Source organism: Paenibacillus alba, assembly GCF_013204855.1.
GTDB lineage: Bacteria > Bacillota > Bacilli > Paenibacillales > NBRC-103111 > Paenibacillus_E > Paenibacillus_E alba.
Map to the genome: position 1 here is coordinate 575,285 of NZ_JABMKZ010000003.1, position 115,343 is coordinate 690,627.

The following is a 115,343-nucleotide window of genomic DNA, read 5'->3' on the forward strand; positions in this document are numbered from 1 at the left end:
GGTCTTATTCGTAACTTGGTCGGGGATTTAACCGCATCAGATAGCAAGGTGCTTGAATTAAAGGTAGGACAAATCGTAAAAGGTGTCGTGCTTCAGCTGCTTGGCGATCAAGAAGCATTGTTAAACATCGGCGGTGTGCAAGTTCGTGCTAAGCTGGAGACTCCTCTTAAGCAAGGGGATGTTACGATGCTGCAGGTACAGCCGGAATCTTCAAAGGGCGGTCAAGTATTACTAAAACCTTTAACTGCTTCCGATGTACTCATTGCTGAAGATTCTATTAGCGAGCTGCTGAAGGCATTCACAGTGAAGGATACGGCTGGCAATCGTTCGATGGTGCAGCACATGCAGCAAGAAGGTATTCCGGTTACCAAGGAAAATGTCAAGGCATTCGATACCTTGATGCGCAGCCTGCCTGAAGGGGCGAATAAGGAGGACTGGACACAAGCGGCTGTACTTGCCTATAAAAAAGGATTGCCGCTTACTACGGAGACGGTAGGGGCCTTGAAACAGGTGACGACAGGGCCACCTGTAGGACAAGTACTGGAACAGCTTGAGCAGCAGGCTGCGGCGCTTGTTGAGCAGGATCCGGCACATCCTGCTGCTGATACGGCTAAGCAGGTTGTGGCGCTGCTCAAGGAGCTGCGGGCTTCCGCCGCAGCAACATGGCCTGCGCGGCCGCCGGAGGCGCCGGCCGAGACCGTGGAGCCAGCTGCTTCGCAGGCTGGCTCTTCCGGGAAAACGGCGGCTCCCGCAGTACTGCCGCCTGTAAGCGGCAGCGCGCCTGCGCCTGCTGCCGTCGTAACGGCTCCGCCCGCTGCTGTGCTAGCGGCGGGCTATAGTGCCTCCGCAGCTGCGCCAAGCGCGGAGAGTGCTGCCGGGGCGCAGCCGGCAGCGGACAAGCCGGCCGCCCGCCCTGCGGGAGCGGCCGAGCCGCCGCAGGCTCAGGTGCGCAGCGCTGAGCCTGCACGAGAAAGCGAACCGCCGCCGAAGGCGGGTTCGCCAGCACTTGAGCAGCCGCCTGCGAAGCAGAAGGCGGCTGGCGAAACCGAGGCGCAGGCGCGCAGCGCAGCGCCGACCCGGCATGCGGCTGATCCGGAGACTAACTGGATCAGCCGCATGCTCAAAGCCGTTGGCGTGGAACACGAGGCTCATCTAGCAGCGAAGCTGGACGAGCGGGCAGATCCACTTATGCGAGTACGCACGGACACGAGCGAGCAGCTCGCTAATTTGATCGCCACAGGCTCCCAGCAAGATGACGCTGTCAAGCCTGCCGCTGATACCTTGAAGAGTCTGCTGCTGCAGCTGACCGCTTCGGACGACACGCCAGCGCCGCTCAAAGAAGCGGCGCAGCAAGCCATTGGGCAAGTGACAGGGCAGCAGCTCATGTTAAGCGGTGACAAAACCGCCATGTTTGCACATATGACCTTATTCGTCCCCTTCATGGATGGCACTGGACAGCAGTCTGCTGCTATACATATTCAATCCCGCAAGGGAAAACGCGGAGAAGTGGATGCAAGCAATTGTCGGTTGCTTTTTGATTTGCAAATGAAAATCATGGGGAATACACTGCTGGATGTACAAGTTGTGAATAAAATCGTTTCGCTGAATATTCATAATGATCATCCGGCCTTAGCTCCGTTAATGGAGGAATCCAAAGAAGAAATAACGGCGGCGATGAACAAAGCGGGTTATCAATTTATTTCGCTGAAATGTTCACCATACCCACAACCACTTGCCCAGAAAGAAAATGAAGCAGCCAAACAAGGCGTATCCGACGGCCGAGTAGATCTTCGAGATCTCTTTCAGCCGAAGACCTACAAAGGAGTGGACTTCCGAGCATGACGAATCCCAGGAATCCATCCACGAAGCCTGAAGCGACACCAATTAAAAAAGCAGTAGCTCTCCGCTATTCACCGGAAATGCAAAAAGCCCCTACGCTAATTGCCAAAGGCAAGGGACATATGGCGGAAGCAATTTTACAAAAGGCCAAAGAGAACGGCATCCCGATTCAAGAGGATTCTTCCTTGGTAGAAGTGCTGTCTAAGCTTGATTTGGATCAAGAAATTCCTCCGGAATTGTATCAGTTGGTTGCTGAGGTGCTTAGCTTCATCTATCGTTCCGATAATCGAATGAGACCAAAGAGGGAATGATGGATGACAGAAATCCGAAAAGATACTAGGAAACAATTAGGGAAATTTGGCGAGGATGCGGCTGAAGCTTTTTTGATTCAACAGAATTACCTTGTATTGGCACGGAATTGGCGCTGTCGTACGGGAGAGCTTGATCTTATAGCAGAAAAAGACGATGTCTTAATTTTTGTAGAAGTCAGAACAAGAAGGAAGTCGAACCACTTTGGCACAGCGAAAGAATCGGTTGACTATCGGAAGCAGCGAAAGGTGAGGGAAATAGCTCAATTCTATTTGCATCGCTTTCAGCTGCATGAGAGGTCAGTACGCTTTGATGTTATAACGGTAGAAATTAGTGCGGATGCTGAAGCGCCTCGCATTGAACACATAGTAGGAGCCTTTTGAGCGCATTGTCAATCAGACAACCATCAAAAGGTTTTTTTCATGAGCTAGCGCAGTACTGCATATGCAAAGTAGTTGTTTCAGGGAATTTTTGTATTGCCTTCCATCGTTGGACACATGTAATATATTCTCTAGGTGCATTCATCCTAATACAGAAAGAAGCTAACATTTCTATGCTGCATAATGAAAAAGTCATGAGGTTTATCTATGTTTTAAAACTAGATGATGGTCATTATTATATTGGGCAAACAGATAATCTGGAGAGACGTATTGCTAATCATGGAACGAGCATAGGTGCAACTTGGACTAACATATATAAACCAATTTCTATGATAGAAACATTATCTGTTGGTGTTTGTAATTATTTTGAAGCTAAGAATATGGAAAATGACATTACTTTAGATTATATGCGGAAGTTTGGCTGGCAGCGAGTAAGAGGCGGAGATTTTTCTAACTCTGATGAAAGGGCTGTCTATGATAAATTATTAAAATTGAAGAAAAGAAATGTAATAAGTTTTGAAATTGAGGAACCGATCTATGGAGAGTTTGAGAACAACCAGGATTAAATCAATGATGAACGTGAAGGAAGAATGAAAACTTCCGGTTACTTGGACTTACATTCCAAAAAAATTTGCGATGAGGTTAAATTTAAATGAGGAAAGTGATCTACACGTTATTCATTCTACTCATAGCAGCATTAACAATAACAGCTTTTTGGTCAAAAAACATGGATAGCAAATTCATCGTCCCAGCTCTGAATAATTTTTATGCAGATTTTATTCAAAAAAACTATTCAAATATGTACCAATACACGGATTTTAGTTCACATACGAAAGACACTAATTTAACGAATGAAGGAAAAGCAAGTGTGGCAGAAGGATTATTAAATAACGACAGGCATTGGTATGGCCATATACAAAGGTATTCAATAGATAAAGTAAGTTGGCGAGGGATAAACAAAAGAAGTGCAACAGTTGCTGTAACGACATTGGATGTAAACGGAGATGAACAAACTTTGTATGATGAAGTCATCATCAAAAGGATAAGATCAAATTGGTTTATCACAGAGTATAACTCAGGATCTCCTTGGCGAACTATGAAGTTGCCTTAATTTTATGAGAAATTGTCACCACTTTAGGCCGCATGCCTGGGTGGTTTTTTGTGTTTTTTGATTTTAGGTAGTATAAACTGCTACTTTAGAACTAGACATAATTAACTAATTATTGTAAAGTAATATTGAATGTTAAGCAGATAGTGCTCGACAATGGCAAACCTATCTAAAGGTGGGGACGCAAAACTAAAGGGGCTTAGTGTAAAAACACTGTGCTAGCCAGTTATCGAAAGCGGAGGCGACAATTTTGGGAACTAAGATCAAATATATTGCTGTGGTAGAATACAATGATCGTCTAACGAAAACATTTAAAGAGATCCCATTTTTTTGTGAGGAAGATAGAAATCCAAGTATCGGTGATTTTGTTGAATTATTTCAGGCTCAGGGACTTGAGATGGAAATTGTAGATTTTGCTAATATGATTTTTCAGCCAATTGATAAATCTTCAACTGAAATTGTATCTGCCAAAATCAATAGAGCATTTAAAGACTATACGCACAATGATACAAAACGGATAAGAAATTAAAAAATGATCCAAGTAAGCAAAAAGAAGCAGCTCTCCAACCTTTTTAGGGGGGGCTGCTTCTTTTATTTTGGACAAGCTGCTCTGCTCAAAATTTAGAACGTATTAAAAACATTACTGCATTCTTTTACAGTTGATTGGACAAAAGAAAAAGTCAGATCAACGGATATGATCCGACCTGTATGGCGACTTGTCATTGGCGGTTTATTTTAGTATGGTTTCAAACCAAAACTAATGCCAACTTAGATTTATTTCCTCTTGTCAATGTAGGTTAACAGTGTGAGTATAAACAACCCAAATGCAAACATGATTGTCAGAGCTTGAAATATATCCATGTTCACAGCCTCCACCTTTCCAAGTAAGGTGTCCGCCTTTATACAAGTCGTCTTATTGTAAAGTTTAAAGTTAAATGGATAATTATGTTAGTGCCAATGGAACTATATGTGCATTTTTATCTTTCTACATAATTCGATCAAAATGGATATTTGGCTTATTTCTTTACATCTCAATCTCCTCTATACGCTGTTTTTTATCCAAATTCCTATACTGTATAGCCTCTGCCAGATGCTGCGGCAGTATTTGATCAGAGGCTTCGAGATCGGCGATGGTTAAGGCCAACCGCAGGATACGGTCATGCGCCCTTGCGCTCAAACCCAAGGCTTCAAAAGAGGCCTGAAGCAGTTGATCGCCCTCAGGGGTTAAACGACACATATGCCTCATGGATTTGCCGCTTAATTCATTGTTATGCTGAATGCCGGAACCTGCATATCGCAGCTGTTGTCGATGATGGGCGAGCATAACTTGAGCTAACATATCTTGTGAGGATAAGTTGTTCGTCTGCTCTTTTAATTGGAGATAGCTTGGTTTAGGTACTTCGACATGGAGGTCAATGCGATCAAGCAAAGGGCCGGATATTTTGGACCGATAGTGCACAATTTTGGCGGGGCTGCATATACAGGCATTTGTTTCTGTTTCAGCTCCGTAAAATCCGCAAGGACAAGGATTCATGGCAGCAGCTAAAATAAACTGAGAAGGAAACGTGTAAACTGCCCTCGCTCTGGCAATGGTCACATAGCGATCTTCCAGAGGCTGCCGAAGCACCTCAAGCGCATTCCGAGTAAATTCAGGCAGTTCATCAAGGAAAAGGATACCTCTGTGCGATAAACTAACCTCTCCTGGTTTGGGAATGGTGCCGCCACCGACAAGCCCGGCAGAAGAAATCGTATGGTGAGGGGCTCGGAAGGGTCTTGTACGTATGAGTGAGGAGCGATCTACAAGCTTGCCGGAGGCGCTATAAATTTTCGTAACCTCTAGGGCTTCTTTATCCGACATAGGGGGGAGAATGGAGGGCATCCGTTTCACAAGCATCGTTTTTCCTGTTCCCGGGGGGCCGATCAATAGGATGTTATGCATGCCTGCGGCAGCGATCATCATCGCACGCTTGACCTGGTGATGTCCGTTGACATCGGCGTAATCATCGACAAAATGTTGTATCTCTGCGGATTTTATCGATAGTTCACGATATTTATTATTAATGTCATTAAATATGTATAAATGTTCGGATTCCTTTGTCCAGCATTTGAAATCAGTGAGGTTGTTAATGGCGCACACCTCAATACCGGCAATAAGTGCAGCCTCCGCTGCATTGGCATGCGGCACATACACGCGTTTTATGCCTAGTTTTTTGGCTGCGTGGGCCATAGAGAGGACGCCTGGAATAGGACGCAGTGAGCCATCTAAGGCTAGTTCACCAAGAAATAAAGTGTGCTGAAAGCACTCAAAGGGAATCTGACTGGTCGTTATGAGAATGGCTGCCGCTATTGCCAAATCAAACGAGGAGCCTTCTTTGCGTAAATCGGCTGGCGCTAAGTTTACCGTAATTCGGTCCATTGGGAAGCTGAAACCGCCGTTTTTGATCGAAGAACGAACCCTTTCGACAGATTCTCTCACTGCGGAATCAGGCAGTCCAACCAAATTAATCTGAGGGAGTCCACTTGATATATCGACTTCCACTTCAATGATTTGTCCTTCAATCCCTTGTAGGCATGCGCTGATAACTTTGCCATACATACCAAAAAACACCTTCCTCTCCAATAGACGCAATTGCTCGTGCAGCTGCGAGTAGGATAAAAGGTGCTTCCTTATCGATCCATTCATTTGCTCTTATTGTATATGAAAATGGTAAAATTACGCAATTCCTAATTGCGTTAATTACGTTTTAAATACACCCTTCATGCACATACTGGAAGATGAGGTGATGATATGCAGGAGAAACCGTATTTTTGTCCCAATTGTCGTTCCAATCGCATTAAATTCAGTGTGATTACAAGTTATCAGCAGTCTTTTCTGAAGGATGCTCTCTCAGGAAGCATTACGGAGTTCAAGGATCCCGATGCGATCGCTGAGGCTGAACCAACCATTCAATGTTTAATCTGTCATTTCACAGGCAATGAGCTTAGGTTTATCAAACAAGCGGAGCGAGAGCCGCGGATGAATACACCAACAACGCCGCTTTACTAAAGGCAACTAAAGGAAGACGTATTTTTCAGATGATGGAAAATGCGTCTTTTTTAGTTGAACAACGATAGGCATGATTACGTAGTTTTCATCCATTTTGTATAAGCGTTTTGGCATTAAAAGGGGTTTCGCTGGTAAACCTCGTGAGCAAAGTGATAGCTAAAGTTTTTCAGTGTGAAAGGAAACTTTGAATGGATTAACGAAAAAAATAAGGAAACTGTCGAAAATAAGTGATACAATGGTTAGGGCTTGCGAAGAAGTGTGATACTAATTCCGGCAGCAAGATGTATTTCGTGCGCAAAGCAAAGCAGGAAGTTACACTCTTCCCCTGTATAGCACGTATAGAAAGTCCATACTGATAGGAGGATTTTAGGAAATGAATATCCATGAGTACCAAGGCAAAGAAGTCCTGAGACAGTACGGAGTCAGCGTTCCTAACGGAAAAGTTGCATTTACCGTTGACGAAGCTGTTGAAGCAGCGAAAGAACTCGGAACATCCGTCGTCGTTGTAAAGGCGCAAATTCATGCCGGAGGTCGCGGTAAAGCGGGCGGCGTTAAGGTAGCTAAAAGCCTCGATGAAGTTCGTACATATGCTAGCGAAATTCTGGGTAAAGTTCTTGTCACTCACCAAACAGGTCCAGAAGGCAAAGAAGTTAAACGTCTTTTGATCGAAGAAGGCTGTGACATTAAAAAAGAATATTATGTTGGTGTTGTTGTTGACCGCGCAACTGGCAGCGTAGTTTTGATGGCGTCTGAAGAGGGCGGTACGGAAATTGAAGAAGTAGCGGAACATTCTCCTGAGAAAATTTTCAAAGAAGTTGTGGATCCTGCAATTGGTCTTCAAGCTTTCCAAGCACGCAGACTGGCTTACTCCATTAACATTCCTAACGAGCTGGTTAACAAAGCAGTTAAATTCATGCTCGCTCTTTATAAAGCATTCGTTGAGAAAGACGCTTCCATTGCCGAAATCAACCCATTGGTTGTGACTGGTTCTGGGGATGTTATGGCTCTTGATGCCAAATTGAACTTTGATTCCAACGCGCTGTTCCGTCACAAAGATATCGTTGAGCTTCGTGATCTTGAAGAGGAAGATGCGAAGGAAATTCAAGCTTCCAAATATGACCTTAGCTACATCGCTTTGGATGGCAACATCGGTTGTATGGTTAACGGCGCTGGACTTGCTATGGCCACTATGGACATTATCAAGCACTACGGCGGAGACCCGGCTAACTTCCTAGACGTAGGGGGCGGTGCTACGAAAGAGAAAGTTACGGAAGCTTTCAAAATCATCTTGTCCGATGAGCAAGTTAAAGGAATTTTCGTTAACATTTTCGGTGGCATCATGCGTTGTGACGTTATTGCGGACGGCGTTGTTGCTGCTGCAAGAGAGCTTGGACTTTCCCGTCCGCTCGTTGTTCGTCTTGAAGGAACTAACGTTGAGCTTGGCAAAAAGATTCTTAACGAATCCGGTCTGAACATCGTTGCGGCTGACTCCATGGCAGACGGCGCACAAAAAATCGTTGCACTTGTGAAATAATCTAAACCCGAGTGGTTTTAACTAATATAGGGGATGTGAACAAAAGATCATGAGTATTTTGGTCAATAAACATACAAAAGTCATTACTCAAGGGATTACCGGCGCTACGGGTTTGTTTCATACCAAAGGCGGTCTGGAATACGGCACACAAATGGTTGGTGGCGTAACCCCAGGTAAAGGCGGTACAAAAGTAGATATCACTTTGGAAAACGGTGAGCTTGTTCAGCTTCCGGTCTTCAACACCGTGATCGACGCGAAAAATGCAACTGGTGCTACGGCATCCGTTATCTACGTTCCACCAGCTTTCGCTGCAGAGTCCATCATCGAAGCTATTGAAGCTGAGCTTGATTTGGTGATCTGTATTACAGAAGGTATTCCTGTTCTTGATATGGTTAACGTGAAACGTTACCTAGAAGGCAAGAAAACCGTTCTGATCGGACCTAACTGTCCGGGCGTTATCACACCAGGCGAGTGTAAAATCGGGATTATGCCGGGCTACATTCATACGCCAGGTCACGTAGGTGTTGTTTCCCGTTCCGGAACATTAACTTACGAAGCGGTTCACCAATTGACAACTCGTGGTATTGGACAATCTTCTGCTGTTGGTATCGGTGGAGATCCAGTTAAAGGTTCCGAGTTTATCGATATCCTCAAACGTTTCAACGATGACCCTGACACTTATGCAGTTATCATGATCGGTGAGATCGGTGGTACAGCAGAAGAAGAAGCGGCTGAGTGGGTTGCTGCCAACATGACGAAGCCAGTAGTTGGCTTTATCGGCGGTAAAACAGCGCCTCCAGGAAAACGTATGGGCCACGCCGGTGCGATTATTTCCGGTGGTAAAGGTACAGCTGCTGAGAAAGTAGCTACAATGGAAAGATGCGGTATCCGCGTCGCAGCTACACCTTCCGAAATGGGCTCAACGCTTGTTAGCGTGCTCGAAGAAAAAGGTATGCTGGATAAAGTGATCACAAAAAAATAGTCTTCTTTTCAAGAAGGTAAGCAACCTTCCATCTCCCTGTTTCAGGGATTTGGGAGGTTTTTTGTTTTTCTAAATTTGCAAGCATTTGTCATTCGAGCGGGGAGTGTATATACTTATGGATAATCGACTGATTGTATTCGGTCTTCATGAGCTTGAAGGAATAGGTTGGAAAACAATGCAGCAACTAATCAGCCGCTTCCCTGAGCTTCATCATTTGTTTGATTTGTCGTCGGCAGAAATTGTCGCCAAGGGCATTCGTGCTTCTGTCGCCGAACAAATTGCCACGCGGTTTACTCCGGCTTTCATAGAGCAAAAACTTCATATATATATGAAGCAATCCATTCAAATCCTGACGCTTCTGGACGACGAATATCCAACCATTCTTAAAGAAACAGCACAACCCCCTTGGGTGCTTTATGTAAAAGGAAATTTGTCTTTGCTGAGTGGACGACTTCTGGGTATGGTTGGGACCCGCACCCCGACTCTTTATGGTAAACGGATTGCCGAAGAGTGGGCAGCAGCCCTTTCCAGAGCAGGTTTCGGCGTTGTAAGTGGTCTCGCTCGTGGTATCGACAGTAAAGCTCACTTGGGTGCTTTACAGGGGAAATCGAAAACAGTTGCCGTGCTTGGCTGCGCCATTAATCAGATTTATCCGCGTGAAAACGCCTTATTATACCGCAACATTGAACAAGATGGGGTCATTGTTTCCGAGTATCCGATTGGCACTGGGATGAGGCCGGGGATGTTCCCGCAGCGCAATCGCATTATTGCCGGATTGTCGCTTGGCGTTACGGTAGTGGAAGCCGCAGAGGATAGCGGGTCGCTCATTACCGTTGAATTTGCCCTCGATGAGTCGCGTGATGTTTTCGCTGTTCCAGGTCCCATTGATTCCAGACAGAGCAGCGGTGTACACAGGCTCCTTAAGGACGGAGCCAAATTAGTGACACGGGTCGAAGAGATTCTGGACGACTACAACCACATCATACGTCCGGAGGATCGAGGGACGATCGCTAAGCCATCTCCCGTGTTTACACTCACGGAGGAGGAAGGCGAAATCCTTCGAAAGTTGTCGAATGAACCAATCTCGATTGATAGCTTATTAGAGCAGTGTCAATTTACGTTTGGACATTTGCATGCAGTTCTGTTATCTTTACTAATGAAAAAGGCGATTAAACAGCTTCCAGGTTCTACTTACATCTTAGCATAGGCTAATCACGAAGTTTTGCTTCTCGCCAATAGACGTTACCTTGAAACCAAGAGGGGAGGAAGGACGATCCATGGCGGATTCTTTAGTCATTGTGGAGTCACCAGCAAAAGCCAAAACCATCGGCAAATATTTAGGCAGCAAATTTATCGTAAAAGCCTCGATGGGTCATATTCGAGACCTTCCGAAGAGCCAAATTGGCGTAGAAGTGGATCGTAACTTTGAGCCTAAATACATTACTATACGCGGTAAAGGTTCTATCCTGAAAGAATTAAAAGACGCGAGTAAAAAAGTTAAAAAAATATATCTGGCGGCGGATCCGGATCGTGAAGGTGAAGCGATTGCCTGGCATTTAGCTCATTATTTAGATGTTGGTGCAGACGAACTTTGTCGTGTTGTCTTTAATGAAATTACGAAAGATGCGGTTAAGGATGCTTTCAAAACGCCACGCCGCATTAATCAAGATCTCGTTAACGCTCAGCAGGCCAGACGTATCCTGGACCGACTCGTTGGTTATAAAATCAGTCCTTTGCTATGGAAAAAAGTGAAAAAAGGGTTATCGGCAGGGCGCGTACAATCGGTAGCGGTTAAATTGATTCAAGATCGCGAAAATGAGATTAAAGCCTTTGAACCCGAAGAATACTGGTCGATCACGGTCGTTCTGGATGCGGGCAAAACTGTTTTTGAAGCTAAGTATCACAGTCTGAACGGCGAGAAGAAGGAACTCCATTCGCAAGAAGATGTTGATCTTATTTTAGCCGCAATGGGCAGTGAAGCGTTTACCGTGAAAGAAGTGAAAGAGAAGGAGCGTGGGCGTAATCCTTCCCCTCCTTTCATTACAAGCTCCATGCAGCAAGAAGCAGCAAGGAAACTAAACTTCCGAGCTTCCAAGACGATGTCTGTAGCACAGCAGTTATATGAAGGAATTGACTTAGGCAAAGAGGGTACGGTTGGTTTAATTACCTATATGCGTACCGACTCTACTCGGATTTCACCGATTGCCCAAGAAGAAGCCAAAGAGTTTATTATGACGAAATACGGCCCAGCTTTTTATCCCGAAACGCCGCGTCTTTACACCAAGAAGAATGCCAACGCGCAAGATGCGCATGAAGGCGTACGCCCAACTTCTGTGCTGCGCGAACCGGATCAGATGAAACCGTTCCTCAGCAAAGATCAATATCGTTTGTATAAGCTCGTGTGGGAGCGTTTTGTTGCAAGTCAAATGTCTTCAGCGGTACTCGATACGATGACGATTGATTTAACGGCTGGGGATACGGTGTTCCGTGCGAATGGTTCCAAGATGAAGTTTGCCGGATTCATGAAGGTCTATGTCGAAAGCAATGATGATGGCACTACAGAAGAGGACAAATTGCTTCCTCCTTTGACAAAAGGAGACTCCTTAGAGAAACAGAGCATTGAACCGAAGCAGCACTTTACTCAACCGCCTCCTAGATATACGGAAGCACGTTTAGTAAGGGCGTTAGAGGAAATGGGGATAGGTCGCCCAAGTACCTATGCACCAACGCTGGAGACGATTCAGAAGCGTGGGTATGTGGCGATTGAAGAGAAGAAATTCGTTCCAACTGAGCTTGGTGAGCTGGTGATTCAATTGATGCAGGAGTTTTTCCCTGAAATCTTGGACATCGAATTCACTGCGCATATGGAAGAAGAACTCGATTTTGTAGAAGAAGGCAAAGAAGACTGGGTCCGCGTTCTGGATACGTTCTATACTTCCTTCGAGAAGCGCCTTGAGTTCGCTGAAGAGGAAATGAAAGAAATTGAAATCCAAGATGAGGTTTCCGATGAGATTTGTGAGAAATGCGGAAAGCATCTTGTTTATAAAATGGGCCGTTTCGGCAAGTTCCTTGCCTGCTCAGGCTTTCCGGATTGCCGCAATACGAAACCGATTATTAAAGATATTGGCGTCACTTGCCCAACTTGCCATACAGGGAAAATTGTCGAACGCAGAAGCAAAAAAGGCCGTGTTTTCTATGGCTGCGATCAATATCCTACCTGTGACTTTGTCTCCTGGGATAAACCCGTCAGCAAACCATGCCCTGTATGCAGTTCGATGATGATTGAGAAAAGAAGCAAGAACGGTGTGACCATTCAATGTACGCAGTGTGATCACAAAGAAGAAGTCAGTGAAGATAATTCAGACGATATGAAAGATTAGAGGTGTCCGATTTTGCCAGAATATCCAAGGGTAACAGTCATCGGTGCAGGATTGGCTGGAAGTGAAGCTGCCTGGCAGATTGCCCGTCAAGGCGTGCCTGTTACTTTATATGAAATGCGTAATGTTCGCAAAACGCCAGCACATATTACGGATCAATTCGCTGAGCTAGTGTGCAGCAACTCGCTTCGCTCCAATGGTCTTATGAATGCTGTAGGTGTGTTAAAAGAAGAAATGAGACGAATGGATTCACTGATTCTCTCATGTGCTGATAAGCATGCTGTGCCTGCCGGTGGTGCTTTAGCGGTTGATCGTGACGGTTTTTCGCAAGCCGTAACTTCAACGCTAAGGAATCACCCGCTCATTGAGGTTCGCAATGAAGAAATTCAAACCCTGCCTGAAGGCATTACGATTGTAGCTTCAGGTCCTTTGACTTCTCCAGCACTTTCAGCGGATCTCAAAACATTAATGGGCGAAGAATATTTATATTTCTATGATGCAGCAGCGCCGATTGTTGAGAAAGACTCGATTGATATGAACAAGGTTTATCTGGCTTCCCGTTATGACAAAGGAGAAGCCGCCTATCTGAACTGTCCGATGACGGAAGAAGAGTTCAATATTTTCTATGAGGCTTTAATCACGGCTGAAGTTGCAGAGCTTAAAGAGTTTGAGAAAGAGATTTATTTTGAAGGTTGTATGCCTTTGGAAGTCATGGCAAAGCGCGGCAAGCAAACGGTCCTGTTCGGACCGATGAAACCCGTAGGTCTAATCAATCCGCATACAGGGAAAATGCCGCATGCGGTTGTGCAGCTTCGTCAAGATAATGCCGCGGGTACGCTGTATAACTTAGTTGGCTTTCAAACCCATTTGAAATGGGGCGAGCAAAAAAGAGTGTTGTCTCTCATCCCAGGATTAGAGCAAGCAGAATTTGTTCGCTACGGTGTGATGCACCGAAACACATTTATCAACTCACCGAAGCTGCTTGAGCCAACGTATCAATACAAGCATCGAGAGGATCTGTTTTTCGCAGGACAAATGACGGGCGTTGAAGGTTATGTAGAGTCTGCGGCTTCCGGCTTGATTGCTGGATTGAATGCAGGGCGATTAGCTAAAGGCCAGCCATGTGTGACTCTTCCGGCGGAAACAACGCTAGGCAGTATGGCGAATTATATTACGACAGCTGATGCCAAGCATTTCCAGCCGATGAATGCAAACTTCGGATTGCTTCCACAGCTGCCTGAGCGAATTCGGAACAAAAAGGAAAAATATGAGAAGCTGGCTAACCGCGCGTTAGAGAGTATTCAGAATTTTTCGAAAACGCAAGTCGAATAAGTTGTAATCTCGGTATTCACTGTGGTACTATAATTATGTTTTGTGGCATTTTTCATTCGTTTCCTCATACATTTACCTCTAGATGCGGTCTTTTTTCGATTTGACCTCGCTAGAGGTTTATCTCTTTTAGGAGACCCTAACGGACACAAGGACTTACTTCATGGTTATGATTCCATTTGAGAGGTGAGATAAGATGGATTCCAGTCAAGCAACATTTCATGCGACAACCATTTTTGCGATTCGTCATCAAGGTAAAGGTGCAATTGCCGGAGATGGTCAGGTGACATTCGGAAACAGTATGATTATGAAAAGCAGTGCCAAAAAAGTACGGCGTTTACATAGAGGCAAAGTTATCGCGGGATTTGCCGGTTCTGTTGCGGATGCAATTACACTTTTCGAGAAATTTGAAGGCAAGCTTGAGGAACACCATGGTAACTTGCAGCGTGCAGCGGTAGAGCTTACGAAGGATTGGCGTCAGGATCGCGTATTGAGACGACTTGAAGCTATGATGATCGTCATGGATGCTTCTGGTTTGTTGCTGCTTTCCGGCAATGGGGAAATCATTGAACCAGATGATGGCATTCTGGCGATAGGTTCCGGTGGAAGCTTTGCTTTAGCTGCCGGTAGAGCGCTTCATCGTCATGCACCAACACTCAGCGCCAAAGAAATCGCACATGCGGCCTTAACAACTGCTGCTGAAATCTGTGTGTTCACGAATCACAATATTATTGTTGAAGAGATCGAGTAATTTCGTTGTTGGTTTTTCATTTGAAATACTTACGATATTAGTTTTGCTCAAGGCAAAACTTTTAGGAGGGTATCCTACATGGCAAACAGCTCCCTTACACCTAAACAAATTGTTCAAGAACTGGATCGATACATTGTAGGTCAGAAGAAGGCGAAGAAGTCAGTGGCGATCGCATTGCGCAATCGTTATCGGAGAAATCTTGTCGATGAAGCCATGAGGGATGAAATTGTCCCTAAGAACATCCTGATGATTGGTCCTACCGGTGTGGGCAAGACCGAAATTGCCCGCAGACTTGCAAAATTGGTTGGTGCGCCATTCATTAAAGTTGAGGCTACGAAATTTACGGAAGTTGGCTACGTTGGACGGGATGTCGAATCCATGGTCCGGGATTTAACGGAGACGTCTGTCCGTATGGTGAAAGCCGAGCGCATGGAGAAGGTGAAAGACAGAGCTGAGAAATTAGCGAATGAGCGTCTGGTTTCTTTGTTGGTGCCAAGTGCTACTCGTTCCAAAACGCAGCGTAACCCCTTTGAGATGCTGTTTGGTGGTCAGAATCAACCTGAGCAGGAGGAAAGCGCTCCTGACCCGTCTATCGCTTCTAAACGGGCAGAAATCGCAGAACAATTGACACATGGTAAATTAGAGAATGAGCTTGTGGAAATTGAAGTGGAAGACTCGTCTCCTTCGATGATGGATATGCTCGCAGGTCAAGGCAATGAGCAAGCTGGCATGAACATGCAAGAGATGTTCGGCAATTTGCTGCCCAAAAAAATGAAAAAACGCAAACTGCCGGTCAAAGAAGCAAGGAAAGTGCTCACGCAAGAAGAGGCGCAGCGATTAATCGATATGGATGAGGTTATTCAGGAGTCGATTCATCGTGCTGAACAATCCGGCATTATTTTTATTGATGAAATCGATAAGATTGCAAGCAGCAGCCGCGGCGGCAGCGGTCCTGATATTTCTCGTGAAGGCGTGCAGCGTGATATTCTGCCAATCGTTGAAGGCTCGACAGTTGTGACGAAATATGGCCCTGTGAAGACGGACTACGTGCTTTTCATCGGTGCAGGGGCGTTTCACATTGCCAAACCATCTGACCTTATTCCGGAGCTTCAAGGCCGGTTTCCAATTCGCGTTGAATTAAGCGATTTAACTTTGGAAGACTTTGTTTCTATTTTGAAAGAACCCAAAAATGCTTTAACTAAACAATACACCGCCTTGTTGCAAACAGAGGGTATAACGGTTGACTTCGCGGAAGAAGCTATTTATGAAATTGCTCGCATTGCGGTCGAAGTGAATCAAAATACAGAGAATATCGGGGCTAGACGTTTGCATACGATTCTAGAGAAGCTGTTAGAGGACTTGTCTTTTGAGGCGCCTGAAATTACTCTGGAGTCGATTGTGATTAACCCCGAATATGTGCGTGATAAGCTCGGTGATATTGTACAAAATCGAGATTTAAGTCAATACATTCTATAATGATTGAGTGCATGGTGACGTAAGTAGGAGGCAGTTACATGAGTTTACTAAACAAAACAAGAAGGCTTAATCGCTTGCTGCAAAAAGAAGCAGGCAATGCGGTTAGCTTTATGGATATGGCTGAAGTATTAAGGGATATTGTTATTGCCAACATCTATGTTGTCAGTCGTAAAGGCAAAATCCTCGGCTATGCAACAACGAATGATCCTGTCTCATTAGAGATGAATCAATCCATTCTGATTGAACGCAGGTTTCCGATTGAATCCAATAATCTTCTGTTGAAGATTGAAGAGACATCGGCAATTGCTGAACCAGACAGTCCTTACTTCTATTACACGGAGCAAATGAAAGATATGTTTCCATATATCCATACGACTTTAGTACCAATTATTGGTGGAGGAAGTCGATTGGGAACGCTGATTCTAAGTCGAAATGAAGGCACTTTTATTGATGACGACTTAGTTCTGGCTGAATACGGTTCAACCGTTATTGCCATGGAAATTCTAAGAGAACGTGCGGAAGAAATCGAAGAAGAGGCAAGAAGCAAAGCCGTAGTTCAAGTGGCGATAGGCTCCTTATCTTTTAGCGAGATGGAAGCTGTGGAACATATTTTCGAGGAATTAGACGGCAAAGAAGGACTCTTGGTAGCCAGTAAAATTGCCGATCGAGTCGGCATCACGCGTTCCGTTATTGTAAATGCACTTCGCAAGTTAGAAAGTGCGGGAGTTATCGAGACGCGTTCGCTTGGCATGAAGGGCACTTATATCCGTATTCTAAATGAACAATTAATGCAAAGCATTGAACAAATCAAGACCAAACTTTAAGTAAACACATCGAAAAGCCCTCTCTGGTAAAAAAGATAGGGCTTTTTTCTTATTGTAAGTTAGTCTAATATCTTAGATGATAAGAAATGTAACAAAAGGTTTTACATATTTCTACAATATGGAACTAATTCGAATTATTTTTATAAAAATAATGTCGAAATAAGAAGGATTACTCAATTCCAATGTTGAAATATAAAATTTAAATACGCTATAGAAAGGAGGGTAACTACTATGTCTTTGTTAGACAAGCCAAGTTGGAACTTAATGGAGCGTTCACTCGACGCATCAACCTTGAGACAAAAGGTGGTAGCGAACAACGTAGCTAATGTTGATACACCCTACTTTAAGCGCTCGGATGTACTGTTTGAAGATCTTCTCCAAGGTCAGATGAGTTCATCAACACCCTCTATAGAAGGTTATCGGACAGACAGTAGGCATTTCTTTATAGGGAAATCAACAAATTTGCCAAATACAGAAATAAAAACCGATGAATCGACAGCGATTAATAACAACATGAATAATGTTGATATGGATTACGAAATGTCTTTGATGGCTAAGAACCAGCTTAAATACAATACAATGATTCAACAGATGAACAGCGAATTCAAAAAAATGCGCACGGTGCTAGGAGGGAAATAATATCCAATGAGACTTACGAATGGATTTGATATCAGTTCATCAGCACTTACGGCTCAACGATTAAGAATGGATGTAGTCTCCTCTAACATCGCGAATGCGGATACAACACGAGCGAAGTTTGTTGATGGAAAATGGGTTCCATACACAAGAAAACTAGTTTCATTTGAAACAAAATCTCAACCAACCTTTGCCCAGTCACTTCAGTCAGCGATGGCGGATGGCACTGGAGAAGGCGTGAGAGTGAATAAGATTTTCGATGATTCCTCACCGATGAAGATGGTCTACAATCCAACGCATCCAGATGCGGACGGCAACGGGTTCGTAAGTATGCCCAATGTTGACATTCTTAAAGAGATGGTTGATATGATGTCAGCAACAAGATCATATGAAGCGAATGTTACAGCGCTGAATGCAAGTAAATCGATGATTACGAAGGCGTTGGAGATTGGTAGATAACGACTACAGGAGGTTGCGTCATGATTGATAAAATTAGCTACAGTCCACTCAATATCATGAGCTCAGTCCAACCGAAGGATAATTCGGGTGAAGGAGCTGCTGACCTCGGGAAAAGATTTGGTTCTTTTCTGAACGACGCGATAACGAACTTAAACACACAACAACAGCAAGTTGATCAGCTGAATCAGAGTTTCATTAAAGGTGAGCTATCCGATGTACATCAACTAACAATTGCCTCCGAAAAGGCAGCTTTAGGTCTTGAACTGACTGTACAAGTCAGAAATAAAGTCCTAGAGGCTTACCAAGAAATGATGAGAATGCAGCTGTGATATCACAAAATGCTGCTAAACTTTGGTTCGATGAGGTGACAGAGTGAACGAGAACCTGCTCCAGTACTGGGAAAAGGTGAAGCAATATTGGAATCGATATAGTAAAACGACAAAGATCACTTTTCTAGCAACCGTGTTCTTATTGATTCTAACTGCCGCAATAATAAGTATTAATTTATCCAAGACTGACTATTCATTAGCTTTTACCGAATTGCAGCCTAGTGACGCATCTGCTATCAAGGGTTATCTGGATACAGCTAAGATTCCTTATAAGCTTAGTGCTGATGGTAAAAGTATCGAAGTTCCAACAACTGAAGTCGCAAATGTAAAGCTTGGGGTTGAATCACAAGGTTTAAACAAGAATGGTTCCTTAGGTTTTGGTGCTTTTAGCAAAAGCAGCTCCTTTGGTATTACGGATAACGAATTTAAAGTGAAATATTTGAACGCAATTCAAGGGGAATTGCAGCAGCTGATTAACTCTAATCAAGCAATCGCTAGCTCAAAGGTATTAATTTCACTTCCTGAAGAAGGTCCGTTCTTGCAACAACAGCAAGAGAAAGCAACAGCATCCGTTGTCCTGCAAATGAAGCAAGGCAATACATTGGACCAAGGCAAGATCGATACAATCTATAACTTAATTTCTCACAGTGTGAAGAATCTTCCCGTAGAAAATATTACGATCTCCAATCAATATGGAGAAAGCCTGGTTTCTTCCAAGGCTGGCGGCACATCCTCTTCAGGACTTGTCTCGAACCAAAACGATATTAACAACCAATTCCGAAATGATTTGCAAAAAAACATCAACAATATGTTAGGCACGATGTTTGGTCGGGAGAAAGTTAATGTCAGCGTCTTCTCCACGATGAATTTTGATCAAAAGAAAAGTAAAGAACAATTGGTAAACGCGCCAAACCAAGTTGATCAAAAAGGTTTGGAAATTTCTCTGCAGGAAGCTACGGAGTCTTACGTAAACAAGGGAGCAGATGCAACAAGTGGTGTGCCGGGAACTGGCGCTACCGATGTGCCAGGTTATCCGGGCTCAAGCGCATCTGGCAACTCTAACTCCGAAAAAAATAGCAAGACTGTGAATTATGAAGTAAACCGAATTACGAATGACATTATCTCTACTCCCTATGTTGTCAAAGATTTAAGCATTAATGTCGGTATCGAGCCGCCGGTTGCAGATGATCCCAATTCTTTGACGGCTGAAACAAAGGCTGCGGTTCGAAGTGCATTAGAGAACATTGTGAGAACGGCACTAGCTGACAATAAGGTTACATATACAGACGAAGAAATACAGAAAAAAGTTACAGTATTCGCTCATTCTTTTGCAAAACCTAAAGATACGCTTGCTTCCTCAACAACTAAGTATTTAATGTATGGCGGTCTTGCACTAGCAGCGCTTGCCATTGGACTTATTGCTGGTTTGGCAATTCGCAAACGCAGAAAAGCTGCTTCACTGCAATTGGAACAAGATATGAACATCGCAGCAAGCAAAGCAGAGCTTCCAACCATCGACATTGAAAATATAACTAATGACAATCAAGTGCGTAAGCAGCTGGAAACTCTTGCGAAAAAACGTCCAGAAGATTTCGTGAATCTGCTTCGCACTTGGTTAGTAGACGAATAGAGGTGCACTTGTATGGCCAAAGGTGCTTTGCAAGGGTTAACCGGACGACAAAAGGCAGCCATTCTTTTGATCAGTTTAGGCCCTGAGGTGTCAGCTCAAATTTTTAAACACCTGCGTGAAGAAGAAATTGAGCAGCTTACTCTTGAGATTGCAAATGTCCGAAAAGTTGATTCTTATGAAAAAGAATCCATTTTATCTGAATTTCATCAAATTTGCTTAGCTCAAGAGTTTATTTCTCAAGGCGGTATAGCCTACGCTAAGGATATTTTGGAAAAAGCGCTGGGAACTCAAAAAGCCTTCGATATTATCAATCGTTTGACGGCTACCTTGCAAGTTAGACCGTTTGATTTTGCGAGAAAAGCGGATCCAGCCCAAATTTTAAACTTTATACAAAATGAGAACTCTCAAACGATCGCTTTGGTGTTATCTTACTTGCAGGCTGAACAAGCTTCAATTATCTTGTCTTCATTGCCGCAAGATAAGCAAGCAGATGTTGCTAAACGTATCGCGCTTATGGACAGTACTTCACCTGAAGTTATTAGCCAAGTAGAACGGGTTTTGGAGCAGAAGCTTTCATCGACTGTTACGCAGGATTATACAAATGCGGGTGGTATTGCTTCTATCGTACAAATTCTGAATGGCGTCGATCGCGGTACAGAGCGTACGATTCTAGACTCACTGGAAATTCAGGATCCGGAATTAGCTGAAGAAATCAAGAAACGTATGTTCGTCTTTGAAGATATCGTCAATATCGACAATCGTTCTATTCAACGGATTATTCGCGATATCGAAAATGCTGATCTGCAGCTTGCACTCAAAGTGGCGAGCGAAGAAGTACGCGATGTCTTGTTCAAAAACATGTCCAAACGTATGGCGGAGACGTTCAAAGAAGAAATGGAATTCATGGGCCCAGTTCGTTTGCGAGACGTGGAGGAAGCTCAAACCAGAATCGTTGCCACTATTCGCCGCTTAGAAGAGTCTGGCGAAATTATCATCGCGCGTGGTGGAGGAGACGATATTATTGTCTAATATCATTAAATCATTTGCATATTTCCCTTTAGATGACAAGAAATTAGTCGAGACTATCTTGCCATTGCAGTTCATGCAGAACGAAGGATCAAATGAGTTAACAGCCGAGCAGCAACAGGAAATAACGGAAGCCACGTCGATGAAGGATCAAATCCTTCAAGACGCTGAGGCTTTTGCTAATGAACAAATTCACCAAGCCATGCAGGAAACTACTGCGCTGCGTGAACAAACAAGCGAAGAAATTAACCATTGGTGGGAAGCTCGCCGTGCTCAAGATGAAGAGCACATTGCTGTATCCAAACAAGCGGGATATGAAGAAGGCTACCAGCAAGGAATGGCGCAAGCCGAAGAAGTGCTTCGACAAGAGTATGGAGAAATGTTGGCCGAAGCTAAGGCTATTTTGGAGCAATCCTATAAGCTTAAACAACAAATCATTCAAGAATCAGAACCTTTTCTCATAGAGCTTAGCACGTCAATTGCTGAGAAAGTGATTGGCCGCCAATTGACGCTGAACCCTGAATGGGTGATTGATTTAATTCAAACGGTTCTCTCACGTAGACGCGAGAAGGGAATTATCGCTCTATGTGTTGCACCATCGCAGTTCGCTTACATACAAGATGCGCGTGAGGAATTACTTACTTCCATTGATTCGCAAGCAGAGCTGCAAATTATTCCGGATTCAACCGTGCAAGATCGTGGATGTGTGATTCGTTCGTCATTTGGTAGCATTGATGCCAGAATTGATACTCAGTTGAAAGAGATCAAATCGGCATTACAACAATTGGCCACTCAAAGCGAGGGAATCTGATGGAAAATACGCTGCCCAAAGCAGATAAGTACAAAGAACATTTGCATTCGATTGATCCGATTCGCGTCAACGGCAAAGTGACACAGGTCATTGGTTTGACGGTTGAATCGGAAGGTCCGGATGTCAGTATCGGAGATCTTTGCTATATTTATCCACACAAATCGAACAAACCGCTAAAAGCAGAGGTAGTAGGTTTCAGAAGCAACAAAGTCGTGCTGATGCCACTTGGTGATTTAGATGCAATTGGTCCCGGCTGTGATGTTGTTGGAACGGGGAAACCACTTACGGTACAAGTTGGTCATGAGCTGCTTGGCAAAGTATTGGACGGTTTGGGACAGCCATTAGACGGGTCATTTCTACCTTCCAGAATGGCACAATACTCGACCAATAATACACCAGGCAATCCGCTTACGCGTCCTCGTGTTCTTCATCCAATTTCGGTTGGCGTGCGCTGTATTGATGGGCTGCTAACAATTGGCAAAGGACAACGTGTTGGTATTTTCGCCGGCTCCGGTGTTGGTAAAAGTACGCTGATGGGCATGATTGCCCGGAATACTTCAGCTGATGTTAACGTGATTGCTCTAATTGGAGAGCGTGGTCGAGAAGTTCTTGACTTCATCGAAAGAGATTTAGGCCCTGAAGGATTGGCTAGATCTGTTGTGATTGTAGCTACGTCAGACCAACCTGCATTAATACGGATTAAAGGTGCAATGATTGCGACAAGCATTGCGGAGTATTTCCGAGATCGTGGCTTAAATGTCATGATGATGATGGATTCCGTCACTCGTTTTGCAATGGCGCAGCGTGAAGTTGGCCTTGCTGTTGGTGAGCCTCCTGCTACACGGGGGTACACGCCTTCGGTTTTTGCCATGCTGCCGCGATTGCTCGAACGATCTGGAACTGGTCCCAAAGGATCGATAACAGCCTTTTATACGGTGCTCGTTGATGGAGATGACATGAATGAGCCCATTGCTGATGCGGTGCGAGGTATTTTGGACGGGCACATTGTTCTTAATCGAAGCATAGCGAATAGAGGACATTATCCAGCAATTGATGTATTATCCAGTGTCAGCCGCGTCATGAAAGAAATTGTTCCTACTGAACATATGGAAGCTGCTGATCAATTAAAGCGACTTCTCTCTATATATAAAGATTCGGAAGATCTTATCAATATTGGGGCGTATCAAAAAGGTTCCAACTCAAATATTGATATTGCCATGGATAATATTGAGGCCATATGGGATTTCACGAAGCAAAAGACAAATGAAAAGTTGACTTACGAAGAAGCTCAAGAACGTTTGATTCATGAATTTTATAAGGGATGAGGGTCCTGAATGAACTTTCGTTATTCTTTCCAACAAATTGTCAATTTAAAAAACAATGAAAGAACACAAGCGGAGTGGATATTGTCTGAGGCAATGGGGCAATTACGGACGGAAGAAACGAATCTATACGGTTTATTTGAGCAAAAAGAATCTTTGCACAACGAAATCGCTCATGTAACGAGCAAGTCGGTTTCGATTTCTCAAATGCTTACGATGCAAAGCTATATGAATCATGTTGATCAGCAAATTGCCCGCAAGCATCAAGATGTGAAGCAAGCTCAACACGTTGTACTGAAAAAGCAAGAACATCTATCTGAAAGAATGATTGATGAAAAAGTGTGGTCCAAGGCGAGGGAGAAGGCATTCAACCAATTTCAATCGTTTGTCGCCAAAAAAGAGCAGGATGCGCTGGATGAAATGGCCACAAACCGTTTCAAGCGATTAACGTATTGAGGAAGTAAAGGGGGGAAGAGGAGATGGCTGATTCAAACATAGAGGGTACATCTTATAGTGCACTGGAGAGATTTCTGATATGGTTTGTCATCCCCTTTGTGTTTACGGCGGTTTTGCTCTTCGTGCTGTTATCAATTTTTGATTATGATATCAAGAGCAGTATTCAGAAGGCACTACATAATATACCGGTCGTAGGGACGATCGTTCCTGCTCCCAAGGAGAAAAGTGTTGTAAGCAGTTCTGGAAAAACACAGACTGCTGATCAAAGTGTTAAAGCTAAAGATGACGAAATCACGAAACTAAATGCACGAGTTGCAGAATTGCAAACAGCTTTGCAAAAAGCAGAATCGACTTCAGGACAGAAGGATGAATCGATGAAAGATGCTCAATCGAAGCTGGCTGAGCTTGAAGAGAAGCTGAAGATGAAGACGCAAACCGAAGAAGAATACAACGCTCAAATTACGCAGTTAGCCAATATGTACGCCAAGATGACACCTAGCAAAGCAGCGCCGATCATCGAGGCATTAACACCAAAGGAAATGGTCCTCATTTTCTCGATGATGAAATCTGACAGTCGTGGGGCTATTCTTGAAAAAATGGATGCAGCCAAAGCTGCGGTAGCTTCCATAGGACTTAAAGATGTTGTTCCTGTCCGGGACAAAGAAATTGCAGCCTTACAGGAACGATTAGCAACGAATGGTTCTAAAGATACTGCCAAGGCTGCAACAACGACAGTCAGCAAAACAGATCTTGGTCAAACCTTTGCTAATATGACACCCAAAAGTGCTTCAGCAGTCTTGCTTGAAATGAATAAAGCAAATCCAGATAAGGTTTTGGCTATTCTAAGTGGAATGGACAATGCCTCCCGATCCAAGCTTATGTCATCGCTCTCTGATGCGAATAAGGAAGTCGCAGCTTCCATTTCAGCTAAACTTGTTCAATAGTGGATGTTGATTCCATGAAGGGAGGTGAATAAAATGGATGTTCAAGCAGCTACAGTACCAACAGCGAACAAAGCTGTCGCAACACAGAACAAAACAGCCACAACACCGAGCGGCAAAACTGCGGCAACAGGCAGCACTTCCACAGATACGTTTAATCAAGTATTAGGTGGGCAGGTTGCAGGGCAGGATTCAACTGCAGGAGATGTGAATGCTTCAGATCCAGCGCTTTCACTTGATATGCTACTGCAGATGCTGCAAAGCCTAGTTATGCCGCTTCAAGGAGCTGTTGCACAGCCTAAACAAGGAACAGAAGAGCAGCCGCTCCCTGAAATGCTGCTAGAAGCAATGAATAGCAATCCAGCGCTTGCGCAGCAATTGCTGCAAGACCCAAAAGTTAGCAAATGGTTCGCAGACGCAAAGCAGTTGTTGCAAACGCTTGGAGACAATACATCTGGCGGAGCATTTAGCTTACCAAGTGCTTTGAATTTACAAACTGCGGATTCGTTGAACCTGGATGCTCAGAACACATTGTTGACGCTAGCTTCCTTAACGAAACAACAGCCAGAAAACCCTATTGTGCAGTTTTTGAATCAAAATCTGCAGAACACGATTCAGCCCTTGCTTCCAGAGCTTATGGCGTCCTTAAGTGGACCAGCTTCTAATGCGAAAAGTGTGAAAACGACAACGGATGCCGCTGAAGGTTTGATTGATGCTAACAAAGATGAAGTTGCTCCTATCGACCGATCTAATCATCACAAGCGTGCAAGCAATCTACCTATTACACCAAAATTAGTGGAAGATGCCTTCACACTCGTTCAAGCGCCAAAATCTAAATTAGAGCTGCTTGCTGTCAAGAATGTTCTTCTCGCGTCGTCAATCGAAACCAATACGGGTTCAAAGGAAGCTTTAATTGACCTTGTGGATCTGCCAATCGAATCGGATGTATCATCGAACACGATTGTGACGATTGCTGATCTGCAGAAAGCGCAGATTGCCAATACAGCAGTTGCCAAAGCACCTGCTACCATTAATGCTGCTAATTTTGCAGAAGAAATGACAGACCACGTCATGAAGAACTTGAAGATTACAGTGGCTGGCAGTTTTTCTGAAGCCAAGCTTTCCTTGTTCCCCAAAAACCTTGGTCAAGTTGATGTAAGAATTTCGATGCATGATGGTCAATTAATCGCTCAATTTGCTGCAGATTCCTTAGCTGGCAAACAAATGTTGGAAAGTCAACTGCCTTCTTTGAGACAAGCTCTTCTCATTCAAGGATTACAAGTCGAAAAGCTTGAAGTAACGCAAAATCAAAACATGCAATCCAGCATGTTCCAAGAGCAGCGGCAACAGCAAGCATTTGGTCAATCCCAACAACAAAATAAAAACCGATCCGGCAATTTTCAAGAGGATCTGCTTGATTTTAATCAAGAAATTGAAACTGTTGCACAAGCACGAACGGCATTTAATGGAAATTCCTTCGATGTCATTGCCTAACTAGCGTTTATATGAAGCCAGCGGAGGTGAAAGAGTGGCTACAAACCCGATTGTTGGTAATGTTACCGATTTAATCAATGCAGGTAACAATGCCAAAAGCAAAGAGAAAGACAAGTCCACATTGGGCAAAGATGATTTCCTTAAAATTTTGATTACACAGCTTCAAAATCAAGATCCGACGCAGCCTTTGCAAGATAAAGAGTTTATTGCCCAGATGGCGCAATTTACTTCTGTTGAGCAATTGACGAATATGGCTGGCGAAATGAAGCTAATGCGTCAATCTCTAGGATTTGTTTCAGGGTTAATCGGCAAATCCATTACTTGGACAGATATAGACTCGTCAGGAGCTTCTGAAGAAAAGTCTGGTATCGTTGATTCCATCACATTTAAAGACGGTAATCAATATGCCAATGTGAAGGGAGTGGAAATTCCTCTTGACAAGCTCAAGAAAATTGAGAATGTCGGAGAAAGCAAATGACAGAGAGAATTTCCATAGGACAGCTTTATCCTAATGCGGTTTCTCCTGCGACTACTAGACGAACACCTGTACAGCAGCCGGCATCAACACCCGGAATTCCTAATTTTCAACAACTTCTTCAGGATCAATTTGTTCGTTTCAGTCATCATGCAGAAGTTAGACTCAAAGAGAGAGGCATTCAATTAAAGCCTGAGCAATTGGACAAGCTTAGCCAAGCGATCGATAAGGTAGCTGCTAAAGGCGCCAAAGATGCGCTCATGATTCTAGGCGGGAATGCTTTAATCGTGAATGTTCCTAACCGAACTGTAGTGACTGCGCTTGACGGAAACTCTATGAATGAACATGTATTCACTCAAATCGATAGTGCAATAGTTATTGCTTAATGAACAGGCTCGACCGTGCAGGAAGCCTGGAGCTGTGGAACGAATGAAGCAGCTCATGATGTATATAAACCGATTGGAGGCCCATAGATGTTAAGATCTTTATACTCAGGCGTTTCAGGTATGCGTGGTTTTCAAACAAAGTTAGATGTAATCGGTAATAATATTGCGAACGTTAACACAATTGGCTTCAAAAGTTCCCGTGTTATGTTCAAAGATATTCTCAGCCAAACGGTTTCAGGCGCAAGTGCTGCCGATGACAACCGTGGCGGTGTGAATGCGCAGCAAGTTGGTTTAGGCGTTAGTTTAGCAGCCATTGATACGGTTCATACGCCAGGAAGCGCGATGACAACGAATGTAACGACTGATTTGCGTGTGAATGGAGATGGATTCTTCGCTGTAGGCACTACAGAGCAAGTAGATGCTCCCTACTTAACAAGGTCTGGTAATTTCACTTTGGATGCAAGCAGAAACCTTGTTAATGCGGAAGGCCTTCATGTTATGGGTGCCGATGGTGGTGGTCCGATCGTTATTCCCGAAGACATTGTCTCTTTCTCTATCTCGCAAAATGGAGACATTATGGGGGTTGACGCCACAGGTGCAACTGTCGCAACAGGTCAAAAAATTGGCGTTGTTAAAGTTGTCAATCCATCCGGTCTAGAGAAGATTGGCGGCAATTTGTATCGTATGACGGCCAATGCCAATCCGAATGGTGAACTTACAGTTGGCGCTCCAGGCAATCCTGAAACAGGCACAGGCACGCTAATTTCAGGTCAATTGGAAATGTCCAATGTGGATTTGACAGGTGAGTTCACAGAAATGATTATTGCACAACGTGGTTTCCAAGCGAATTCACGGATTATTACAACTTCCGATGAAGTATTGCAAGAAGTCGTTAATCTTAAACGTTAATTTTCAGTAATGTGAAGTAGGGGAGCTAGTCTCCCCTAATCCTGATGAAGGAGGGGAAACATGATTTCTCTCACACGTTTAAACGGCAAGCCCATTTTCTTGAATGCCATTTTGATCGAACAGATTGAAGAGACGCCAGACACTATGATCAGTTTGACAACGGGAAAGAAAATCACAGTTCTCGAAAAGGCAGAGGTTGTGGTAAGCTTAGTGCGGACCTATATGCAGGAGATTGGCTCAGTTCGAGCGACAATAAAGTCCATGGATGCGGAGGGTTCGTAAGTGTTTAAGAACAAAATTTTCATACTCATTGTATCTATTCTAATTGCGATTACACTGATTTTGACAGCTGCTTTTGTATTGTGGAACTTTATGGAGAAAAACAATGAATCCAAGGATCCGGCAGTAAAAGCACAAGATGCTGTTGCCAGTGTAAAACCAACGAAAGCTCCTTCCGCTGAAGCAGTCAAAGCCAATACGGCAATCATCAAAGATATTTTGACGAATTTGTCTGGAAGTCAGAACTTCATTAAAATCAGCTTCGCTTTTGAATTGGAAAATGCTAAAGGCAAAACAGAGTTTGACAGCTTGTTGGATTCCGCGGTTAAAGGAACAATTGTACAAGCACTAGGCGATTTAACCAAAGACCAGATTGAAGGCAGTAAAGGTTCCGATTCTTTAACTTCTACGTTAATGAACAAACTTAACCCATTATTACATGAGGGTAAAATCAAGCAAATTTGGATAACCGATAAAGTACTTCAATAACTCGCTTTTGATTTTGCTTAAAGGAGGTGACTCGAATGGTTGATGTTCTGTCGCAAAATGAGATCGATGCCTTGCTAGCTGCATTGTCCTCAGGTGAAATGGATGCGGATGAACTTAAAAAAGAGGATACGCAGAAGAAGGTAAGGGCTTATGACTTCAAAAGAGCGGTACGCTTCTCTAAGGATCATATTCGAAGCTTAACCCGGATTCACGAGAACTTTGCGCGATTTTTAACAACGTACTTTTCTGCACAACTTCGTACCTTCGTACAAATTAGTGTTGTCCAGGTGGAACAGCTACCTTACGACGAATTTATTCGTTCGATCCCGAAAATGACCATTTTGAACATCTTTGAAGCGGAGCCTTTAGAGGGTCGAATGGTGCTTGAGGTTCATCCCAATGTTGCTTTTGCTATGTTGGACCGTTTGTTGGGCGGTGCAGGGACTACCCCAACCAAAATTAACGCTTTAACCGAGATTGAAACCATTGTCATGGAACGTATCTTTAGCAGAGCCTTCGATAGTTTGCAAGAAGCATGGAAGACCGTTATTGATATTCAGCCTCGATTAGAGGCACTTGAAACCAACCCGCAGTTTATGCAAATTGTTTCGCCCAATGAAACGATTGCACTGATTTCACTCAGTACCAAAATCGGTGATACAACAGGGATGATCAACCTATGTATCCCTCATGTGGTCATCGAACCGATTATGCCACGTCTCTCCGTTCATCACTGGTTCGTTTCCCAGAAAAAGACGAGAGCACCTGAAGAAGTGGAAGCACTTCAATCGCGCTTGGAAAAAACCAAGTTGCCTCTCATTGCAGAATTGGGTACATCTGAAATTACGATACGTGATTTTCTTGGCTTAACCGCTGGCGATGTTATTCCCCTGCATAAATCCGTCGAAGATTCGCTTCAAGTCAAAGTGGGCGAGAAGCTGAAATATCTCGGAAGCCCTGGTACCTTAAAAGGGAAGATGGCTGTACAGATTACAGAAATCGTAAATGAAGGAGAAGAAGATTATGACGAATAACAGAGATTATTTGTCCCAAGAAGAGATCGATGCTTTATTGAGACATTCATCGGACGATAGTTCAGCCTCTTCTTATCACGGGCCTCCAAGAGTTGAAGATTATTTATCTTCGTTAGAGCAGGATGCACTTGGTGAAATTGGAAATATCACTTTCGGCAGTGCAGCTACAGCTCTTTCGACCTTGCTTGGCAAGAAAGTTGACATTACGACACCGAAAGTATCGGTTATCGGCAAAGAGGAATTGCAAGAGCAGTTTCCTAAACCGCATGTAGCCGTTCATGTTAACTATGTTGATGGTTTCGATGGCATTAATTTGCTTGTCATCAAAACTAGCGATGCCCAAGTTATTGCGGACTTAATGATGGGTGGAGACGGTACGGGCGGTGATGAACATCTCAGTGAGATTCATATCAGTGCCGTGCAAGAAGCGATGAATCAGATGATGGGTTCGTCGGCAACATCCATGTCTACAATCTTTAATCGATTTGTCAATATCTCACCTCCTGGAATCGACATATTAAATTTGTCGAAAGGAGAAGGAAAATTGCCTGATGAGGACGTATTTATTAAGATATCGTTCCGACTCATCATTGGAGATCTTATCGATTCGATCATCATGCAATTATTGCCTGTTCCTTTCGCCAAAGAGATGGTTTCGATCCTAATGGGTGGAGATGGTTCTGATGCTGCGATGGAAGCTGCTCCAGCTGTGCAAGCACCTGCTCCTTCCGCGCCGATGCAAGAGGTTCATACACCTCCTCCTGCACCTGCTCAGCCCGTTTATGAGCAGCCGGTGTATCAACAACAACAGCAGCAGCCGATGTATGAACAACCGATGTACCAGCAACCACCTATGGGACAGCCGATGTATCCACCTCAGCAGCCAATGTATCAGCAGCCTCCGGCAGCATACGGTGGGATGCCGAATCGCAATGTAAATGTTCAACCTGTTCAATTCGGGAATTTACAATCCAGTTCGATGTCACATGCAGATGATACAAACCTTAATTTACTACTGGATATACCGCTTAAGGTAACCGTAGAATTAGGCAGAACTCATAAGGTGATTAAAGATATTTTGGAATTGTCACAAGGGTCTATTATTGAATTGGATAAGCTGGCAGGTGAGCCTGTTGATATCTTAGTGAATAATAAGTTAATTGCCAAAGGCGAAGTCGTAGTCATCGATGAAAACTTTGGGGTTCGTGTTACGGACATTGTGAATCAATGGGAACGAATTCAAAAGTTACAATAATTTAATTCTAGGGGGACTTTATTCATGGCTAACCGTATTCTTATTGTTGATGATGCAGCGTTTATGAGAATGATGATTCGTGATATTTTATCCAAAAATGGTTATGAGGTTTGTGGCGAGGCAAATGATGGCGCACAAGCGATTGAGAAGTACAAAGAATTAAAACCAGACCTGATTACAATGGATATCACAATGCCGGAGATGGATGGCATTCAAGCATTGAAAGAAATTAAGAAGATTGAACCTAATGCTAAAGTCATCATGTGTTCCGCAATGGGGCAGCAAGCTATGGTTATTGATGCCATTCAAGCTGGCGCCAAAGACTTTATCGTAAAGCCGTTCCAAGCAGACCGTGTTATCGAAGCTATCAAAAAGACTCTAGGTTAAACCGTTAGGTTCGATTGAGTCTTACATAAACCGAAAGGGATGTGATTATGAGAAGACTCCAATCGAAACAACTGTCAATGATGTTACTCAGTGTAGCCGCGATGTTGTCTACTGCGTCACCGAGCTTTGCTGAAACAGAGCCGGGACAAGGTCTCCCAGCATCAGATTTTCCGACTACCGACTCTTTTGATTCTTTTGGAATGATTGTCAAGGTCATTTTCTTTCTCGTATTGATCATTCTTTTGTTCTTCGTACTTATCAGATATGTTGCAAAGAGAAATAAAGGCGCCATGTTTGGGAACTCGATTCGCTCTTTAGGAGGAGTTCCCCTTGGGCAAAATAAGTCGATTCAAATTGTTGAAATTGGACATTCGCTCTTCGTGGTTGGCGTCGGTGAGAACATTCAGCTGCTGGATAAGATCAATGACGCCGATGAAGTAGCCTACATTTCGGAATTGCTTACGTCCTCACAGGATGATCGCGTGGGGTTTGGAACACTGAGTAAATGGCTCAATAAGCTGTCAGTCAGAAAGAAGGACATTGAAGAGGAAGTGGAGATCACTTCTTCGTTTCAACAAGTATTTCACGACAAGCTTCAGCGTGTGACAAACCGAAATAAAGATGCCCACGAATGGCTTTCTGATCAAAAACAAACAGATCGGTTGAATGATGAATGAAGAGAAAAAAATTAGTACTTACCTTAATGATTGTGTTAATCTCTGTGTTTCTTTTATCTCTTACAGCTTCCGCTGCTGATACGGACCCTAATAATCCTATTCCAGGATTAAATGTAAATATTGGTACTGGAGGCACTGCCGCGGGCTCTTCAAATACGGTAACATTGTTATTATTGTTAACCGTTTTGAGCCTTGCACCTTCTTTTCTTATTTTAATGACGAGCTTCACACGTATTGTAATTGTGCTTGGTTTCGTGCGTACGTCACTGGGAACTCAGCAGATGCCACCCAATCAGGTTTTAATCGGACTCGCTCTGTTTTTAACCTTTTTTATTATGTCTCCAACTTTGGGCGAAGTTAATCAAACAGCTCTGCAGCCGTATTTGAAGGGGGAAATTAATCAAACCCAGGCTTTTGAGAAGGCATCCCTGCCAATGAAGAAGTTTATGTTCAAACATACGAGGCAGAAGGATTTAAAGCTGTTCCTGGATTACACCAAAGCCAAAGCACCTACAGGTGTTGAAGACATTCCTATCACTACGTTAGTTCCGGCTTATGCGATTAGTGAACTGAAATCAGCTTTCCAGATGGGATTTATGATTTTCATACCGTTCCTAGTCATCGATATGGTTGTTTCCAGTACGCTAATGGCCATGGGGATGATGATGTTGCCGCCTGTTATGATTTCATTGCCTTTCAAGATCCTGCTGTTCATTCTAGTGGATGGTTGGTACCTTGTTGTGAAATCATTACTCCTAAGCTATGGTTGAGGATCAAGATATCGGAGGTTTACTAAATGGGTTCGGAATTTGTTATTCGAATTGCCGGTGAAGCAGTATATACCGTACTGAAAGCCAGTGCGCCAATGCTTGTCATTGGACTTGTTGTGGGTCTAATGGTAAGTGTTTTTCAAGCAACAACACAAATTCAAGAGCAAACCTTGGCTTTTGTTCCTAAAATTGTTGCAGTTCTGCTGTCCATTTTAATCTTTGGACCGTGGATTATGAATACACTGGTTGATTTTACGTTTAACTTACTCAACAACCTTTACAAATTCGTTGGATAGGTTGTGAGCGATATGACGACCATGTTTTTTCAGGTTATTCCTATTTTTTTGCTTATCTTTTGTCGAATTACATCATTCTTTGTCGTGGTTCCCGTGCTATCTTCCAAAAATGTGCCGATGATGTTCAAGATCGGTCTTTCTGTATTCATCTCTTTTATTATTTTTGCGAGCATGGGGTTGGATAAGCCAATACCCATGGACGGTGAATACGTTCTGTTGATCATTCGTGAAATGCTTATAGGCGTTTTACTTGGTTTTCTGGCCTATATTTTCTTTACAGCCGTGCAGGCAGCTGGTGCCTTCATGGACATGCAAATCGGCTTTAGTATGGCGAGTGTCATCGACCCTTTAACAGGAGTTTCCTCTCCGATGCTGGGCAACCTCAAGTACATGATTGCGATTTTGCTTTTTCTGTCCTTTGATGGACACCACTTCTTGATTAGAGCCATCATTGAAAGTTACCGTTGGGTACCGCTGGACAACCAATTGTTCGCTCATATCTATAACGGTGAAATATCGGATTTTCTATTGAAATCGTTGTCTAAAATGTTTTATCTTTCATTCCAACTTGCTGCTCCTATTGTAGCAGCCCTTTTTTTGACAGATTTAGGTTTAGGGCTGTTAACCAGGGTGGCACCGCAATTCAATATTTTTGTGATCGGCGCACCATTAAAAATGATTTTGGGTTTTTTCCTGCTAGTGTTGCTGTTTCCAGAATTAATTTCCCAATTTCAAAATTTATTTGCAACGATTTTTGATCACATGGAGAAGTTGCTCCAACTCATTAGTGGTACACAGCAACCATCTCCCTAAATAGGAGGATAGCCGTGTCCCAGACATATCGCTTGCAGCTCGATTTACAATGGTTTGCTGGGGAGAAGACGGAACCTGCCACAGCCAAGAAAAGGCAAGATGCTCGTAAAAAGGGTCAAGTCGCGAAAAGTATGGAATTGCCTGCGGCAGCCATCTTACTTTTTTCCTTTTTATCATTTCTCGTGTTCGGTAGTTATATGAAGGTGAGGCTGATCAGCATTTTTCAAAATGTTTATCAGAATCAACTGAACATGGATATTACGATGGGGAATGTTCAAGTATTATTCGTGAACTTAGTTTCGCAAAGTATAGTTATACTGGCACCTATCTTCATACTTGTTGTGATAATCGCCTTTATTGGAAACTATGCTCAAATTGGGTTTTTGTTCATCGGCGAACCATTGATGATGAAGTTTAACAAAATTAATCCAATTGAAGGTTTTAAGCGGATTTTTTCCATGCGAACAATCATGGATTTCGTCAAATCTATGTTGAAAATGTCGATCATAGGTGTTGTCGTTTATACGACTTTGATGGGGGAAAAGGTTAAGCTGTTAGGACTTGGCCATACACCTCTTGAGAATACGTTCACTTTTATCGCATCGCTCACCTTAAAACTGGGGATTAAGATTGGTGCGATTCTCATCGTGCTAGCCGTATTTGATTTTATTTATCAAAGGTATGAGCACGAGAAAAGTCTCCGGATGTCCAAACAGGACATTAAAGATGAATATAAGAAAAGTGAAGGAGATCCGTTGATTAAAGGAAAGATTCGTGCAAAGCAGCGGCAGATGGCGATGCAGCGCATGATGCAGGAAGTTCCTAAGGCGGATGTTATTATTACCAATCCAACCCACTTTGCAGTAGCCCTGAAATATGATTCCCAAAACATGCAGGCTCCGACCGTTATTGCGAAAGGAGCCGACTATGTTGCTCTCAAGATTAAAGATGTTGCGAAGAAAAATGGCGTTATGACGATGGAAAATAAACCACTAGCTCGAGCGATTTTTGCTCAGGTGGAAATCGGGGAGTCCATTCCAGCTGATTTATTCCAAGCAGTCGCAGAAGTACTGGCTTATGTATATAAGATGAAGGGCAAAACGAATTAATGAGAAGGGAGGTACAATCTGATGAAAATCAAGGATCTTGTGGTTTTAGTAGGTATTATCTGTATTGTCTTAATGATGATTGTACCGGTGCCAATCCCTTTACTGGACTTTCTGCTTATTATTAATATTTCGGTAGCGTTAATGATTATATTAGTAGCTATGAATACCAAAGAGGCCCTTCAGTTCTCGATTTTTCCTTCCTTGCTTTTGATAACGACATTGTTCCGGTTGGCCCTCAACGTATCCACGACGCGGAACATTTTATCACATGCTGAGGCAGGCGACGTGGTCAGAACTTTTGGATCTTTCGTTGCGCAAGGCAATATCGTCGTGGGATTCGTTGTGTTTCTCATCCTTGTCTTGGTTCAATTCATTGTCATTACCAAAGGTTCTGAGCGCGTTGCCGAAGTAGCAGCAAGATTCACTCTCGATGCGATGCCAGGGAAGCAAATGAGCATTGACGCTGATTTAAACGCTGGATTAATTAATGAAGTTCAAGCCCGGGAACGCAGAAAGAAAATTGAAAATGAAGCAGACTTCTATGGAGCGATGGATGGAGCGAGTAAATTCGTAAAAGGGGATGCCATTGCAGGTATTATCATCCTTGTCATCAATCTGATTGGCGGCTTTATTATCGGAATGACCATGAAAGGAATGTCTTTCAGTCAAGCTCTTGAAACGTTCTCGATTCTAACCATCGGGGATGGCCTCGTCAGTCAGATTCCGGCTTTATTAATTTCAACGGCAGCTGGTATTATTGTTACTCGTGCCTCTTCTGAAGGAAATTTGGGTCAAGATGTTACCAGACAGTTAACGGCACAGCCCAAATTGCTGTACATTGTTGCGGGAACGTTAGTTGTGCTCGGGTTGTTTACGCCAATTCATTGGTTTACTACGTTCCCGATTGCTGGGTTGCTAGTTTATGCAGCCTTTAAAATGCAAAAGAATTTGGAACGGGAAGCGATCAAAGAAGAGCAAATGGTTGAAGAGAAACAAATTGAGGAAGTAAGAAGTCCTGAAAGTGTCATTTCGTTGCTGCAAGTTGACCCTATTGAATTTGAGTTTGGATATGGCCTTATTCCATTGGCTGATACGCAGCAAGGTGGAGATTTACTGGATCGTATCATCTTGATTCGTAGGCAATGTGCGCTTGAACTCGGGGTCGTCGTACCTGTGATTCGTATCCGTGACAACATTCAATTACGTCCGAATGAGTATATCATCAAAATTAAAGGCAATACTGTTGCCCGCGGAGAACTACTACTTAATCACTACTTAGCAATGAGCCCAGGTATTGATGATGATTCCATTACAGGAATTGAAACAACGGAGCCTGCGTTTGGATTACCGGCAATGTGGATTGATGAGGTAACGAAAGAGCGCGCCGAGCTTTCTGGCTACACCGTCGTAGATCCACCATCTGTAGTCGCTACACATTTGACAGAAGTTATTAAGAAACACACGCATGAGCTGCTTGGTCGACAAGAAACAAAGGCGCTCATCGACAATGTTCGCGAAACGTATCCTGCGCTTGTTGATGATCTTATTCCTTCCGTGTTGTCCATTGGTGATGTTCAGAAAGTATTGGCTAAATTATTGCGCGAGAAAATATCCGTACGTGACTTGGTCACAATTATGGAGACACTTGCCGATTATGGCACGTATACGAAGGACCCTGAGATTTTAACCGAATACGTCCGGCAGTCTTTATCCAGACAGATCACGCAACAATTCACCTCTTTAGGGGATTCTCTCAAAGTAATTACGGTAGGACCATCCGTTGAGAAGAAAATTGCAGATTCTGTTCAGCAATCCGATCAAGGAAGTTATCTAGCGCTAGATCCGTCTTCTTCTCAAATTATCTATCATCGTGTTAGCGAACAAGTTTCCAAATTAATTCAGTCCGGTCAACAACCCGTAATTTTAACTTCACCTACGATTCGTATGTATTTAAGACAATTGCTAGAGAGAACGCTGCAAGATATTCCAGTTCTATCCTACAGTGAATTAGAACCTAGTGTAGAAATTCAGAGCATGGGGGTAGTCAATTTATGAGAGTAAAGAGATACGTTGTCGACTCCATGCCTGATGCTCTGCAAAAAATTAGAACTGATTTAGGCAAGGATGCTGTTATTCTGAACACCAAAGAAATTCGCACAGGCGGATTTCTTGGTTTATTTGGCAAGAAGAAGATTGAAGTTATTGCAGCTATGGATGCTTCCAATTCTAATTCGGGTGCAGGCGCGCAGCAGCGAGTTGCCCCCACACAGCACCAACCACAAAGAGTCCAGCCTGCAATGAATCAGCTACAGCCGAATAAAGCTCAAGCACATATGTCCGATTTTCCGGAAGTGCCTGATGTGTTTGCTTCGGCTGTCTCTGCGAAAGAGCCCGTTGCTGTGAAAGTGGCTATCGAAACTCCAGCAATGCCAGCCTATGCACCTGTGCCTCAACAATCCTATTCACCTGTATCCGTCCATGCACCAAATAGGACTATCCAGAAGGATGACCATTTGATTGAAGAGCTAAAGCAAATGAAGGAAATGATGCGGAAGCTGACACAAGCAGCCGATGCAACTAAACTTCCGGAGCCTTTGCAGAAGATTGAGCAGCGATTGTACGATCAAGAGGTCGATCCTTTACTCGTTCGTCAAATCATTGATGAGACTTTGGCCGATTTCGAACTCGCAGATGAACCTGTTACCGATGAGTCCGCGCGGCAGTTGGTTAGAGCCAAATTGGGACAAGTGTTTAACTCGGCTGCAAATAAACAAATTTCACCTGACACGCGGGTTGTTCATTTCGTTGGTCCCACTGGCGTTGGTAAAACGACAACGATAGCGAAGTTAGCCGCTGAACAAGTACTGAAGTATCAACGCAAGGTTGGTTTTATTACATCAGATACTTACCGTATCGCAGCTATTGAACAGTTGAAGACGTATGCGACTATCTTGAATGTCCCGCTTGAAGTTGTTTTTTCTCCACAGGATTTATCCAAAGCTTTTCATCATCTAGAGGACTGCGACGTTATTTTTATGGATACAGCAGGGCGCAACTTCAGGAATGAAATGTATGTTTCGGAATTGAATTCTCTTCTTAAGACACAAGGAAACAGCGAAACGATTCTAGTACTTAGCTTAACGACGAAATACAGAGATATGAAGGCTATTACGAATAATTTCAATAAGTTCAAGCTGGATAAAGTGATTTTCACGAAAATGGATGAAACAGATTCTTACGGTGCAATCGTGAACGTGGTTCATGAGTTCTCTCTTCAGCTTTCCTATGTAACGAATGGTCAAAGCGTACCGGATGATATAACGGAGTTGAATGAATGGCAAATCATTGATTTGTTATTGGAGGAACCTAGAACATGAAGGATCAAGCAGAAGGGTTACGGAACCTGGTTCAAATTCAGAATGATAAAGGCACAAAGGCAACCAGGATCATTACCGTGACTAGCGGAAAGGGAGGCGTAGGGAAATCAAACTTTACGCTGAACTTTGCATTAACGCTTCAGTCCCAAGGTTACAAGGTTCTTGTCTTTGACGCTGATATCGGACTAGCCAATATTGATGTGCTAATGGGAGTTTCCTCCAAGTACAACTTGTATCATCTTCTTAAAAAGGAAAAAACGATCTGGGAAATCATCCAGAAAGGCTGCAATGATTTAGATTTTATTGCAGGTGGATCCGGATTCAACGATTTGCTTCGTTTAACAGAGGAAGAGCTGGATTACTTTGCTGAGCAGGTTATGCAGCTTAACGGGTATGTGGATTTCATCATTTTTGATACAGGTGCTGGGTTGTCGAAAGAAACCCTCAAGTTCATTCTTGCTGCTGAAGAAACCTTTGTTGTTACAACACCTGAACCTACTTCAATAACAGACGCTTACGCGATTATCAAAATGGTGAATTCAATGGGACATGATGTTTCGTTTAAATTAATCATCAATCGTGTGACGGATATGAAGGAAGGCAAGCAAACCGCCGATAAAATTTCATTAGTAGCCAAACAATTTTTGAACATCCATATCCCTTCTCTTGGTTTTGTGGATGATGATGTTTCCGTATCCAAAGCAGTAAAAAAACAGGTGCCTTTCACCGTTGCTTTTCCTAATTCAGCAGCATCCAGAAGTTTGAACATATTAGTAGAAAATTACATCAAAGGTTATCGCGTCATTGATGCCCCAACTTCTGGGGTAAAAGGGTTTTTAAATAAAATGATGAGACTTTTGAAATAGGATTTTTGAAAATCATGTCGAATAAGCACATAAAGGGAGGCGAACAACATGGCACCTTATAACATTCTTGTCGTAGACGACTCTGTCTTTATGCGAAAAATTATTAGCGATCTGATAACGGAAAATCCGCAATACAAAATTATTGGTACTGCAAAAAATGGTCAGGAAGCGATTGAGCAAGTCAAGCTCTTGCGACCAGATGCCGTTACAATGGATGTTGAAATGCCTGTAATGAATGGTTTGGATGCTCTTCAACGGATTATGGCTGAGCAGCCAACTCCCATTATTATGCTTAGTTCCTTAACGGAAGAAGGCGCTTCTGAAACCATTAAAGCACTGGAGTGGGGGGCTGTCGACTTTATTCGAAAGCCTTCAGGATCGATATCCCTTGACCTATATAAAGTGAAGCAATTGCTTCATGAGAAGCTGCAAATGGCCGTTCGAACGAAGATGCGAACCTTCCAACCTTTGCAGCAAAAGCCTTTGCTATCTCGTCCAATTGCTTCACAAGTGCTTGAGAAAAGCAATGTTGGAGTACATAAACCACCGGAGCCAAAAGCAACGACAGCTGCAGGTTCTCCATATTTTGATCATCTTGTCGCCATTGGGACATCTACTGGAGGTCCTAGGGCTTTGCATCAAGTAATTTCTAATATTCCTGCAGGATTTCCTGCTCCAATTCTTATTGTTCAACATATGCCGCCTAATTTCACCAAATCACTTGCGCAGCGCTTGAATGACATTTCCCAAATTCGTGTCGTAGAGGCATCAGAGGGAGATGTGCTTCAAGCGGCAACTGCTTATGTTGCTCCTGGCGGTTGGCATATGATCGCATACAAAGATTCCAACAAGACGTACAAAATTCGATTAACCAAAGAAGAGCCTCGTTCTGGCCACCGTCCTTCGGTGGATGTCATGTTTGAGTCCTTGCTTGGTATGAGTGAATTGAAGCGGCATATCGTACTGATGACAGGGATGGGAAGCGATGGAGCCAAAGGCATGCTTTCACTTAAGCGTGCCGGTGTAGCGACTACCATTGCTGAGTCCGAAGAAACATGCGTCGTTTACGGTATGCCAAGAGCTGCCGTAGAGCTCCAGGCTGCGATGCATGTGCTGCCACAACAAGATATAGCTGCTCGACTAGCTCAATGCGTACTTAATTAGATCAACGATAGCAAGCAAGTTGAATGATGATTCTATTGGAGGTGTGTGGTTTTGGAACTTAGTCAATATTTATCCATGTTTATCGATGAGTCGAAAGAGCATTTGCAATCCTTGAATGAGAACTTACTAAGTTTAGAAAGCAGCCCTCAAGATATTAGTATCGTACATAATATTTTTCGATCCGCCCATACGTTGAAAGGGATGTCCGCGACGATGGGCTTTGAAGACATTGCAGCCCTTACACATGAGATGGAGAATGTATTGGATCTTGTTCGTAACAGCAAAATTGAAATGAACCCATTTATTTTTGATTGTATTTTCAAAAGTTTGGATTCCTTGGAGTCGATGGTTGAAGATATTATCCAAGGTGGGACAGGAAAAGCAGATGTTTCCCCGATTGTTGTTTCACTTCGTTCCATTGTGACGGGTGAGTACAAAACGGAACAAGCTCCAGTAGCGGCTACAGCAGTTAAGGAACAAACAAAAGGAATTGAAGTGGATGAGTTCCAATATTCCATTTTGCAGCAGTCGATTGATTCAGGATTTCTAGTTTTTTATGTAGAAGTAACCGTGAATGACAACTGCGTGCTGAAAGCAGCGCGTGCCTACATGGTGTTCGATGCGTTAGAGAGAATGGGAGAAATCGTCAAAGCGACGCCATCTGTTCAAGAAATTGAACAAGAGAAGTTCGATCGTTCCTTCTCCTTGTATTTCATTTCTAAGGTTGATCAAGGAACTCTCGAAAAAGAGATTCTGAATGTTTCTGAGATACACTCTGCTGTGATCATCACTGTAGATACGGAATCATTAGCCGAATTATCCCGTCCCCGAACTGAAGTAGAAGCGGCTAGACAAGAAATTGCAGCTGCGGTTGCTGCTGTAATTGCAACAGCTCCGGTAGTTGCAACTGAGACTGCTCCTAAGGCTGAGCCGGCGGCAGCTGTAGCAAAACCAGCAGCAGGCGGGGCTCCAGTAGCAAGTCGGACAATCCGGGTTGATATTGAACGTCTCGATGCGCTTATGAATTTGTTCAGCGAGCTTTTGATTGACCGTGTGCGTCTTGAGCAATTAGCATCTGAAGTTAAACGGAATGATCTTACGGAAACTGTTGAGCACATGTCTAGAGTTAGCAGTGATTTGCAAAATATTGTTTTGAAGCTCCGCATGGTGCCTGTGGATTCTGTCTTTAATCGTTTCCCTCGGATGATCAGAGACTTAGCCAAATCACTAGATAAGAAAGTGGATTTAGTCATTACAGGGGCTGAAACGGAATTAGATCGTACCGTCATTGATGAAATTGGAGATCCGCTTGTCCATTTGCTTCGTAACGCGGTCGATCATGGCATTGAATCCATCAGTGATCGTCTAGCAGCTGGGAAAAGTGAGCACGGTACAATCCAGCTGCGTGCATTCCATAGTGGAAACCATGTCTTTATTGAAATTGAAGAAGACGGCAAAGGCATTTATCGAGATAAAGTTCTAAAAACTGCGCTTAAGAACGGTCTTGTAACGGCGGAGCAAGCTGCAAAATTGAGCGATATGGAAGTGTATAATTTACTATTCGCTTCTGGTTTCAGCACGGCGGAGAAAATTTCAGATATTTCAGGTCGTGGTGTTGGACTTGATGTCGTGAAGACCAAAATCCAAATGCTAGGCGGACATGTCCAAGTAGATTCCAAACCAGGACTAGGCAGTAAGTTTTCTGTTCAGTTGCCGTTGACATTGTCAATTATTTCGGCGATGTTGGTGCGTTTGGGCAGTGAGAAATACGCCATTCCATTATCATCTATCGTAGAAACATCTGCGATTCAAAAGCAACAAATTCGCAACATTCATGGCAATAAAATGGTGGATTATCGCAACTCGGTTATTCCACTCGTCTCACTTAGCACCTTGTTCAATGTGCCTGACTTCAATGAAGATCTGGAAGAAGAAACCGAAATTGTTGTTGTGCGCAAAGGCGATAAACAAGTTGCCTTAATGGTCGATGAATTTATTGGCCAGCAAGAAATTGTTCTCAAAACACTTGGTAAATACTTATCCGGACTTTTTGCCATATCTGGCGCAACGATTTTAGGGGATGGACAAGTTGCTTTGATTATTGACCCTAATGCATTGATTAAATAATCATTTAAATCTAAGGAGGCATTCACAATGGGAGAAGAGAAAAAGGTTATTGTCTTTGCACTTGGCACGGAAGAATACGGCGTGGAAGTCGAGAAAGTAAGAACAATCGAAAGAATGCAGCCTATGACACGTGTACCGAAAGCACCTGAGTTTATTAAAGGTGTGATCAATCTGCGTGGTGTCGTGATCCCTATTATTGATCTCCGTTCCAGATTTGGGCTTAGTGAGCTGCCGACGACGGATGCTACACGGATTATCATTGTTTCGGCCGGTGATTTCGAGGTTGGTTTAATCGTAGATTCCGCAAACGATGTTATTGATTTGGATACTGACAATATCGATAATCCACCAGAGATCGTTGGCGGCATTAAAGCCAAATATTTGGATGGGATTGCTCGTGTAGGCGAACAAAGATTGCTAGTTTTGCTTAATTTAGAGCAGGTTCTGGATCGTAATGAAATTCAACAGCTGGAAAGAATAGAGGAATAGGTTGTGGATGTATTTAGTCATTTAGCCGATTTTCAAATGGACGTTCTCAAAGAAGTAGGCAACATAGGTGCGGGTCATGCAGCGACCGCCCTATCTACTTTATTGGATAAGCCAATTGATATGCTGGTGCCCAAGGTGCGAATGCTTCCATTCGAAGAGATATGTGAAAGTGTCGGCGGTGCGGAGACGGTTGTTTTAGCTATTTTCTTACGCGTGGATGGCGATGCTCCTGGGAACATGTTTTTTATTCTCGATTTGGATGCTGCCAAAAATATTTTAAGGGATCTGATTGGCTTAAACATTCAGGATCAAGAAGAGTACTCAGAGCTTGAATTATCAGCTTTGAATGAAATTGGCAATATTCTTGCTGGTTCCTACTTATCTTCATTAGCTGATTTTACGAACTTGAATATGCAGCCGACAGTTCCGGCGTTAGCCATTGATATGGCCGGTGCGATATTAAGCTATGGTTTGTTGCAATTTGGTCAAATGGGAGATCAGGCTTTGCTCATTGATACCAAGTTTATGGAGGGGGATAATGAAGTACAAGGACATTTCTTCCTAATTCCTGATCCGGAATCGTTTGGCAAAATATTTTCCGCATTAGGGGTCGAGTCTTCATGATTCAGGATAATCTGATTAAAGTAGGAATGGCTGACCTGAATGTTGCTCACCAATCGGGTGTGCTGAAGACAACAGGGCTGGGTTCGTGTGTAGGTGTCACTTTGTATGATAGCCGCGTAAAAGTGGCAGGTATGGCCCATGTCATGCTGCCTTCATCAGAAATTGCTCGTGAAGGATCGCTGAACATTGCTAAATACGCGGATACAGCTATTCCTGAGTTAATCTCACGAATGGAAAAACTCGGTGCCATGGTAAGCAGACTAGAAGCGAAATTAGCTGGTGGAGCGCAGATGTTTGCATTTGCTGGAAATAATGATACGATGAGAATTGGCCCGAGAAATGTAGAATCCTGTAAAGATATGTTGAATAAATACAAGATTCCGATTCTCGCTGAGGATACAGGGGCCAATTATGGTCGTACGATAGAGTTCCTTAGCGAGACAGGCATTCTGGTTATTCGAAGTGTCCAATTAGGAGTGAAGGAAATTTAATATGATTGGAACCATACGCATTAATCTCATTGTAGCAACCGTAGCAGGGATATTTACATTTGCTTTATCCATTGGCAATAACTTATTGCTTTCCACCTGTCTCAAAAGTGTTTACAGCTTTCTTATTTTATTCGTATTGAGTTTTGGTTTTCGATGGGTATTAGGTCTCATGATTGGAGCTGAGCATGCTGCAGTCGGCACGGCTCAAAGTTTACCTGCTGAGGATTCGCCTGTTGGTCAATCGCTTGATCTGACAACACCTGATTTGGACGATGAAACACGCCAGATGATGAAAGCCAATCTTGGAGACAACAACGTTTCAACGGCTACTGATATGCAATTTTCACCACTGAATCCACCAAAGCTAGTCACCAAGAATAATTTAGACCCTGAACAACTGGCTGGTGCTTTAAGGCGAATGTCTGAAGATTAAGGATGGTGAAACAACAAAATGATGATTGAACAAAAGCAATCGCAAATAGCTAATCTTGAGCTATGGAAGCAGTGGAAGGAAGAAGGCTGGGTGCCAGCTAAGCAGTCGCTTATTGAAAGTTACTTGCCTTTAGTTGATTATGTTTCAAGCCGACTTGCAATTGGACTTCCCAAAAGTGTTTCGAAAGAGGATCTGTCCAGCTTTGGTGTGATGGGACTTATTGATGCCGTAGAGAAATTTGATTACGCTCGCGGTTTGCAATTCGAAACGTATGCTTCATGGAGAATCCGAGGGTCTATCATTGATGGATTGCGTCAAGGTGATTGGGTACCGCGTTCAGTAAGAGAAAAGGCCAAAAAAGTTGAGGATGCTTATCAGAAGCTGGAGCAGCAGTATCTTCGTTCGGTAACAGATGCGGAAATCAGTGCTTATTTGCAAGTCAGCGAGACCGACTTTCAACAAATGCTTCAAGATATTTCGATTACAACGGTTTGTTCAATTGACGATCCTATTCGCGAAGAAGACTCAGAAACACGTCTTTCCTTGCTAGTTGATGAAAAGGCTAAAAACCCTGAATTTCAAGTCAATGAGTTTTATCTAAAGGATTCTTTGGCCAAAGCGATTGAGCGTTTGACGGAGAAAGAAAGAACGGTTGTTTCCTTATTTTATTTTGAAGAACTTTCATTAAGTGAAATTGCAGAAGTGATGTGTTTGTCTCCTTCGCGTATTTCCCAATTACATTCCAAAGCGATACTTCGTCTAAAAGGAGTATTAGGAAGATTTAAAAATCAACTATTTCAGGATTCATAACCAAATTTGTTGGAGAAAGGTGGTATTCCATGCTTGAGAGGAACATGCCTTTAGATTACTATATCAGTATTTCCGTCTCGGACGACAAGTTGTCTGCCCAGTTGCTAATTAGCAATATAGATGACACTCTCAAATTAACTGTAGGTCAATTGGAAGACCTTATTCAAAAAAATCGTATCGTGCATGGTTTAAATAAGCAGCTTATTGCTCAAATTGCAGCAGATCCAAAACTGTTTTATCACCAAAAAGTAGTGATAGCAGCAGGTACGAAGCCCCAAGATGGACAAAACGGCACGATTACATATATTTTTGCGTTTGATCAAGATGAAAAAAAACCGCTTGAGCTGGAAGACGGCAGGGTCAATTATAAAGAAGTTGTAACACTACATAATGTAAGAAAAGGACAGCTGATCGGGCAGCGCCTTCTGGCGACGGAAGGTATGGCTGGACGAGCAGTGACGGGCGAAACGCTTTTTGCCAAGGCGGGCAAGGAAGCAAGATTTAAATTAGGTAAGAATGTTATTGTAGATGCGGAGCAAATGACTCTCTATTCAGCAATTGACGGCATGGTGGTGAGAACCGATCGTGATAAGATCAACGTTTTCCCTGTGTATGAAATCAATGGCGATGTTGATTATAGCATCGGGAATATTGATTTTGTAGGTACGGTTGTGATCCGCGGCAACGTGCTGCCAGGCTTCAAAATTCGTGCAGCGGGGGATATCCGCGTTACAGGTGGAGTTGAAGCGGCAGAGCTTGAAGCGGAAGGTTCAGTTGAAATTAATGCGGGTATTGTCGGGCAAAATAAAGCGCATATCAAAGCTGGGAAAAATGTCAAAAGCTCTTTTATACAAGACGCAACTATTGAAGTTGCGGGAGAATTATTAGTGTCTCAAAGTATCATGCATTCAACGGTCAGAGCTGGTAAGGCTGTCATATGCAGTGGGTCCAAGGGGCTTATCGTCGGTGGCACCATTCAAGCCGGAGAGCGCGTAACAGCGCGTACGATTGGGAATACGATGTCTACGGCAACCGTTGTTGAGGTAGGTGTTCTTCCTGAGCTGCGCAATGAGATGATCAATTTGCGCAATCAACATCGCGTGTACATGGAAAACATGGATAAAACCGATAAAGCGCTTACCTTGTTGGATGCTTTAGCGGCCGCCGGGCAATTAACGCCTGATAAAGTAGCCATGCGGATTAAACTTAATCATACGAAAAAGCAAGCTGTGGAAGAACAAAACACGATTAAGGAACGAATCCTTGAGATTGAAAAATCGTTGGAAGATTCTGAAAAGGCCAAAGTTGAAGTTTTATCAACCGTTTATGGCGGAACGAAGATCGTGATTGGCCGTTATACGAAATTTATTAAAGATCCAACGAACCGGATGACGTTCCGATTAAGTGATGGCGATATTACAATGAGTACCTATGTGTAAATGAAGGAGTGGGTAAGTGATGAGCTTTAAAGCCATTGATTTACAACTCGCTGTACACAAAAACGATGAAGCCGGTATTCGGCAAAACCAGCTCATGCAAAAGCCTAGGCAGGATGAAGCCATTTTAGAGCATCAGTCTCTGATTAATACGGAGAAAGATCGTCATCGCAGCAGCAAACTTGAAAAGAGCGATCGCGCAGATATTAAAGATCAGGGCGGAGACAAGCAGCAGGCTTCCAAACGGAAGTTCAAGAATAAAAACAATCTTGAAACCGGCAGCACCGAGTCTCACCATTCGCCGGATCACCCTTATAAAGGCCATCATATCGATTTATCTCTGTAACCCGCTATTTTACTTATAGAAAAAGGTGAACCCAATGGCTATGCAGCCGTGGATGTATGTCGTTCTTCTAGGTTTAGTCATCCTTGTATACGCCCGTTTTCTCCCCAAGGAGCAAGCGGCATTGTCGAACAAAACCAATGTCGTTCAAGAAATTGAGGAGACGATCGAGCACTTTGCTGCTGAAATGGATGAGCAAAATCAGTCTCTGCTTAACCTTTTTTCCAAAACAAAGCAAGATTATGAAGTGGAGCTTGCCAAACTGGCTGGCAGATTGGAATCATTGGAGAAGCAAAAGCATGAGCTTTCGCAGGAATTGACGAAAGTACATGTAAATCAGCAAGTTAGTCATCAATCCCATGTTGATTCTGAGAATCAGGGTCTTATTGGGAGCCTAAACAATCCTGATCTGCCCGCTTCCGCTTCATCTATACAGTCAGAACAAGGGGAAGCTTCTTTCTTACCTGTACCCGCGGAGGAAATCGTGGAAGAGCCCGTCTATATGGGATTGGGTATGAAAAGCAGGTATACGGAGTTATTTGCTTTACACGACCAAGGGAAAAGCGTAGAAGCCATCGCTAAGCAATTAGGAATGAATAAAGGCGAGGTTAGTTTGATCCTTCAGCTTGCGAAACAGGAGGAGAGGGCTCGTGTTTAAGAATCGTTCAACTATTTTGGGTATTGGGATTGGCATTATTATAGGGGCTTTGCTTCTACAAGTAATGTCTGTTCGCGCAAGTGCTCCAGGTCAGGCGAAATTGGCGATGGAGGAGATGGATCCTCAGAAATTGAAGGATGAAACCTCAAAATACTATCAAGTATTTGATAAAAGTGTCAAAATGTATACACAAGCAGAGTTGGACACTGTCGTTCAGCAGAAAGTGAAGGATGAGGCTGAACGAATAGCAGCAGCTAAGCCCAAAGATCAACCCAAAACGACTGTCCCTGAAGGCAGCCCCAAAATCATTCTTTATGTGCAGCCTAATTTGGATGCAACTGCGGTTAGTGATTTATTAGTGAAATCAGGCATCATAACGGATCGTAAAGCTTTCGTCACCGAGTTGGAGAAACAAGGCGGCAATACGAAGCTTCAAATCGGTTTTCACTCTTTTGAGGGCGTAATGGATATGCCCAAAATCGTTGCCAATTTACTTACAGCTCAATAGTATGCTTACAAATGGATCTTCTTCTTTTAGAGGTCTTTTTTGTTCGTTTAGGTACTTGAATACCGCATAAGTTGTGAGAAAATCCGTTCATGACAAAAGGTTGCATAGGGATTTGAGTTGTGGTATATTTATTCACGGTGTTAAAAACTCACGCCCGTCAATTTGCATAATGGTGCTTACTTAGGTAAGTTTTATGCAAAGATGCGACAGGCGGCGGATACCAAATAAACCATTTTAGAGGAGGGATTGGGGATGGCAGTTATCTCCATGAAACAGCTTTTAGAAGCTGGCGTACATTTCGGTCACCAAACACGTCGTTGGAATCCGAAAATGGACAAGTACATCTTTACAGAAAGAAACGGTATTTACATTATCGATTTGCAAAAAACGGTTAAAAAAGTTGAGGAAGCTTACAACTTTGTTAAATCCGTTTCTGAAGATAATGGTACGATTCTTTTCGTAGGAACGAAAAAACAAGCGCAAGATTCCGTTGCGGAAGAAGCAGAACGTTGTGGCATGTACTTCATCAACCAACGTTGGTTGGGTGGTACATTAACAAACTTCCAAACGATTCAAAAGCGTATTGACCGTTTGAAAACTCTTGAAAGATGGGAAGAGGACGGCACTTTCGAAGTTCTTCCTAAGAAAGAAGTTATCATTCTTCGCAAAGAGAAAGAGCGTCTTGAGAAATTCTTGGGCGGTATCAAGAACATGAAAGGTCTGCCTAGCGCACTTTTCATTATCGATCCACGTAAAGAGCGTATTGCTGTTGCAGAAGCTCGCAAATTGGGTATCCCAATCGTTGGTATCGTTGATACAAACTGTGATCCGGACGAAATCGACTACGTGATCCCAGGTAACGATGATGCGATTCGTGCCGTTAAATTGTTGACAGCGAAAATTGCTGACGCAGTGATCGAAGCACACCAAGGCGAACAAACAACAGCTTAATCTATAGGAACGTGAAAAGGGTGGTTGGAAGGTGTAACAGCCTGTCACCACCCTTTTTTTAAAGAATCAATGTGTGCTACATAGCATCAACAATAACAACTAACGGGAGGTTTCTTTCAATGGCAGTTACAGCAGCACAAGTGAAAGAATTACGTGAAAAAACAGGCGCAGGTATGTTGGATTGTAAGAAAGCACTAGAAGAAGCTAACGGTGATATCACAAAAGCCGGCGAATTGCTTCGCGAAAAAGGTCTTTCCGCAGCAGCTAACAAAGCTGGACGTATTGCTACAGAAGGCGCTGTTGAATCTTACATTCACGCTGGCGGTAAAGTAGGCGTACTTGTTGAAATCAACTGTGAAACTGACTTCGTTGGTAAAACGGATCAATTCAGAACTTTCTGCAAAGATATCGCGATGCACATTGCAGCAGCGAACCCAACTTATGTACGTCGTGAAGAAGTGCCAACAGAAGCTTTGGAGAAAGAGAAAGAAATTCTTCGTAACCAAGCTCTTAACGAAGGCAAACCAGAGAAAATCATCGACAAAATGGTTGAAGGCCGTATCGGGAAATACTACGAAGAGTTCTGCTTGATGGAACAACAATTCGTTAAAGATCCAGACAAAACGATTGACCAATTGCTGAACGAGAAAATCGCGGCAATCGGCGAGAACATCTCCATTCGTCGTTTCGTTCGTTTTGGTCTAGGTGAAGGCCTCGAGAAAAAACAAGAGAACTTTGCGGAAGAAGTAATGTCCCAAGTTAACCTATAATAGATTTTTAAAAAGTTGGAACACTTGGTGTTCCTTCTTTTTTAGCCAATAAGAGATTGTTGGTTCATGCATTGAAACGGGGGTAAACAAGTTGGGTCAACCTTTTTACAAAAGAGTAGTGCTAAAATTAAGCGGCGAAGCCTTGGCAGGTCAGCAGGGCTACGGCATTGATTCGGAAGTCATTACATCCATTGCCCAACAGGTAAAAGACGTTGTGGAATTGAATGTAGAAGTAGCCATTGTTGTGGGTGGCGGCAATATTTGGCGGGGAATTGCTGGCAGTGAGAAAGGGATGGACCGTGCAACGGCAGACTACATGGGAATGCTGGCTACGGTAATGAATTCTCTGGCTCTGCAGGATGCTTTGGAGAATATCGAAGTGCCAACCCGTGTGCAGTCTTCCATAACGATGCAGCAAGTTGCTGAGCCATACATTCGTAGAAGAGCAATGCGTCACCTCGAAAAGGGGAGAGTTGTTATTTTTGCGGCAGGCACAGGGAATCCTTACTTCTCTACGGATACGACAGCGGCTTTAAGAGCAGCTGAGATTGAAGCGGAAGTTATTCTTATGGCCAAAAACAAAGTGGATGGCGTTTATTCGGCAGATCCATTCAAAGATCCAACAGCTAAGAAATACGAGACGTTAACCTATATGGAAGTCATCAGCAACAACCTTGGTGTCATGGATTCCACCGCTTCCTCCCTCTGTATGGATAACAACATCCCATTAGTGGTGTTTAACATTACAGAAAAAGGGAATATCAAACGAGTGGTCCTTGGCGAGAAAATAGGGACTACAGTTAAAGGGAGTGTCTAAATCATGCCACAAGCAGTGAAAAAGAATGCAGAAGATCGGATGGACAAAGCCATTGGTGCTCTTAAAAGAGACCTGACTTCGCTTCGTGCGGGTCGTGCGACACCATCGTTACTAGACCGCATCCAAGTAGAATATTACGGAGCGATGACGCCTGTAAATCAACTTGCGAATTTAACAACGCCAGATTCACGAACCTTGCTTATTCAACCATGGGATAAAAGCTCCATGACTTCAATTGAAAAAGCAATTATGAAGTCAGATCTTGGACTAACACCATCCAATGATGGGTTGGTTATTCGTATTGTGATTCCTGCTCTTACAGAAGAGCGTCGTGCTGATCTCGTGAAAATGACGAAGAAATTCGGCGAAGAAGCGAAGATCGCAATTCGTAACATTCGTCGTGATGCAAACGATGAAATTAAAAAGCTTGAAAAAGCGGGGATTTCAGAAGATGAGTCCCGCAAACATCAAGAAGATATCCAGAAGTTTACGGATAAATTTGTAGCTGAAGTTGAGAAAGTTTTGGCTGCTAAAGAAAAAGAAATCATGGAAGTATAAGATAGATATGCCCCCGGGTATTCGCTGGGGGTTTTTCATCTTTCCCTAGTTGGGAGGAACAATGGTGTTCAAGCTAGTTAAGGAATGGTTAGGTGGAAATAAGCAGGCTTCTGCTGGATTAAAGGACATTGAATTAGACAAAGTACCTGCGCATGTAGCGATTATTATGGATGGCAATGGGCGTTGGGCAAAGCAACGAGGATTGCCTCGCGTAGCAGGTCATCATTCGGGAATGAAGAACGTTAAGAAAATCACAATGGCTGCGAATGAGATCGGGGTCAAAGTGTTGACGATGTATGCTTTCTCGACTGAAAATTGGAAGAGACCAAAGGATGAAGTGGATTTTTTGATGAAGCTTCCCCAAGAATTTTTTCCACTTGAAATCGAAGAGTTAATCGAAAATAATGTTCGTATTCAGATGACCGGTTGGAAAGAAGGCTTGCCTGATTTTACGCTTAAAGCAATCGAGGGAGCCATCGAACGAACGAAGAATAATACAGGACTCATTCTGAACTTTGCCTTAAATTACGGTGGCCGCAAAGAAATGATTGCTGGTGTACAGGACATCATTCGTGACGTTCAAAGTGGAAAGTTGCAAGCAGAGGATTTGGATGAATCCAAGTTTTCTTCATACATGCTGACAGCTGATTTGCCAGATCCGGATTTATTGATTCGCACTAGCGGAGAATTGAGACTTAGCAACTTTTTGCTGTGGCAGCTAGCCTATTCGGAGCTTTGGTTCACGGATGCGTACTGGCCGGAATTCACAGAGTCGTTATTTTTACAAGCCATTGCTGAATATCAGCGCCGCGGGAGACGATTTGGAGGCATTTAAGTATTAAATCAAACCAAGCCTTCTTCCCGTATAACGCTAGATGTTGAGCTGCTTTAGCGATTAAAGTTGTTCATCTAGGGGGACTCAGCTTGAAACAAAGGATCGTTACTGGAGTCATTGCTGGCTTCTTATTCATTACGTTATTGGTTTTGGGTGGCTATTGGTATGCTGGATTGATCGTATTGCTTTCGATACTAGGATATCGTGAATATATACAGATGAATGGATTCACCAAGCATAAATTAACAGGTGCAGTAGGTCTGCTTGCTTTGTTATACATAACGATTCCCTGGGAATTAGCTGGTGTTTCTTTGCCTCTTTCATCGTCAGCCGTTATTTGGCTGGGTATGTTTCTGCTGCTTTTCATTACAGTCGCATCCAAAAATAAAATAACGATTGATCAAGTATCGGTGATTTTATTGGGAGTCGTATATATCGGCTTCGGCTTTTATTACATGATTGCCGCCCGTTTGGGTGACCATGGCTTGTTTTGGACCATTCTTGTGTTTGTTTGTATTTGGGCATCGGACTCTGGCGCTTATTTCGTCGGTTCGAAACTCGGGAAACATCTGTTATGGCCTCAAATCAGCCCTAAGAAATCAATTGAAGGTGCTGTAGGCGGCGTTGTGATTTCGATGATTGTCGCTTTCGGGTTTGCTTGGTTTGCTTCTGATTTGCTCGGATTCGGACAAGCTTTGTTTCTTGGATTCGTCATTGCCGTTGTAGGACAAGTGGGTGACTTGATACAGTCTGCCTATAAGCGAGTAAAAGGTATTAAAGATACGGGAACATTACTGCCCGGTCACGGTGGCGTACTCGATCGAATGGATAGTTGGTTGATCGTATTTCCATTTATTCATTTTCTCGGAATGATTCCCCACTAAATGCAGCTGTGAGGTGGAACACAATGAAACGGATTGCCATTTTGGGTTCTACAGGATCTATCGGCACACAAACGCTAGATATTGTTGCGCATGCCCCAGAGCAATTTCAAATAGAAGCCTTATCAGGTGGATATAATAGTCAATTACTAATTGAACAAATTCGAAAATTTAATCCGAAAGTCGTTTCTGTAGCGACGAAGGAATTGGCTGAGAAAGTGTCTAGTCAAGTAAGCTCCGCGACCAAGGTATGGTATGGTCAAGAGGGGTTGCTGGAAGTAGCTGCTTCTACAGATGCTGATTTCGTTGTGACTGCAATGGTTGGAAGCCAAGGATTAAAGCCGACAATGGCTGCTATCGAGGCTGGCAAGCATATCGGACTTGCGAATAAAGAGACTTTAGTTAGTGCAGGGCATATTGTAACAGATGCAGCACGGAGAAAAGGTGTTGCTTTGCTGCCTATCGACAGTGAGCATTCCGCTATCTTTCAATGTTTGAATGGCGAGAACCATAAGCAAATAGCCCAGATAACACTCACCGCCTCCGGTGGTTCCTTCCGGGATCGCTCACGTGCTGATTTGGAAGGCGTTACGGTTGAGCAAGCATTGCAGCATCCGAATTGGTCTATGGGGGCCAAAATTACTATTGATTCCGCCACAATGGTTAATAAGGGGCTAGAAGTGATTGAAGCCCATTGGTTGTTCGGTCTTTCTTATGACCAAATTAATGTCCTTATACATCCTGAAAGTGTGATTCATTCCTACGTTGAATTTGTGGATAACAGCGTCATCGCGCAGTTGGGCAATCCTGATATGCGCGTCCCGATACAATATGCTTTAACATACCCGGATCGATATCCAACGCCAACGAAGAAATTAGATTTGGCAGCGATCGGCAAGCTTCATTTTCGGGAAATGGACTTTGAACGCTTCCCATGTTTGCGAATGGCATTTGAGAGCGGCAAACAAGGCGGTACGACACCAACAGTGTATAATGCGGCGAATGAAATCGCTGTCGCTCGTTTCCTCAACGGTGAAATTACGTTTTTGCAAATTGAACAGATCATTGAAACTGTTTTGCAGAAGCATGATTCGATTCCAACTCCTTCATTAGATGCCATACACGAACAAGATTTATGGTCAAGAGATTGTGCGGCATCCATTCAATTCTAGGTCACTTGAGAGCTAAAGTCAGCGAGTTTGGCTCTGCTCTTTTTTTAATCAGCAGTCTGGATACATAGGAACGTAAAGTCTAATTCAAACTTCTTGCTCGTATACTGTGCTAAATGGGCATAGCTTGTATTCAGCCGTTCAATAATGGTAATCTAAGAACATGCTGTCCATAAGGATGCTTAGAAGGCAGGTTTCCAATGAAAACATTATGCTTTATGCATACATAGGTAAGTTTTCTGGTGAAAACTTGAAGGAGGAATTACGACTTGTCAACCATAGAAGTTGGATTGAAGGTTATTTTGTTGTTTTTCGTTCTTGTCACGATTCATGAGTGGGGTCATTTTTACTTCGCCAAACGGGCAGGTATCTTGGTGAGAGAATTTGCTATCGGCTTTGGGCCCAAGATTTTCTCATATAAAAAAGGGGAAACCCGCTATACATTGCGGATTCTGCCGATAGGTGGATTCGTTCGGATGGCTGGCGAAGATCCGGAAATCGTTCAAGTCAATCCAGGTCAGACGGTTGCCATTAAATTAAATAAACAAAACCAAGTGACATCGCTTTATCTCGATCAACTTGACCGTCGTTCGAATGTAATCCTTGGCGTCGTGGAACAAATTGATTTGGAGCGTGCACTCCAAGTTACTTTAGATGTCGATGGGGAAAAAGTTACATATCCGATTGAACCGCAAGCTATGATGGTTACGAAAGGAACAGAAACGCAAATCGCTCCCTATGATCGCCAGTTCGGCTCCAAAACAGTGGGCCAACGAGCAATTGCCATCGTTATGGGTCCAGTGATGAACTTTGTTTTAGCGATCGTCTTGTTCTTCATCGTTGTCATTATGTCAGGGGTATTCACGAATGTGAAGCTTGATTCAGTCGTTGCTGGGAAAGCAGGAGAGAAGGCGGGCCTGCAAAAAGGCGATATTATCATGTCCATTGATAATCATCCGATTGGAACCGATCGTGAGAAGCTGGTTACCTCTATTCAAGCTTCTGCAGGCAAGCCGATGACTTGGGTCATCGATCGTGCTGGAAACCCATTAACGGTTCAAGTTACGCCTGAGATGGATGCAGGTTCCGGGAAGTTAGGTGTTGTCATTTCCGGTGATCGCAGGAGCGCAAGCTTCAGTGAAGTCTTGACAGGCACTTACGATCAGGTCGTTGGTACGACAATCGGAATCGTAACAGGGCTTCAAAAGCTAGTTACGCTTCAATTTAAACTTGATGATTTAGGCGGGCCTGTAAGAACGGCTCAAGTATCTGCTCAATTTGCTCAAATGGGAATAACGGTTTTCCTCTCTTGGACAGCTACTTTGAGCTTATACCTAGGGATATTTAACCTTCTGCCGATTCCAGCCTTGGATGGAAGTCGACTTCTATTTATGGGATTGGAAGCACTGCGCGGCAAGCCAATCGATCCGAACCGGGAAAGCATGGTTCACTTTGTTGGGTTTGCACTGCTCATGCTGCTGATGGTGGCTGTAACGTATAATGATATTTTACGCTTGATTAAGGGATAGTTCTAATGATCTGGGAGGGTTTATGTCAAACGATAAACAGTTTGTGAAAGAGATTACACCACAGGGGGAAGATTTCTCCCGTTGGTATATAGACGTTATTAAGAAAGCTGATTTAATGAGCTATTCCCCGGTTCGAGGCTGTATCGTGTTCAAGCCGGATGGTTATGAAATTTGGGAGAACATTCAACGCGAGCTGGATAGCAAATTCAAAGAAACGGGTCACCGCAACGCCTATTTCCCGCTTTTTATTCCAGAAAGCTTTTTTCAGAAGGAAAAAGAGCACGTAGAAGGCTTCAATCCTGAACTTCCATGGGTGACGGAAGCCGGTGGTGAGAAGCTCGAAGAGCGTTTAGCGATTCGTCCAACTTCGGAAACCATGATTGGACACATGTATTCGGAGTGGATCAACTCCTACCGTGATTTACCCCTTTTGATCAACCAATGGGCGAACGTAGTTCGTTGGGAGAAGCGTACATTGCCGTTCCTGCGTACAACCGAATTCTTGTGGCAGGAAGGTCACACGGCTCATGAAGATGAGCAGGATGCGCGCCGCGAAACGATGCAGATGCTAGAGGTGTACCGCCAGTTTGCCGAGGATTTCCTAGCCATTCCGGTTATCGTTGGACAGAAAACACCTTCTGAGAAATTTGCTGGTGCTATCGATACATTTTCAATCGAAGCGATGATGAAGGATGGCAAAGCGGTACAAGCCGGGACTTCTCATTACCTCGGAACCAACTTCGCAGTTGCTTTCGATATTAAGTTTCTGGATCGTGAAAATCAGCATCAATTCGCACATACAACTTCATGGGGAGTAAGTACGCGATTAATCGGTGCTCTGATTATGGTTCATGGTGATGATCGCGGCTTGGCTTTGCCGCCTAAAGTTGCGCCAACTCAGGTTATTATGATTCCGATTGGACCTCCAAAAACGAGAGAGCAAGTTATCGGCCGAGTGGATGAGTTGTACGCTGAGCTCAAGAAAGCTGGCGTTCGAGTGAAAGTAGACGATCGCGCGGATCAAAGCCCAGGCTGGAAATTCAATGAATATGAAATGCGCGGCGTACCGATTCGTGTTGAATTAGGCCCTCGCGATATGGAAAATGGGCAAGTTGTTTTGGTTTCTCGTGTAAGCGGAGAGAAGAAAATTGTGCAGCAAGCTGATTTTGTGCAAGAAGTTCAAAATTTACTTGCTGAGATTCACCAGCAGATGTATGATAAAGCGAAGCAGTTCCGTGATGAGCATTATATCGCTGTTGACTCTATCGAAGAGTTCAAGACGTTTTTGGAGACGAAACGCGGATTTGCGCTAGCTGGTTGGTGTGGCTCCAATGCGTGTGAAGAGCACGTGAAGCAAGAAACAGGTGCGACAAGCCGCAATATTCCTTTCACACCTTCAGAAACGAAATCAACTTGTCTCGTTTGCGGCGAAGCTGCTAAACATACGGTCGTTTTTGGCCGAAGCTATTAATTACAATCCAAAGGGCAAATGGAGGCAACAATTCCATTGCCCTTCGTATTTTTATGGGGAGGCTGTTCATGAGTATTTTGGCTGATAAACGGAATCGCTTTGAGCTTTTGATGCAGCAAGCCGAGATTCCAGCCGATGTGGTGCGCTCATTTTTTGCAGAAGGCTATATTGACCAAGTGGAGATAAGTCGCAAGAATCGCGATTGGACCTTTTATTTGGTGAAAAATGAATTGGTGCCTTTGAACACATACCGCTCTTTTTGTAAAATGATTCAAGAAAAGTTCGCTCAAATCGCGAAGATTCGCTTTATTTGGAAATTTGAGCAAGCCGAACCGGCAGATTTGGTAGAAGAATACTGGAGCTTATTTTTGGAGTGGCTGCAGCGTGAGGTTGCCTCGATTAATGGGTGGATGACCAAAGCGAAAGTCGATGTGCAAGGGCATTCATTAACACTCGTGATGCTCGATCAAATTGGGCTTGAACTGGCGAAGAAAAAAAATATGGATATGTTTATACGGAATTTCTTCCATAATTTTTTCCAAACTGAGCTGACTGTCAAGTATGCCATAAGCGACTCAACGGAAATTGAAGCCGAGTATGAGAAGTTTGCGAAGCAGCGCGAGCAGGGCGAGAAGACGATTACGCAGGAAATTATGATGTCCATTGATATGGAAGAAGAAGAATCTTCCTTGCCGGATGACTTGAAGCTTGTGATGGGCTATGAAATTAAAGAGGTGCCGACACCGCTTAAGAATATCCAAGAGGAAGAGAAGAAAATTACGGTTCAAGGAACGGTGTTTGGTCTTGACGTTAAGGAATTAAGAAACGGGAATACGTTGTTTACCTTTAACTTGACTGATTTTAGCGATTCCTTAGCGATGAAAGTATTTGCAAAAACGAAGGACGATGTGAAAATTCTCAGTCTTCTTGCGAATGGGACGTGGATTAGAGCGCGAGGCAAGGTTGAGTATGATCGGTTTATGCAAATTCCCGAATTGGTCATGATTCCCAACGATTTAACAGAAGTAATGCCGCCTAAAGACCGTATGGATGATGCCGCAGAGAAGCGTGTAGAATTCCATTTGCATACGAACATGAGTACCATGGATGCTTTGACTTCTGTCGATCAATACGTGAAAATGGCTGCCAAATGGGGGCACAAAGCGATTGCGATTACAGATCATAGTAACATTCAATGTTATCCTGATGCGGGTAAAGCTGCTAAGAAACACGGTATTAAAGTCATTTACGGCTTAGAAGCCAACGTTGTTAACGACTCGGTGCCTATTGTCATGAATGGCCGCGATTTGGATTTGAAGCAAGCTACTTATGTCATTTTTGACGTGGAGACGACAGGGCTTTCCGTAACGAATAATCGAATTATCGAGCTTGCTGGCGTCAAAATGCAGGATGGCAAAGAAATTGACCGGTTTGCAACGTTTATTGACCCACATGAGAAGATTCCTTATAACATTCAGCAATTAACGAATATTACGGATGATATGGTCGCGGGGGCGCCTGACATTGAAGATGAGCTTCCGAAGTTCGTTGAATTTATTGGCGATGCCGTACTAGTAGCGCATAATGCCCGTTTCGATATGGGATTCCTGCAAACCAATTTGAAACGAATGGGTCTGCCGGAAGTTACCAATGCGGTTCTTGATACGCTTGAGCTGGCTAGATTTCTCTTCCCTTCCATGAAGAATCATCGCTTGAACACCTTATCTGATAAATTCAAAGTCGGTCTAGACAACCATCACCGCGCGATAGATGACTCCATAGCTTTGGGTTATGTGCTGTATCATTTAATTAATGAAGCCAATGATCGACAAATTACGAGTCTGGCTAAATTGAATGATTACGTAGGTAAAGATTTGTCGAATCAACGCCCGTTTCATTGCTGCATTTATGCGCTTAATGCCATTGGCAAAAAGAACTTATTCAGACTTATTTCGTTATCCCATACGCAGTATTTGCAACGCTCGGCAACAATACCCAAGAGTCTCCTAGTCGCACACCGAGAGGGACTTCTTCTTACTTCTGGTTGTGAAAAGGGTGAGTTCTTCGAGGCCGTTCTTAATAAATCAGTAGAAGAAGCGGAACAGGTTGCCGAATTTTATGACATTTTAGAAATCCAACCCGTAAGCTACAACATGCATCTTGTTGAGAAAGGCCTTGTAGGCAGTGTCGAAGACTTAGAGAACGCAGTGCGCCGTGTTTGTGAAATTGGCTATAAAACAGGCAAACCAGTCATTGCGACGGGGAACGTTCATTATCTAAATCCTCGTGAAAAAGTATGTCGGGATATTACGATTAACGGCATTACGGGGTTTAGTCCACTGAAAGCGCTGAAGAAGCCTGATGCTCATTTCCGTACGACGAAAGAGATGCTGGAAGAATTTAAATTTCTGGGCGAAGAAAAGGCGATTGAGGTCGTTATTCGCAGCACCAATGATTTGGCGGATCGGTTTGAAGTTATTGAACTTTTCCCGGACAAGCTGTTTACCCCTATTATTGAAGGGGCGGACGAGGAAATTCGTGATACCTGCTATACAACCGCTAAGAACATGTATGGCGAGGAATTGCCGGAGGTTATTGTGGCTCGATTGGAAAAAGAATTGGTTCCGATTATTAAATTCGGATTCTCTGCCAACTATCTTATTTCTGAGCGCCTTGTCAAAAAGTCCAATGAAGACGGCTATCTCGTAGGTTCACGGGGATCTGTAGGGTCCTCTGTTGTTGCGATGATGTTAGGGATTTCTGAAGTTAATCCTTTGCCTCCTCATTATATTTGTTCAGCTTGCCAGCATAGCGAATGGTTCCTGGACGGTAGTGTCCCGAGTGGATTCGACTTGCCGAATAAGATTTGCCCGAATTGCGGGGGGCCGCTTAAAGGGGACGGTCATGATATTCCCTTCGAAACGTTCCTCGGCTTCAAAGGGGACAAGGTTCCCGATATCGATTTGAACTTTTCCGGAGATTATCAGCCGGTAGCCCATAATTACACCAAAGAGATCTTCGGTGAGAAAAATGTTTTCCGTGCAGGAACGATTGGTACGGTTGCGGAGAAGACGGCTTTTGGGTTTGTTAAAAAGTATGAAGAGGAACAAGGCGCGAAATGGCGTGGCGCCGAAATCAGCCGATTAGCTTCCGGTTGTACAGGCGTTAAGCGGAGCACAGGGCAGCATCCGGGCGGTATTGTCGTTGTGCCGGATTATATGGAAGTAGATGATATCACGCCTGTGCAGTTCCCGGCAGATGATAAAAACTCGGAATGGATGACAACGCATTTTGACTATCATGCCTTTGATGCCAATTTGCTGAAACTCGATATTCTTGGACACGACGATCCGACTATGATGCGGATGTTGCAGGATTTGACGGGGATTGATCCAACGACAATTCCGATGAACGATGCGAAGGCGATGAGTATTTTTAATTCGACGGAAGCACTTAATGTAAGACCGGATCAAATCCGCTCTCCTGTTGCGACTTATGGGGTTCCCGAGATGGGAACGAAATTCGTTCGTCAAATGCTTCAGGAAACACAGCCGAGCTCTTTCGCTGACTTATTGCAAATTTCCGGACTGTCTCATGGAACGGGAGTTTGGTTAGGAAATGCCCAGGAGCTGATTAAGAAAGGGATATGCAACATTAAGACAGTTATCGGCTGTCGGGATGATATCATGCTCTACTTAATCTATAAGGCTGGAATGGATGCAGGGTTGGCTTTCAAAATTACGGAAAGTGTTCGTAAGGGGAAAGGCCTGACAGATGAGTGGAAGGATGAGATGAAGCGCTGTAATGTACCGGCTTGGTATATTGAATCCTGTGAGCGGATTGAGTACATGTTTCCAAAAGCGCATGCTGCGGCTTATGTCATCTCTGCCGTACGTACCGCTTACTTCAAAGTCTATCACCCGATTGCCTATTATGCGACTTACTTTAGTGTTCGTGCGGCGGACTTTGATCTTGAATTATTATGCCAAGGGTATGATGCGATTCTCAAGAAGCTGATAGAAATTGAAGAGAAGGGCTTCCAAGCGCTGCCAAAGGAAAAAGCGATGGTTTCGATTCTCGAGATGTCTCTCGAAATGACTTCACGCGGATTTAGCTTTAAGCCTATTGATATTTACCGCTCGGACGCGACGAAGTTTATCATTGATGGAACATCACTGATTCCTCCGTTTGCTGCTATGTCCGGTATCGGTGAAAATGCGGCTAAGAATATTGCCGCTGCCAAGGAAGATGGAGACTTCCTGTCGATTGAGGATTTCCAGAATCGGTCCAAAGCTTCGAAAACGGTCATTGAGATGCTGAGTACGATGGGTTGTTTCCGAGGACTTCCGGAGTCCAATCAACTTTCCCTATTCTAAAAAGGGTCGTTGTTCAGCCTGATTTGATAAAAAAATGATTAGCTGTCAAGTGAAAATGATTAACAAGTTTGCTATTGTAATGCAAAGAATGGTTATGGTATAATTTTTATTGGCAATAATGAGGATATCATCTTGTGATTAAAGAGTGGGGAAACCCACTCTTTACATTTTGATATAGGACTTTTCGGTTTACGACAAAGGAAAGTCAATTTTAGGAGGTACATTTATCTGTGGTTACACAAGCACAAATCAAATCCGTCATTGAGGACATGCTGAAGGATTTCATTGAACAAAATGGATTTGAACTCGTGGATATTGAATATGTCAAAGAGGGCAGCAATTGGTTCCTTCGTGTCTATGCAGACAAGGAAGGCGGAATTGATATAGATGATTGCGGCCGTATCAGCGAATACTTAAGTGTTCAATTGGATGAGAAAGATCCGATCGCTGATGCCTATTTCTTGGAAGTTTCATCACCAGGAGCGGAACGTCCGCTCAAGAAAACTCAAGATTATCACAGGGCTGTGGACAGTCACGTATTTGTTACCACGTATGAGCCGATTGACGGTTCCAAAGAGTTTGAAGGATTACTGACTTCTTTTGACGAGGAAGACCTCGTAGTCGAAATCGGTAAAAAGAAAGTCATCATTCCGTTCACCAAAGTGGCAAGTGCTCGTCTTGCTATCGTTTTTTAGTGAACGTTACTTATTGAAGGGGGGGACTCAGTTCAAATGAACACGGATTTTATCGAAGCGCTGTCGGAAATTGAACGTGAGAAGGGTATCTCGAAGGAGTTACTTATCGATGCAATTGAGGCAGCGATGATTTCTAGTTATAAACGCAATTTCAACACCGCACAAAACGTGCGCGTCGATATCAATCGCCATACAGGCCTCATTAAGGTATATGCCCGTAAAACGGTAACTGAGGAAGTACTAGATCCAAGATTGGAAATTTCGGTGCATGCTTCTCGCGAAATTAATCCGAATTATCAATTGGAAGATATCGTTGAAATTGAAGTGACTCCTCGCGATTTTGGTCGAATTGCTGCACAAACCGCTAAGCAAGTGGTTACACAGCGTATTCGTGAAGCGGAGCGTGGCTTGATTTATAACGCTTTTATTGACAAAGAGGAAGATATCGTTACAGGTATCCTACAGCGTCAGGATCAACGTAATATCTATGTGGACTTGGGGAAAGTTGAGGCCGTATTGCCTTTGACAGAACTCATGCCGACAGATAAATTCAAGCAAGGTGATCGGATCAAAGCGTATATCACGAAAGTAGAAAATACGACCAAAGGTCCTCAAATCATTTTGTCCCGCACACATCCAGGATTGTTGAAGCGTCTTTTTGAATTGGAAGTGCCGGAAATTTTTGATGGCGTTGTTGAGATTCGTTCGGTAGCCCGTGAAGCTGGTTTCCGTTCCAAAATCGCTGTTCACTCCCGCAATCATGAAGTCGATCCAGTTGGATCTTGCGTAGGTCCGAAAGGGCTTCGCGTTCAAACGATTGTCAGCGAGCTGCGCGGCGAGAAGATTGACATCGTTCGCTGGATGGAAAGTGTGGAAGAGTATGTAGCGAATGCGCTTAGCCCATCCAAAGTTCTTGAAGTACAAATTCATGAAAATGAAAAGATGGCGCGTGTCATTGTGCCTGATTATCAACTTTCTCTAGCTATTGGGATAAAAGGGCAAAATGCTCGTTTAGCTGCCAAATTAACAGGCTGGAAAATTGACATAAAGAGTGAGACACAAGCAGAACAAGAGTTTGGCAGAGTGAAAACATATACGGAAGAAATGCATCAAGATTCCGTTAGCATCGATTAATTAAGTTTTGGTTTGGAGCAAGGGGTGATCGGAATGAAGCAGAGAAAAATCCCTCTGAGAAAATGCGTGGCCTGCCAGGAAATGATGCCGAAGAGGGACTTGATCCGCGTCGTCAAAACGCCGGAAGATGACATTCTCATTGATCTCAAAGGGAAGAAGTCTGGGCGCGGTGCCTACTTATGCGGTAAAGTTTCTTGTTTTAAATTGGCAAAGAAAAGCAAAGCCCTGGATAGAGCCCTTAAGCATGCCGTAGGCGCTGATATTTATGATCAATTGGAGCAAGATTTTATTCGAGTTGAAGATGAATTCCTCTCTTCGAAAGAGGAGGAGTCTGAAGACGATGAATCCTAAATTTCTCTCCCAATTGGGCTTGGCGATGCGGGCGGGTAAGCTGGTTACCGGCGATGAAGGTGTTTTTAAAGCAATTCGCGCAGGTGAAGCTAAACTTGTCATTATGGCGGAAGATGCATCGGCTAATACACGTAAGAAATTTCAAGATAAATGCCTATTTTATGGGGTTAAACTCATGGAAATCGGTACGAAGTATGAATTGGGTCGCAGCATAGGAAAAGAAATGCGTGTCACCATAGGTGTATTGGACGGAGGCTTCGCGCAGATGCTGCAGAAGAGTCAAGATAATCCTGCGGAGGTGAAACATATTGACCAATAAACAAGACAATAAGGACAAAACGCGCGTATATGAATACGCAAAAGCGCTCAATATGAGCAGCAAAGAGATTATTACCATTCTCAAACGTTTAAACATTCCTGTTAACAATCACATGAGTGTAATGGAAAATGATGCAGTAAGCAGTGTAGAAAAGTTTTTTCGCGATATCAAAGCCAATGCGGCTGCCAAACGAGCAGCTACGGACGGAGGAAATGTGAGTTCATCTACGACGAATCAGAACCCTGCATCGCAGGCTCCAGCACAAGAGAATAAAGGTGCAGCAACTCCGGCTTCAAGCCCAGTTGTTTCAGAACAGACTAGCAGCAGCACAACAACTAATGGTGCAGTGACACCACAGCAAGGACAATCTACGTCAAACACGACGAGTCGTCCTGCACAATCGCAACGTGATCATCGCCCAAGCGGCCAAGGATCATCACAAGGCGGACAACGTCCAAGCAGTCAAGGCCAAGGTGGCCAACGTACAGGTTACCAAGGATCCAATCCAGGCGGACAACGTCCAAGCGGTCAAAGCCAAGGTGGCCAACGTACCGGGTATCAAGGTTCTAATCCAGGCGGACAACGTCCAAGCGGCCAAGGATCTAGTCAAGGTCAAGGCCAACGTACGGGCTATCAAGGTTCCAACACAGGTGGCCAACGTCCTGCAGGTTCAACTGGCGGATACAACAGCCAACGCCCAAGCGGCGGTCAAGGCTACAGCCAGGGTCAAGGACAAGGCGGAGCTCCACGCAGCAATAGCAATTATGCTGGAGCACGTCCAAGTCAAGGGACTGGCGGAGCTGGAGCTGGCGGCGGCCAAAGTGCAAACAGCAGCCGTCCACAAAATGCGGGTCCTAACCGCAGCGCAGGCCCAAGCCGTCAATCGAAGCCGTTCGACAACCGCAATAATAACCAAAGCGGAAGACCGGTTGTTCAAGAAGCTAAACCTCAGTTCCACGTAGGAGCTACGGCAGCTGAGTTGGATGAAGCAGCAGCGAAAGCTGGCGTTATTACAACGAAGAAATCCAAGCCTACGCCAAAACGTTTCGATGATAACCGTTCCGGCGGAAATCGCGGACCAGGCGGTAACAACCGAGGTAATCAACGCGGCAACAACCGCGGCAGATATCAACAAGAAACTGTCAAAAAAGAAAAGATCGACAACACACCTAAGAAGATTATCGTTCGTGGCAGTATGACGGTTGGTGAAACAGCTAAATTACTTCACAAAGATGCTTCTGAAGTTATTAAAAAGCTGTTATTCCTGGGTACGATGGCAACTATCAACCAAGAACTTGATTTGGAAGCCATTCAATTGGTTGCTTCTGAGTTTGGTGTTGAGGTTGAAATCAAAATCAAAGTCGAAGAAGACAACTTTGAGACTTTCGAAGAAATCGATGATGAGGCTGATCTGTTAGAGCGTCCACCGGTTGTTACGATTATGGGTCACGTCGATCACGGTAAAACGACGTTGCTCGATGCTATTCGTAAAACAAGTGTTACCGAAGGTGAAGCGGGTGGTATCACGCAGCATATTGGTGCCTATCAGGTTGAAGTCAACCATAAGAAAATTACGTTCTTGGATACACCTGGTCACGAAGCATTTACAACGATGCGTGCCCGCGGTGCGCAAGTGACCGATATTACGATTATCGTTGTTGCAGCAGACGACGGTGTTATGCCACAAACCGTAGAAGCAATTAACCATGCGAAAGCGGCTGGCGTTCCTATCATTGTAGCTGTGAACAAGATTGATAAAGAAGGCGCGAATCCGGATCAAATCAAGCAAGCTCTTACGGCTTATGAATTGGTACCTGAGGAGTGGGGCGGCGATACGATCTTCTGTGAAATTTCCGCGAAACAACGGATCGGGCTTGAAAATCTCCTAGAGATGATCTTGCTTGTAGCAGAAGTTCAAGAATACAAAGCTAACCCGAACAAACGTGCAAGAGCTACGGTCATTGAGGCTGAGTTGGATAAAGGCAGAGGGCCAGTTGCTCGTATCCTGATTCAACACGGTACATTGAAAGTGGGAGACAGTTTCGTAGCCGGTGTATGTTTCGGCCGTGTTAGAGCAATGGTCAATGACAAAGGCAAGCGATTGAAAGAAGCAGGTCCTTCAACGCCGGTTGAAATTACGGGTCTTACCGAAGTTCCACAAGCTGGGGATCCATTCCTTGCTTATGAGGATGAGCGTAAGGCAAGAGACATTGCAGACCGCCGTGCCGTAGCACTTCGCCAATCGGAGATGACAGCTAATTCACGCGTGACATTGGATGACCTCTTCAAACACATTAAAGATGGCGAAATTAAAGATCTGAATGTGATTATCAAAGGTGATGTTCAAGGCTCCGTAGAAGCACTGAAAAGCTCCCTTGAGAAAATTGAAGTCGAAGGCGTTCGCGTTAAAATTCTTCATAACGGTGTTGGTGCTGTTACAGAGTCCGATATTATTCTGGCATCTGCTTCCAACGCAATTATTATCGGATTCAACGTTCGTCCAGAGCCTGCTGCGAAAGCAACAGCTGATCAAGAGAAAGTGGACATTCGTCTGCATAACATCATTTACAACGTAATTGAAGAAATCGAGCAAGCCATGAAAGGGATGCTGGATCCAATCTTCAAAGAAGTTGTTCTTGGTCAAGCGGAAGTTCGTAATGTGTTCAAAATTACGGGTTCAGGCACAATTGCTGGCTGTATGATCATATCAGGCAAAATTGCTCGTAACGCGCAAACTCGCTTGATCCGTAGTGGCATTGTTGTCCACGAAGGTAAAATCGATTCCTTGAAACGATTCAAGGACGACCAAAAAGAAGTTGCACAAGGTTACGAATGTGGTATATCTCTGGAGCGTTATCATGATATTAAAGAGGGCGACATTATTGAAGCCTTCATCATGGAGTCCGTTGAGAGGTGATGACAAATGGCTAGAGTTCGTGTAGGTCGAGTTGGCGAGCAAATTAAGAAAGAATTAAGCCAGATCGTACAATCCGAATTGAAAGATCCGCGTATTGGCTTCTTGACTGTTACTGGTGTAGAAGTGACGAACGATTTATCCTTAGCTAAAGTGTATCTTAGCGTAATGGGTACAGATGAACAGAAAGAGGGCACTTTGAAGGCTCTTTCTGTAGGCACTGGGTATATTCGTTCTGAGCTGGGCAAACGAATTCGTTTGCGCAAAATTCCGGAATTGCAGTTTAAGTTCGACGCTTCAATCGACTACGGAAGTCATATCGACAACTTGCTTTACAAGCTCAATCAGGAAGGGAATTCAAATGTATGAGCAGTGGAATGAAGCATGCCCCCGAATATAGTCAGCAGCTGGCAGCAGCCGCTGCATTTATCGAGCAGCATGATGATTTCTTGGTGGTATCTCACATCCAACCAGATGGAGATGCCGCCAGTTCCACGTATGCCATGGGATGGATTCTAAACCAGTTGGGCAAAACCTTTACGATGATCAACGAGGGCGCCATGCCCTCCAAATTTTCCTATTTACAGGGAAGCGATCAAGTGTTGAATTATAATCAAGAGCTACCAACAAGGTTTTATCAAACCATTATAAGTGTAGATTGTGCTGATTTCTCCAGAATGGGTAGGATCAGCACTCTTTTTGATGACCAAGTGCAGCTGCTCAATGTCGATCATCACCCGACGAACGATAGATTTGGTTCCTGTCATTTGATCAAGCATGATGCCGCGGCTACGGTTCAAATTTTATATGACTTAGCGATACATATGGCGTTATTGCCTGATTTGGATTTCGGTGACTGCATCTATACGGGTTTACTGACGGATACAGGCGGATTTCGCTATTCCAATACATCACCGGAAGTGATGCAAATGGGCGCAACCCTACTGGCACTTGGTGTAAAAGGCGCTGATATAGCCGAACAAGTGTTGGAGAGAGTCACCTATTCGCAGATTGTACTTCTTCAAAAAGCGCTCTCTACCTTATCCTTTGCACATGATCGCAAACTAGCGTGGCTTGCTGTATCTCTGTCAGATTTAGAATTAACAGGAGCTTCAAGTGACGATTTGGATGGTTTAGTTAATTATCCACGCAATGTGGAAGGTGTAGAAGTAGGGATGTTATTTAAGGAGAAGGCTGTTGGTGTAATTAAAGTAAGTCTCCGTTCTTCAGGGCTTGTTGATGTTGCAGCGATTGCGCAATCCTTGGGTGGAGGCGGTCATGTGCGAGCATCAGGCTGCACAATCCACGGTACGCTTGAAGAAGCTGTCACCCAAATGGTGCAGGAAGTAGGGAGCAAGCTGATATGACGTTAGAAGGCATTTTGCCTGTTTGGAAACCGGCCGGATTCACATCTCACGATGTTGTTGCTAAAGTCAGAGGGATTTTAGGCATCAAACGAATTGGTCACACAGGCACATTAGATCCTCAGGTAACTGGAGTTTTGCCATTATGCATTGGTAGAGCTACTCGAATGGTAGAGTATATTCAAGAGCTTCCTAAGGAGTATGAGGCGTATCTTCGGATTGGTCTTTCCACAGATACAGAAGATATGACAGGCACTGTGATGGAAGAAGTTGCTGAAGTTAAGCTGGATGAAGCGAGGATCCGCGAAGTTCTTCGCACGTTTGTTGGAGAAATCGAACAAATTCCACCGATGTTTTCGGCGGTTAAGATAGATGGCAAACGGCTCTACGAAATAGCCCGCGAAGGCAAGGAAGTAGAACGGAAATCACGCAAAGCAACCATCCATCAGCTGGATATTCTTCAAATGGACCTGCAACAGAACCATCCCGAAATTCAATTTCGTGTTTCATGCTCCAAAGGTACTTATATCCGAACATTATGTGTGGATATCGGCAAAGCACTCGGCTATCCTGCCGTTATGAAGAGTCTGATCCGAACTTCAACAGGGAGTATTCGCCAAGAGAAATGCTTGACTTTTGAGCAGATCATTCAGTTGAAGAGTGAGGGAGATCTGCAGTCACATATGATTCCTATGGATGAGGCGATTGCGCATATTCCTGCTATTGAACTTTCCGCCCAAGAAGCTGTGCATGCACTGCAAGGAAAGAAGATTACAGGGCTAGCCAATCCTACAACGATTCTTGTAGATGCTTCACAACATATTGTCCGTGCTTACTCGCCGGATCAGCGTTTTCTTGGTCTGTTTGAATGGAAAAGTGCTAGCCAAACCCTGGTCCCGGTCAAGGTTTTTCTCTAGTATCAATGTCAGGGACAGGTTGAAATGGGCAGGTGAATATAAACGTATGCAAGTAATTCCAATAACTTATCCTATTGATTTCGATGCTTCGAGCCTGTTTGTAGGCGAGCAAGTAGTGGCAATCGGTGATTTCGATGGTGTTCATATGGGGCATCAAGAAGTCATTGGACGAGCCTTGCGCACCGCGAAGAAGCTGGGATTGCCAACAGCCATTATGACCTTTCACCCTCATCCCAGAGCGGTTATGGGTCAAGATAAATATGTGGATTTGCTCACGCCGATGAGAAAGAAAATGGAGATGTTTGCCTCTCTCGGTGTGAGTCATACTTATATCGTTACCTTCGATGCCTCGTTAATGCGGTTATCTCCTGAGGAATTCGTGGATCAAGTACTGCACCGACTTGGCGTTGACAGTGTGATATGTGGGTTTGATTTTACATTTGGTTATCAAGGCAAAGGCAACCCAGATACGCTCTGTGAGCTGAGTCATGGGAAATTTTCAGTAGAAGTGGTGAGACCCTTTCATATGGATGGCGAAAAAGTTAGCAGTACTCTCATTCGTGAATCATTGCAGCAAGGGGATATTGACACAGTTACGAGACTTCTTGGACGTCCCTATAGTATTAGCGGCATCGTTGTCGATGGAGCCAAGCGGGGAAGAACGATTGGATTTCCGACTGCCAATCTTCAATTGGATGAATCGTATGTCGTCCCTACCAACGGCGTTTATGCGATTAAAGCTTCACTAAAAGGGGAAACCTACAAAGGTGTTATGAATATCGGTATCAAACCGACCTTCACGACAGGCGAATTAAAGCCTTCCTTTGAAGCGCATTTATTTGATTTCTCTGATCAAATTTATGGCGAGCATATGAGCGTGGAATTAATCGCTTTTCTTAGACCGGAACGCAAATTCTCCTCCATTGATGAATTGGTTGCTCAAATCAAGCAGGATGCCGAATTGGCGAAGCAGAAATTATAAACGTTCCTAGGAAACAAGCATTTACTTCTATTAGGCGATTATGATATACTAAATAACGTTGCCAAAAGAAACGAATCTTTCTGGCATGAACCTTAGCTTGGATAGACGCTATCATCGGCGATTTCTAGGCTAGCGGGGATACAATAGAATTTAGGAGATGAACCAATCATGGCATTAACACAAGAGCGCAAAACGCAACTGATCCAAACTCACAAAGTACATGATACCGACACTGGGTCACCAGAGGTACAAGTAGCAATTCTTACTGAGAACATTGTCAACCTGACTAACCACTTGCGGACACACAAGAAAGATCATCACTCCCGTCGTGGCTTGCTCAAAATGGTAGGACAACGCCGTAAATTGCTAGCATACGTGAAGAACAAAGATGTGAGCCGTTACAGTGCTTTGATCGAGAAGCTTGGTTTGCGTCGATAAAACCGACAATGAGAAGCAACCTGTTGCTCCTTTGCTGGGCTTGATAAAGCTTCAGCAAAGAGTGACAACAAGGTTGCTTTTTCTTGTATTTTTAAAACGGAAAAAGAAGGAAATACTAGACAATGCGCAGAAATAGAGGATGACTGTGCAAGTTGTCAAACACATATGGAATGAGAAATTCCTTAGGAGGATTTTATGGAGAAAAGGGTACAAATGGAACTTGGCGGTAAACCGTTCATTCTAGAAACGGGTCGACTAGCCAAACAAGCCAACGCGGCAGTAACCGTGCGATACGGTGATACGGTTGTGCTTAGTACAGTTACAGCGTCCAGCGGGCCGAAAGATTTGGATTTCTTTCCGCTCACGGTTAATTATGAAGAAAGATTATATTCCGTTGGTAAAATCCCAGGTGGATTTATTAAACGGGAAGGACGTCCAAGTGAGAAAGCTATTCTCTCCAGCCGTCTAACCGATCGTCCGATTCGTCCTTTATTCCCGGAAGGTTTCCGGAATGACGTGCAAATCGTTTCCATCGTGATGAGCGTGGATCAGGAATGTCCGCCCGAAATTGCGGCAATGATCGGTACTTCAGCTGCACTTGCTATTTCGGATGTTCCTTTCAATGGACCTGTAGGCGGTGTGATTGTTGGACGAGTTGATGGACAATTCGTCATTAATCCAACTGGAGAGACAGCAGAGAAAAGTGATATTCACTTGACGGTTGCTGGAACGAAAGACGCGATCATGATGGTTGAAGCAGGAGCGAATGAAGTTTCTGAGGAAGTTGTTCTTGAAGCTATCATGTTCGGTCATGATGAAATCCGCAAAATCGTTGCTGTGATTGAAGAACTGGTCGCTCAAGCTGGTAAACCGAAAATGGAAGTTAAGCTACATACCGTTGATGCTGAGGTTAACCGTGCTGTTCGTGAATTCGCACAAGCTAGATTAGTGGATGCGATCAAAATTCCGGAGAAGCATGCGAGACAAGAAGCGATTGATATCGTGAATGCGGAAGCTGTGGAACATTTTACGGCACTTTATGAAGAAACACCTGGTCTATTGGGTGACGTGAAAGAAACGCTTTATGACATCGTCAAAGAAGAAGTGCGTCGTTTAATTACGCATGATAAAGTAAGACCAGATGGGCGTAAACCAGAAGAAATTCGCGCGATTGATTGCGATATTGATCTGTTGCCGCGTACACACGGTTCCGGTTTATTCACGCGTGGACAAACGCAAGCGCTTAGCATTTGTACATTAGGTGCTTTAGGCGATGTGCAAATTCTGGATGGGTTGGATCTGACAGAAACCAAACGTTTCATGCATCATTATAACTTCCCACCGTTCTCCGTTGGTGAAGCAAGACCGCTTCGTCCACCAGGCCGTCGGGAAATTGGACATGGCGCTTTAGGGGAGAGAGCTCTTGAGCCTATCATTCCTAATGAAGTTGAGTTTCCATACACGATTCGTCTCGTATCTGAAGTATTGGAATCGAACGGTTCGACTTCCCAAGCAAGTATTTGCGCAAGTACGTTAGCACTTATGGATGCTGGTGTTCCAATCAAAGCTCCAGTTGCTGGGATTGCTATGGGTCTGATCAAAGACGGAGACCACTTCTCCATTTTGTCCGATATTCAAGGGATGGAAGATCATCTTGGCGATATGGACTTCAAAGTTGCGGGAACAGCTGAAGGGATAACAGCTCTTCAAATGGATATCAAAATTGACGGTATCGATCGCAGCATTCTGCAGCAGTCTTTGCAACAAGCCAAAGAAGGCCGTTTGCACATTTTAGGAAAAATGGTATCCCGTATTTCGGAGCCTAAGAAAAACCTTTCCAAATATGCGCCGAAAATTCTGACCATGAACATTAATCCGGACAAAATCCGTGATGTTATTGGAGCAGGCGGTAAAATCATCAACAAAATCATCGAAGAAACTGGCGTGAAAATTGATATCGAACAAGATGGCCGTGTCTTCATCGCTTCATCCAATCAAGAGATGAACGAAAAAGCGCGTTCCATTATTGAAGGCATCGTTCGTGAAGTGATCGTTGGCGAAACGTACCTCGGTACAGTTAAACGTGTTGAGAAATTCGGTGCATTCGTCGAGATTCTGCCAGGTAAAGAAGGATTGGTTCATATTTCGCAAATTTCCACAGAGCGTGTAGCTAAAGTGGAAGATGTTGTGAACATTGGAGATCAAATCACAGTAAAAGTAACAGAGATTGACCAACAAGGAAGAGTAAATCTTTCTCGCAAAGCAACATTAACTTCGCAAGTCCCGGCCCAATCCTAAGCCGCGTGACTTGTGAAGTCCCCTTCATAGTTTTGGACAAAGAGTCAGATCAATCTGTCTCTTTTTTGCTTTTACCTGGGTATAGACATGCTTGTTCTATTCTTGTCCTTTTCTGCATAAAATCAGGAAATAAGGATGGGGGGACCTCGACATGCTCTATAAAAAGTGGCTTCTACTTGGAAGTTTTTTTGCCATGGTTCTACTCGTCATTCAGACTATTCCTGATATAGGAACATATATTCTTACTGTGAAATATAAGCCATCTTCTTATGTAACGAAGACCAACTGGCAGGATGAAGAGGCGCTTCCTGTATTTGCCGCGAGTTCTTCCAAAGGAGAAAAACAAAACAAATTAAGCCCCTCGCAATTAATGGATACAATCCATAAAGAAGCAGCAAACCGCAGGATTGCCCCGATAAATGCACGAATTGATCCCGTATGGAAAGCGATACCTGGTTATAATGGACTGGAAGTCGATATCGATGAAACGCTTAAGCTGGCCGAGCATCATCTCACACCTGGCAAGATTAACTATGTGATGAGAGAAGTTGAGCCGGCTATTCAATTGAGCGATCTTGGTCCGACACCTGTGTTTAAAGGAAATCCCAAAAAGCCGATGGCGTCATTGATGATCAATGTGGCCTGGGGCAATGAATATTTGCCGAGCATTTTAGAAACACTTCGCAAAGAAAATGTACACGCGACTTTTTTCTTTGATGGCTCTTGGTTGAAGAAAAACGTAGAAATGGCCAAAACGATACAGAGCGAAGGCCATGAAATATCGAATCATGCGTATTCGCATAAAGATATGAGAAATATAAGTCGCAGCAAAGCGGTAGAAGAGATTTCCAAAACAGAAGATTTGTTGAAGCAGCAATTAGGTGTGAAAAATACGCTGTTTGCACCACCTTCCGGATATTTTAATCAAGAAACCGTTCAAATAGCCTCTGAATTTCATTTGCAAACCGTACTGTGGACCTTCGATACCATCGATTGGAAAAATCCTGGAGCAGATCGAATTATTCAACGGCTTACTACGAGCATTGAACCAGGTACTTTAATTTTGATGCATCCAACTTCTTCATCCAAAGAAGCACTGGCTGGAATGATCCGTGTTATCAAGAATAAAGGACTAACCATGGGGACAGTATCGGAGCTTTTATCCTCTAAGAGGATCCCTGATGGGGGTCAATTAACGAAATAAACGGGTGATTAGGGCACAAAGTTGAGTCGTTGGCACATTTTTGTTAGACTGAGTAAGTATAATTGGGGAATAGGATTTTACGTGCTACATTTTGAGGAGGAACCTTGGTGATTAAATACCGCTTACATAATGGATTGCGAGTCGTCATGGAAGAAATTCCTACATTTCGATCGGTCACTTTCGGAATTTGGGTAAAGACGGGCTCACGCAATGAGTCTCAAGAATTGAACGGCATTTCGCACTTCATTGAGCATATGCTGTTTAAGGGGACAGAGCGTCATTCAGCGAAAGATATTGCTGAGATCTTCGATGGTATCGGAGGGAATGTGAATGCATTCACATCGAAGGAATACACTTGCTATTATGCCAAAGTGTTAGATGAACATCTGCCACTTGCGATGGATGTGCTCTCGGACATGTTTTTCCATTCCTCTTTTGACGAAGGGGAGTTGGAGAAAGAAAAGAAAGTCATTTACGAAGAAATTTCCATGTACGAAGACACGCCTGACGATTTGGTTCACGATTTATTGGCGAAGGCTTCTTATGGTTCACATCCGTTAGGCTACACCATTCTGGGGACAGAAGAAAATCTGTCCAAAATGAAATCCGATGATGTCCGAAGCTATATGAAACAGCATTACAATACAGAGAATACGGTACTTAGTATTGCTGGAAATATTGACGATAGCGTTCGGGAATTGATAGAGAAGCATTTTGGTGAATTCGCAACGGCAGGCGTTGAAACGAGTTATGATGCGCCCGATTTCATTGGTGATTTGATTTTCCACGCCAAAAAAACAGAACAAAATCATATTTGTCTCTCATTGCCCGGACTTTCGCTGCAAGAGGAGAACTTGTATCCTATGGTACTTCTCAATAACGCGATTGGCGGAGGCATGAGTTCCAGGCTGTTTCAAGAAATCCGTGAAAAACGCGGGCTCGCTTATTCGGTGTATTCGTATCACTCCTCCCATATCGATAGTGGGATGTTTACAATCTATACGGGTACAGCACCGAAGCAAACGCAAGAAGTGCTTGAAGTGACGATGGAGCTCCTCCAAGATATTGCGTTGAAAGGCATGACGGATTCCGAACTGAAGAAAGGCAAAGAGCAGCTGAAGGGCAGCTTGATACTTAGCTTAGAGAGCACGAGCAGCCGGATGAATCGTTTCGGGAAAAATGAATTGATGACAGGCAAGCATTATAGTCTTGATGAAATGATTGAGCGCATCGAAAGCGTTCAAATGGAACATATTCGCGCTTTAACGAAATCCTTGTTCGCGACACCTTTTGCATTATCCATGGTCGGAAATTCGGATGATGTCATCAACGGCTTCAGGAGGGATCAGCTTGTCTCTCTCTAAATATGAAGTCCAAATTAAACGCGTTGCCGGTCAGGAAGATATCCTTCTGCCCCAAAAAATGTCCGAGGCAGCCAGTGGATTTGATCTGCATGCCGCCGTTAGTGAGCCAGTTGTGCTGGCTCCGGGAGAGCGTAAGCTGATTCCAACCGGTTTTGCGCTCAGCATGCCGCCGGAATTGGAAGCGCAGATCCGCCCGCGAAGCGGCCTTGCTTTTAAACACGGCATTACGACGCTGAATTCTCCGGGAACCATCGATGCTGATTACCGCGGTGAAGTGAAGGTTTTACTGATTAACCTCGGTCAGGAGCCATTCACGATCGGGCGGAATGAACGTATTGCTCAGATGGTATTCCAGATTGTGCCGCAAATCCAGCTTGCCGAAGTTTCTGAATTAACAGAAACGGTGCGTGGAGCAGGCGGTTTCGGTCATACAGGACGTTAAACCGAGCTTGCCACATAGATCAAGAAACATAGACCATCTTCCAAGCGGAAGGTGGTCTTATTTGTTGTCAATCAAGTATAGAAAGGAATAGCACCCATCTTTAGGCGAACGCATACTATAACGTATCGAAACGGACCGAGAAAGGGGTGTAAGCAAGAATGCTTACTGGGATTTCGGTTGCATTTATGGGCGGGGACGCCCGGCAACTAGAAGTAATTCAGAAATTTACGGAGTTAGACGCAACAGTGACATTAATCGGCTTTGATAATCTCGGGAGGCAATTCAGCGGCGTCTCCAGTGCGAAGCTTAATCCTGATCTGCTGCAAACAGTGGACGTACTGATATTGCCTGCTGTAGGTACGGATGATTCAGGACAAGTGGAATCTGTGTTCTCGACTGAAGAGATGAAGCTGACAGACGATCACATGGCATCACTGCCTAAACATGCCAAGGTGTATACAGGGATGGCCAAAAGCTTCCTGAAGAAGCTTTGTGCTGCGCATAACATTGAACTCGTTGAATTATTTGAACGGGATGATGTAGCCATTTACAACTCCATTCCGACAGCTGAGGGCGCGCTTATGATGGCGATCCAGAATACGGATATTACCATTCATGGGTCCGTTTGTATGGTGTTAGGGTTTGGCCGCACCGGTTTTACAATGGCCAAAACATTGCAAGGATTAGGGGCAACCGTGAAGGTTGGCGTGAGGAAGCCAGAGCATTTTGCAAGGGCGTGGGAGATGGGTTTTCAGCCTTTTTATACAAAAGACTTGTACCCGGAAGTGGGGAATATTGACTTGCTTTTTAACACAATTCCGACTATGATAGTCACAGCGCAAGTTATTACCAATATCCCGCATCGCGCGCTCATCATCGATTTGGCTTCCAAACCCGGCGGAACGGACTTCCGATTTGCCGAGAAAAGAGGCATTAAAGCGATGCTGGCGCCCGGTTTACCTGGCATCGTCGCCCCCAAAACAGCTGGCCGCATCATGGCGAACACGCTTAGTCAGCTGATCGAGGAAGACTTCAAAGACAGGAGCGATGTGGAATGAATTGGCAAGGGAAAACGGTCGGTTACGCGTTAACCGGTTCTCACTGTACGCTGGAAGAAGTCATGCCTCAGATTAAGAGATTTGTAGATGCAGGTGCTCGGGTGATCCCTATTGTTTCCAATACGGTTATGACAACGGACACACGTTTTGGCAAATCTGCCGATTGGCAGCAGCAAATCAAGGATATTACAGGGAATGATATTATTTCTACCATTGTAGCTGCGGAACCACTAGGCCCTTCCAAGCTGCTTGATGTCATGGTCATTGCGCCATGCACAGGGAATACGACTAGTAAACTAGCAAATGCAATGACAGAAAGTCCTGTATTGATGGCAGCCAAGGCGCAAATGAGAAATTTGCGGCCACTCGTTTTAGCTATTTCCACCAACGATGGACTTGGTCTAAATGCGATGAATATTGCAAAGCTTCTTACCACCAAAAACATTTATTTTGTTCCTTATGGTCAAGACGCCCCTGGAGCGAAGCCAAATTCGTTGGTTGCTCGTATGGACTTGATTATGGAAGCATGTGAAGCGGCTTTGGAAGGTAAGCAATTGCAACCCATGATTATTGAGAGATTTCAATATTAATGCATAGATAATTCTTGAAGGGGAGAGACCAGCATATGTCCAACCAGAAGCTTTTTAATGTTGCCGTTGTAGGCGCTACAGGCGCTGTAGGGGAACAAATCATCCGACTATTAGAAGAACGGAATTTCCCCATTAAGGAATTAAAATTACTTTCATCGGCCCGTTCAGCTGGGGTAAAGCTGCCTTTCAAAGGTCAAGATATTGTCGTTCAAGAAGCAACCCCAGAGAGCTTCCAAGGCGTGGACATTGCGTTATTTAGCGCGGGCGGGGATGTAACGAAGGCATTAGCACCTCATGCCGTTGAAGCAGGTACGATCTGTATTGACAATACAAGTGCGTACCGTATGGATCCAGATACACCTTTGGTTGTCCCAGAAGTCAACGTTGAGAAAATCAACGAGCACAAAGGAATCATTGCGAATCCGAATTGCTCCACCATCCAAATGGTAGCCGCATTGAAGCCGTTATATGACCGTTACGGCATTTCTCGGGTAATTGTTTCTACGTATCAAGCCGTATCCGGCGCTGGTGCCAAAGCGATTAACGAAATGTTGAGACAGTCCAAAGAAGTGTTAGCAGGCAACGATGCCAAACCTGACATTTTGCCTGTTGGCTCATTGCCGGTGAAACACCAAATCGCTTTTAATGCGATTCCGCAAATCGACAAGTTTCTAGATAATGGTTTTACAAATGAAGAAATGAAAATGATTCTTGAAACCAAAAAGATTATGGGCGATGAGTCCATTGAAGTTACAGCAACTTGTGTTCGAATTCCTGTTGTTTACGGACATTCCGAATCTGTTTATGTGGAATTAAAAGAGGACTTCGATATCGAAGAAGTCAAAACGCTGCTTGCTAATGCGCCAGGAATTGTTCTTGTTGACAATCCGGCCGAGCAGCAGTATCCTCTTGCAACGGATGCAGCCGGTAAATTGGAAACTTTCGTTGGACGTGTACGCCGCGATCTAAGCAACCCTAAAGCGCTAAATATGTGGATTGTTTCAGATAATCTGCTAAAGGGTGCAGCTTGGAATGCTGTACAAATTGCTGAATATATTGCTATAGAGCAATAAATCAGCATACTGCGATGTTCAACATGCAGTGAATATGGGGGAAACTCATGCGAATCCTTGTTCAAAAATTCGGAGGTACTTCGCTTTCCACGGCATCTGCTAGAGAACACGTTATTGGACATATTCAAGACGCACTAAGCTATCCCTATAAGTTAGTTGTTGTGGTATCTGCGATGGGAAGAAAAGGAGAACCCTATGCGACGGATACGCTCCTTGATCTAGTTCGAAAGAACGGAGAGGGGCTGCCAGCGAGGGAACTCGATATGCTCATGGGCTGCGGAGAATTAATCTCTGCAGTGCATTTGTGCAGTCTTTTACAAGCAAGAGGCATTCGATCAACTGTTTTGACTGGTGGGCAAGCTGGCATTCAGACGAATGAGGAATACGGCAACGCCAAGATTATCGCCATGCAGCCTAATCGGATTCTTGAATTATTGGAGCAAGATCAGGTTGTTATTGTTACTGGGTTTCAAGGCAAATCAAGCCAAAATGAGCTGACAACCTTAGGTCGTGGCGGTAGTGATACTTCGGCTACGGCTCTTGGTGCGGCGCTTAAGGCTGAAATCGTTGATATTTTTACAGACGTGAATGGGATCATGACAGCGGATCCAAGAATTGTTGAAGACGCCAAACCTTTAGTTCGTGTGAGCTTTGCAGAAATCTGCAATATGGCTCATAATGGGGCGAAGGTCATACATCCTCGTGCTGTTGAGGTTGCGATGCAGGCGAATATTCCTATACGCGTTCGCTCCACATTTTCCAAAGACGAAGGGACCTTGGTCACCGCTTCTGACAGTTTGCCAAGTGAACCCAACCAAGTAAGAGATCGCTTCGTAACAGGAATTGCTCATTTTACGAATATCACACAGATTCAGGTTGCTGCTGTAGAAGGTCACTTCGACCTTCAGCTTCGTGTATTCAAGACAATGGCTCAGCACCAAATCAGTGTTGATTTTATAAACGTGAATCCATCCGCCGTCGTATATACGGTATTTGATTATGAAGCAGACAGAGCGCTTAAGCTGCTGAGGGGTCAAGGCTACGAGCCGAAGGCAATGAGTGGTTGTGCGAAAGTTTCTGTCATTGGCGGTGGAATGAACGGTGTTCCAGGGATTATGGCTCATATTGTTGAAGCTTTAACTGTAGAAGATATCCGTATCCTTCAGTCAGCCGATTCCAATACGACGATTTGGGTGCTTGTTCAAGGCGAAGATATGATTAAATCCGTTAAAGCATTACATCATAAATTTAATTTATCCAAGTAAAACAGAAGATTCTGGAGGTGTAAACGGTGGATTTTGGAAGAGTAATCACAGCAATGGTCACTCCGTTTGATGAGCAATTGCAAGTCAATTGGGACCAAGTAGAACCACTTATCAACTATTTGATTGAAGAACAACAATCAGATAGCCTTGTTATTTGCGGTACCACTGGAGAGGCGCCTACATTAACAGACGATGAGAAACTTAAACTTATTGAATTATCCGTTCGTTACACACGCGGCCGCTGCAAAATTATCGCAGGAACTGGAAGTAATGACACCGCACACACCATACATTTTTCTCAAAAGGTAGAGAAGCTGGGTGTCGATGGTATACTCATCGTTGCTCCTTACTATAACCGTCCGTCTCAGGAAGGGTTATTCCAACATTTCAAAGCAGTGGCTGAGTCTGTTCAGACAGCCGTTATTTTGTATAACGTGCCTGGACGCACAGGTGTCAATTTGGATGCGGAGACGACTATTCGTCTTTCTCATATTTCGAATATTGTTGCAACCAAAGATTGCGCCAATACGGATCAGTTGACTCGCATTGTGGCTGAAGCAGCTCCTGGATTCCTTGTATATAGCGGGGATGACAGTAGTGCTTTGCCGGCTTTAGCGGTTGGCTGCCAAGGAATTATCAGTGTTGCGAGTCATGTGATTGGAAAAGAAATGCAATCTATGATAAAGTATTATTTAGAAGGCAACGTTCAGCAAGCTGCTGAACTACATCGTAAGCTCCATCCTGTTTTTACTGGCATCTTCCGTGTACCGAGTCCTGCGCCAATTAAGCATGCTCTTGCACTGAAAGGCATTCAAACAGGAGGCGTAAGACTTCCGTTGGTTCGCGTATCCGAGCAAGAAGGACAATTCATCCAATCACTTTTTGTATGATAACGCCTAATGAATCGGTGCTTCCGGCATCGGTTTTCTTTTTTTGGGGAAACTAATGTAATCGGTATTAACTTGTATTTGTAGTTTTTTTTCATGTATAATGGTTGCAAGTGACTAGTTCGGTTTTTCATTTAAAATTCGTCGTCCAATCTAAGAAGGAGGTATATTCTTGTCCAAAAAAAATATTGATAAACTTTTGATCTTCGCTCTTGGCGGCGTGGGCGAAATCGGAAAAAATATGTATTGCGTTCAGTATGCGAACGATATCATCGTCATTGATAGTGGATTGAAATTTCCAGAGGAGGACATGCTGGGGATTGACATTGTCATTCCGGATATCGGGTACTTAACAGAGAATCGGGATAAAGTACGCGGAATCATTATCACGCATGGCCATGAAGATCACATCGGCGGCTTACCTTATGTGTTGAAGCACCTTAATGTTCCCTTGTATGCCACTAAATTAACCATGGGACTTATCGAAGCTAAACTGAAGGAAGCGAATTTGCTTGGAACTACGAACAGAATTCTGATTAACTCGGAATCCGTTCTTTCCTTAGGTGTTCTTACAGCATCTTTCTTCAAAACGAATCACAGTATTCCTGACTCTGTCGGGGTGGCTCTGGATACACCAGAGGGTGTTGTTGTTCATACTGGAGACTTTAAGTTTGATCAAACACCTGTGAACGATCAATACGCCGACTTGCATCGCATGGCAGAAATCGGGAAGAAGGGCGTACTTGCCTTGCTTTCAGATAGCACCAATGCGGAACGTCCTGGTTACACAGGATCCGAGCGCAGTGTAGGGATTGAAATTGAAGAAGTATTCCGTAAAGCTAAGCAAAGAGTTGTTATTGCGACATTCGCATCGAACATTCACCGTGTTCAACAGGTGTTTGATGCTGCCGCAGCAACAAATCGTAAAGTAACAGTAATTGGTCGTAGTATGGTTAATGTCGTTTCCATCGCTAGCGAGTTAGGGTACTTGCACATTCCAGATGGTATGTTGATTGAGCCAGAGGAAGTAAACAAGCTTGCTGCTGACCGCGTTGTTATCCTTTCTACAGGAAGCCAAGGAGAGCCAATGTCTGCTCTCACAAGAATGGCGCGTTCCACTCACCGCAAAATTGATATTTTGCCAGGTGATACGGTCATTATTGCGGCAACTCCGATTCCGGGTAACGAGCGTTATGTAGGTCGCACAGTTGATGAGCTATTCCGAATTGGCGCTAACGTCATTTACGGCCCAGGTTCTGTTACTGGGGTTCACGTATCGGGTCACGGCAGCCAAGAAGAATTGAAATTAATGCTCAATCTGATAAAGCCTAAGTATTTTATTCCGATTCATGGCGAATATCGCATGCTGCGTCAACACGCCATTCTTGCCGAATCTGTCGGTATTCCTAAAGAAGATATTTTTATGTGCGATATTGGCGACACTGTCGAAATTCAAAATGGCGCTGCTCGTAAAGGTTCCAAAGTTCAAAGCGGCAACATTTTGATCGATGGACTGGGCGTTGGAGATGTAGGCAACATTGTGTTGCGTGATCGGAAGTTATTGTCGCAAGACGGTATTCTTGTGGTTGTCGTTACACTCAGCAAACAAGATGGCAAAATTTTATCCGGACCGGATATCATCTCACGCGGATTCGTCTATGTACGCGAGTCTGAGGGCCTCTTGGAAGAAGCCAATCGTATCGTAACGAATACATTAACGAAACTTATGAACGAAAATGTAAATGAATGGGCATCTTTAAAAACAAATGTCAAAGATGTTCTCGGACGTTTTTTATATGAACAAACCAGAAGAAGACCAATGATCCTTCCAATTATCATGGAAGTCTAGGCTCGAACAGTCACTTGAACCTATGCAAATAGTAAAACCCTCTCCTTTGCTGGAGAGGGTTTTTTTCATTTGTTTTGAAGGGGGATTCGATGCATGAAAGCTGGCAAATTTATTCATACTATGGGAGATTATGATCCGTACATGCTTATGAATCCAGTTTACAATAGCAGTACGATAAGGGGGACTAACGATGGCAGAGCCAACAGGACCGAAACAGCAGGAGCCGGAAACCGAGGAGGGGAAAAAGAACCCTATCCTTGAGAATATTCAACAGTTAGGTCAAACCAATACGCTTTCAGGCGAATCTAATATTTTTTGTCTAACCATTATTGGACAAGTCGAAGGGCACATCGTACTCCCGCCGCAAAATAAGACGACCAAATACGAGCATTTGATTCCTCAGCTCGTCGCGGCGGAACAAAATCCGAAAATTGAAGGTGTCATGATTATCCTCAATACTGTGGGAGGAGACGTTGAAGCAGGGTTGGCGATAGCGGAAATGGTAGCGACACTATCCAAACCTACGATTGCCTTGGTACTAGGGGGAGGGCACAGTATAGGGGTTCCGATCGCGGTATCAGCGAATTATTCCATCATCGCGGAAACCGCGACGATGACCATCCATCCCATCCGATTAAATGGTCTCATTATTGGGGTGCCGCAAACATTTGAGTATTTGGATAAAATGCAGGAACGTGTCGTTCGATTCGTTACGAAACATTCCAATGTCACTGAGGAAAAGTTTAAAGAACTCATGTTCAAGACGGGGGAGCTAACAAGAGACATCGGGACAACAGTTATTGGCATTGATGCGGTGAAATATGGTCTGATTGATCAAGTAGGCGGCATTGGAGATGCAATTCGAGAGCTGAATAAACGGATAGAAGACAAGAAAGCTTCTTCAGGTGGAGGTTTGGTGCAATGATCCATTACTCGGTCGTCCCCATGGAAGTTATTTTTGATGGGATGGAATCGTACGCTCCGAAATATTTAGAGGTGGAGCAAGGGGGGATTTCTATGCAGATAGAACCGATCGATGGGTTTCAGGCACGGATCGTTCGATTGTACAGCTGCAATCCTCAGGATTATTTGAACAATCAATATGCCCCTGGCACTATTATTTCTTATAGTCCTGTGGCGGAGAAGCATTTACCTATTTAAAGCGCTGTTCCTGTATCATCACTCAAGTCCAATATGGTATAATGTGGACTCGGGGGTGACAAGCGTGGCGAAACGCAAGAAAAAAGGCAAGCCTATAAAAACGAGCTTGTTATTCGAATTATACGGTATTCTCATTTTGATATTCTCTGTAATTGCACTTGCTCATCAAGGGCATGTTGGGAATTCGTTGATTTATCTTTTCCGCTTTTTTGTGGGAACGTGGTACTCGTTAATTCCGTTGATTTTCATATACATAGCCCTATATGCAATGATTAAGAGAGCGTGGCCAGAATTGGTCACAGTTAAGAAGGCGGGCATCTTACTGTTTATTCTTGGTCTCTTGATCAAAAATCAAATTGATTTATTTGCTCAGCTGTACCCTGATGGCGGTTTTGCATCGGGTAAGATCATCTCTTCGACCTGGGAAGCCATGTTGGAAGGGCTGAATCCTACAGAGGCTGGAAGAGCGGCATTGGAATATGGAATCGGCGGCGGTATGGTAGGGGCTGTGCTGTATAGCATTTTGTATTTCTTGTTTGATTATTTAGGTGCAAGATTGATTCAATATGCTCTATTTGTTATGGGCTTTATCCTAGCAACAGGGATTTCTTATGTAGATATCGGCAATGTCATTAGGGGCCGTTTCAGTAATGTCGGCCAGAATTTTAAGGACAGGATGAAAGAATGGCTGCAGGATCGTGATGCAAGACAACCTCAGGCAGCTACAGCCGGTGCAAGTGAAAGGAAAGCCAAGAAATCCGTTTACGTACCCGTTGATGATGAATTTGATGAAGAAGTGTTCCAACCCGTAAAACGAACAAAGAAATCACCGATATTAATGGAACTGCTTCGTCCGATAAAAGAAGGTCGGAAGAAATCAGCGGCTAAAGAGAACGAGTCCGAGATGGATACTGATTTGAATGAGGCGAATGATGAGGGTGTGGAGGAGAAGGTTGTCTACCAAACACCTGGCGCACAAGCGGAATCAGCAGCGGAGCATGAGGATCAGCCTGTCACACCGATTATTCGGGACTTTCAAGAGCAAGTGTTTCAAGAAGCTCAGCAGGTTGTTCAACCATCGGCAGCTTCAATACCAAGTCAGCCTGCCATGCCGCAAACAGCCAAAGGTGCTGTAGAAGGACAGGATGACGAGCCAATTACGTTGGAATTTCAAGAGAACGCGCCAATTGTCCAAACGCGGCCTTATGAAATGCCTTCCCTTGATTTACTTGCTAAGCCAGCCGTTGGCAAAGGCAGTGAAATGTCGGACTACAAAGCAAACGCAAGAAAACTTGAAGCAACGTTAGAGAGCTTTGGCGTCCGTGCTAAGGTGCTCGAGGTCGTCAGAGGACCGGCAGTCACACGCTACGAGATACAGCCTGACGTTGGGGTAAAGGTCAGCCGAATTGTATCTCTGACGGATGATATTGCTTTGGCGCTAGCTGCTAAGGATATCCGGATGGAAGCGCCGATTCCAGGTAAAGCAGCCATCGGCATCGAAGTGCCGAATCTGGAAGTTTCCGTTGTAACGATGCGCGAAGTTATGGAAACGTCAGCATTTCAAGAATCAAGCTCCCGTCTGTCGGTCGTCTTAGGGCGTGATATTTCTGGTCAACCGATCGTCGGCAATTTGGCGAGAATGCCCCATTTGCTTGTAGCCGGTGCAACAGGATCAGGTAAATCCGTATGTATTAACGGGATCATTACGAGTATTTTGTATAAAGCAAAGCCAAATGAAGTGAAATTTCTCATGATCGATCCGAAGATGGTAGAGCTGAATGTTTATAATGGCATTCCGCATCTATTGGCTCCGGTTGTGACGGATCCACGCCGAGCATCTCTTGCTCTGAAGAAAGTTGTCGTCGAGATGGAAAAGCGCTACGAGCTCTTCTCGAAGAGCGGCACCCGGAATATCGAGGGTTACAACGCCATGCTAGTAGAGAGCGGGACCGCAGCTCCATTGCCTTACTATGTCGTCATTGTGGACGAGTTGGCTGATTTAATGATGGTTGCGGCGAATGACGTGGAAGACTCGATCTGTCGTCTTGCTCAAATGGCGCGTGCTGCAGGTATCCACTTAATCATTGCAACCCAACGACCTTCCGTTGACGTTATCACTGGGGTCATCAAAGCTAACATCCCTTCACGTATCGCTTTCGGAGTATCCTCTCAAGTGGATTCACGAACGATTCTGGATATGGTTGGCGCGGAGAAGCTGCTTGGCCGTGGCGATATGCTTTACTTGCCTGTAGGCGCATCCAAACCGGTTCGGGTGCAGGGGGCATTTTTGTCTGACCAAGAGGTTGAGCATGTTGTAGGCTTTGTACGTACTCAAGAGCAGGCTAACTATCAAGAAGAAATGGTTCCGCACGTGGAAGAAATGCCGGAGCAGCAGAATGAATTTGAGGACGAGCTGTATGATCAAGCTGTTCAAATTGTGCTCGAAGCCAAGCAAGCTTCTGTTTCTCTGCTTCAGCGGCGAATGAGAGTTGGTTATACACGTGCAGCCAGACTAGTGGATGCCATGGAAGCTAAAGGCGTTGTAGGTCCTTATGAGGGAAGCAAACCCCGTGAGGTCCTGATGTCTATTGAACAATATCACCATAATCGTATGAGTTCTTAACTCAAATATGGCTGAAGACAAACACTCTCCTCAGGAGAGTGTTTTTATTTGTATAATCCGAGACTCCCTTTCTCATAATAAGCAAGAAAAGGCTGTAATTTGAAAAGTGAGGTTGAGAAGGGGAATGAATAAACGATTAATTGTACTTACCTTTTGTATTGTTTTCGTACTTGTTGTCGCTTTTCAGTTGAAGGGAAAATTCAATCCGCCAGCAGAAGAAACGTTTAGTAAAAATGAAGTACGTTATGGTGCCACAGGGTCAGATGTCAACGAGCTGCAAGGAAGATTGAAGTTCATTGGCTTTTATAATGGCAGTATAGACGGAGATTACGGGTATAAGACGTTAACGGCTGTGAAACGATTCCAAGGCGAGTTCGGAATGACCGTTGATGGTATTGTAGGTCCCAAAACGAAGCTTCGGTTATGGGAAGCTACGAAAAACTGGAGGCCAACGGCTCCGACTACTGGCGGTAGCGGCAGTTCTGGCAGCAGTGGCTCTGATCAAACAGCTTCTGATCAAAAACCAGCAAACCTGGTGCCCTCGAATAACTTAGGCTTGTCCGAGCAGGATATTAATCTCATGGCTAATGCGGTTCATGGGGAGGCTCGTGGAGAGCCTTACGTAGGACAAGTGGCGGTAGCGGCGGTTATTCTGAATCGTGTGAAATCGGCGAGCTTTCCTAATACGGTTTCGGGTGTGATTTTTCAACCAGGCGCGTTCACGGCAGTAGCCGATGGTCAAATTTGGTTAACTCCGAATGAATCAACGAAAAAAGCAGTTAGAGATGCTTTAGGAGGTTGGGATCCAACGGGGGGCTGTATTTACTACTTTAACCCGGTGACAGCAACTTCGAAATGGATCTGGAGCAGACCACAGGTCAAGAATATTGGCAAGCATATTTTTTGTAAATAATTTAACGGTGGACAAGGAGAAGGAACCAGCTTTGGTTGCTTCTCCTCTTCGTATAGGAATATAATGGGTGTATATCATGGAAGTAGAAGGGAGACAGACCTTTGAAGCATAACCAATTTGAGCGCCGTACATGGAATCATATTCGGTTGCATGTACTGCCGACAGATCGATTTAAAACGTTTGCGATTTCTGTGTACATAGGTCGTCCCTTAGAGGAAGCAACAGTTACGAATACGGCGTTAACGCCTTTTGTTCTGCGTAGAGGCACAGAATTACGACCGGAAACGAAGCAATTTCGAGAGCATTTGGATGATTTATATGGAGCCGGCTTCGGTTTTGATATTTACAAGCGTGGGGATTATCAAATTGTGCAGATGCGCATGGATATCATCAATGACCGGTTTGTGAAGTCTGCACAATCCTTGTTACAGCAAGGATTAGATTTTGTTGGCGAAACATTGACGCGCCCGGCCCTTGAGAATGGACATTTCCGCGGGAAATATGTAGATTCCGAGAAACAGACGCTGCAAAAGCGGATAGAATCCGTCATTAACGATAAAATTCGTTACGCGGCAGAACGTTGCATCGAAGAAATGTGCAGCGACGATCCGTATCGCTTGCATCCCCTCGGTAAAATTACGGACCTCGACCATATCAATCCGGAGCAGCTTTACGAACAATATAAACAGTGGCTTCAGACTGCTCCTCTAGATATTTATGTTGTAGGGAATACAACACTATCTGAGGTTGAGGACATCGTGAAGCGGGCATTCTCGATTGAACGCCAAGAGGATGTTACTTATGTAACTTCCGCGCCGCGTGGAGCTATTGGCGAAGTGAAGATCGTTGTAGAACGCTTGGATGTTAATCAAGGGAAACTAAACATGGGCTTGCGTACGAACCTTTCCTATCGGGATGAGAAGTATCCAGTAGCACTTATGTATAACGGAGTCCTCGGTGGATATCCGCACTCCAAGTTATTTATTAATGTTCGTGAGAAAGCCAGTTTAGCTTATTACGCCTCTTCACGTTTTGATGGACATAAGGGAATCTTGACGATCCAATCAGGCATCGAGATGGCCAATTATGAGAAAGCGGTAGATATCATTCGCAAGCAGCTTACAGCCATGGAACAAGGGGATATCAATGAGATCGAACTGAGCCAAACACGAGCGATGATATCGAATCAGCTTCGTGAAATTCAAGATTCGGCATTTGAACTGATTTCTTTTGACTTTAATGCGATTTTGTCAGGCAAAGAAAGAACAGTTCCAGGTCTGATTGAAGCTGTGGAGCAGGTTGATGTTGCCGCTATTGCCGAAGCCGCTAAACGCGTTCAACTGGACACGATATACTTCTTACGGGATCAGAAGGGAGAGTAGACCATGCAGGTAATTCCTTATCCACACTTGGGTGAAACGATTTATCACGAGAAGCTTGATAATGGGCTACATGTGTTTGTTCTTCCGAAGGAAGGGTTCCAGAAAACATATGCCACTTTCACGACGCAATACGGTTCGATCGATAATTATTTTCAGGTTAAAGGTAAAGAGGCAGTGCGGGTACCGGATGGCATTGCTCATTTTCTGGAGCACAAAATGTTTGAAGAACCGGAAGGAGATATCTTCGCTACGTTTGCTTCCAACGGGGCTTCGGCCAACGCGTTCACAAGCTTTGATCGGACCGCTTATTTGTTCTCTTCCACCAATCACTATCTAGAAAATTTAACGACATTAATTAATTTCGTGCAAAACCCTTATTTTACAGATGAAAATGTAGAAAAGGAAAAGGGCATTATCGGTCAGGAAATCAAAATGTACGAGGATAATGCCGATTGGAGAAGCTATTACGGGTTGATTGAATCTCTATACGCCAAACATCCTATCCATATTGATATTGCTGGTACGGTGGCATCTATCGCCGAAATCACCAAGGATACGTTGTATGAGTGCTATCACACTTTCTATCACCCAAGCAATATGAGCTTGTTTGTTGTAGGCGGGGTAGATGCAGAAGAGGTGCTATCCTTAGTCAAAGCCAATCAAGCCGCCAAAAGCTTTGCTCCACAAGGCAGCATCGAGCGCTTTTTCCCGGATGAGCCACTGGAAGTGAATGAAGCTCGAAGAGTTATCAATTTGCCCGTATCTATGCCTAAGTGTCTTATCGGTTTCAAGGAAGAAGCGCCTAATGTCAGCGGCAAAGATCTGTTAGTCAAAGAGCTTACAACCAAATTAATGCTGGATATTCTCTTTAGTTCCAGCTCCGCGATTTATGAAGCGCTGTATGATGAGCAGTTGATTTCCGATAATTTTGGGCATGAATACAACTGCAGCGACGGTTATGCCTTCTCGATGCTAGGCGGGGATACCAAAGATCCCAATCGACTTGTTGAGCGCATTCGTGAAGAAGTGGAAAAGCGTAAAGACATCGGTCTGGATGAAGTAACTTTTGAGCGAAGCCGGAAAAAGAAGATCGGTAATTTCCTTAGGATGATGAACTCACCCGAGTCTATTGCGAATGAATTTACCAAATACCGTTTCAAAGGGATTGATTTGTTCGATATTTTGCCAGTGTATGAGCAGCTTACGCTGGAAGATGTGAATCTGCGGTTCCGTGAGCATTTCAACTGGAATCAGCTAGCTGTATCTATTGTGCAAAGTCGTGAGTTGTCGTGAGTTTATCGAAGCCATTCAGTGAACAAACGGTTCTCATAACAGGCGCGAGCCGGGGGATTGGCGCAGCCGTTGCTGAACGCTTTGCCGCGGTAGGGATGAATGTTGTTATCCACTACCGCGAATCCCATGAGGCAGCGAATGAAGTAGCTAGGTCCTGCATGAAGCATGGGGCCAAGGTATTGACAGTATCGGCAGATGTGAAATCACGAGAACAAATCATCAAGATGCAGGAAAAGCTGGAGCAGAAAGAAATGATACCGGATATCATCGTTAATAATGCCGGAATAGCGCATTATGGGCTGCTTGCTGATGTGAGTGAAGAAGATTGGGACTTAGTTATGAATGTGAACTTGAAGGGAGCCTTTCTGTGCTCGCAGACGTTCATGGGCGCTATGGTTAGACAGAAATACGGCCGAATCATCAATGTTTCTTCCATTTGGGGCATCTCTGGCGCTTCTTGCGAGGTTGTTTATTCCACAGCCAAAGGGGGGCTCAATGCCTTCACCAAAGCATTAGCCAAGGAGCTTGCTCCATCAGGAGTGACGGTGAATGCGGTAGCACCCGGTCCTGTACATACCGAAATGATGGCCGGCTTCCAGCCGGAGGAGCGGGAAGCGATTGAAAACGAAATTCCGGTTGGCCGCTTTGCTTTGCCGGATGAAGTGGCTTCACTTGTTTATTTTCTGGCATTGCCTGAGTCCGGCTACATTACAGGTCAAATCATAAGTCCCAATGGCGGTTGGTTAACTTAAGGATTGAGTGAGAGGCCAAGTGCATAATTTTTGAGCGAGAAGCGAATATTACGTATGTAATGACCATTTCTCATAACTCAAAGGAGGCTTCTTACAATGGCTACAGTTCTTAAGGTATTTGATAAGTGGAAAGAGTTTCTTGCTGAACGTGTGAGTCAAGCGGGGCATGCAGGAATGAGTGAAGAGACCGTTTCTAAGCTCGCTTTTCAAATCGGTGAATTTCTAGCTGATAAAGTGGATCCGGAAAATGAGCAAGAGCGAGTGCTCAAAGAGCTATGGGATGCAGGAGATGAGCAGGAAAAACGTACAATTGCCCGTCTCATGGTAAAATTAGTAGACAAAGGTTAATAACCGTTTTACAATTCAATAAGGTACTATGTGAAAGCCTCCTCTTTCGGAGGCTTTTGCACGCTTTCAAGGAAGAAAGGAATCGAATGGCATGGCTATCAAGCGATTTATTGTTTTGTTAATAGGTATCCTTCTGGTTTTAACAGGTTGTGGAACACGCGGAATTCCGGTCATTAAACAGGAACTCATGGATAAGAAAATATCCGTCTTAATGTTGTCAAGCAGCAGTTTGCCAGATACAGCCAAGCAGTCCATCGATCAAGCACTCCAGACGTGGAGAAGTGAACATTTCATTGCCTATGATTGGGTCAAAGATTTGAATACCCTAGATGATCAGGTAACGGCTAAGCTGAAGGCAAATCCCTATGATTACATATATGTCATTGGCAATGAGTTGATTGCTTCCGCGGATGGTTTAATGGGACAAGGGCTGTCAACAGGGAAATGGACGCTGCTGCAAAGTCAATTAGATAGCAGTGGCACCGCAAGCACATCCAGCGATCAAGCTGCTTTCCTGAAAATCGATGGTCAGCAGATTGAAGATTTGAAATCCAACTGGCTTCAAAATTTGCTCGCAACCAATGTAGCCGTAGAATGGGTTACAAGAAGTGATCGGCCGATACCATCGGCTTGGGCGCCTTCGGAGGAAGCGGATCATATTGTTTTACTTGATAATAATGAGCAGTGGTTTCAGCAATTATCCTTTCAATCGAAACAGCATGCTGCCAAGTGGATTATTTTTTATTCACCAGCAACTGCTGCACAAGTACAGAAAGCGAAGACGCTTAACATTTCCGTCATTGATATGTCAAGTGCTTTATCAGCCCAGTTGAATTGGACGCAAATTCTGGACGATCGCCTAGCCGCTATGACAAATCATACTTGGCAAAAAGGCAGCCTATCTTACAATGAGAAAGAGCTTTTAGAACTAAAAATTAAATAAATTTTGTGTATTTTTATGAGTCTTAAGAAGGATATTGACGAAAATTGTAGAAATTAAAGTAGGTAACAAGTAATTTGTTGCTGATATCATGATGAGGTGGAATGATTGGACGTTAAAGAGTGGTATATGGAATATAAGATTCATAAGAACCGTCCTGGTTTATTAGGGGACATTGCTTCCTTGATGGGGATGCTGGATATTAATATTGTAACCATTAATGGGGTAGAAGACCGTACGCGCGGTATGCTTCTGCAAACCAATGATGAAGAAAAAATTGACTTAATGGGTAAAATGTTGAGAAAAGTAGATAATATTACTATTACGGCATTAAGACCTCCCAAGTTGGTAGATATCCTTGCTGTGCGGCATGGTCGTTATATCGAGCGTGATTCCGATGACCGCAAAACTTTCCGTTTTACACGTGATGAATTAGGGCTGTTAGTTGATTTCCTAGGCGAGATTTTCAAACGTGAAGGGAATCAAGTTGTCGGGCTCCGCGGCATGCCGCGTGTTGGCAAAACAGAATCCATCATTGCGGGCAGCGTATGCGCTAATAAACGTTGGACATTCGTTTCCTCTACCTTATTGAGACAAACGGTTCGCAGCCAGTTGTCTGAGGATGAAATGACCCCGAACAATGTCTATATTATTGACGGAATTGTCTCGACCATCCGTTCCAATGAGAAGCATTACAGCCTGCTGCAGGATATTATGGGAATGCCTTCTACCAAGGTTATCGAGCATCCAGATATATTCATTCGTGAATCAGAATACACATATAATCACTTCGATTATATTATTGAGCTTCGAAATAGTCCGGATGAAGAAATCAATTACGACTCATTTACGTATACTTCCGAACCTTTTTAATGTTTTAAACGTCATTAACTAATAGAGAGTTCCGCGGGGAGGTGACCATATGTCTGATCTAGGATTCATTTTACGCAAAACACGGCTGGAAAAAAAGATATCGCTTGAAGATCTCCAGGAAGTCACGAAAATTCGTAAACGCTACTTAGAAGCTATTGAGGAAGGGAATTACAAGGTATTGCCTGGCAGCTTTTATGTGCGAGCTTTCATTAAAAGCTACGCAGAAGCCGTAGGTCTTGATCCAACTGAAGTGCTGAATATGTATCAATCTACGAATCCTTCACCCGTAGTGGAGAAGCCAGTCGTCGAAAATATTCGCAAGAACAGAACGAGTGTTCGCAACACGGAAAAATTAAGCCGATGGGCTTCAAGTGTGATGTTTATCTGTTTCATTCTGCTGATCTTTGGAATTGTGTATTACTATACATATAAGAATTACAAGGGTACGCCAGCGGATGAAAAACCGTCACAAACGCAATCATCGAGGATAACAACATCAACAAGTCCTGCGACAGGTACGAATGCCAACAGCATACCTAATGCATCCAGTGATGGTAAAGTGGCACCTCTTTCGACTGCGACGTCAACACCGGCGCCGACACCGACGCCACCTGCGGTTCAAGTTAAGTTCAGCAGCACCGAGAAGGGTGTAGATAACTACACGATTATTGGCACAGCGAATTTGGATATCCAAATGAAAATAACAGGCCCTTGTTGGATAGGTGTTGATACAATTTCTGAAGGCGGAGGCAAAAAGACGCTTAGTCAGAAGCTGTACAACTCTGGTGATACAGAGGCATTTAATGTTGCGGGTTCCGCCTATCTAAATGTGGGCGCAGCCAGTGCATTAGAGCTTACTGTGAACGGCACTGTCGTTCCAGTAGGGGATACGCCAAACCCCAAAAGGGTTCAGCTTAATTTGCAAAAAAACTAGCATTTTGGCGGTTCCTGCGCTTTCCCGGGTAATGATTGCTTGATCCGTAACATCCTAGGCCAAGGGGCTTTGGGATGTTTCTTTTTTTTCGGCTTCTTGCTATAATGCTAATGTAATTTGATGGAAAGGGTGTTTGTCTACATGAGTACAGAAAGCTCGTTTGATATCGTATCCAAAGTGGATATGCAGGAATTAACGAACGCCATTCAGCAGGCGGAAAAGGAAATTCTTACACGATTTGATTTTAAAGGCAGCAAAAGCAGTATTAAATTGGACAAGGATCAATTGGTCGTCACTTCGGATGATGAATTTAAGCTGCAAAATGTGCTTGATATTATGCATGCCAAAATGACGAAACGCGGGATCTCGATCAAAAATCTCGAATACAGCAAGGTAGAACCGGCAGCTGGCCAAACGGTTAGGCAGAAAATCAGCATGAAGCAGGGCGTCGATCAAGAAAACTCCAAGAAAATTAACATTTTGATTCGTGATTCCAAGTTGAAGGTGAAAACGCAAATTCAAGGGGATCAGATCCGTGTAACAGGGAAGAGCCGCGATGATTTGCAAGCGGTTATTGCCCTATTGCGCAAAGCGGAAATCCCGCTTGATTTGCAATTTGTTAACTTGAAATAGGTATACATACGACGTTTAATTGCCAAAAACCCTCTAGTAATAGGGGGTTTTTACATTTTGACACCCCTTGGGGCTTGTATTATACTGGTAAGGAGTGTTTTTTAGGACTATTGGAGGTTGTTTCTTTCATGACAGAAAAGGTTAAAGTAGTGACTCTCGGATGCGAGAAGAATATGGTTGATTCCGAGATTATGTCTGGATTAATACATGGACGTGGTTTTCAACTTGTAGACAACAAAGAAGATGCCACAGTCATTATCGTGAACACTTGCGGGTTCATTGATGCAGCGAAAGAAGAATCAGTGAATACAATTTTGGATATGGCAGAATTGAAACAAACAGCGAATCTCAAGGCGCTTATCGTCTCAGGATGTTTGACACAACGCTACAAGAAGCAGCTGATGGATGAAATGCCTGAGATTGATGGCATCGTGGGAACCGGTGATTTTGATAAAATCAATCATATTGTTGATGAAGCGCTTCGTGGCAAGAGACCGGTCCTAGTCGGGAATCCGGTATTTAACTATGATGCTGACCTGCCAAGATTGGTGACGACACCTAGGTACACGGCGTATGTGAAAATTGCCGAAGGCTGCGACAATGCGTGCACATTCTGCAGTATTCCGATTATGCGCGGTGCATTCAAGAGTAGAAGCATGGAGTCCGTTGTGGCGGAAGTCGCAAACCTGGCTTCACAAGGCGTCAAAGAAGTCAGTCTGATCGCCCAAGATTCAACGAATTACGGGACGGATTTGTATGATAGTTTCATGCTGCCTACTTTATTGAATAAAGTGAGCGAAGTAGAGGGGATTGAATGGGTCAGACTTCACTATGCTTATCCAGGTTTCTTCAGCGATGAGCTGATTGAAGTCATGGCATCGAACCCGAAGATATGCAAATATATCGATATGCCGCTTCAACATAGTGAAGATTCGATTCTGAAAAGGATGCGCAGACCAGGGCGTCAGAAAGATACGCGTGAACTGGTTCGCAAAATCCGTGAAGCGATCCCAGATGTAGCCCTTCGGACATCCTTGATCGTAGGCTTCCCTGGAGAAACGGAAGAAGATTTCGAAAACCTCAAACAATTTGTACGCGACGTGCAATTTGATCGTCTTGGGGTATTCGCCTACTCCAAAGAAGATGATACGCCAGCGGCTCGTCTGCCAGACCAAGTTCCCGATGATGTCAAAGAATACCGTGCGAATGCGATTATGGAAATTCAGCGTGAAATTTCAAATATTCGTGGCGGACGTCGAATTGGACAAGAAATTGATGTGCTGATCGAGCGATACGATGGCCGGAGTGATGTCTATATCGGCCGTTCCCAATTTGACGCTCCTGAGATCGATGGGGAAGTATTCGTTTCCAATGGCAATTTGAGCATTGGCGAATTGGCAAAAGTTCGTATTACCCACTCCTATGAGTTTGACTTGTCTGGGGAGGTTATTGCATGAACCTAGCCAATCGCATCACCGTAGCGAGGATTTTGTTAGTACCTATCATCATGTTCTTCTTGTTGATTAAGGTGAAATTTCCACATATACGGATAGAGGAATTCAGCATTACGTATAATCAAATTATTGCTGCTACCATATTCATTATTGCAGCGAGTACAGATAGTTTAGATGGTTACATAGCCAGAAAACGCAATCTTGTAACCAATTTAGGCAAGCTGCTTGATCCGTTAGCGGATAAGCTGCTTGTTACAGCTGTTCTCGTTTCTCTCGTTGAGATGGGTAAAGTAGATGCTTGGATTGTCATTGTCATTATCAGTAGGGAGTGGGCAGTTACTGGCTTACGCCAAATCGCCCTATTGGAAGGCACTGTGATGGCGGCCAGCAAGTGGGGAAAAGCAAAGACGGCAGCTCAAATTACCGCCATCATTGCATTACTTATCAATAATTTTCCGTTTACGTTTGTGGATTTCCCTTTTGATGTTATAGCTAGCTGGGCAGCAGCAATTATTACGGTTTACTCAGGAATAGAGTACTTTGTGAAGAATAAGCATGTCATCGATTTTTCTGAAAAAGCTTAATAGGGCAACCTATTATCCACCTCTAAACGCGGTTGCTCTTCATTGATCAGCCATGGGTAGGGGTTTTCTTATTTATAAAGGAGGAATTCCAATATGAAAGCTGAAATTGTTGCTGTCGGTACAGAGCTTTTGCTTGGCCAGATTGTAAATACGAATGCTCAATTTATATCAAGGGAATGCGCGGCAATTGGCGTAGATATGTACTTTCAAACGGTTGTTGGCGACAATGAGCAAAGATTGCTCGACACGTTCCGATTAGCGGCTTCCAGAGCGGATGTCGTCATCGTTACGGGAGGACTTGGACCTACACAGGATGATCTAACGAAAGACGTGCTAGCCGCCTTTGTAGGCCGTGAGCTGGTTTTGCATGAGCCCTCCATGAAGGCGATCTCCGAGTTGTTCCAATCCCGCGGAATACATATGGTCGAGAGCAACAGAAGACAGGCGCTGATGATTGAAGGCAGCGATCCTTTGCATAACGAAACAGGACTAGCCGTTGGGATTGCTTTTACTTATGAAGGTACGCATTTCATCCTGTTGCCCGGCCCTCCCAAAGAAATGAAGCCTATGTTTACGAAATATGCGGTGCCATGGCTGCAAGCTGTCATGACAGATGCGGTACCTCTTTATTCGAAAATGCTCAAATTTGCCGGGATTGGAGAATCCAATCTAGAGCATCAGCTGCTGGACTTGATTGAAGCTCAGACCGATCCTACGATCGCTCCATATGCCAAAGAAGGCGAAGTGACCATTCGCCTGACGACTCGTGCACAATCGCAGGAGGAGGGCGAGAAGCGGCTGCTTCCGACCGAGCAAGCGATCAGAGCACGTCTGGCAGATCATCTCTATGCGGATCAGGATGTTCCGATTGAAAGCATTGTCCTGCAACTGCTGGAGCAAAAGCAGCTAACCCTTACCGTGGCTGAAAGCTGCACCGGAGGATTATTGAGTGACATGCTTACAGATGTACCAGGAAGTTCCAAGTCATTCCTTGGTGGAATTATTTGTTATTCCAATGCTTTGAAGCATAAGCTTTTAGGCGTGCCGATGGAAATTCTGGAAGGAGATGGCGCACCAGGTGCAGTTAGCCGTGAGACCGCGGTTCTCTTGGCTGAGAATTTGATTGCCACCACGGGAAGCGATTTCGGTATCTCAGTTACCGGTGTGGCCGGACCCAGTCCATCAGAAGGCAAGCCGGTAGGGCTGGTTTATGTTGGCTTTGCACAGAAGAATGCCGAAACAGCTGTATTCACTTTGCAACTGTCCGGCAATCGGGAGTCTGTTAAGCATCGGGCAGCCAAAAGCGCACTCTATCAATTATGGAAACAGTTGAAAGATCACTAGGGTTCGCATATAATAAGATCAGTGTTAACGGAAGAACCGTAGCAAAGCGATAACTTTGTTGCGGTTTTTTGTTTGTTCGCTAAAAAGTCGAATGTATGTTCGAAAAAATACTTGGCAAACACCCTGAAACAAGTTATCATATACCTATAATGATAGAAGAAGGAAGTGAGTGTTTTGACAGATCGTCGCGCAGCACTTGATAATGCACTACGTCAAATTGAGAAACAGTTCGGTAAAGGCTCCATCATGAAACTTGGAGAATCCACGCATATGCAAGTTGAAACGATTTCAACAGGATCGCTTGCCCTTGATATTGCACTTGGAATAGGCGGATTTCCCCGCGGAAGAATTATTGAAGTATACGGTCCTGAGTCTTCAGGTAAAACAACCGTAGCCCTTCATGCGATTGCGGAAGTACAACGAGTGGGTGGGCAAGCTGCTTTTATTGATGCGGAGCATGCCTTGGATCCTTCCTATGCAAGCAAGCTTGGGATTAATATCGATGAGCTCTTGCTTTCCCAGCCAGATACGGGTGAACAAGCCCTTGAAATCGCTGAAGCACTTGTGCGCAGTGGCGCTGTAGACATTATCGTTATTGACTCCGTTGCAGCACTCGTTCCTAAAGCTGAGATCGAAGGCGAGATGGGGGATTCCCACGTAGGTTTGCAAGCACGGTTGATGTCTCAAGCACTTCGTAAGTTGTCCGGTGCGATTAACAAATCCAAAGTTATTGCTATCTTCATCAATCAATTGCGCGAAAAAGTCGGCGTAATGTTCGGTAACCCGGAGACAACACCAGGGGGGCGTGCATTGAAGTTTTATTCCTCCGTGCGACTTGATGTTCGCCGTGTTGAAACCATTAAACAAGGTAACGATATGGTCGGTAACCGTACAAGAATTAAGGTCGTTAAGAATAAAGTAGCACCTCCGTTCAAACAAGCGGAAGTTGATATTATGTACGGTGAAGGTATTTCGCGCGAAGGCAGTATTATCGATATCGGTACGGAGATGGATATCGTGAACAAAAGCGGAGCGTGGTATTCTTACGAAGGCGAAAGACTGGGTCAAGGCCGTGAGAATTCGAAGCAATTTTTGAAAGACAACAAAGCCATTTCAGAAACGATTGAGCTGAAAATTCGTGAGAACAGCAATTTAATTAAAGCTGTTGGTCCTAACGTGGATGAGGACGAGGATGAGCTGGAAGTCGCTTTCGAATAGCATTTAAATAATACATTGAAAGCACCTTAAACCTTGTGTTAAGGTGTTTTTCGTTTTAGGGGAGCTGGTTTGAATTGAATACTGAAGAACAAACAATAGCAATCATCACATTGGTTGAGAAACAGAAGCGGGGCAGGCACAGGTACAATATTTTTATTAATGAGGAATATGCCTTCTCGGTACATGAAGACATCTTAATTAAGCATCGACTGAACAAAGGCGAGACCATTGACCATCAAGTCATTGAGAAAATTACGATAGATGAAGAACGCAATAGTGCCTATTTGAAGGCTATTCGAATCATTGGCCGCCGTCCTCATTCAGCGATAGAAGTAAAGCGCAAGCTCAAAGAAGCTGGTTATGAGGCACCTGTCATAGATTGGGCTTGCGAGAAGCTTATTGAACATAAGTATCTCAACGATGAAGAATTTGCTCAAATGTGGACCGATAGTCGGATTATTTCTCAGAAGAAAGGTCGGAATCTCGTTCGACAAGAACTTCAGCAAAAAGGAATTCATAAGGAATTGGTAAAAAATGCGATGGACACCATTAATTCTGATGATGAATTTGCTGGAGCGATGAAGATTGCCCAAACGAAATGGAAACAAACTTCAGGGAAAATGATTGATCGCAAAAGAAAAACAGGGGCTTTTTTAATGCGGCGCGGATATACGGGCTCTATGGTTAGCAAGGTTTTGGCGCAAGTGAGCAGTGAGCCCAACGAGGAAGAGTTTGAAGTTTTTGATGATTCATTCGATAGTTAATGTCATTAAATAATTTTCGTAATTAGTTAATGACATTAACCATAGTTTGGGTATTAAGCAACCGAGTATTCGCTTATCGATGACATTCGCTTGACAAGCTTCTTCGACAAAAGATAAAATAACAGTGTATATTTTCATAATTTGTTCAAAATCATACTTCTATCATTGATTTTGAGGGAACAGATGTAGAAACCGCCAATTTTTACACTGTTGATTATGGATTATTAGCACTATAGTGCCTCTAACGCACAGTGCGCATTCATTTAAAAGCCATACTCTTTTCGTCATGGGGTATGTATGACTAGTCAAACAATTAAATATCGGATTAAAAAACCGAACGGAATCCCAGGCTAACACCTTGGAGAAACCAACGAGGAGGTGAACAAGATGATGACTTTCATCTGGGTCGCGATCATTCTCATTGTTGGAGCTGCATGCTTAGGGATTGGTTATTTTATCCGTAAATCTCTTGCAGAAGCGAAAATTTCCAGTGCTGAAACAGCCGCTGAACAGATTAGAGAATCTGCCAAGAAGGAAGCGGAAGCACTGAAAAAAGAAACGGTTCTGGAAGCAAAGGACGAAGTGCATAAGCTGAGGTCCGAAGCTGAAAAAGACATTCGTGAACGTCGGAATGAAATTCAACGACAAGAAAGACGATTGTTGCAAAAAGAGGAATCGCTGGATAAAAAATTAGAATCTCTCGAGCGTAAAGAAGAGCAAGTTGCCAACAAAGAGAAGCGGATCGAGGATACACAAACACAAATTGATCAGCTGTACAAGAGCCAAGTTTCGGAGTTAGAGCGGATTTCCGGTCTTACAATGGAGGAAGCGAAAAGCATCATCCTCACCAATGTAGAACAGGAAGTACGTCACGAAACGGCACAGTTGATTAAAGAAATTGAACAACAAGCCAAAGAAGAAGGCGATAAGAAAGCACGTGAAATCATCACACTCGCCATTCAACGTTGTGCGGCAGATCACGTTGCCGAAACGACGGTTTCCGTTGTTTCATTGCCAAATGAAGAGATGAAAGGTCGGATCATCGGTCGTGAAGGACGCAATATCCGTGCACTTGAAACATTAACGGGTATCGACCTTATCATTGATGATACGCCAGAAGCTGTTATTTTATCAGGATTTGATCCAATCCGCCGCGAAATTGCTCGGACCTCTTTGGAGAAACTAGTTGCTGATGGACGTATTCATCCAGCTCGTATCGAAGAAATGGTGGAGAAATCCCGCAAAGAAGTGGATGAGCGTATCCGAGAATACGGTGAGCAAGCCACGTTCGAGGTTGGAGTCCACGGTTTGCATCCGGACTTGATCAAAATTTTGGGACGCCTGAAATTCAGAACAAGTTACGGTCAAAACGTGTTGAAACATTCCATGGAAGTAGCTTATCTGGCTGGTCTGATGGCCGGGGAGCTCGGGGTAGACGTAACTTTGGCGAAACGTGCCGGGCTGCTCCATGACATCGGTAAGGCGTTAGACCACGAGGTCGAAGGATCTCATGTGGAAATCGGTGTTGAGATTGGTAAGAAGTACAAGGAGCATCCAGTTGTCATTAATAGTATTGCTTCCCATCATGGCGATGTGGAAGCGACGTCTGTCATCGCGATGCTGGTTGGAGCTGCAGATGCCTTATCCGCGGCAAGACCAGGAGCACGCAGAGAGACGCTTGAAACATACATTAAGCGTCTAGAGAAACTTGAAGAGATATCGGAATCCTTTGAAGGTGTTGAGAAATCATACGCCATTCAAGCTGGTCGCGAAGTGCGTGTAATGGTTCAACCTGAAAAAGTGGATGATACCGAAGCGTTCCGCCTGGCCCGTGATATTACGAAGAAAATCGAGGGTGAACTCGATTATCCGGGACATATCAAGGTTACGGTTATTCGTGAAACTAGAGCAGTAGAATACGCTAAATAAACAATAATGCGAAAAGTGGCTGCTACAGCCACTTTTCCTTATTTTCAGGACGATTGATGATCTCATCACCCGAACTGTGTATCTAAGGAGTATAAAGGAGCTATAAATCGGTTATGAAAATTGTATTTATTGGAGACATTGTAGGTTCTGTCGGAAGAAAAGCACTAAAAAGTATCATGCCACGCTTGAAGCAAGCACATCCTCATGCGGTCTTTATCGCCAATGGGGAGAACGCAGCGGCTGGGAAAGGTATAACATCAGCCATTGCCAAAGAAATCTATGAGATGGGCATTCAGGCCCTTACAATGGGCAATCATACATGGGATCAAAAAGAGATCTTCGATTTTATTGATCGTGACGAGAAAATGGTTCGGCCCGCTAACTTTCCTCCGGGTACGCCAGGGAGAGGGCATACAGTAATTAAGGTTAAAGACCAAGAACTGCTTATTATCAATTTACAGGGACGGACTTTCTTGCCGCCAATTGATTGTCCGTTTCGCAAAGTCGATGAGATTCTTGAAGCAGATAAGAAGAAGCACAAATTTGTATTCGTCGATTTTCATGCGGAAGCAACCTCCGAGAAAATTGCCATGGGCTGGCATTTAGACGGGAAAGTATCAGCTGTAGTCGGCACGCATACGCATGTTCAAACCAACGATAACCGAGTTTTGCCGCAAGGAACAGCTTATGTTACCGATGTAGGAATGGTAGGACCTCGGGATGGCATCCTTGGTGTTGAAAAGAATGCGGTGCTTCAGAAATTTAAAACACAGCTTCCGGTACGATTTGTAACAGATGAAGGCAAATGGCATTTCCATGCAGTCGTGATCGAATTAAACGATCAAACGGGAGCGGCCAAAAGTATTAATTTGATTCGTTATGATGAAGATCAAGTATTTATGGATTAAAACAGTTCGTTCAGAAAATTACGAATTTTCAAATTTAGTGAACTGACATGTTTGGTGCTTCTCGCGAATAGAATGGTTAATGGAATCTATCCATCATTCCCGAGGAGGTACTATTCATGGATGTATTAAAAGTTTCAGCAAAATCCAATCCAAACTCCGTAGCAGGTGCATTGGCAGGCGTATTGCGTGAGCGCGGAGCCGCAGAGCTCCAAGCCATCGGTGCAGGAGCCCTAAACCAGGCCATCAAAGCAGTAGCTATCGCAAGAGGATTTGTGGCGCCTAGTGGAGTTGACCTAATCTGTGTACCAGCATTCACAGATATCGTGATTGACGGAGAAGATCGGACGGCCATTAAATTAATTGTTGAGCCTCGTTAAGACAACGGCAGCATACATAAAGCAAGATGCCTGTTTACCATGTAGACAGGTTTTTTGGCTGTTAAAGTTGTATGAAAGAGTAAAGGGTATTCAAAATTCCTCAGAAACCTCTTCGCAGAGGTTTTTGTCTTGTTTGGACATATACGGAGGAGGCTGATTGGATGAGAATCATGGACGGACATTGCGACGCGCTTACGAAGCTCTATGTAAACCCCAAGCTTGAATTCGGGAGAGAAGAGCAGGAACTTGATGTAAGTTATCCAAGATTGAAACAAGCTGGAGTGAAGGTGCAGTGTTTCGCTATCTACTTATCTGATTCCATTCAGCAGCCGACCTTTGAACATATTTTGCAAATGGTTGATTTATTTTATCGTCAGATTGGCCGCCACCCGGGAATGCATGTTATTCAGAACACAGAAGATTGGCGTCTTGTTGAGGCAAGCGAGCGAATAGGGGCGATTTTAACACTTGAAGGGTTAGATGCGCTTGCTGGCAACATGATGCATGTGCGAATATTGCAGCAACTTGGTGTTAGAAGTATTGGACTCACATGGAACTATGCGAATTGGGCGGCAGACGGCGTTATGGAGCCTAGAAAAGGTGGTTTCACAAGAAAAGGGAAGCAGATGTTAAAAGAATTAGAAACAATGGGTATAATAGTAGATGTGTCACACTTGTCTACAACGGCTTTCTGGGAATTGGTCGAGCTTTACAACAAGCCTTTCATTGCCTCTCATTCGAATGCCCAAAAAATATGTCCCCATCCAAGAAATTTATCAGATGAGCAGATTAAAGCTGTCATTCAATGTAAGGGGGTAATTGGAATCACGTTCGTCCCTTACTTCGTAGACAGTGCGAATCTGACAGTACCTATCTCGGCATTGTTAAAACACATTGATCATGTATGTTCCTTAGGAGGAGAGGGACAACTTGGATTCGGATCTGATTTTGACGGGATTGAGCAGTGGGTCAAAGGGCTGAGACATGTAGGGCAGTATGAAAATATAATAGAAGCTTTATGCAAAAACTATAGGGAATCACAAGTTGAGGCATTTTTGTATGGCAATTGGCGCAATTTTATGCTTCTGAGCCTGCCGAAATGAATGATTAACAACCGATCTAAAATTGATATGGATTCGATCTAAAAACTCTATCTGTTAGAATTGTTTGTACCCCTTGCAATTTGATCCGTAAAGGCATAGAATTTGGTTGACAAGTGAAAGAAAATTTTTATTGCATCATCTTCATTTACTACACAATTAGCTTATCAATGTCTTCATGCAGCTACAATTAAAAGGAGTGGACGTACGGTGATTAGTCAGTTATCTTGGAAAATCGGAGGTCAGCAGGGTGAAGGGGTCGAAAGTACAGACCGCATTTTCTCTACTGCATTGAACCGTCTCGGTTACTATTTGTATGGGTACCGTCATTTCTCTTCACGGATTAAGGGGGGACATACGAATAACAAGATTCGCATCAGCACTAAACCGATTCGCGCAATTTCAGACGATTTAGACATTCTGGTTGCTTTCGATCAGGAAAGTATCGACTTCAATGCTCACGAGCTTCGTGACAATGGTGTTATCGTAGCAGATGCTAAATTTAACCCAGTATTACCTGAAGGAATCAAAGCACGTCTATTTCCAGTTCCGATTACTGCAATCGCAGAAGAGCTAGGAACATCCCTATTTAAGAACATGGCCGCATCAGGTGCTTCCTGGGCACTGCTCGGATTGCCAATTGATGTGTTTAATAAAGCTGTTGAAGAAGAGTTTGGCCGCAAAGGCGCAGCTGTCGTTGAAAAGAATATTGAAGCCGTTCGCAAAGGTGCTGAATCCGTTCTTGAATTAGCAGGCGGACCTATTCTTGACTTCCAATTGGAACCAGCTGACGGTAAACAAAAATTGTTCATGATCGGTAATGATGCAATCGCTCTTGGAGCAGTTGCCGCAGGTTGCCGCTTCATGCCAGCATACCCGATTACACCTGCTTCAGAGGTAATGGAATATCTGATCAAAGCACTTCCTAAATTAGGCGGTACTGTTATCCAAACAGAAGATGAAATTGCAGCATGTACAATGGCAATCGGCGCTAACTACGCAGGTGCTCGCGCGCTGACAGCTTCTGCTGGTCCTGGTCTCTCCTTGATGATGGAAGCTATTGGTCTGGCTGGTATGACAGAAACACCGGTTGTTATCGTAGATACACAACGTGGTGGTCCAAGTACAGGTCTTCCAACGAAGCAAGAACAATCCGACTTGAACGCAATGGTTTATGGAACTCACGGTGAGATCCCGAAAATCGTCTTGTCCCCAAGCACGATTGAAGAGTGCTTCTATGACACGATTGAAGCTTTCAACCTTGCTGAGAAATATCAAGTTCCTGTTATCTTGATGACGGATCTTCAACTTTCCCTAGGTAAACAATCCGCAGAAATGCTGGATTACAACCGCATCGTGATTGACCGTGGAACATTGGTAACAGAAGCTCCAGAACAAGAAGCAAACCAATTGTTCAAGCGTTATGAATTCACCGAAAACGGTGTATCACCGCGTGTAATTCCTGGCGTTAAACATGGTATCCACCATGTTACTGGGGTTGAGCATGACCAAACGGGTCGTCCATCCGAGAGCACGGAAAACCGTCAACGCATGATGGATAAACGTCTTGAGAAGTTGAAACACATTCAAGTAACGGACGCTGTGAAAGTAGATGCTCCTCATGAAAACCCAGATCTTCTGATTATCGGTATGGGTTCAACAGGTGGAACCATTGACGAAGCTCGCCGCCGCGTAGAGCTGGAAGGCATCAAAACGAACCATGCAACAGTTCGCTTGATCCATCCGTTCCCGACGGAGCAATTGCGTCCATACGTTGAAAAAGCAAAAACGGTTATCGTTGTTGAAAACAATGCAACAGGCCAATTAGCTGATCAAATTAAACTGCATGTCGGTCATGCAGATAAAATTAAAAATGTGCTTAAGTACAACGGTAACCCGTTCTTACCGGCAGAAATCGAACAAAAATGTAAGGAGTTGACTTTAGCATGGCAACATTAAAAGACTTTCGTAACAATGTAAAGCCAAACTGGTGTCCGGGGTGCGGAGATTTCTCCGTACAAGCGGCCATTCAGCGTGCAGCAGCTAATGTTGGTTTAGAGCCTGAAGGATTGGCAGTTGTATCGGGTATCGGTTGTTCCGGCCGTATCTCCGGTTACATCAATGCTTACGGCTTCCATGGGATTCACGGTAGATCTTTGCCAATTGCACAAGGTGTAAAAATGGCTAACCGTGATTTGACAGTTATCGCTTCCGGCGGTGACGGTGATGGCTTCGCAATCGGTATGGGACATACTGTCCATGCGATTCGTCGTAACATTGACGTAACTTACATCGTAATGGATAACCAAATCTACGGTTTGACAAAAGGTCAAGCATCTCCACGTAGTGCGGAAGGTTTCAAAACGAAAAGTACACCACTGGGAACAATTGAGTCCGCGATTTCTCCTTTGGAAGTTGCCATGGCGGCAGGTGCAACTTTCGTAGCGCAATCGTTCTCCAGCAATTTGAAACAGTTAACGGCTGTTATCGAAGCTGGTTTGAACCACAAAGGTTTCTCTTTGATCAACGTATTCAGTCCTTGTGTAACTTTCAACAAAGTGAACACTTATGACTGGTTCAAAGAAAACATCGTGGATCTGGATGAAATTCCAGATTATGATTACACGAACCGCGTGATGGCAATGACCAAAATCATGGAAACAAACTCCATGCTGACAGGTATCATTTACCAAAACAAAGAAAAAAGAAGCTACGAAGATTCCATTCCTACTTTTGCTAAAGAAGGACTTGCGAAACAAGATCTTCATATTTCAGAAGCTGATTTCAACAAAATGCTTACTGAGTTCAAATAATAAGTGTACAACGCTTAAGGGCATATGGAGAAAATCCGTATGCCCTTTTTGCTGAGCGGCAATACTGACAACTATACCAATCATAAAGGATGGATATCTATGAAAACTGTGCCAGTAGGAGTTTCGGCTAGACATATACACGTATCACCAGAGCATATTGAAATTTTGTTCGGAAAAGGCTATGAATTAACGAACTTTAAGGATCTTTCTCAACCAGGACAATTCGCTGCTCAAGAAACGGTGACGATTGTAGGTCCCAAAGGCAAATTTGAGAAAGTGAGAATTCTTGGCCCAGCAAGGTCAAACACGCAAATCGAAGTATCACGTACAGATTCTTTTGCATTGGGCATTAAACCTCCCGTACGTGAATCTGGGTACATAGAAGATACGCCTGGACTTCGTGTCATAGGTCCTGTAGGCGAAGTTGAACTAGAGCGGGGCGTTATTGTCGCGGCTCGTCATATTCATTTTCATACTTCAGATGCTGAGAAGTGGGGCATTCAAGATAAACAGAAGCTTAGAGTTAAATTGCATGGTGAACGTCCTTTGATCCTTGAGGATGTGATTGCACGGGTTTCTGACCAATATGCGCTGGACATGCACATAGATACGGATGAGGGAAATGCGGCAGGAGTTAACACAGGCGATCTGGCAGAGCTGCTGGAGTAAGTCCAATTTGCCATGTTTTCACACGTATGCCAATTTACTTTTGTACTAAGTAGGCTTGAGATGCTATAATAAAAGTTGCGTATTTATTTGTAAGCTGGGTAAGTTTTCATCAAGCAAAACTCTTAGGAGGAAAGAAAGTGGCTAACCAAGTAAAATCCGATAAGGATTATTCCCAATATTTTCAGCCTCCTTCACTGACTGATGCTAAAAAGCGCGGAAAAGAAGAGATCGCCGTACATTATGATTTCATGATTCCTGAGGACATGCAGGGGTTCGGCAAAGATAAATATTATTTAATCCGCACTTACGGATGTCAGATGAATGAGCACGATACCGAAGTGATGAAAGGCCTGCTTGAGCAAATGGGCTATCAGACGACGGAAGATAAAAATCAAGCAGATGTCATCTTGCTGAATACCTGCGCAATCCGAGAGAATGCGGAAGATAAAGTATTTGGTGAATTAGGACATTTGAAAGCTTTGAAAGCACAGAAACCTGGCCTTGTTCTTGGTGTATGTGGATGTATGTCGCAAGAAGAAGCGGTTGTAAACCGGATTATGCAAAAGCATGCTTTTGTTGATTTGATATTCGGAACACATAATATTCATCGACTGCCAGCCTTATTGAAGGATGCCTTTTATAATAAAGAAATGGTTGTAGAGGTATGGTCAAAAGAGGGCGATATCGTTGAGAACTTACCGAAGAAGCGGGAAGGCATTCGGGCATGGGTAAACATCATGTTTGGCTGCGATAAATTCTGCACCTACTGTATTGTTCCGTATACACGCGGGAAAGAGAGAAGCCGTAGACCGCAAGATGTACTTGCAGAGGTTCGAGATTTGGCGCGACAAGGATTTCAAGAAATTACATTGCTTGGACAGAATGTCAATGCTTATGGCAAAGACTTTGAAGATATTACGTATTCATTCGCTGATTTGATGGACGATATCCGTAAAATTGATGTGCCGCGCATTCGCTTTACGACCTCGCATCCGCGGGATTTCGATGATCGGTTGATTGAAGTCTTGGGGAAACGCGGTAATCTTGTTGAACATATTCATTTGCCTGTCCAATCAGGGAATACCGAAGTTCTTAAGCGAATGAGCCGGAAATATTCCCGAGATCATTACTTGACGCTCGCCCGCAAAATCAAGGAAACACTTCCAGACGTTGTTCTGACAACGGATATCATTGTTGGTTTCCCTGGGGAAACGGATGAGCAGTTTAACGAAACGATGTCCCTGTATGAAGAAGTTGGTTTTGACTTCGCCTTTACTTTCATATACTCGCCGCGCGAAGGAACACCTGCCGCTGGCATGGAAGATAATGTTCCGATGGAAGTTAAGAAACAAAGGTTGTACCGCTTGAATGAGTTGGTAAATGCACACAGCAAGGCAAGTAATGATAAGCTGCTTGGCCAAACTGTAGAAGTGCTGGTAGAAGGCGAAAGCAAGAATAATGCTGATGTATTGGCAGGGCGCACGCGTACGAATAAACTGATTCATTTCACCGGCTCCAAGGAGTTGATCGGTCGAATGGTTGAAGTTCATGTAACGCAGGCGCAAACTTGGATTCTAAAGGGTGAAATTGTACAGGAGCCCTTGAAACTTTCCATTTAAATATAATTCGGAAGTCAAATTGACAGGAGTGTGCTGAGATGTCGCAATGTGACCACAATCATCATGATAACGAGCCTCATGCTTTTAAAGTAGAGGAGTTTACCAATACAGAAATGATCGTACGTGAAGATATTTTATCTAAAGCCAAAGAATTAGCCAATTTGTTGACGACTTCAAATGAAGTTCAGTTTTATCAAAAAGCGGAAAAGCAAATTTCAAATAATCCTGATATTCAAGTGCTGATTAGTGCGATTAAGAAGAAACAGAAAGAAATCGTTGCGTTCCAAACTTTTCAAAATGCAAAAATGATTGAAAAGATCGAGAACGAAATTGAAGTGCTGCAGGACGAACTAGACGGCATTCCGATTGTAAACGAATTTAAACAAACACAGGATGATATTAATTACTTATTACAGTTGGTTATGTCCGTGATTCGAGATACAATTTCCGATAAAATCAACGTGGAAGCGGGCTCAGCAGAAGCACCAACCTCGTGTGATTAATAAACTGATGTTCATTCAGACATCCCAAATCGCCCTCTACTCAGGCTACGGCTTGATAGGAGCGGCGATTTTTCTCAAATGAGCTGATGAGAGCGAAGTCATGATATCGGAATGACCGAAAGAATATGCTATCCGGAGGGGACATTGTCATGCTTACCGTTCGTAATTTAAGTAAAGTATATCCGCCAGACAATCAGGTTCTTTCGCAAGTTAGCTTTCAAGTAGATGAAGGCGAATTCATTGCTGTCATTGGGAGCAGCGGAAGTGGCAAAACAACATTATTGCGATGCATCAGTCATCAAGAGAAATGGACAAGCGGTCAGTTAATCTATAAATCCGACGATATTTCCAAACCAGGACCCTGGGAACGCTTTAAATTAGGGAAAGATTTCGCTTATCTCGAAGAGAAGCCTGCATTGAATCGAAATAAAAGCGCTATTAAAAACGTGATGATGGGGAAAGTCTATAAGGCGCCTTTACGTATCCTAACCGGTATGACGTCACGCGATGAGCATGTTGTTGGCATGGACTATCTGGAGAAAGTCGGGCTTCTGGATAAAGGCGATAAGAAGGTCGGTCAGTTAAGCGGAGGCGAGCAGCAGCGTGTTGCAATTGCTAAGGCTTTAATACTTGGACCAAAGGTCCTCGTTGCGGATGAGCCTGTATCTGGCTTGGACCCTAAGTCAACGGAGTATATTATTCAGGATTTGAAGTCCTTGTGCAAAGACCGCAACATGAGTGTCATTGCCACTTTGCACCAAGTGGAACTAGCGGAAAGATACGCAACGCGTATTTGGGGGCTGTCTGAAGGGAAAATCGTTCTAGATATTCCAGCCAGATCACTAACGCTCCGTGAAAAAAAGCTCATTTTTGGTGAAGTATGATCCAGGTCTTATTCGTTTGTTTAGGAAACATATGCCGATCTCCAATGGCCGAAGCTGTATTTCGTCACCAAGTCAAGCAAGCCAATCTTGAATCTCTCATCAATGTGGATTCAGCGGGAACAGGTGATTGGCACATAGGCCACCCTCCGCATCAAGGAACAAGAGACATACTGGATCTCTATAAAATTGATCATCACGGCTTACAGGCGAGGCAAGTACAAGCGGCTGATTTTGTTAATGCGACATATATCATAGCGATGGACGATAGCAATATTCGTAATTTGGCTGCTTTTGCACCGGAGCCTGTTGAGGGTGAACAGCGATCATCGATTCATAAATTACTGGATTTTGCTCCTAATCGTATGATCAAAGATGTACCGGATCCATATTATACGGGCAATTTCCAAGAGGTATTTGAAATGGTGGAGGAAAGCTGTGAGCGATTGCTAGCCTTCATTCTCGAAAAGGAACAACAATGAAAAAGCAACGGTGAGAAAGAAGCTTTCTCTCTCCGTTGCTTTTTTGCTGTCTTCGCCTATGCTATATCGAGGTAAGCCCGATTTTTTGCACGCATTCGGCAATCACTTTCAACATCGTGGGGTGGATAGGAATGATGAGATCGGTAGGACCGTGTTCGAACAAGCCGCTTCGATTATGCAAGATGAGGGCTTGGACATAAATTCGGAAGTATTCTGAACCGGGAACGCTGTGTATATATTCTTGATTAGCGGCGCGGTAATTGACGAAAGTGATAGCCTTGAGCGCACGTTTATCATAGGGCAGGATGTTAATTATGTGTTCCAACTTAACATAATAATTGACGTGAGGTTTATGAAGAATCAATTCTTTCGTCGAGACAGATAGACCGAAATCCTTCGTCTTATGCGACATTTTCAAGTCGCCTTCCAGGGATTTAATCTGGAGGAAATCTGAATTCATAGCAAAAGCCCTCCTTCACATGTGTTGTTGATCCTTGTCTTAACAGAATAACACAGATCAGCATGCAGGATAAAGGAAGGCTGCGGGTGTTTCAGTGCTGCTTAAACAGAATGGAGCATTGCGTGCCTTGATTTAAATGACTGGAGAAGGATATTGTTCCATTCATCATTTGGATAATGCTCATAACAACGACAAGTCCTAGTCCAGTTCCATGTTCTTTGGTTGTATAGAAGGGCATGCCGAGTGAATTCAATTGAGTTTTGCTCATTCCGACACCTGTGTCAGTGATAGATACTTGTACAGCATTTGGCAGTTTGCAAGTAGTTAATGTGATGATACCGCCATCAGGCATGGACTCAATCGCATTTTTGATGAGATTAATGAGGCACTGACGTAATTTTTTGGATTCGCCCAGAATAAAGAGGGGGTCTTCATTCTCGTGTTGGATATTAATCACAACCTGATGATCTGTAGCAAAGGGCATAATGAAGCGCAGCATGGCTTCGATTTCCTCTTTGATATCCAGTTGCTCATGCAAACCAGATGAGGGTTTGGCATAGTTTAAGTAATCATTGATGATCGTGTTTGCTTGATCTACACCGGATAATGCAAGCTCAATATAGCGTTTCTGATCATAATATGTAAGCTCTTTTTGATTAAGGAGTTGAATGAAGCCTCGTGTTGATGTTAGCGGATTGCGAATTTCATGGGAGATTGTCGCAGCGAGCTGTCCGAGCATTCGATCTTTCTCAAGAGCTATAAGGCGTTGCTTATGAACTTCATGCTTTTTCACATAAAAGAGTAGAAATGTAATTATCCAAAGAGACACAATCGTGAAAATTAAAGTATATACGACATACAAAGTAAATTGGAATCGTATGTAGGAGGAGAGTGAAGCATACAATAGTTCGTATATGATCAGCAGTCCTGTTGCATAAAACAGTTTAGACTTGAGATGCTGTGCATACGCTTTATTCCTAAGTAAGTAACCAATAGCTAGCAAGGCGGTGCTGCCAAACAGAGCAGGTTGCCAATAATAATTCAGGATCATTAAGCAGCCCAGATTAAAAATTAACCAAGTCATACAGGCCGGGATGAAACCAGCGAACAGAATGGCTGCGATTAGGCAAATAGGGAAGAGATGGAGCGAATAGACAAGAGGATCGACATCTTCATATCTCCAGTAGAGAAAGATTAATGCCATTAATATAAGCGCGAAAAGAAATTTACGCTGCGGTTCTTTGTAGATGAAAATAGGCGCAAGAACTAGATGGATTAGTATCGCACTCATGAGGTAGAGAAGACCATGTAGTTCATAAGAAACGATTGATTGGAGCAAATGGATGCCATCCTTTCCATTTATACGACAATATCTTAGTTTTTTATACATTATCTCACAGATTTATGACAGATCAAGAGAAATGACATATTTTGAATGCTAAAGATTTGATAAAGACTTATGGTGTTAACCCCAGGAAGGGCTGTATAATAAAGGAGATCCACATTTGCAAGCGTTTGCATATTCATTGGGTTTAAAAACGAGGAGAGATGAGGATGAAGGCGTGCTCACAGGTTTGCGGCGTTGTTTTTAATCCGATTGACGAAGATTATGTGAATATATGTGAGGATTGTGAGGACGCCGACAAGGAAAATTGCGGTAAGGAGGAGAGATCAGCGTTGACTAGTTATTATCTGGGCAGCTGCGGTCTCATTATCGATTATTTGTTGTGAATGGCACGTGTTAAAAAAAGGTTGATAACCAGAAATTTCTTGTTACAATGAAAGTAGATTTACTATTCATACTATTTATTCTTTATGCTGTTCATTTTCGAAAGGAGACCTGGCATGGTAACTTTACCTAAATTGAACGATCTCGGTTTTTTCGAGATTAGACTGGAATCCATCGGTGGACTTGGCGCCAATCTGGCAGGAAAGATGCTGGCAGAAGCGGGAGTTGTAGGTGTGGGTTTAAACGGAGTAAGCTTTTCTTCCTATGGTTCTGAGAAGAAAGGGTCTGCAGTGAAGGCGCATATTAGATTCTGTGACATGGATACGAGAATACGGGACACTTCACCCGTAGAACGACCGCACGTTGTTGGTGTTTTTCATGAATCGCTTTCCAAAACTGTAAACGTTATCAGTGGCATCTATGAGGATAGTACCGTATTAGTAAATTCAACCAAAACACCGGATGAGCTGAAGGAGAAAATGAAGCTCAGGGGTGGAACCATAGCGGTTATTGACGCTATTGGAATTTCGCTGGAAGAAAAAAATCGCGTCAATATGGCCATGTTAGGCGCATTGTTCCGGTTATGTGATTTCCTTGATCCGGAAGTGATGCGAGGTGTTATTCGCAAATCGTTGGAGAAGAAATATCCCTTGGCTGTCGCGCCTGCGTTACGTACCTTTGACCGCGGATACAATGAAGTAGTTTTCCAAACGTATGCGCTTCCAGAAGGCGAAACGATGCCTGATTTTATTCGCTTTGATACGCCGGTGTTAGGGTATGAAACCCAGTCTATCGGGGGAGTTATCACCAACCCAGGCAACAGTATTTTGAAGGATCTAAGTATTTCACGTGCGGGGATGATGCCGCATTTTCATGAAGATAAATGCATTCACTGTGCTTCTTGCGATAACGTGTGCCCGGATTTCTGCTTTGTGTGGGATGAGCTCCCTGACAAGAAGGGACGTCCTCAAATGTTCTTGCAAGGCATTGATTATCAATACTGCAAAGGCTGCCTCAAATGTGTACAGGCTTGTCCGACCGAAGCGCTCGCAAGTGAGCGGGAAGAAGATGGTTATGCGGATATTCATCGCATGCCGCATCGTTTCAATCTAGCTATAAACTCTTAGAGAGTATTTATGGGAGAAGGGTGGAACTACTCGCATGTCCATTGATATCAAGAAGGAACTGGGGCAAGCCAAGGTGGAACAACGCATCGTATACGAATCAGGCAACGAAATGGCAGCTTATGCAGCACATCAAATCAACTATCACGTCATGGGGTATTTTCCAATATCACCATCTACGGAGGTTGCTCAATTTCTAGATCTCATGAAGTCCAATGGACAACATGATATCGTTCTAATTCCCGCAGACGGAGAGCATGGCTCTGCAGGCATATGTTACGGCGCATCAACTGCTGGCGGCCGCGTATTTAACGCGACAAGCGCTAACGGTTATTTGTATATGCTGGAACAAATGCCCGTTCAATCGGGGACACGCTTCCCGATGGTCATGAATCTGGTATGCCGCTCCGTATCCGGTCCTTTGAATATACATGGGGATCACTCCGATCTGTATTATGCCTTGAATACAGGATGGCCTATCGTGATGTGCCGTGATCCGCAGGCTGTCTACGATATGAACATCATCGCCTTGCGATTGGCTGAAGACGCAGCTGTTCGGTTACCTGTCTTGGTAGCCTCCGATGGTTATTTCACCTCGCATCAGAAGCGGAGAGTACAAACGTTCGCACATCGAGAAGATGTGCACGCCTTTATTGGCGAGCAGCCGCAAGGCTTTCCTGATACCTTGGACCGCAATAATCCGATTACAGTCGGACCTTATATGAATGAGCCGGATTATATCAATAACTGCTATCAGCAATCCATGGC

General features: G+C 43.9%; 117 protein-coding genes and 1 riboswitch (2 of these 118 running past the window's edge). Of the genes, 113 read left to right on the top strand and 4 right to left on the bottom strand.

Annotated elements, in window-relative coordinates; genetic code table 11:
- The 6 genes from HQN90_RS06260 to HQN90_RS06285 all read left to right on the top strand — a co-directional run.
- Positions 1-1,842, top strand: partial view of a hypothetical protein gene (locus HQN90_RS06260; RefSeq protein WP_173216932.1) — the 3' portion only. 21 nt of this gene lie to the left of the window's left edge; the window shows 1,842 of its 1,863 coding nt (coding positions 22-1,863); the start codon falls outside the window, past its left edge; it ends in the stop codon at positions 1,840-1,842.
- The gene (locus HQN90_RS06265; RefSeq protein ID WP_173216933.1) at positions 1,839-2,150 is read left to right on the top strand and encodes an EscU/YscU/HrcU family type III secretion system export apparatus switch protein; all 312 of its coding nucleotides are present in this window, start codon (positions 1,839-1,841) and stop codon (positions 2,148-2,150) included. Before HQN90_RS06260 ends, HQN90_RS06265 begins: the two co-directional genes overlap by 4 nt.
- A gap of 3 nt (positions 2,151-2,153) precedes the next feature.
- Complete coding sequence (locus HQN90_RS06270; protein WP_173216934.1) at positions 2,154-2,531, top strand: YraN family protein; 378 nt, start codon at positions 2,154-2,156, stop codon at positions 2,529-2,531.
- Between the two features lie 5 nt (positions 2,532-2,536).
- A complete protein-coding gene (locus tag HQN90_RS06275; protein ID WP_173216935.1) occupies positions 2,537-3,094 on the top strand; it encodes a GIY-YIG nuclease family protein in 558 nt (185 codons plus the stop codon).
- 86 nt (positions 3,095-3,180) lie between these two features.
- Positions 3,181-3,639 (top strand): hypothetical protein, encoded by a 459-nt coding sequence (locus tag HQN90_RS06280; RefSeq protein ID WP_173216936.1) that lies wholly within the window; start codon positions 3,181-3,183, stop codon positions 3,637-3,639.
- A gap of 145 nt (positions 3,640-3,784) precedes the next feature.
- A riboswitch (cyclic di-GMP riboswitch) is annotated at positions 3,785-3,870 on the top strand.
- A gap of 16 nt (positions 3,871-3,886) precedes the next feature.
- Positions 3,887-4,165, top strand: coding sequence for a hypothetical protein (locus HQN90_RS06285; protein WP_173216937.1), 279 nt, complete (start codon positions 3,887-3,889; stop codon positions 4,163-4,165).
- Between the two features lie 245 nt (positions 4,166-4,410).
- Here HQN90_RS06285 and HQN90_RS38545 read toward each other — a convergent pair whose 3' ends face one another.
- Positions 4,411-4,497 (bottom strand): putative holin-like toxin, encoded by an 87-nt coding sequence (locus HQN90_RS38545; protein ID WP_275942532.1) that lies wholly within the window; start codon positions 4,495-4,497, stop codon positions 4,411-4,413.
- Between the two features lie 163 nt (positions 4,498-4,660).
- Entirely contained in the window at positions 4,661-6,232 is a 1,572-nt protein-coding gene (locus HQN90_RS06290) for a YifB family Mg chelatase-like AAA ATPase (RefSeq protein WP_173216938.1), read from the bottom strand.
- A gap of 192 nt (positions 6,233-6,424) precedes the next feature.
- Between HQN90_RS06290 and HQN90_RS06295 the strand changes: the two genes are divergently transcribed.
- From HQN90_RS06295 to HQN90_RS06810, 104 genes are all read left to right on the top strand, one after another.
- Positions 6,425-6,682 (top strand): hypothetical protein, encoded by a 258-nt coding sequence (locus HQN90_RS06295; RefSeq protein WP_079408918.1) that lies wholly within the window; start codon positions 6,425-6,427, stop codon positions 6,680-6,682.
- 373 nt (positions 6,683-7,055) lie between these two features.
- On the top strand, positions 7,056-8,216 hold the full coding sequence (sucC, locus tag HQN90_RS06300; RefSeq protein WP_079408919.1) for an ADP-forming succinate--CoA ligase subunit beta: 1,161 nt from the start codon (positions 7,056-7,058) through the stop codon (positions 8,214-8,216).
- A gap of 49 nt (positions 8,217-8,265) precedes the next feature.
- Positions 8,266-9,198 carry a succinate--CoA ligase subunit alpha gene (sucD, locus tag HQN90_RS06305; protein ID WP_056832926.1) on the top strand — a complete coding sequence of 311 codons (933 nt, stop codon included), beginning with the start codon at positions 8,266-8,268 and terminating at the stop codon, positions 9,196-9,198.
- Between the two features lie 115 nt (positions 9,199-9,313).
- Positions 9,314-10,405 (top strand): DNA-processing protein DprA, encoded by a 1,092-nt coding sequence (gene dprA / locus HQN90_RS06310; RefSeq protein ID WP_173216939.1) that lies wholly within the window; start codon positions 9,314-9,316, stop codon positions 10,403-10,405.
- A 70-nt stretch (positions 10,406-10,475) separates the two neighbouring features.
- Positions 10,476-12,578, top strand: coding sequence for a type I DNA topoisomerase (gene topA / locus HQN90_RS06315; RefSeq protein ID WP_173216940.1), 2,103 nt, complete (start codon positions 10,476-10,478; stop codon positions 12,576-12,578).
- Positions 12,579-12,590: 12 nt separating this feature from the next.
- On the top strand, positions 12,591-13,907 hold the full coding sequence (gene trmFO, locus HQN90_RS06320) for an FADH(2)-oxidizing methylenetetrahydrofolate--tRNA-(uracil(54)-C(5))-methyltransferase TrmFO (RefSeq protein ID WP_173216941.1): 1,317 nt from the start codon (positions 12,591-12,593) through the stop codon (positions 13,905-13,907).
- 193 nt (positions 13,908-14,100) lie between these two features.
- Positions 14,101-14,655, top strand: coding sequence for an ATP-dependent protease subunit HslV (hslV, locus tag HQN90_RS06325; RefSeq protein WP_173216942.1), 555 nt, complete (start codon positions 14,101-14,103; stop codon positions 14,653-14,655).
- A 78-nt stretch (positions 14,656-14,733) separates the two neighbouring features.
- Positions 14,734-16,131 (top strand): ATP-dependent protease ATPase subunit HslU, encoded by a 1,398-nt coding sequence (gene hslU / locus HQN90_RS06330; protein ID WP_173216943.1) that lies wholly within the window; start codon positions 14,734-14,736, stop codon positions 16,129-16,131.
- 38 nt (positions 16,132-16,169) lie between these two features.
- Positions 16,170-16,955 carry a GTP-sensing pleiotropic transcriptional regulator CodY gene (gene codY, locus HQN90_RS06335; protein ID WP_079408925.1) on the top strand — a complete coding sequence of 262 codons (786 nt, stop codon included), beginning with the start codon at positions 16,170-16,172 and terminating at the stop codon, positions 16,953-16,955.
- 231 nt (positions 16,956-17,186) lie between these two features.
- Positions 17,187-17,594, top strand: a complete 408-nt coding sequence (flgB, locus tag HQN90_RS06340; protein WP_079408926.1) for a flagellar basal body rod protein FlgB — start codon at positions 17,187-17,189, stop codon at positions 17,592-17,594.
- Between the two features lie 6 nt (positions 17,595-17,600).
- Complete coding sequence (flgC, locus tag HQN90_RS06345; RefSeq protein ID WP_173216944.1) at positions 17,601-18,050, top strand: flagellar basal body rod protein FlgC; 450 nt, start codon at positions 17,601-17,603, stop codon at positions 18,048-18,050.
- A gap of 20 nt (positions 18,051-18,070) precedes the next feature.
- Complete coding sequence (fliE, locus tag HQN90_RS06350; protein WP_173216945.1) at positions 18,071-18,379, top strand: flagellar hook-basal body complex protein FliE; 309 nt, start codon at positions 18,071-18,073, stop codon at positions 18,377-18,379.
- A 43-nt stretch (positions 18,380-18,422) separates the two neighbouring features.
- Positions 18,423-20,009, top strand: a complete 1,587-nt coding sequence (gene fliF / locus HQN90_RS06355) for a flagellar basal-body MS-ring/collar protein FliF (RefSeq protein ID WP_173216946.1) — start codon at positions 18,423-18,425, stop codon at positions 20,007-20,009.
- 12 nt (positions 20,010-20,021) lie between these two features.
- A complete protein-coding gene (gene fliG, locus HQN90_RS06360) occupies positions 20,022-21,038 on the top strand; it encodes a flagellar motor switch protein FliG (protein ID WP_173216947.1) in 1,017 nt (338 codons plus the stop codon).
- On the top strand, positions 21,031-21,846 hold the full coding sequence (locus tag HQN90_RS06365) for a FliH/SctL family protein (RefSeq protein WP_173216948.1): 816 nt from the start codon (positions 21,031-21,033) through the stop codon (positions 21,844-21,846). The genes fliG and HQN90_RS06365 overlap by 8 nt, the downstream gene beginning before the upstream one ends.
- Complete coding sequence (gene fliI, locus HQN90_RS06370; protein ID WP_173216949.1) at positions 21,846-23,171, top strand: flagellar protein export ATPase FliI; 1,326 nt, start codon at positions 21,846-21,848, stop codon at positions 23,169-23,171. Before HQN90_RS06365 ends, fliI begins: the two co-directional genes overlap by 1 nt.
- Before the next feature lie 9 nt (positions 23,172-23,180).
- Positions 23,181-23,624, top strand: a complete 444-nt coding sequence (fliJ, locus tag HQN90_RS06375; RefSeq protein WP_173216950.1) for a flagellar export protein FliJ — start codon at positions 23,181-23,183, stop codon at positions 23,622-23,624.
- Between the two features lie 23 nt (positions 23,625-23,647).
- Positions 23,648-24,568, top strand: a complete 921-nt coding sequence (locus HQN90_RS06380) for a MotE family protein (protein WP_173216951.1) — start codon at positions 23,648-23,650, stop codon at positions 24,566-24,568.
- 33 nt (positions 24,569-24,601) lie between these two features.
- Complete coding sequence (locus tag HQN90_RS06385; RefSeq protein ID WP_173216952.1) at positions 24,602-26,059, top strand: flagellar hook-length control protein FliK; 1,458 nt, start codon at positions 24,602-24,604, stop codon at positions 26,057-26,059.
- Positions 26,060-26,093: 34 nt separating this feature from the next.
- Positions 26,094-26,537 carry a flagellar hook capping FlgD N-terminal domain-containing protein gene (locus HQN90_RS06390; protein WP_173216953.1) on the top strand — a complete coding sequence of 148 codons (444 nt, stop codon included), beginning with the start codon at positions 26,094-26,096 and terminating at the stop codon, positions 26,535-26,537.
- On the top strand, positions 26,534-26,920 hold the full coding sequence (locus HQN90_RS06395; protein ID WP_173216954.1) for a TIGR02530 family flagellar biosynthesis protein: 387 nt from the start codon (positions 26,534-26,536) through the stop codon (positions 26,918-26,920). The genes HQN90_RS06390 and HQN90_RS06395 overlap by 4 nt, the downstream gene beginning before the upstream one ends.
- Before the next feature lie 87 nt (positions 26,921-27,007).
- A complete protein-coding gene (flgG, locus tag HQN90_RS06400) occupies positions 27,008-27,829 on the top strand; it encodes a flagellar basal body rod protein FlgG (protein ID WP_173216955.1) in 822 nt (273 codons plus the stop codon).
- Between the two features lie 60 nt (positions 27,830-27,889).
- Complete coding sequence (locus tag HQN90_RS06405) at positions 27,890-28,111, top strand: flagellar FlbD family protein (RefSeq protein ID WP_079408938.1); 222 nt, start codon at positions 27,890-27,892, stop codon at positions 28,109-28,111.
- Positions 28,112-28,597 (top strand): flagellar basal body-associated FliL family protein, encoded by a 486-nt coding sequence (locus HQN90_RS06410; RefSeq protein ID WP_173216956.1) that lies wholly within the window; start codon positions 28,112-28,114, stop codon positions 28,595-28,597. It begins immediately after the preceding gene.
- 35 nt (positions 28,598-28,632) lie between these two features.
- Positions 28,633-29,631 carry a flagellar motor switch protein FliM gene (gene fliM / locus HQN90_RS06415; protein WP_173216957.1) on the top strand — a complete coding sequence of 333 codons (999 nt, stop codon included), beginning with the start codon at positions 28,633-28,635 and terminating at the stop codon, positions 29,629-29,631.
- Positions 29,621-30,886 (top strand): flagellar motor switch phosphatase FliY, encoded by a 1,266-nt coding sequence (fliY, locus tag HQN90_RS06420; RefSeq protein ID WP_173216958.1) that lies wholly within the window; start codon positions 29,621-29,623, stop codon positions 30,884-30,886. The genes fliM and fliY overlap by 11 nt, the downstream gene beginning before the upstream one ends.
- Positions 30,887-30,910: 24 nt before the next feature.
- Entirely contained in the window at positions 30,911-31,273 is a 363-nt protein-coding gene (locus tag HQN90_RS06425; protein ID WP_028558282.1) for a response regulator, read from the top strand.
- A gap of 47 nt (positions 31,274-31,320) precedes the next feature.
- A complete protein-coding gene (locus HQN90_RS06430) occupies positions 31,321-31,950 on the top strand; it encodes a flagellar biosynthetic protein FliO (RefSeq protein ID WP_173216959.1) in 630 nt (209 codons plus the stop codon).
- On the top strand, positions 31,947-32,720 hold the full coding sequence (gene fliP, locus HQN90_RS06435; RefSeq protein ID WP_079408942.1) for a flagellar type III secretion system pore protein FliP: 774 nt from the start codon (positions 31,947-31,949) through the stop codon (positions 32,718-32,720). Before HQN90_RS06430 ends, fliP begins: the two co-directional genes overlap by 4 nt.
- A 26-nt stretch (positions 32,721-32,746) precedes the next feature.
- Complete coding sequence (gene fliQ / locus HQN90_RS06440; protein WP_079408943.1) at positions 32,747-33,016, top strand: flagellar biosynthesis protein FliQ; 270 nt, start codon at positions 32,747-32,749, stop codon at positions 33,014-33,016.
- A gap of 12 nt (positions 33,017-33,028) precedes the next feature.
- Complete coding sequence (gene fliR / locus HQN90_RS06445; RefSeq protein ID WP_173216960.1) at positions 33,029-33,829, top strand: flagellar biosynthetic protein FliR; 801 nt, start codon at positions 33,029-33,031, stop codon at positions 33,827-33,829.
- Positions 33,830-33,843: 14 nt separating this feature from the next.
- Positions 33,844-34,938 carry a flagellar biosynthesis protein FlhB gene (gene flhB / locus HQN90_RS06450; protein WP_173216961.1) on the top strand — a complete coding sequence of 365 codons (1,095 nt, stop codon included), beginning with the start codon at positions 33,844-33,846 and terminating at the stop codon, positions 34,936-34,938.
- A 21-nt stretch (positions 34,939-34,959) separates the two neighbouring features.
- Positions 34,960-36,993: a flagellar biosynthesis protein FlhA gene (gene flhA / locus HQN90_RS06455; RefSeq protein ID WP_173216962.1), complete on the top strand. Its 2,034-nt coding sequence runs from the start codon at positions 34,960-34,962 to the stop codon at positions 36,991-36,993.
- On the top strand, positions 36,990-38,315 hold the full coding sequence (gene flhF / locus HQN90_RS06460) for a flagellar biosynthesis GTPase FlhF (protein ID WP_173216963.1): 1,326 nt from the start codon (positions 36,990-36,992) through the stop codon (positions 38,313-38,315). Before flhA ends, flhF begins: the two co-directional genes overlap by 4 nt.
- Positions 38,312-39,181, top strand: coding sequence for a MinD/ParA family protein (locus HQN90_RS06465; RefSeq protein WP_173216964.1), 870 nt, complete (start codon positions 38,312-38,314; stop codon positions 39,179-39,181). Before flhF ends, HQN90_RS06465 begins: the two co-directional genes overlap by 4 nt.
- 48 nt (positions 39,182-39,229) lie before the next feature.
- Positions 39,230-40,345, top strand: a complete 1,116-nt coding sequence (locus HQN90_RS06470) for a protein-glutamate methylesterase/protein-glutamine glutaminase (RefSeq protein WP_173216965.1) — start codon at positions 39,230-39,232, stop codon at positions 40,343-40,345.
- Between the two features lie 51 nt (positions 40,346-40,396).
- Complete coding sequence (locus tag HQN90_RS06475; RefSeq protein WP_173216966.1) at positions 40,397-42,472, top strand: chemotaxis protein CheA; 2,076 nt, start codon at positions 40,397-40,399, stop codon at positions 42,470-42,472.
- A 27-nt stretch (positions 42,473-42,499) separates the two neighbouring features.
- Entirely contained in the window at positions 42,500-42,961 is a 462-nt protein-coding gene (locus HQN90_RS06480; protein ID WP_173216967.1) for a chemotaxis protein CheW, read from the top strand.
- A 36-nt stretch (positions 42,962-42,997) separates the two neighbouring features.
- Positions 42,998-43,585, top strand: coding sequence for a chemotaxis protein CheC (locus tag HQN90_RS06485; RefSeq protein WP_216855237.1), 588 nt, complete (start codon positions 42,998-43,000; stop codon positions 43,583-43,585).
- Positions 43,582-44,076 (top strand): chemotaxis protein CheD, encoded by a 495-nt coding sequence (locus HQN90_RS06490; RefSeq protein WP_079408952.1) that lies wholly within the window; start codon positions 43,582-43,584, stop codon positions 44,074-44,076. Before HQN90_RS06485 ends, HQN90_RS06490 begins: the two co-directional genes overlap by 4 nt.
- Position 44,077: 1 nt before the next feature.
- Positions 44,078-44,509, top strand: coding sequence for a hypothetical protein (locus tag HQN90_RS06495; protein WP_173216969.1), 432 nt, complete (start codon positions 44,078-44,080; stop codon positions 44,507-44,509).
- Positions 44,510-44,530: 21 nt separating this feature from the next.
- Positions 44,531-45,319: a FliA/WhiG family RNA polymerase sigma factor gene (locus tag HQN90_RS06500; protein WP_173217077.1), complete on the top strand. Its 789-nt coding sequence runs from the start codon at positions 44,531-44,533 to the stop codon at positions 45,317-45,319.
- 29 nt (positions 45,320-45,348) lie between these two features.
- Positions 45,349-46,758 carry a DUF342 domain-containing protein gene (locus HQN90_RS06505; protein ID WP_173216970.1) on the top strand — a complete coding sequence of 470 codons (1,410 nt, stop codon included), beginning with the start codon at positions 45,349-45,351 and terminating at the stop codon, positions 46,756-46,758.
- A 19-nt stretch (positions 46,759-46,777) separates the two neighbouring features.
- Positions 46,778-47,101, top strand: a complete 324-nt coding sequence (locus tag HQN90_RS06510; RefSeq protein WP_173216971.1) for a hypothetical protein — start codon at positions 46,778-46,780, stop codon at positions 47,099-47,101.
- A gap of 34 nt (positions 47,102-47,135) precedes the next feature.
- Positions 47,136-47,756 (top strand): hypothetical protein, encoded by a 621-nt coding sequence (locus HQN90_RS06515; protein ID WP_173216972.1) that lies wholly within the window; start codon positions 47,136-47,138, stop codon positions 47,754-47,756.
- Positions 47,749-48,264 (top strand): hypothetical protein, encoded by a 516-nt coding sequence (locus HQN90_RS06520; RefSeq protein WP_173216973.1) that lies wholly within the window; start codon positions 47,749-47,751, stop codon positions 48,262-48,264. The genes HQN90_RS06515 and HQN90_RS06520 overlap by 8 nt, the downstream gene beginning before the upstream one ends.
- Positions 48,265-48,516: 252 nt before the next feature.
- Positions 48,517-49,215: a 30S ribosomal protein S2 gene (rpsB, locus tag HQN90_RS06525; RefSeq protein WP_056625008.1), complete on the top strand. Its 699-nt coding sequence runs from the start codon at positions 48,517-48,519 to the stop codon at positions 49,213-49,215.
- Positions 49,216-49,334: 119 nt separating this feature from the next.
- Positions 49,335-49,985 (top strand): translation elongation factor Ts, encoded by a 651-nt coding sequence (gene tsf / locus HQN90_RS06530; protein ID WP_079408958.1) that lies wholly within the window; start codon positions 49,335-49,337, stop codon positions 49,983-49,985.
- A gap of 91 nt (positions 49,986-50,076) precedes the next feature.
- A complete protein-coding gene (gene pyrH, locus HQN90_RS06535) occupies positions 50,077-50,802 on the top strand; it encodes a UMP kinase (RefSeq protein ID WP_079408959.1) in 726 nt (241 codons plus the stop codon).
- Between the two features lie 3 nt (positions 50,803-50,805).
- Positions 50,806-51,360 carry a ribosome recycling factor gene (gene frr, locus HQN90_RS06540; RefSeq protein ID WP_173216974.1) on the top strand — a complete coding sequence of 185 codons (555 nt, stop codon included), beginning with the start codon at positions 50,806-50,808 and terminating at the stop codon, positions 51,358-51,360.
- A 61-nt stretch (positions 51,361-51,421) separates the two neighbouring features.
- The gene (locus HQN90_RS06545; RefSeq protein WP_173216975.1) at positions 51,422-52,195 is read left to right on the top strand and encodes an isoprenyl transferase; all 774 of its coding nucleotides are present in this window, start codon (positions 51,422-51,424) and stop codon (positions 52,193-52,195) included.
- Between the two features lie 89 nt (positions 52,196-52,284).
- Complete coding sequence (locus HQN90_RS06550; protein ID WP_173216976.1) at positions 52,285-53,079, top strand: phosphatidate cytidylyltransferase; 795 nt, start codon at positions 52,285-52,287, stop codon at positions 53,077-53,079.
- A 23-nt stretch (positions 53,080-53,102) separates the two neighbouring features.
- Positions 53,103-54,248 (top strand): 1-deoxy-D-xylulose-5-phosphate reductoisomerase, encoded by a 1,146-nt coding sequence (locus HQN90_RS06555; protein ID WP_173216977.1) that lies wholly within the window; start codon positions 53,103-53,105, stop codon positions 54,246-54,248.
- A 266-nt stretch (positions 54,249-54,514) separates the two neighbouring features.
- Entirely contained in the window at positions 54,515-55,774 is a 1,260-nt protein-coding gene (gene rseP / locus HQN90_RS06560; RefSeq protein WP_173216978.1) for an RIP metalloprotease RseP, read from the top strand.
- A gap of 22 nt (positions 55,775-55,796) precedes the next feature.
- A complete protein-coding gene (proS, locus tag HQN90_RS06565) occupies positions 55,797-57,245 on the top strand; it encodes a proline--tRNA ligase (protein WP_173216979.1) in 1,449 nt (482 codons plus the stop codon).
- Positions 57,246-57,313: 68 nt separating this feature from the next.
- Positions 57,314-61,621, top strand: coding sequence for a PolC-type DNA polymerase III (locus HQN90_RS06570; protein ID WP_173216980.1), 4,308 nt, complete (start codon positions 57,314-57,316; stop codon positions 61,619-61,621).
- 230 nt (positions 61,622-61,851) lie between these two features.
- Positions 61,852-62,316, top strand: a complete 465-nt coding sequence (gene rimP, locus HQN90_RS06575) for a ribosome maturation factor RimP (protein ID WP_279628294.1) — start codon at positions 61,852-61,854, stop codon at positions 62,314-62,316.
- Positions 62,317-62,352: 36 nt separating this feature from the next.
- Positions 62,353-63,450 (top strand): transcription termination factor NusA, encoded by a 1,098-nt coding sequence (gene nusA, locus HQN90_RS06580; RefSeq protein ID WP_079408967.1) that lies wholly within the window; start codon positions 62,353-62,355, stop codon positions 63,448-63,450.
- A 33-nt stretch (positions 63,451-63,483) separates the two neighbouring features.
- Complete coding sequence (gene rnpM, locus HQN90_RS06585; RefSeq protein WP_173216981.1) at positions 63,484-63,801, top strand: RNase P modulator RnpM; 318 nt, start codon at positions 63,484-63,486, stop codon at positions 63,799-63,801.
- Positions 63,791-64,120, top strand: coding sequence for a L7Ae/L30e/S12e/Gadd45 family ribosomal protein (locus HQN90_RS06590; RefSeq protein WP_246362090.1), 330 nt, complete (start codon positions 63,791-63,793; stop codon positions 64,118-64,120). Before rnpM ends, HQN90_RS06590 begins: the two co-directional genes overlap by 11 nt.
- Positions 64,110-67,037 carry a translation initiation factor IF-2 gene (infB, locus tag HQN90_RS06595; protein WP_173216983.1) on the top strand — a complete coding sequence of 976 codons (2,928 nt, stop codon included), beginning with the start codon at positions 64,110-64,112 and terminating at the stop codon, positions 67,035-67,037. The genes HQN90_RS06590 and infB overlap by 11 nt, the downstream gene beginning before the upstream one ends.
- Before the next feature lie 6 nt (positions 67,038-67,043).
- A complete protein-coding gene (gene rbfA / locus HQN90_RS06600) occupies positions 67,044-67,403 on the top strand; it encodes a 30S ribosome-binding factor RbfA (RefSeq protein ID WP_173216984.1) in 360 nt (119 codons plus the stop codon).
- The gene (locus HQN90_RS06605) at positions 67,400-68,401 is read left to right on the top strand and encodes a DHH family phosphoesterase (RefSeq protein WP_246362091.1); all 1,002 of its coding nucleotides are present in this window, start codon (positions 67,400-67,402) and stop codon (positions 68,399-68,401) included. Before rbfA ends, HQN90_RS06605 begins: the two co-directional genes overlap by 4 nt.
- Positions 68,398-69,315 (top strand): tRNA pseudouridine(55) synthase TruB, encoded by a 918-nt coding sequence (gene truB / locus HQN90_RS06610; protein ID WP_173216985.1) that lies wholly within the window; start codon positions 68,398-68,400, stop codon positions 69,313-69,315. The genes HQN90_RS06605 and truB overlap by 4 nt, the downstream gene beginning before the upstream one ends.
- A gap of 46 nt (positions 69,316-69,361) precedes the next feature.
- Positions 69,362-70,297, top strand: coding sequence for a bifunctional riboflavin kinase/FAD synthetase (locus HQN90_RS06615; RefSeq protein ID WP_079408974.1), 936 nt, complete (start codon positions 69,362-69,364; stop codon positions 70,295-70,297).
- 168 nt (positions 70,298-70,465) lie between these two features.
- Positions 70,466-70,735, top strand: coding sequence for a 30S ribosomal protein S15 (gene rpsO, locus HQN90_RS06620; RefSeq protein ID WP_029195252.1), 270 nt, complete (start codon positions 70,466-70,468; stop codon positions 70,733-70,735).
- A 195-nt stretch (positions 70,736-70,930) separates the two neighbouring features.
- Positions 70,931-73,033 carry a polyribonucleotide nucleotidyltransferase gene (pnp, locus tag HQN90_RS06625; RefSeq protein ID WP_173216986.1) on the top strand — a complete coding sequence of 701 codons (2,103 nt, stop codon included), beginning with the start codon at positions 70,931-70,933 and terminating at the stop codon, positions 73,031-73,033.
- A gap of 151 nt (positions 73,034-73,184) precedes the next feature.
- Positions 73,185-74,237, top strand: a complete 1,053-nt coding sequence (locus tag HQN90_RS06630; protein WP_173216987.1) for a polysaccharide deacetylase family protein — start codon at positions 73,185-73,187, stop codon at positions 74,235-74,237.
- Positions 74,238-74,344: 107 nt separating this feature from the next.
- Complete coding sequence (locus HQN90_RS06635) at positions 74,345-75,601, top strand: insulinase family protein (RefSeq protein ID WP_173216988.1); 1,257 nt, start codon at positions 74,345-74,347, stop codon at positions 75,599-75,601.
- Positions 75,588-76,043 (top strand): dUTP diphosphatase, encoded by a 456-nt coding sequence (gene dut, locus HQN90_RS06640; RefSeq protein WP_275942529.1) that lies wholly within the window; start codon positions 75,588-75,590, stop codon positions 76,041-76,043. Before HQN90_RS06635 ends, dut begins: the two co-directional genes overlap by 14 nt.
- Positions 76,044-76,201: 158 nt before the next feature.
- Positions 76,202-77,101, top strand: coding sequence for a dipicolinate synthase subunit DpsA (gene dpsA / locus HQN90_RS06645; RefSeq protein ID WP_173216989.1), 900 nt, complete (start codon positions 76,202-76,204; stop codon positions 77,099-77,101).
- Entirely contained in the window at positions 77,098-77,691 is a 594-nt protein-coding gene (locus HQN90_RS06650) for a dipicolinate synthase subunit B (RefSeq protein ID WP_079408980.1), read from the top strand. Before dpsA ends, HQN90_RS06650 begins: the two co-directional genes overlap by 4 nt.
- Positions 77,692-77,726: 35 nt before the next feature.
- Positions 77,727-78,764, top strand: coding sequence for an aspartate-semialdehyde dehydrogenase (locus HQN90_RS06655; RefSeq protein ID WP_173216990.1), 1,038 nt, complete (start codon positions 77,727-77,729; stop codon positions 78,762-78,764).
- 47 nt (positions 78,765-78,811) lie between these two features.
- Positions 78,812-80,029, top strand: coding sequence for an aspartate kinase (gene dapG, locus HQN90_RS06660; RefSeq protein WP_173216991.1), 1,218 nt, complete (start codon positions 78,812-78,814; stop codon positions 80,027-80,029).
- 26 nt (positions 80,030-80,055) lie between these two features.
- Positions 80,056-80,919 (top strand): 4-hydroxy-tetrahydrodipicolinate synthase, encoded by an 864-nt coding sequence (dapA, locus tag HQN90_RS06665; protein WP_173216992.1) that lies wholly within the window; start codon positions 80,056-80,058, stop codon positions 80,917-80,919.
- A 169-nt stretch (positions 80,920-81,088) separates the two neighbouring features.
- A complete protein-coding gene (locus tag HQN90_RS06670) occupies positions 81,089-82,765 on the top strand; it encodes a ribonuclease J (protein WP_079408984.1) in 1,677 nt (558 codons plus the stop codon).
- A gap of 190 nt (positions 82,766-82,955) precedes the next feature.
- On the top strand, positions 82,956-83,690 hold the full coding sequence (locus HQN90_RS06675; protein WP_079408985.1) for a ClpP family protease: 735 nt from the start codon (positions 82,956-82,958) through the stop codon (positions 83,688-83,690).
- Entirely contained in the window at positions 83,687-83,926 is a 240-nt protein-coding gene (locus HQN90_RS06680) for a YlzJ-like family protein (protein ID WP_173216993.1), read from the top strand. Before HQN90_RS06675 ends, HQN90_RS06680 begins: the two co-directional genes overlap by 4 nt.
- Before the next feature lie 64 nt (positions 83,927-83,990).
- Entirely contained in the window at positions 83,991-86,549 is a 2,559-nt protein-coding gene (locus HQN90_RS06685) for a DNA translocase FtsK (RefSeq protein WP_338042282.1), read from the top strand.
- A 124-nt stretch (positions 86,550-86,673) separates the two neighbouring features.
- Positions 86,674-87,462, top strand: a complete 789-nt coding sequence (gene sleB / locus HQN90_RS06690; RefSeq protein WP_173216995.1) for a spore cortex-lytic enzyme — start codon at positions 86,674-86,676, stop codon at positions 87,460-87,462.
- Positions 87,463-87,563: 101 nt separating this feature from the next.
- Positions 87,564-88,844: an EF-P 5-aminopentanol modification-associated protein YfmF gene (gene yfmF / locus HQN90_RS06695; protein WP_173216996.1), complete on the top strand. Its 1,281-nt coding sequence runs from the start codon at positions 87,564-87,566 to the stop codon at positions 88,842-88,844.
- A gap of 3 nt (positions 88,845-88,847) precedes the next feature.
- Positions 88,848-90,137, top strand: coding sequence for an EF-P 5-aminopentanol modification-associated protein YfmH (yfmH, locus tag HQN90_RS06700; protein WP_173216997.1), 1,290 nt, complete (start codon positions 88,848-88,850; stop codon positions 90,135-90,137).
- Positions 90,134-90,889 (top strand): elongation factor P 5-aminopentanone reductase, encoded by a 756-nt coding sequence (ymfI, locus tag HQN90_RS06705; RefSeq protein ID WP_173216998.1) that lies wholly within the window; start codon positions 90,134-90,136, stop codon positions 90,887-90,889. Before yfmH ends, ymfI begins: the two co-directional genes overlap by 4 nt.
- Before the next feature lie 96 nt (positions 90,890-90,985).
- Positions 90,986-91,237: a DUF3243 domain-containing protein gene (locus tag HQN90_RS06710; protein ID WP_079408992.1), complete on the top strand. Its 252-nt coding sequence runs from the start codon at positions 90,986-90,988 to the stop codon at positions 91,235-91,237.
- A gap of 91 nt (positions 91,238-91,328) precedes the next feature.
- The gene (locus HQN90_RS06715; RefSeq protein ID WP_173216999.1) at positions 91,329-92,180 is read left to right on the top strand and encodes a hypothetical protein; all 852 of its coding nucleotides are present in this window, start codon (positions 91,329-91,331) and stop codon (positions 92,178-92,180) included.
- Positions 92,181-92,306: 126 nt separating this feature from the next.
- On the top strand, positions 92,307-93,050 hold the full coding sequence (locus HQN90_RS06720; RefSeq protein WP_373291262.1) for a DUF3388 domain-containing protein: 744 nt from the start codon (positions 92,307-92,309) through the stop codon (positions 93,048-93,050).
- A 49-nt stretch (positions 93,051-93,099) separates the two neighbouring features.
- Complete coding sequence (locus HQN90_RS06725) at positions 93,100-93,984, top strand: helix-turn-helix domain-containing protein (protein ID WP_173217000.1); 885 nt, start codon at positions 93,100-93,102, stop codon at positions 93,982-93,984.
- Between the two features lie 141 nt (positions 93,985-94,125).
- Complete coding sequence (locus HQN90_RS06730) at positions 94,126-94,617, top strand: YajQ family cyclic di-GMP-binding protein (protein WP_079408995.1); 492 nt, start codon at positions 94,126-94,128, stop codon at positions 94,615-94,617.
- 128 nt (positions 94,618-94,745) lie between these two features.
- Positions 94,746-96,074: a 30S ribosomal protein S12 methylthiotransferase RimO gene (gene rimO / locus HQN90_RS06735; RefSeq protein WP_173217001.1), complete on the top strand. Its 1,329-nt coding sequence runs from the start codon at positions 94,746-94,748 to the stop codon at positions 96,072-96,074.
- Positions 96,071-96,655, top strand: coding sequence for a CDP-diacylglycerol--glycerol-3-phosphate 3-phosphatidyltransferase (pgsA, locus tag HQN90_RS06740; RefSeq protein ID WP_079408997.1), 585 nt, complete (start codon positions 96,071-96,073; stop codon positions 96,653-96,655). The genes rimO and pgsA overlap by 4 nt, the downstream gene beginning before the upstream one ends.
- A 93-nt stretch (positions 96,656-96,748) precedes the next feature.
- Positions 96,749-97,999 carry a competence/damage-inducible protein A gene (locus HQN90_RS06745; RefSeq protein ID WP_173217002.1) on the top strand — a complete coding sequence of 417 codons (1,251 nt, stop codon included), beginning with the start codon at positions 96,749-96,751 and terminating at the stop codon, positions 97,997-97,999.
- A 174-nt stretch (positions 98,000-98,173) separates the two neighbouring features.
- Positions 98,174-99,217: a recombinase RecA gene (gene recA, locus HQN90_RS06750; protein ID WP_173217003.1), complete on the top strand. Its 1,044-nt coding sequence runs from the start codon at positions 98,174-98,176 to the stop codon at positions 99,215-99,217.
- Positions 99,218-99,291: 74 nt separating this feature from the next.
- Positions 99,292-99,981 carry a regulatory protein RecX gene (locus HQN90_RS06755; RefSeq protein ID WP_216855213.1) on the top strand — a complete coding sequence of 230 codons (690 nt, stop codon included), beginning with the start codon at positions 99,292-99,294 and terminating at the stop codon, positions 99,979-99,981.
- Between the two features lie 387 nt (positions 99,982-100,368).
- On the top strand, positions 100,369-101,910 hold the full coding sequence (rny, locus tag HQN90_RS06760; protein WP_079409001.1) for a ribonuclease Y: 1,542 nt from the start codon (positions 100,369-100,371) through the stop codon (positions 101,908-101,910).
- A gap of 113 nt (positions 101,911-102,023) precedes the next feature.
- Entirely contained in the window at positions 102,024-102,818 is a 795-nt protein-coding gene (locus HQN90_RS06765; RefSeq protein ID WP_173217004.1) for a TIGR00282 family metallophosphoesterase, read from the top strand.
- Between the two features lie 116 nt (positions 102,819-102,934).
- Positions 102,935-103,195 (top strand): stage V sporulation protein S, encoded by a 261-nt coding sequence (locus HQN90_RS06770; protein ID WP_028558349.1) that lies wholly within the window; start codon positions 102,935-102,937, stop codon positions 103,193-103,195.
- Between the two features lie 161 nt (positions 103,196-103,356).
- Complete coding sequence (locus HQN90_RS06775) at positions 103,357-104,298, top strand: dipeptidase (RefSeq protein WP_173217005.1); 942 nt, start codon at positions 103,357-103,359, stop codon at positions 104,296-104,298.
- Positions 104,299-104,505: 207 nt separating this feature from the next.
- On the top strand, positions 104,506-106,254 hold the full coding sequence (locus HQN90_RS06780) for a 2-oxoacid:acceptor oxidoreductase subunit alpha (protein WP_173217006.1): 1,749 nt from the start codon (positions 104,506-104,508) through the stop codon (positions 106,252-106,254).
- Positions 106,242-107,108: a 2-oxoacid:ferredoxin oxidoreductase subunit beta gene (locus HQN90_RS06785; protein ID WP_173217007.1), complete on the top strand. Its 867-nt coding sequence runs from the start codon at positions 106,242-106,244 to the stop codon at positions 107,106-107,108. The genes HQN90_RS06780 and HQN90_RS06785 overlap by 13 nt, the downstream gene beginning before the upstream one ends.
- 99 nt (positions 107,109-107,207) lie before the next feature.
- Positions 107,208-107,777, top strand: a complete 570-nt coding sequence (gene pduL, locus HQN90_RS06790; protein WP_173217008.1) for a phosphate propanoyltransferase — start codon at positions 107,208-107,210, stop codon at positions 107,775-107,777.
- A 194-nt stretch (positions 107,778-107,971) separates the two neighbouring features.
- The gene (miaB, locus tag HQN90_RS06795; RefSeq protein ID WP_246362123.1) at positions 107,972-109,396 is read left to right on the top strand and encodes a tRNA (N6-isopentenyl adenosine(37)-C2)-methylthiotransferase MiaB; all 1,425 of its coding nucleotides are present in this window, start codon (positions 107,972-107,974) and stop codon (positions 109,394-109,396) included.
- Positions 109,397-109,434: 38 nt separating this feature from the next.
- A complete protein-coding gene (locus tag HQN90_RS06800; RefSeq protein ID WP_079409008.1) occupies positions 109,435-109,899 on the top strand; it encodes a YlbF/YmcA family competence regulator in 465 nt (154 codons plus the stop codon).
- Positions 109,900-110,048: 149 nt separating this feature from the next.
- Positions 110,049-110,783 (top strand): phosphonate ABC transporter ATP-binding protein, encoded by a 735-nt coding sequence (locus HQN90_RS06805; protein ID WP_079409009.1) that lies wholly within the window; start codon positions 110,049-110,051, stop codon positions 110,781-110,783.
- Positions 110,780-111,262 carry a low molecular weight protein-tyrosine-phosphatase gene (locus HQN90_RS06810; RefSeq protein ID WP_173217010.1) on the top strand — a complete coding sequence of 161 codons (483 nt, stop codon included), beginning with the start codon at positions 110,780-110,782 and terminating at the stop codon, positions 111,260-111,262. The genes HQN90_RS06805 and HQN90_RS06810 overlap by 4 nt, the downstream gene beginning before the upstream one ends.
- A gap of 61 nt (positions 111,263-111,323) precedes the next feature.
- Here the strand turns inward: HQN90_RS06810 and HQN90_RS06815 are convergent, their stop codons facing one another.
- Together HQN90_RS06815 and HQN90_RS06820 are read right to left on the bottom strand one after the other, a co-directional pair.
- Complete coding sequence (locus HQN90_RS06815) at positions 111,324-111,722, bottom strand: hypothetical protein (RefSeq protein WP_173217011.1); 399 nt, start codon at positions 111,720-111,722, stop codon at positions 111,324-111,326.
- Between the two features lie 91 nt (positions 111,723-111,813).
- Positions 111,814-113,061 (bottom strand): sensor histidine kinase, encoded by a 1,248-nt coding sequence (locus tag HQN90_RS06820; RefSeq protein WP_173217012.1) that lies wholly within the window; start codon positions 113,059-113,061, stop codon positions 111,814-111,816.
- A 215-nt stretch (positions 113,062-113,276) separates the two neighbouring features.
- Between HQN90_RS06820 and HQN90_RS06825 the strand changes: the two genes are divergently transcribed.
- The 3 genes from HQN90_RS06825 to HQN90_RS06835 all read left to right on the top strand — a co-directional run.
- Positions 113,277-113,453 carry a hypothetical protein gene (locus HQN90_RS06825; RefSeq protein WP_173217013.1) on the top strand — a complete coding sequence of 59 codons (177 nt, stop codon included), beginning with the start codon at positions 113,277-113,279 and terminating at the stop codon, positions 113,451-113,453.
- 114 nt (positions 113,454-113,567) lie between these two features.
- The gene (locus HQN90_RS06830; protein ID WP_173217014.1) at positions 113,568-114,578 is read left to right on the top strand and encodes a 2-oxoacid:acceptor oxidoreductase family protein; all 1,011 of its coding nucleotides are present in this window, start codon (positions 113,568-113,570) and stop codon (positions 114,576-114,578) included.
- Between the two features lie 34 nt (positions 114,579-114,612).
- A protein-coding gene (locus HQN90_RS06835; RefSeq protein WP_173217015.1) for a thiamine pyrophosphate-dependent enzyme crosses the window boundary here: on the top strand, positions 114,613-115,343 show its 5' portion. The gene runs 1,573 nt beyond the window's last position; only the first 731 of its 2,304 coding nucleotides appear in the window; its start codon is at positions 114,613-114,615; the stop codon falls past the right edge of the window.

Coding starts and splice junctions, on each gene's coding strand:
- HQN90_RS06295 (WP_079408918.1), top strand. CDS start 6,425: ATGCAGGAGAAACCGTATTTTTGTCCCAATTGTCGTTCCAATCGCATT.
- HQN90_RS06720 (WP_373291262.1), top strand. CDS start 92,307: ATGGAATATAAGATTCATAAGAACCGTCCTGGTTTATTAGGGGACATT.
- rpsB (WP_056625008.1), top strand. CDS start 48,517: ATGGCAGTTATCTCCATGAAACAGCTTTTAGAAGCTGGCGTACATTTC.
- HQN90_RS06805 (WP_079409009.1), top strand. CDS start 110,049: ATGCTTACCGTTCGTAATTTAAGTAAAGTATATCCGCCAGACAATCAG.
- fliR (WP_173216960.1), top strand. CDS start 33,029: ATGACGACCATGTTTTTTCAGGTTATTCCTATTTTTTTGCTTATCTTT.
- tsf (WP_079408958.1), top strand. CDS start 49,335: ATGGCAGTTACAGCAGCACAAGTGAAAGAATTACGTGAAAAAACAGGC.
- fliJ (WP_173216950.1), top strand. CDS start 23,181: ATGAACTTTCGTTATTCTTTCCAACAAATTGTCAATTTAAAAAACAAT.
- HQN90_RS06470 (WP_173216965.1), top strand. CDS start 39,230: ATGGCACCTTATAACATTCTTGTCGTAGACGACTCTGTCTTTATGCGA.
- HQN90_RS06800 (WP_079409008.1), top strand. CDS start 109,435: ATGTCGCAATGTGACCACAATCATCATGATAACGAGCCTCATGCTTTT.
- HQN90_RS06395 (WP_173216954.1), top strand. CDS start 26,534: ATGACAGAGAGAATTTCCATAGGACAGCTTTATCCTAATGCGGTTTCT.
- HQN90_RS06730 (WP_079408995.1), top strand. CDS start 94,126: ATGAGTACAGAAAGCTCGTTTGATATCGTATCCAAAGTGGATATGCAG.
- codY (WP_079408925.1), top strand. CDS start 16,170: ATGAGTTTACTAAACAAAACAAGAAGGCTTAATCGCTTGCTGCAAAAA.
- dprA (WP_173216939.1), top strand. CDS start 9,314: ATGGATAATCGACTGATTGTATTCGGTCTTCATGAGCTTGAAGGAATA.
- HQN90_RS06655 (WP_173216990.1), top strand. CDS start 77,727: ATGTCCAACCAGAAGCTTTTTAATGTTGCCGTTGTAGGCGCTACAGGC.
- fliE (WP_173216945.1), top strand. CDS start 18,071: ATGATTGATAAAATTAGCTACAGTCCACTCAATATCATGAGCTCAGTC.
- pnp (WP_173216986.1), top strand. CDS start 70,931: ATGGAGAAAAGGGTACAAATGGAACTTGGCGGTAAACCGTTCATTCTA.
- HQN90_RS06485 (WP_216855237.1), top strand. CDS start 42,998: ATGGACGTTCTCAAAGAAGTAGGCAACATAGGTGCGGGTCATGCAGCG.
- HQN90_RS06405 (WP_079408938.1), top strand. CDS start 27,890: ATGATTTCTCTCACACGTTTAAACGGCAAGCCCATTTTCTTGAATGCC.
- HQN90_RS06630 (WP_173216987.1), top strand. CDS start 73,185: ATGCTCTATAAAAAGTGGCTTCTACTTGGAAGTTTTTTTGCCATGGTT.
- HQN90_RS06430 (WP_173216959.1), top strand. CDS start 31,321: ATGAGAAGACTCCAATCGAAACAACTGTCAATGATGTTACTCAGTGTA.
- HQN90_RS06505 (WP_173216970.1), top strand. CDS start 45,349: ATGCTTGAGAGGAACATGCCTTTAGATTACTATATCAGTATTTCCGTC.
- HQN90_RS06515 (WP_173216972.1), top strand. CDS start 47,136: ATGGCTATGCAGCCGTGGATGTATGTCGTTCTTCTAGGTTTAGTCATC.
- HQN90_RS06590 (WP_246362090.1), top strand. CDS start 63,791: ATGAATCCTAAATTTCTCTCCCAATTGGGCTTGGCGATGCGGGCGGGT.
- HQN90_RS06725 (WP_173217000.1), top strand. CDS start 93,100: ATGTCTGATCTAGGATTCATTTTACGCAAAACACGGCTGGAAAAAAAG.
- rpsO (WP_029195252.1), top strand. CDS start 70,466: ATGGCATTAACACAAGAGCGCAAAACGCAACTGATCCAAACTCACAAA.
- dpsA (WP_173216989.1), top strand. CDS start 76,202: ATGCTTACTGGGATTTCGGTTGCATTTATGGGCGGGGACGCCCGGCAA.
- HQN90_RS06500 (WP_173217077.1), top strand. CDS start 44,531: ATGATTGAACAAAAGCAATCGCAAATAGCTAATCTTGAGCTATGGAAG.
- HQN90_RS06495 (WP_173216969.1), top strand. CDS start 44,078: ATGATTGGAACCATACGCATTAATCTCATTGTAGCAACCGTAGCAGGG.
- pgsA (WP_079408997.1), top strand. CDS start 96,071: ATGAACCTAGCCAATCGCATCACCGTAGCGAGGATTTTGTTAGTACCT.
- HQN90_RS06815 (WP_173217011.1), bottom strand. CDS start 111,722: ATGAATTCAGATTTCCTCCAGATTAAATCCCTGGAAGGCGACTTGAAA.
- rimO (WP_173217001.1), top strand. CDS start 94,746: ATGACAGAAAAGGTTAAAGTAGTGACTCTCGGATGCGAGAAGAATATG.
- HQN90_RS06830 (WP_173217014.1), top strand. CDS start 113,568: ATGGTAACTTTACCTAAATTGAACGATCTCGGTTTTTTCGAGATTAGA.
- sucC (WP_079408919.1), top strand. CDS start 7,056: ATGAATATCCATGAGTACCAAGGCAAAGAAGTCCTGAGACAGTACGGA.
- hslV (WP_173216942.1), top strand. CDS start 14,101: ATGGATTCCAGTCAAGCAACATTTCATGCGACAACCATTTTTGCGATT.
- HQN90_RS06480 (WP_173216967.1), top strand. CDS start 42,500: ATGGGAGAAGAGAAAAAGGTTATTGTCTTTGCACTTGGCACGGAAGAA.
- nusA (WP_079408967.1), top strand. CDS start 62,353: ATGAACACGGATTTTATCGAAGCGCTGTCGGAAATTGAACGTGAGAAG.
- HQN90_RS06785 (WP_173217007.1), top strand. CDS start 106,242: ATGGCAACATTAAAAGACTTTCGTAACAATGTAAAGCCAAACTGGTGT.
- HQN90_RS06675 (WP_079408985.1), top strand. CDS start 82,956: ATGGCAGAGCCAACAGGACCGAAACAGCAGGAGCCGGAAACCGAGGAG.
- topA (WP_173216940.1), top strand. CDS start 10,476: ATGGCGGATTCTTTAGTCATTGTGGAGTCACCAGCAAAAGCCAAAACC.
- HQN90_RS06290 (WP_173216938.1), bottom strand. CDS start 6,232: ATGTATGGCAAAGTTATCAGCGCATGCCTACAAGGGATTGAAGGACAA.
- HQN90_RS06385 (WP_173216952.1), top strand. CDS start 24,602: ATGGATGTTCAAGCAGCTACAGTACCAACAGCGAACAAAGCTGTCGCA.
- HQN90_RS06425 (WP_028558282.1), top strand. CDS start 30,911: ATGGCTAACCGTATTCTTATTGTTGATGATGCAGCGTTTATGAGAATG.
- fliI (WP_173216949.1), top strand. CDS start 21,846: ATGGAAAATACGCTGCCCAAAGCAGATAAGTACAAAGAACATTTGCAT.
- rbfA (WP_173216984.1), top strand. CDS start 67,044: ATGGCTAGAGTTCGTGTAGGTCGAGTTGGCGAGCAAATTAAGAAAGAA.
- proS (WP_173216979.1), top strand. CDS start 55,797: ATGTCAAACGATAAACAGTTTGTGAAAGAGATTACACCACAGGGGGAA.
- HQN90_RS06270 (WP_173216934.1), top strand. CDS start 2,154: ATGACAGAAATCCGAAAAGATACTAGGAAACAATTAGGGAAATTTGGC.
- flhA (WP_173216962.1), top strand. CDS start 34,960: ATGAAAATCAAGGATCTTGTGGTTTTAGTAGGTATTATCTGTATTGTC.
- HQN90_RS06615 (WP_079408974.1), top strand. CDS start 69,362: ATGCAAGTAATTCCAATAACTTATCCTATTGATTTCGATGCTTCGAGC.
- HQN90_RS06465 (WP_173216964.1), top strand. CDS start 38,312: ATGAAGGATCAAGCAGAAGGGTTACGGAACCTGGTTCAAATTCAGAAT.
- yfmH (WP_173216997.1), top strand. CDS start 88,848: ATGCAGGTAATTCCTTATCCACACTTGGGTGAAACGATTTATCACGAG.
- HQN90_RS06280 (WP_173216936.1), top strand. CDS start 3,181: ATGAGGAAAGTGATCTACACGTTATTCATTCTACTCATAGCAGCATTA.
- flgB (WP_079408926.1), top strand. CDS start 17,187: ATGTCTTTGTTAGACAAGCCAAGTTGGAACTTAATGGAGCGTTCACTC.
- HQN90_RS06605 (WP_246362091.1), top strand. CDS start 67,400: ATGAGCAGTGGAATGAAGCATGCCCCCGAATATAGTCAGCAGCTGGCA.
- HQN90_RS06680 (WP_173216993.1), top strand. CDS start 83,687: ATGATCCATTACTCGGTCGTCCCCATGGAAGTTATTTTTGATGGGATG.
- fliM (WP_173216957.1), top strand. CDS start 28,633: ATGGTTGATGTTCTGTCGCAAAATGAGATCGATGCCTTGCTAGCTGCA.
- fliY (WP_173216958.1), top strand. CDS start 29,621: ATGACGAATAACAGAGATTATTTGTCCCAAGAAGAGATCGATGCTTTA.
- fliP (WP_079408942.1), top strand. CDS start 31,947: ATGAAGAGAAAAAAATTAGTACTTACCTTAATGATTGTGTTAATCTCT.
- HQN90_RS06570 (WP_173216980.1), top strand. CDS start 57,314: ATGAGTATTTTGGCTGATAAACGGAATCGCTTTGAGCTTTTGATGCAG.
- fliQ (WP_079408943.1), top strand. CDS start 32,747: ATGGGTTCGGAATTTGTTATTCGAATTGCCGGTGAAGCAGTATATACC.
- HQN90_RS06715 (WP_173216999.1), top strand. CDS start 91,329: ATGGCTATCAAGCGATTTATTGTTTTGTTAATAGGTATCCTTCTGGTT.
- HQN90_RS06710 (WP_079408992.1), top strand. CDS start 90,986: ATGGCTACAGTTCTTAAGGTATTTGATAAGTGGAAAGAGTTTCTTGCT.
- HQN90_RS06745 (WP_173217002.1), top strand. CDS start 96,749: ATGAAAGCTGAAATTGTTGCTGTCGGTACAGAGCTTTTGCTTGGCCAG.
- hslU (WP_173216943.1), top strand. CDS start 14,734: ATGGCAAACAGCTCCCTTACACCTAAACAAATTGTTCAAGAACTGGAT.
- HQN90_RS06510 (WP_173216971.1), top strand. CDS start 46,778: ATGAGCTTTAAAGCCATTGATTTACAACTCGCTGTACACAAAAACGAT.
- HQN90_RS06555 (WP_173216977.1), top strand. CDS start 53,103: ATGAAACGGATTGCCATTTTGGGTTCTACAGGATCTATCGGCACACAA.
- pduL (WP_173217008.1), top strand. CDS start 107,208: ATGAAAACTGTGCCAGTAGGAGTTTCGGCTAGACATATACACGTATCA.
- flgC (WP_173216944.1), top strand. CDS start 17,601: ATGAGACTTACGAATGGATTTGATATCAGTTCATCAGCACTTACGGCT.
- sleB (WP_173216995.1), top strand. CDS start 86,674: ATGAATAAACGATTAATTGTACTTACCTTTTGTATTGTTTTCGTACTT.
- rnpM (WP_173216981.1), top strand. CDS start 63,484: ATGAAGCAGAGAAAAATCCCTCTGAGAAAATGCGTGGCCTGCCAGGAA.
- truB (WP_173216985.1), top strand. CDS start 68,398: ATGACGTTAGAAGGCATTTTGCCTGTTTGGAAACCGGCCGGATTCACA.
- HQN90_RS06650 (WP_079408980.1), top strand. CDS start 77,098: ATGAATTGGCAAGGGAAAACGGTCGGTTACGCGTTAACCGGTTCTCAC.
- HQN90_RS38545 (WP_275942532.1), bottom strand. CDS start 4,497: ATGGATATATTTCAAGCTCTGACAATCATGTTTGCATTTGGGTTGTTT.
- flgG (WP_173216955.1), top strand. CDS start 27,008: ATGTTAAGATCTTTATACTCAGGCGTTTCAGGTATGCGTGGTTTTCAA.
- HQN90_RS06545 (WP_173216975.1), top strand. CDS start 51,422: ATGGTGTTCAAGCTAGTTAAGGAATGGTTAGGTGGAAATAAGCAGGCT.
- HQN90_RS06380 (WP_173216951.1), top strand. CDS start 23,648: ATGGCTGATTCAAACATAGAGGGTACATCTTATAGTGCACTGGAGAGA.
- sucD (WP_056832926.1), top strand. CDS start 8,266: ATGAGTATTTTGGTCAATAAACATACAAAAGTCATTACTCAAGGGATT.
- HQN90_RS06775 (WP_173217005.1), top strand. CDS start 103,357: ATGAGAATCATGGACGGACATTGCGACGCGCTTACGAAGCTCTATGTA.
- dapG (WP_173216991.1), top strand. CDS start 78,812: ATGCGAATCCTTGTTCAAAAATTCGGAGGTACTTCGCTTTCCACGGCA.
- HQN90_RS06490 (WP_079408952.1), top strand. CDS start 43,582: ATGATTCAGGATAATCTGATTAAAGTAGGAATGGCTGACCTGAATGTT.
- fliG (WP_173216947.1), top strand. CDS start 20,022: ATGGCCAAAGGTGCTTTGCAAGGGTTAACCGGACGACAAAAGGCAGCC.
- HQN90_RS06765 (WP_173217004.1), top strand. CDS start 102,024: ATGAAAATTGTATTTATTGGAGACATTGTAGGTTCTGTCGGAAGAAAA.
- rny (WP_079409001.1), top strand. CDS start 100,369: ATGATGACTTTCATCTGGGTCGCGATCATTCTCATTGTTGGAGCTGCA.
- HQN90_RS06770 (WP_028558349.1), top strand. CDS start 102,935: ATGGATGTATTAAAAGTTTCAGCAAAATCCAATCCAAACTCCGTAGCA.
- HQN90_RS06265 (WP_173216933.1), top strand. CDS start 1,839: ATGACGAATCCCAGGAATCCATCCACGAAGCCTGAAGCGACACCAATT.
- frr (WP_173216974.1), top strand. CDS start 50,806: ATGCCACAAGCAGTGAAAAAGAATGCAGAAGATCGGATGGACAAAGCC.
- flhF (WP_173216963.1), top strand. CDS start 36,990: ATGAGAGTAAAGAGATACGTTGTCGACTCCATGCCTGATGCTCTGCAA.
- HQN90_RS06810 (WP_173217010.1), top strand. CDS start 110,780: ATGATCCAGGTCTTATTCGTTTGTTTAGGAAACATATGCCGATCTCCA.
- HQN90_RS06825 (WP_173217013.1), top strand. CDS start 113,277: ATGAAGGCGTGCTCACAGGTTTGCGGCGTTGTTTTTAATCCGATTGAC.